The sequence below is a fragment of the Roseibium sp. R5 genome, assembly GCF_055755305.1.
Genome location: NZ_CM146910.1, coordinates 1,210,471 through 1,323,512, shown reverse-complemented (window position 1 = coordinate 1,323,512; position 113,042 = coordinate 1,210,471). Strand labels below are relative to the sequence as shown.

Annotated in this window: 109 protein-coding genes and 1 tRNA gene (2 of these 110 only partly in view); 49 read left to right on the top strand and 61 right to left on the bottom strand. The window is 57.0% G+C overall.

The features are described 5' to 3' along the window. Window positions 1–781, top strand: the 3' portion of a protein-coding gene (locus tag AC0J4F_RS06055; RefSeq protein ID WP_209180309.1) for a prephenate/arogenate dehydrogenase family protein. The gene continues 143 nt to the left of window position 1, outside the view; 781 of the gene's 924 nt are visible here — the last part of the coding sequence; the start codon falls outside the window, past its left edge; its stop codon occupies window positions 779–781. 23 nt (window positions 782–804) lie between these two features. Here AC0J4F_RS06055 and AC0J4F_RS06050 read toward each other — a convergent pair whose 3' ends face one another. Then, a complete protein-coding gene (locus AC0J4F_RS06050; protein WP_473025711.1) occupies window positions 805–1,710 on the bottom strand; it encodes a polyprenyl synthetase family protein in 906 nt (301 codons plus the stop codon). A 144-nt stretch (window positions 1,711–1,854) separates the two neighbouring features. Here AC0J4F_RS06050 and AC0J4F_RS06045 point away from each other — a divergent pair, with 144 nt between their 5' ends. From AC0J4F_RS06045 to AC0J4F_RS06030, 4 genes are all read left to right on the top strand, one after another. Beyond that, on the top strand, window positions 1,855–3,075 hold the full coding sequence (locus tag AC0J4F_RS06045) for a class I SAM-dependent methyltransferase (protein ID WP_473025710.1): 1,221 nt from the start codon (window positions 1,855–1,857) through the stop codon (window positions 3,073–3,075). After that, window positions 3,062–3,793: a monofunctional biosynthetic peptidoglycan transglycosylase gene (gene mtgA / locus AC0J4F_RS06040; RefSeq protein ID WP_209180318.1), complete on the top strand. Its 732-nt coding sequence runs from the start codon at window positions 3,062–3,064 to the stop codon at window positions 3,791–3,793. The genes AC0J4F_RS06045 and mtgA overlap by 14 nt, the downstream gene beginning before the upstream one ends. A gap of 181 nt (window positions 3,794–3,974) precedes the next feature. Beyond that, window positions 3,975–4,160, top strand: coding sequence for a 50S ribosomal protein L32 (gene rpmF / locus AC0J4F_RS06035; protein ID WP_008193743.1), 186 nt, complete (start codon window positions 3,975–3,977; stop codon window positions 4,158–4,160). Between the two features lie 490 nt (window positions 4,161–4,650). Beyond that, window positions 4,651–5,073, top strand: a complete 423-nt coding sequence (locus AC0J4F_RS06030; RefSeq protein ID WP_209180321.1) for a hypothetical protein — start codon at window positions 4,651–4,653, stop codon at window positions 5,071–5,073. Window positions 5,074–5,109: 36 nt separating this feature from the next. Here the strand turns inward: AC0J4F_RS06030 and AC0J4F_RS06025 are convergent, their stop codons facing one another. Then, window positions 5,110–5,751, bottom strand: coding sequence for a septation protein A (locus tag AC0J4F_RS06025; RefSeq protein WP_133952582.1), 642 nt, complete (start codon window positions 5,749–5,751; stop codon window positions 5,110–5,112). Between the two features lie 106 nt (window positions 5,752–5,857). Continuing rightward, window positions 5,858–6,682, bottom strand: coding sequence for a methyltransferase domain-containing protein (locus AC0J4F_RS06020; RefSeq protein WP_133952583.1), 825 nt, complete (start codon window positions 6,680–6,682; stop codon window positions 5,858–5,860). 75 nt (window positions 6,683–6,757) lie between these two features. On the opposite strand from AC0J4F_RS06020, the gene AC0J4F_RS06015 reads away from it, so the two are divergent. Continuing rightward, entirely contained in the window at window positions 6,758–7,501 is a 744-nt protein-coding gene (locus AC0J4F_RS06015; RefSeq protein ID WP_133952584.1) for a DUF3299 domain-containing protein, read from the top strand. A 57-nt stretch (window positions 7,502–7,558) separates the two neighbouring features. On the opposite strand, the gene phbB is transcribed toward AC0J4F_RS06015, so the two are convergent. Both phbB and AC0J4F_RS06005 read right to left on the bottom strand, forming a co-directional pair. Next, entirely contained in the window at window positions 7,559–8,281 is a 723-nt protein-coding gene (phbB, locus tag AC0J4F_RS06010) for an acetoacetyl-CoA reductase (RefSeq protein ID WP_055671741.1), read from the bottom strand. A gap of 157 nt (window positions 8,282–8,438) precedes the next feature. Beyond that, window positions 8,439–9,620, bottom strand: coding sequence for an acetyl-CoA C-acetyltransferase (locus AC0J4F_RS06005; protein WP_133952585.1), 1,182 nt, complete (start codon window positions 9,618–9,620; stop codon window positions 8,439–8,441). Window positions 9,621–9,934: 314 nt separating this feature from the next. Between AC0J4F_RS06005 and phaR the strand changes: the two genes are divergently transcribed. Further along, window positions 9,935–10,519: a polyhydroxyalkanoate synthesis repressor PhaR gene (gene phaR / locus AC0J4F_RS06000; protein WP_133952586.1), complete on the top strand. Its 585-nt coding sequence runs from the start codon at window positions 9,935–9,937 to the stop codon at window positions 10,517–10,519. 64 nt (window positions 10,520–10,583) lie between these two features. Here phaR and AC0J4F_RS05995 read toward each other — a convergent pair whose 3' ends face one another. Continuing rightward, window positions 10,584–11,015 carry a GlcG/HbpS family heme-binding protein gene (locus AC0J4F_RS05995; RefSeq protein WP_133952587.1) on the bottom strand — a complete coding sequence of 144 codons (432 nt, stop codon included), beginning with the start codon at window positions 11,013–11,015 and terminating at the stop codon, window positions 10,584–10,586. A 136-nt stretch (window positions 11,016–11,151) separates the two neighbouring features. Between AC0J4F_RS05995 and ggt (AC0J4F_RS05990) the strand changes: the two genes are divergently transcribed. Beyond that, a complete protein-coding gene (ggt, locus tag AC0J4F_RS05990; protein ID WP_473025709.1) occupies window positions 11,152–12,747 on the top strand; it encodes a gamma-glutamyltransferase in 1,596 nt (531 codons plus the stop codon). 108 nt (window positions 12,748–12,855) lie between these two features. Then, window positions 12,856–14,241 (top strand): multicopper oxidase family protein, encoded by a 1,386-nt coding sequence (locus AC0J4F_RS05985; protein WP_473025708.1) that lies wholly within the window; start codon window positions 12,856–12,858, stop codon window positions 14,239–14,241. A 12-nt stretch (window positions 14,242–14,253) separates the two neighbouring features. Here AC0J4F_RS05985 and AC0J4F_RS05980 read toward each other — a convergent pair whose 3' ends face one another. From AC0J4F_RS05980 to AC0J4F_RS05970, 3 genes are all read right to left on the bottom strand, one after another. Then, the gene (locus AC0J4F_RS05980; RefSeq protein WP_133952590.1) at window positions 14,254–14,568 is read right to left on the bottom strand and encodes a hypothetical protein; all 315 of its coding nucleotides are present in this window, start codon (window positions 14,566–14,568) and stop codon (window positions 14,254–14,256) included. 225 nt (window positions 14,569–14,793) lie between these two features. Further along, window positions 14,794–15,126 carry a hypothetical protein gene (locus AC0J4F_RS05975; RefSeq protein WP_209002602.1) on the bottom strand — a complete coding sequence of 111 codons (333 nt, stop codon included), beginning with the start codon at window positions 15,124–15,126 and terminating at the stop codon, window positions 14,794–14,796. 314 nt (window positions 15,127–15,440) lie between these two features. Further along, a complete protein-coding gene (locus tag AC0J4F_RS05970) occupies window positions 15,441–16,397 on the bottom strand; it encodes a GlxA family transcriptional regulator (RefSeq protein WP_473025707.1) in 957 nt (318 codons plus the stop codon). A 79-nt stretch (window positions 16,398–16,476) separates the two neighbouring features. Here AC0J4F_RS05970 and AC0J4F_RS05965 point away from each other — a divergent pair, with 79 nt between their 5' ends. Both AC0J4F_RS05965 and AC0J4F_RS05960 read left to right on the top strand, forming a co-directional pair. Next, the gene (locus tag AC0J4F_RS05965) at window positions 16,477–17,145 is read left to right on the top strand and encodes a DJ-1/PfpI family protein (RefSeq protein WP_473025706.1); all 669 of its coding nucleotides are present in this window, start codon (window positions 16,477–16,479) and stop codon (window positions 17,143–17,145) included. Between the two features lie 547 nt (window positions 17,146–17,692). Then, window positions 17,693–18,520: a lytic murein transglycosylase gene (locus tag AC0J4F_RS05960; protein ID WP_306149300.1), complete on the top strand. Its 828-nt coding sequence runs from the start codon at window positions 17,693–17,695 to the stop codon at window positions 18,518–18,520. A 120-nt stretch (window positions 18,521–18,640) separates the two neighbouring features. Here the strand turns inward: AC0J4F_RS05960 and acnA are convergent, their stop codons facing one another. Beyond that, window positions 18,641–21,343, bottom strand: coding sequence for an aconitate hydratase AcnA (gene acnA, locus AC0J4F_RS05955; protein ID WP_133952593.1), 2,703 nt, complete (start codon window positions 21,341–21,343; stop codon window positions 18,641–18,643). Between the two features lie 394 nt (window positions 21,344–21,737). Then, window positions 21,738–22,448 carry a tRNA (guanosine(37)-N1)-methyltransferase TrmD gene (gene trmD / locus AC0J4F_RS05950; protein ID WP_473025705.1) on the bottom strand — a complete coding sequence of 237 codons (711 nt, stop codon included), beginning with the start codon at window positions 22,446–22,448 and terminating at the stop codon, window positions 21,738–21,740. Between the two features lie 174 nt (window positions 22,449–22,622). Between trmD and AC0J4F_RS05945 the strand changes: the two genes are divergently transcribed. Then, on the top strand, window positions 22,623–23,147 hold the full coding sequence (locus tag AC0J4F_RS05945; RefSeq protein WP_209180358.1) for a VanZ family protein: 525 nt from the start codon (window positions 22,623–22,625) through the stop codon (window positions 23,145–23,147). On the opposite strand, the gene rimM is transcribed toward AC0J4F_RS05945, so the two are convergent. From rimM to rplS, 5 genes are all read right to left on the bottom strand, one after another. Further along, window positions 23,090–23,650: a ribosome maturation factor RimM gene (gene rimM, locus AC0J4F_RS05940; RefSeq protein WP_420339421.1), complete on the bottom strand. Its 561-nt coding sequence runs from the start codon at window positions 23,648–23,650 to the stop codon at window positions 23,090–23,092. The genes AC0J4F_RS05945 and rimM overlap by 58 nt on opposite strands. A gap of 44 nt (window positions 23,651–23,694) precedes the next feature. Next, complete coding sequence (rpsP, locus tag AC0J4F_RS05935) at window positions 23,695–24,081, bottom strand: 30S ribosomal protein S16 (RefSeq protein ID WP_133952597.1); 387 nt, start codon at window positions 24,079–24,081, stop codon at window positions 23,695–23,697. A 19-nt stretch (window positions 24,082–24,100) separates the two neighbouring features. Further along, entirely contained in the window at window positions 24,101–24,424 is a 324-nt protein-coding gene (locus AC0J4F_RS05930) for a chorismate mutase (RefSeq protein WP_166672833.1), read from the bottom strand. Further along, complete coding sequence (gene ffh, locus AC0J4F_RS05925) at window positions 24,421–25,965, bottom strand: signal recognition particle protein (RefSeq protein ID WP_409686621.1); 1,545 nt, start codon at window positions 25,963–25,965, stop codon at window positions 24,421–24,423. The genes AC0J4F_RS05930 and ffh overlap by 4 nt, the downstream gene beginning before the upstream one ends. Window positions 25,966–26,377: 412 nt before the next feature. After that, the gene (gene rplS, locus AC0J4F_RS05920; RefSeq protein WP_306149296.1) at window positions 26,378–26,854 is read right to left on the bottom strand and encodes a 50S ribosomal protein L19; all 477 of its coding nucleotides are present in this window, start codon (window positions 26,852–26,854) and stop codon (window positions 26,378–26,380) included. Between the two features lie 526 nt (window positions 26,855–27,380). Here rplS and AC0J4F_RS05915 point away from each other — a divergent pair. Genes AC0J4F_RS05915 through AC0J4F_RS05905 form a run of 3 tightly spaced genes read left to right on the top strand, consistent with a single transcriptional unit; the run spans window position 27,381 to window position 33,347 of the window. Continuing rightward, window positions 27,381–28,370: an ImuA family protein gene (locus AC0J4F_RS05915; RefSeq protein WP_473025704.1), complete on the top strand. Its 990-nt coding sequence runs from the start codon at window positions 27,381–27,383 to the stop codon at window positions 28,368–28,370. Beyond that, on the top strand, window positions 28,252–29,958 hold the full coding sequence (locus AC0J4F_RS05910; protein ID WP_473025703.1) for a Y-family DNA polymerase: 1,707 nt from the start codon (window positions 28,252–28,254) through the stop codon (window positions 29,956–29,958). The genes AC0J4F_RS05915 and AC0J4F_RS05910 overlap by 119 nt, the downstream gene beginning before the upstream one ends. Next, complete coding sequence (locus AC0J4F_RS05905) at window positions 29,955–33,347, top strand: error-prone DNA polymerase (protein WP_473025702.1); 3,393 nt, start codon at window positions 29,955–29,957, stop codon at window positions 33,345–33,347. The genes AC0J4F_RS05910 and AC0J4F_RS05905 overlap by 4 nt, the downstream gene beginning before the upstream one ends. 1 nt (window position 33,348) lies before the next feature. On the opposite strand, the gene AC0J4F_RS05900 is transcribed toward AC0J4F_RS05905, so the two are convergent. The 3 genes from AC0J4F_RS05900 to AC0J4F_RS05890 all read right to left on the bottom strand — a co-directional run bounded on the left by AC0J4F_RS05900 (window position 33,349) and on the right by AC0J4F_RS05890 (window position 38,290). Next, the gene (locus AC0J4F_RS05900) at window positions 33,349–36,492 is read right to left on the bottom strand and encodes an efflux RND transporter permease subunit (protein WP_473025701.1); all 3,144 of its coding nucleotides are present in this window, start codon (window positions 36,490–36,492) and stop codon (window positions 33,349–33,351) included. A 14-nt stretch (window positions 36,493–36,506) separates the two neighbouring features. Then, window positions 36,507–37,601 carry an efflux RND transporter periplasmic adaptor subunit gene (locus tag AC0J4F_RS05895; RefSeq protein WP_473025700.1) on the bottom strand — a complete coding sequence of 365 codons (1,095 nt, stop codon included), beginning with the start codon at window positions 37,599–37,601 and terminating at the stop codon, window positions 36,507–36,509. A 125-nt stretch (window positions 37,602–37,726) separates the two neighbouring features. Further along, window positions 37,727–38,290 (bottom strand): TetR/AcrR family transcriptional regulator, encoded by a 564-nt coding sequence (locus tag AC0J4F_RS05890; protein ID WP_473025699.1) that lies wholly within the window; start codon window positions 38,288–38,290, stop codon window positions 37,727–37,729. Between the two features lie 115 nt (window positions 38,291–38,405). Between AC0J4F_RS05890 and AC0J4F_RS05885 the strand changes: the two genes are divergently transcribed. Then, entirely contained in the window at window positions 38,406–39,173 is a 768-nt protein-coding gene (locus AC0J4F_RS05885; protein ID WP_473025698.1) for an SDR family NAD(P)-dependent oxidoreductase, read from the top strand. Window positions 39,174–39,220: 47 nt separating this feature from the next. On the opposite strand, the gene AC0J4F_RS05880 is transcribed toward AC0J4F_RS05885, so the two are convergent. Then, entirely contained in the window at window positions 39,221–39,613 is a 393-nt protein-coding gene (locus AC0J4F_RS05880) for a YchJ family metal-binding protein (protein WP_133952606.1), read from the bottom strand. A gap of 105 nt (window positions 39,614–39,718) precedes the next feature. Here AC0J4F_RS05880 and AC0J4F_RS05875 point away from each other — a divergent pair, with 105 nt between their 5' ends. After that, a complete protein-coding gene (locus AC0J4F_RS05875; RefSeq protein WP_133952607.1) occupies window positions 39,719–40,693 on the top strand; it encodes an endonuclease/exonuclease/phosphatase family protein in 975 nt (324 codons plus the stop codon). A 9-nt stretch (window positions 40,694–40,702) separates the two neighbouring features. On the opposite strand, the gene AC0J4F_RS05870 is transcribed toward AC0J4F_RS05875, so the two are convergent. Further along, window positions 40,703–41,050, bottom strand: coding sequence for a c-type cytochrome (locus AC0J4F_RS05870; protein ID WP_473025697.1), 348 nt, complete (start codon window positions 41,048–41,050; stop codon window positions 40,703–40,705). A 183-nt stretch (window positions 41,051–41,233) separates the two neighbouring features. Between AC0J4F_RS05870 and ggt (AC0J4F_RS05865) the strand changes: the two genes are divergently transcribed. Beyond that, window positions 41,234–42,982, top strand: a complete 1,749-nt coding sequence (ggt, locus tag AC0J4F_RS05865; protein ID WP_473025696.1) for a gamma-glutamyltransferase — start codon at window positions 41,234–41,236, stop codon at window positions 42,980–42,982. 69 nt (window positions 42,983–43,051) lie between these two features. Here the strand turns inward: ggt (AC0J4F_RS05865) and AC0J4F_RS05860 are convergent, their stop codons facing one another. The 4 genes from AC0J4F_RS05860 to AC0J4F_RS05845 all read right to left on the bottom strand — a co-directional run bounded on the left by AC0J4F_RS05860 (window position 43,052) and on the right by AC0J4F_RS05845 (window position 45,045). Then, complete coding sequence (locus AC0J4F_RS05860; protein WP_209176358.1) at window positions 43,052–43,561, bottom strand: hypothetical protein; 510 nt, start codon at window positions 43,559–43,561, stop codon at window positions 43,052–43,054. A gap of 131 nt (window positions 43,562–43,692) precedes the next feature. Beyond that, entirely contained in the window at window positions 43,693–44,253 is a 561-nt protein-coding gene (locus AC0J4F_RS05855) for a TetR/AcrR family transcriptional regulator (RefSeq protein WP_473025695.1), read from the bottom strand. Continuing rightward, on the bottom strand, window positions 44,250–44,621 hold the full coding sequence (locus tag AC0J4F_RS05850) for a hypothetical protein (RefSeq protein WP_473025694.1): 372 nt from the start codon (window positions 44,619–44,621) through the stop codon (window positions 44,250–44,252). Before AC0J4F_RS05850 ends, AC0J4F_RS05855 begins: the two co-directional genes overlap by 4 nt. 349 nt (window positions 44,622–44,970) lie before the next feature. Further along, a tRNA-Gly gene (locus tag AC0J4F_RS05845) sits at window positions 44,971–45,045 on the bottom strand. Between the two features lie 241 nt (window positions 45,046–45,286). Here AC0J4F_RS05845 and AC0J4F_RS05840 point away from each other — a divergent pair. The 4 genes from AC0J4F_RS05840 to AC0J4F_RS05825 all read left to right on the top strand — a co-directional run bounded on the left by AC0J4F_RS05840 (window position 45,287) and on the right by AC0J4F_RS05825 (window position 47,902). Then, complete coding sequence (locus AC0J4F_RS05840; protein WP_473025692.1) at window positions 45,287–45,814, top strand: prolyl-tRNA synthetase associated domain-containing protein; 528 nt, start codon at window positions 45,287–45,289, stop codon at window positions 45,812–45,814. A gap of 161 nt (window positions 45,815–45,975) precedes the next feature. After that, window positions 45,976–46,920 carry a thioredoxin gene (gene trxA, locus AC0J4F_RS05835; protein WP_473026408.1) on the top strand — a complete coding sequence of 315 codons (945 nt, stop codon included), beginning with the start codon at window positions 45,976–45,978 and terminating at the stop codon, window positions 46,918–46,920. Window positions 46,921–47,008: 88 nt separating this feature from the next. Next, a complete protein-coding gene (locus AC0J4F_RS05830; protein ID WP_133952614.1) occupies window positions 47,009–47,686 on the top strand; it encodes an LON peptidase substrate-binding domain-containing protein in 678 nt (225 codons plus the stop codon). A gap of 24 nt (window positions 47,687–47,710) precedes the next feature. Next, window positions 47,711–47,902: a Trm112 family protein gene (locus tag AC0J4F_RS05825; RefSeq protein WP_209176362.1), complete on the top strand. Its 192-nt coding sequence runs from the start codon at window positions 47,711–47,713 to the stop codon at window positions 47,900–47,902. 43 nt (window positions 47,903–47,945) lie between these two features. On the opposite strand, the gene AC0J4F_RS05820 is transcribed toward AC0J4F_RS05825, so the two are convergent. After that, the gene (locus tag AC0J4F_RS05820) at window positions 47,946–48,242 is read right to left on the bottom strand and encodes a YggT family protein (RefSeq protein ID WP_133952616.1); all 297 of its coding nucleotides are present in this window, start codon (window positions 48,240–48,242) and stop codon (window positions 47,946–47,948) included. A gap of 226 nt (window positions 48,243–48,468) precedes the next feature. Between AC0J4F_RS05820 and AC0J4F_RS05815 the strand changes: the two genes are divergently transcribed. Together AC0J4F_RS05815 and AC0J4F_RS05810 are read left to right on the top strand one after the other, a co-directional pair. Beyond that, complete coding sequence (locus AC0J4F_RS05815; protein ID WP_166672834.1) at window positions 48,469–49,272, top strand: MipA/OmpV family protein; 804 nt, start codon at window positions 48,469–48,471, stop codon at window positions 49,270–49,272. 221 nt (window positions 49,273–49,493) lie between these two features. Then, window positions 49,494–49,775 (top strand): SCP2 sterol-binding domain-containing protein, encoded by a 282-nt coding sequence (locus AC0J4F_RS05810; RefSeq protein ID WP_473025691.1) that lies wholly within the window; start codon window positions 49,494–49,496, stop codon window positions 49,773–49,775. Window positions 49,776–49,875: 100 nt separating this feature from the next. On the opposite strand, the gene AC0J4F_RS05805 is transcribed toward AC0J4F_RS05810, so the two are convergent. The 8 genes from AC0J4F_RS05805 to AC0J4F_RS05770 all read right to left on the bottom strand — a co-directional run bounded on the left by AC0J4F_RS05805 (window position 49,876) and on the right by AC0J4F_RS05770 (window position 57,509). Next, window positions 49,876–50,523, bottom strand: a complete 648-nt coding sequence (locus tag AC0J4F_RS05805; RefSeq protein ID WP_473025689.1) for an MSMEG_1061 family FMN-dependent PPOX-type flavoprotein — start codon at window positions 50,521–50,523, stop codon at window positions 49,876–49,878. 101 nt (window positions 50,524–50,624) lie between these two features. After that, window positions 50,625–51,632 carry a DctP family TRAP transporter solute-binding subunit gene (locus tag AC0J4F_RS05800; protein ID WP_473025687.1) on the bottom strand — a complete coding sequence of 336 codons (1,008 nt, stop codon included), beginning with the start codon at window positions 51,630–51,632 and terminating at the stop codon, window positions 50,625–50,627. Window positions 51,633–51,752: 120 nt separating this feature from the next. Next, window positions 51,753–52,676, bottom strand: coding sequence for an RNA polymerase sigma factor SigJ (gene sigJ / locus AC0J4F_RS05795; protein ID WP_473025686.1), 924 nt, complete (start codon window positions 52,674–52,676; stop codon window positions 51,753–51,755). A 1-nt stretch (window position 52,677) separates the two neighbouring features. Continuing rightward, window positions 52,678–53,112: a carboxymuconolactone decarboxylase family protein gene (locus AC0J4F_RS05790; protein ID WP_473025684.1), complete on the bottom strand. Its 435-nt coding sequence runs from the start codon at window positions 53,110–53,112 to the stop codon at window positions 52,678–52,680. A 123-nt stretch (window positions 53,113–53,235) separates the two neighbouring features. Further along, a complete protein-coding gene (gene modC / locus AC0J4F_RS05785; RefSeq protein ID WP_473025682.1) occupies window positions 53,236–54,327 on the bottom strand; it encodes a molybdenum ABC transporter ATP-binding protein in 1,092 nt (363 codons plus the stop codon). Continuing rightward, window positions 54,320–55,027, bottom strand: a complete 708-nt coding sequence (gene modB / locus AC0J4F_RS05780; protein WP_473025681.1) for a molybdate ABC transporter permease subunit — start codon at window positions 55,025–55,027, stop codon at window positions 54,320–54,322. The genes modC and modB overlap by 8 nt, the downstream gene beginning before the upstream one ends. 43 nt (window positions 55,028–55,070) lie before the next feature. Beyond that, complete coding sequence (gene modA / locus AC0J4F_RS05775; protein WP_473025680.1) at window positions 55,071–55,832, bottom strand: molybdate ABC transporter substrate-binding protein; 762 nt, start codon at window positions 55,830–55,832, stop codon at window positions 55,071–55,073. A gap of 66 nt (window positions 55,833–55,898) precedes the next feature. Then, on the bottom strand, window positions 55,899–57,509 hold the full coding sequence (locus AC0J4F_RS05770) for a GMC family oxidoreductase (RefSeq protein WP_473025679.1): 1,611 nt from the start codon (window positions 57,507–57,509) through the stop codon (window positions 55,899–55,901). A gap of 172 nt (window positions 57,510–57,681) precedes the next feature. On the opposite strand from AC0J4F_RS05770, the gene AC0J4F_RS05765 reads away from it, so the two are divergent. From AC0J4F_RS05765 to AC0J4F_RS05750, 4 genes are all read left to right on the top strand, one after another. Then, complete coding sequence (locus AC0J4F_RS05765; RefSeq protein ID WP_473025678.1) at window positions 57,682–58,872, top strand: hypothetical protein; 1,191 nt, start codon at window positions 57,682–57,684, stop codon at window positions 58,870–58,872. A 150-nt stretch (window positions 58,873–59,022) separates the two neighbouring features. Next, entirely contained in the window at window positions 59,023–59,439 is a 417-nt protein-coding gene (locus AC0J4F_RS05760) for a GNAT family N-acetyltransferase (RefSeq protein WP_473025677.1), read from the top strand. Between the two features lie 108 nt (window positions 59,440–59,547). Next, window positions 59,548–60,018, top strand: a complete 471-nt coding sequence (locus AC0J4F_RS05755; RefSeq protein WP_473025676.1) for a DUF1203 domain-containing protein — start codon at window positions 59,548–59,550, stop codon at window positions 60,016–60,018. 103 nt (window positions 60,019–60,121) lie between these two features. Then, a complete protein-coding gene (locus AC0J4F_RS05750) occupies window positions 60,122–60,964 on the top strand; it encodes an isocitrate lyase/PEP mutase family protein (RefSeq protein WP_473025675.1) in 843 nt (280 codons plus the stop codon). 9 nt (window positions 60,965–60,973) lie between these two features. Here the strand turns inward: AC0J4F_RS05750 and AC0J4F_RS05745 are convergent, their stop codons facing one another. Both AC0J4F_RS05745 and AC0J4F_RS05740 read right to left on the bottom strand, forming a co-directional pair. Beyond that, complete coding sequence (locus AC0J4F_RS05745) at window positions 60,974–61,864, bottom strand: AEC family transporter (protein WP_473025674.1); 891 nt, start codon at window positions 61,862–61,864, stop codon at window positions 60,974–60,976. Between the two features lie 77 nt (window positions 61,865–61,941). Next, window positions 61,942–63,141, bottom strand: a complete 1,200-nt coding sequence (locus AC0J4F_RS05740; RefSeq protein ID WP_473025673.1) for a citrate synthase — start codon at window positions 63,139–63,141, stop codon at window positions 61,942–61,944. A gap of 45 nt (window positions 63,142–63,186) precedes the next feature. Here AC0J4F_RS05740 and AC0J4F_RS05735 point away from each other — a divergent pair, with 45 nt between their 5' ends. Then, window positions 63,187–64,290 carry a citrate synthase/methylcitrate synthase gene (locus AC0J4F_RS05735; RefSeq protein ID WP_473025672.1) on the top strand — a complete coding sequence of 368 codons (1,104 nt, stop codon included), beginning with the start codon at window positions 63,187–63,189 and terminating at the stop codon, window positions 64,288–64,290. Window positions 64,291–64,322: 32 nt separating this feature from the next. Here AC0J4F_RS05735 and ftsY read toward each other — a convergent pair whose 3' ends face one another. The 4 genes from ftsY to polA form a co-directional block, all read right to left on the bottom strand. Next, window positions 64,323–65,729: a signal recognition particle-docking protein FtsY gene (gene ftsY / locus AC0J4F_RS05730; protein ID WP_473025671.1), complete on the bottom strand. Its 1,407-nt coding sequence runs from the start codon at window positions 65,727–65,729 to the stop codon at window positions 64,323–64,325. Window positions 65,730–65,757: 28 nt separating this feature from the next. Then, window positions 65,758–67,026, bottom strand: coding sequence for a tRNA (N(6)-L-threonylcarbamoyladenosine(37)-C(2))-methylthiotransferase MtaB (gene mtaB, locus AC0J4F_RS05725; protein ID WP_473025669.1), 1,269 nt, complete (start codon window positions 67,024–67,026; stop codon window positions 65,758–65,760). Beyond that, the gene (gene dapF / locus AC0J4F_RS05720) at window positions 67,023–67,934 is read right to left on the bottom strand and encodes a diaminopimelate epimerase (protein WP_473025667.1); all 912 of its coding nucleotides are present in this window, start codon (window positions 67,932–67,934) and stop codon (window positions 67,023–67,025) included. The genes mtaB and dapF overlap by 4 nt, the downstream gene beginning before the upstream one ends. A 166-nt stretch (window positions 67,935–68,100) precedes the next feature. Then, the gene (gene polA, locus AC0J4F_RS05715) at window positions 68,101–71,073 is read right to left on the bottom strand and encodes a DNA polymerase I (RefSeq protein WP_473025665.1); all 2,973 of its coding nucleotides are present in this window, start codon (window positions 71,071–71,073) and stop codon (window positions 68,101–68,103) included. Window positions 71,074–71,173: 100 nt separating this feature from the next. On the opposite strand from polA, the gene AC0J4F_RS05710 reads away from it, so the two are divergent. After that, window positions 71,174–71,635: a hypothetical protein gene (locus AC0J4F_RS05710; protein WP_133952834.1), complete on the top strand. Its 462-nt coding sequence runs from the start codon at window positions 71,174–71,176 to the stop codon at window positions 71,633–71,635. Window positions 71,636–71,655: 20 nt separating this feature from the next. Here AC0J4F_RS05710 and AC0J4F_RS05705 read toward each other — a convergent pair whose 3' ends face one another. Both AC0J4F_RS05705 and AC0J4F_RS05700 read right to left on the bottom strand, forming a co-directional pair. After that, window positions 71,656–72,690 (bottom strand): acyltransferase family protein, encoded by a 1,035-nt coding sequence (locus AC0J4F_RS05705; RefSeq protein ID WP_133952833.1) that lies wholly within the window; start codon window positions 72,688–72,690, stop codon window positions 71,656–71,658. Between the two features lie 116 nt (window positions 72,691–72,806). Then, window positions 72,807–73,328 (bottom strand): FxsA family protein, encoded by a 522-nt coding sequence (locus AC0J4F_RS05700; RefSeq protein WP_166672856.1) that lies wholly within the window; start codon window positions 73,326–73,328, stop codon window positions 72,807–72,809. A 254-nt stretch (window positions 73,329–73,582) separates the two neighbouring features. Here AC0J4F_RS05700 and AC0J4F_RS05695 point away from each other — a divergent pair, with 254 nt between their 5' ends. The 7 genes from AC0J4F_RS05695 to trpS all read left to right on the top strand — a co-directional run bounded on the left by AC0J4F_RS05695 (window position 73,583) and on the right by trpS (window position 82,217). After that, a complete protein-coding gene (locus AC0J4F_RS05695; protein ID WP_133952832.1) occupies window positions 73,583–74,320 on the top strand; it encodes a Tim44/TimA family putative adaptor protein in 738 nt (245 codons plus the stop codon). A 115-nt stretch (window positions 74,321–74,435) separates the two neighbouring features. Then, on the top strand, window positions 74,436–75,527 hold the full coding sequence (gene mltA, locus AC0J4F_RS05690; protein ID WP_133952831.1) for an MltA domain-containing protein: 1,092 nt from the start codon (window positions 74,436–74,438) through the stop codon (window positions 75,525–75,527). 4 nt (window positions 75,528–75,531) lie between these two features. Next, window positions 75,532–76,098: a Smr/MutS family protein gene (locus AC0J4F_RS05685; RefSeq protein ID WP_473025663.1), complete on the top strand. Its 567-nt coding sequence runs from the start codon at window positions 75,532–75,534 to the stop codon at window positions 76,096–76,098. A gap of 4 nt (window positions 76,099–76,102) precedes the next feature. Further along, entirely contained in the window at window positions 76,103–76,474 is a 372-nt protein-coding gene (locus AC0J4F_RS05680) for a helix-turn-helix domain-containing protein (protein ID WP_133952829.1), read from the top strand. 95 nt (window positions 76,475–76,569) lie between these two features. Then, entirely contained in the window at window positions 76,570–79,407 is a 2,838-nt protein-coding gene (locus tag AC0J4F_RS05675) for a [protein-PII] uridylyltransferase (RefSeq protein WP_473025662.1), read from the top strand. A gap of 46 nt (window positions 79,408–79,453) precedes the next feature. After that, window positions 79,454–81,016, top strand: coding sequence for a murein biosynthesis integral membrane protein MurJ (murJ, locus tag AC0J4F_RS05670; RefSeq protein WP_473025661.1), 1,563 nt, complete (start codon window positions 79,454–79,456; stop codon window positions 81,014–81,016). A gap of 121 nt (window positions 81,017–81,137) precedes the next feature. Then, window positions 81,138–82,217, top strand: coding sequence for a tryptophan--tRNA ligase (gene trpS / locus AC0J4F_RS05665; protein ID WP_209176386.1), 1,080 nt, complete (start codon window positions 81,138–81,140; stop codon window positions 82,215–82,217). A 76-nt stretch (window positions 82,218–82,293) separates the two neighbouring features. Here the strand turns inward: trpS and AC0J4F_RS05660 are convergent, their stop codons facing one another. From AC0J4F_RS05660 to AC0J4F_RS05640, 5 genes are all read right to left on the bottom strand, one after another. Continuing rightward, window positions 82,294–83,115, bottom strand: coding sequence for a pentapeptide repeat-containing protein (locus AC0J4F_RS05660; RefSeq protein ID WP_473025660.1), 822 nt, complete (start codon window positions 83,113–83,115; stop codon window positions 82,294–82,296). A gap of 443 nt (window positions 83,116–83,558) precedes the next feature. After that, entirely contained in the window at window positions 83,559–84,572 is a 1,014-nt protein-coding gene (locus AC0J4F_RS05655) for a patatin-like phospholipase family protein (protein WP_473025659.1), read from the bottom strand. A 36-nt stretch (window positions 84,573–84,608) separates the two neighbouring features. Next, on the bottom strand, window positions 84,609–85,391 hold the full coding sequence (locus AC0J4F_RS05650; protein ID WP_395173785.1) for a 3-hydroxybutyrate dehydrogenase: 783 nt from the start codon (window positions 85,389–85,391) through the stop codon (window positions 84,609–84,611). Between the two features lie 117 nt (window positions 85,392–85,508). Beyond that, the gene (locus AC0J4F_RS05645) at window positions 85,509–86,408 is read right to left on the bottom strand and encodes a 4-hydroxy-3-methylbut-2-en-1-yl diphosphate synthase (protein WP_473025658.1); all 900 of its coding nucleotides are present in this window, start codon (window positions 86,406–86,408) and stop codon (window positions 85,509–85,511) included. A gap of 54 nt (window positions 86,409–86,462) precedes the next feature. Then, complete coding sequence (locus AC0J4F_RS05640; RefSeq protein WP_473025656.1) at window positions 86,463–87,236, bottom strand: hypothetical protein; 774 nt, start codon at window positions 87,234–87,236, stop codon at window positions 86,463–86,465. 222 nt (window positions 87,237–87,458) lie between these two features. On the opposite strand from AC0J4F_RS05640, the gene ispG reads away from it, so the two are divergent. The 8 genes from ispG to queF all read left to right on the top strand — a co-directional run bounded on the left by ispG (window position 87,459) and on the right by queF (window position 94,933). Further along, the gene (gene ispG, locus AC0J4F_RS05635; RefSeq protein ID WP_473025655.1) at window positions 87,459–88,718 is read left to right on the top strand and encodes a flavodoxin-dependent (E)-4-hydroxy-3-methylbut-2-enyl-diphosphate synthase; all 1,260 of its coding nucleotides are present in this window, start codon (window positions 87,459–87,461) and stop codon (window positions 88,716–88,718) included. 36 nt (window positions 88,719–88,754) lie between these two features. After that, a complete protein-coding gene (gene pdxY, locus AC0J4F_RS05630; RefSeq protein ID WP_473025654.1) occupies window positions 88,755–89,657 on the top strand; it encodes a pyridoxal kinase in 903 nt (300 codons plus the stop codon). Beyond that, window positions 89,650–90,387, top strand: coding sequence for a DUF429 domain-containing protein (locus AC0J4F_RS05625; RefSeq protein WP_473025653.1), 738 nt, complete (start codon window positions 89,650–89,652; stop codon window positions 90,385–90,387). Before pdxY ends, AC0J4F_RS05625 begins: the two co-directional genes overlap by 8 nt. Window positions 90,388–90,514: 127 nt before the next feature. Continuing rightward, window positions 90,515–92,416 carry a DNA/RNA non-specific endonuclease gene (locus AC0J4F_RS05620; RefSeq protein ID WP_473025652.1) on the top strand — a complete coding sequence of 634 codons (1,902 nt, stop codon included), beginning with the start codon at window positions 90,515–90,517 and terminating at the stop codon, window positions 92,414–92,416. Window positions 92,417–92,670: 254 nt separating this feature from the next. Further along, window positions 92,671–93,360 carry a 7-cyano-7-deazaguanine synthase QueC gene (gene queC, locus AC0J4F_RS05615; protein ID WP_473025651.1) on the top strand — a complete coding sequence of 230 codons (690 nt, stop codon included), beginning with the start codon at window positions 92,671–92,673 and terminating at the stop codon, window positions 93,358–93,360. Beyond that, window positions 93,353–93,739 (top strand): 6-carboxytetrahydropterin synthase QueD, encoded by a 387-nt coding sequence (queD, locus tag AC0J4F_RS05610; RefSeq protein ID WP_473025649.1) that lies wholly within the window; start codon window positions 93,353–93,355, stop codon window positions 93,737–93,739. Before queC ends, queD begins: the two co-directional genes overlap by 8 nt. Further along, window positions 93,736–94,464 carry a 7-carboxy-7-deazaguanine synthase QueE gene (queE, locus tag AC0J4F_RS05605; protein WP_473025647.1) on the top strand — a complete coding sequence of 243 codons (729 nt, stop codon included), beginning with the start codon at window positions 93,736–93,738 and terminating at the stop codon, window positions 94,462–94,464. Before queD ends, queE begins: the two co-directional genes overlap by 4 nt. A gap of 1 nt (window position 94,465) precedes the next feature. Further along, a complete protein-coding gene (gene queF, locus AC0J4F_RS05600) occupies window positions 94,466–94,933 on the top strand; it encodes a preQ(1) synthase (protein WP_473025646.1) in 468 nt (155 codons plus the stop codon). 49 nt (window positions 94,934–94,982) lie between these two features. Here queF and AC0J4F_RS05595 read toward each other — a convergent pair whose 3' ends face one another. Together AC0J4F_RS05595 and AC0J4F_RS05590 are read right to left on the bottom strand one after the other, a co-directional pair. Continuing rightward, window positions 94,983–95,801 (bottom strand): SDR family NAD(P)-dependent oxidoreductase, encoded by an 819-nt coding sequence (locus AC0J4F_RS05595; protein WP_473025645.1) that lies wholly within the window; start codon window positions 95,799–95,801, stop codon window positions 94,983–94,985. Between the two features lie 8 nt (window positions 95,802–95,809). Then, window positions 95,810–96,778: an LLM class oxidoreductase gene (locus AC0J4F_RS05590; protein WP_473025644.1), complete on the bottom strand. Its 969-nt coding sequence runs from the start codon at window positions 96,776–96,778 to the stop codon at window positions 95,810–95,812. Window positions 96,779–96,888: 110 nt separating this feature from the next. Between AC0J4F_RS05590 and AC0J4F_RS05585 the strand changes: the two genes are divergently transcribed. Then, window positions 96,889–97,797, top strand: a complete 909-nt coding sequence (locus AC0J4F_RS05585) for a LysR family transcriptional regulator (protein WP_133952811.1) — start codon at window positions 96,889–96,891, stop codon at window positions 97,795–97,797. Between the two features lie 34 nt (window positions 97,798–97,831). Here the strand turns inward: AC0J4F_RS05585 and AC0J4F_RS05580 are convergent, their stop codons facing one another. The 7 genes from AC0J4F_RS05580 to AC0J4F_RS05550 form a co-directional block, all read right to left on the bottom strand. Beyond that, window positions 97,832–98,380, bottom strand: coding sequence for a tetratricopeptide repeat protein (locus AC0J4F_RS05580; RefSeq protein WP_133952810.1), 549 nt, complete (start codon window positions 98,378–98,380; stop codon window positions 97,832–97,834). A gap of 103 nt (window positions 98,381–98,483) precedes the next feature. After that, the gene (locus AC0J4F_RS05575; protein WP_209002691.1) at window positions 98,484–98,918 is read right to left on the bottom strand and encodes a YHS domain-containing (seleno)protein; all 435 of its coding nucleotides are present in this window, start codon (window positions 98,916–98,918) and stop codon (window positions 98,484–98,486) included. A 106-nt stretch (window positions 98,919–99,024) separates the two neighbouring features. Next, window positions 99,025–99,885: a LacI family DNA-binding transcriptional regulator gene (locus tag AC0J4F_RS05570; RefSeq protein WP_473025643.1), complete on the bottom strand. Its 861-nt coding sequence runs from the start codon at window positions 99,883–99,885 to the stop codon at window positions 99,025–99,027. Window positions 99,886–100,078: 193 nt separating this feature from the next. Continuing rightward, complete coding sequence (gene speB / locus AC0J4F_RS05565) at window positions 100,079–101,041, bottom strand: agmatinase (protein WP_133952809.1); 963 nt, start codon at window positions 101,039–101,041, stop codon at window positions 100,079–100,081. A gap of 55 nt (window positions 101,042–101,096) precedes the next feature. Then, a complete protein-coding gene (locus tag AC0J4F_RS05560) occupies window positions 101,097–101,708 on the bottom strand; it encodes a GNAT family N-acetyltransferase (RefSeq protein WP_133952808.1) in 612 nt (203 codons plus the stop codon). Continuing rightward, complete coding sequence (locus AC0J4F_RS05555) at window positions 101,708–102,025, bottom strand: heavy metal-binding domain-containing protein (protein ID WP_133952807.1); 318 nt, start codon at window positions 102,023–102,025, stop codon at window positions 101,708–101,710. Before AC0J4F_RS05555 ends, AC0J4F_RS05560 begins: the two co-directional genes overlap by 1 nt. A gap of 81 nt (window positions 102,026–102,106) precedes the next feature. Then, window positions 102,107–103,633 carry a YifB family Mg chelatase-like AAA ATPase gene (locus tag AC0J4F_RS05550; RefSeq protein WP_133952806.1) on the bottom strand — a complete coding sequence of 509 codons (1,527 nt, stop codon included), beginning with the start codon at window positions 103,631–103,633 and terminating at the stop codon, window positions 102,107–102,109. Between the two features lie 175 nt (window positions 103,634–103,808). On the opposite strand from AC0J4F_RS05550, the gene AC0J4F_RS05545 reads away from it, so the two are divergent. Further along, complete coding sequence (locus AC0J4F_RS05545; protein WP_133952805.1) at window positions 103,809–104,630, top strand: cyclase family protein; 822 nt, start codon at window positions 103,809–103,811, stop codon at window positions 104,628–104,630. Window positions 104,631–104,651: 21 nt separating this feature from the next. Here AC0J4F_RS05545 and AC0J4F_RS05540 read toward each other — a convergent pair whose 3' ends face one another. Beyond that, window positions 104,652–105,149: a Crp/Fnr family transcriptional regulator gene (locus AC0J4F_RS05540; protein WP_166672855.1), complete on the bottom strand. Its 498-nt coding sequence runs from the start codon at window positions 105,147–105,149 to the stop codon at window positions 104,652–104,654. 68 nt (window positions 105,150–105,217) lie between these two features. Next, complete coding sequence (locus tag AC0J4F_RS05535) at window positions 105,218–105,901, bottom strand: response regulator transcription factor (RefSeq protein WP_008195291.1); 684 nt, start codon at window positions 105,899–105,901, stop codon at window positions 105,218–105,220. Window positions 105,902–106,093: 192 nt separating this feature from the next. On the opposite strand from AC0J4F_RS05535, the gene AC0J4F_RS05530 reads away from it, so the two are divergent. After that, window positions 106,094–106,633, top strand: coding sequence for a L,D-transpeptidase family protein (locus AC0J4F_RS05530; protein WP_473025642.1), 540 nt, complete (start codon window positions 106,094–106,096; stop codon window positions 106,631–106,633). A 72-nt stretch (window positions 106,634–106,705) separates the two neighbouring features. Here AC0J4F_RS05530 and leuD read toward each other — a convergent pair whose 3' ends face one another. The 3 genes from leuD to AC0J4F_RS05515 all read right to left on the bottom strand — a co-directional run bounded on the left by leuD (window position 106,706) and on the right by AC0J4F_RS05515 (window position 108,961). Continuing rightward, on the bottom strand, window positions 106,706–107,311 hold the full coding sequence (gene leuD, locus AC0J4F_RS05525; protein ID WP_209176411.1) for a 3-isopropylmalate dehydratase small subunit: 606 nt from the start codon (window positions 107,309–107,311) through the stop codon (window positions 106,706–106,708). A gap of 38 nt (window positions 107,312–107,349) precedes the next feature. After that, window positions 107,350–108,300, bottom strand: a complete 951-nt coding sequence (argC, locus tag AC0J4F_RS05520) for an N-acetyl-gamma-glutamyl-phosphate reductase (protein ID WP_473025641.1) — start codon at window positions 108,298–108,300, stop codon at window positions 107,350–107,352. 94 nt (window positions 108,301–108,394) lie between these two features. After that, complete coding sequence (locus tag AC0J4F_RS05515) at window positions 108,395–108,961, bottom strand: peroxidase-related enzyme (RefSeq protein WP_209180496.1); 567 nt, start codon at window positions 108,959–108,961, stop codon at window positions 108,395–108,397. 92 nt (window positions 108,962–109,053) lie between these two features. On the opposite strand from AC0J4F_RS05515, the gene AC0J4F_RS05510 reads away from it, so the two are divergent. Further along, window positions 109,054–113,042 carry the 5' portion of an NAD-glutamate dehydrogenase gene (locus AC0J4F_RS05510; RefSeq protein ID WP_473025640.1) on the top strand. 823 nt of this gene lie beyond the right edge of the window, so the window shows 3,989 of its 4,812 coding nt (coding positions 1–3,989); its start codon is at window positions 109,054–109,056; its stop codon lies beyond the right edge, outside the window.

The window sequence follows — 113,042 nt, the reverse complement described above, 5'->3', positions numbered from 1 at the left end:
TGAGGAGTTGGGGCTTGGCGACAGCTATTCGGTCGATGCCGCTGTTGCGGTTGAAGGGGCAGATCTTGTCATCCTCTGCGTGCCGGTTGGGGCAAATGAAGCGATCGCAAAGTGGATTGCTCCCGCCTTGAAAAAGGGGGCAATCCTGACAGACGCCGGCTCGACCAAAGGGTCCGTTGTCGAGCAGGTCGCGCCGCATGTGCCGGAAGGTGTGCATTTCATCCCGGGCCATCCGATAGCGGGTACCGAACAGTCCGGCCCGGATGCCGGCTTTCCAACCCTGTTTGATCAGCGCTGGTGCATTCTGACACCGCCGGAAAACACCGACCCGGACGCGCTGGAAAAGCTAAAGGCGTTCTGGCAGGGCTGCGGTTCTGACGTCGATCTGATGGATCCCAAGCACCACGACCTCGTGCTCGCGATCGTATCTCACCTGCCTCATGTCATCGCCTACAACATCGTTGGCACGGCCGACGATTTGGAAGCGGTCACGAAGTCGGAGGTGATCAAGTATTCGGCCTCTGGTTTCCGGGACTTCACCCGTCTTGCAGCGTCTGACCCGACCATGTGGCGGGATGTGTGTCTGAACAACAAGGACGCAATTCTAGAGATGCTGGCACGGTTTTCAGAAGACCTGTCAGCCCTGCAAAGGGCCATCCGCTGGGGCGACGGCGACAAATTGTTCGATATGTTTGAGCGAACCCGCAGCATCCGCCGCTCGATCATCGAGGCAGGTCAGGAAACCGATGCACCAGACTTCGGCCGCCACTCGGGCGACTGACTGGGCTTTAGGATCAGGACCCATTAATTAGAGCGCGTGACGATGTACTCCGCCAATGCGTTAAGCGCAGTGGCCTTGTTCCCATAAGGCGCCATCAGGCCATGGGCTTCCTCAAGAAGCGCCTGCAGCTCTGCACGGGTCTTGTGTTTGCCCATAAGGCCGACCAGCGTTGCCTTTCCCGCTTCTGCGTCCTTGCCGGTTGCCTTGCCCATGGCTTCCGGACTTGCTTCCACATCCAAAAGATCATCGGCCAGCTGAAAGGCGAGGCCGATAATTTCTCCAAAACGGGTCAAGCGGTCCACATCGGCATCTGAAGCATCGCCCAAAATGGCGCCTGCCCGGCAGGCATAGCGCAAAAGCGCACCGGTCTTCATCGATTGAAGGTGCCGGATCTCAGCTTCGGACCGGTCCCGGTGCTCCGATTCCAAATCCAGCATCTGCCCCCCGGCCATGCCGCCAATGCCGGACGCCCGAGCAAGCTCGCGGGATAATCTCAGCCGGGTTCCTGCCTCCGGATGCACCGCCTCATCGGTGATGACATCAAAAGCCAGCGTCAAAAGCGCATCGCCTGCAAGAATGGCGGTCGCATCATCATAGGCCTTGTGCACCGTCGGCTGGCCACGGCGCAGATCATCATCATCCATGGCTGGCAGGTCGTCGTGAACCAGCGAGTAACAATGGATGAGTTCCAGGGCACAACCCGCTTGCACCACCCCGTCATCCGCCCGGCCGAAAAGCCCTGCCGCATCCATAACCAGCACCGGGCGCAGACGTTTGCCGCCGTTGAGCGCCCCATGACGCATGGCATTGATCAACCGCTCCGGACGGGAAATTTCGCCATCGCTCGGGCGGTTCTCAAGCAGGCTGATAAGAGCCGTCTCGATGAGTCCGGCCTGCGCCGCCAGATGGGATTTCAGGTCAAATGTCACACAAGGGCTCCCGAGCCGGGTTTACAGTCTTTGCCAATGGGGTTTCCCTGAAGCGAAATCGCTGTATCGTCAAGGCTTGTCTTTGGAATTAGTCCGCTTTTGCCTACCCGCCGCACCGGCCGCAATCCCTTGGAGAATTGACATATGAAATTGCTGTCCAGCTTGCTCCGCACCTTCATCAAGAACGGACGGATGCGCGTTTATGATGTGTCCGGTGCGTTGCATGAATTCGGATCCGGCGAGAACGGACCGACTGTCACAATCAGGCTGCATGACAAAAAACTTTACACGTCGCTGTTTCTCAATCCGGAGCTGGCAGCAGGCGAAGCCTACATGGACGGCACACTCACAATGGAGGAAGGGTCGACCTGCTACGATTTCTTGTTTCTGTTTTCGATCAACCGGGCACCATTGGGAGCGCATCCGGTCCAGGGGCTCCTTCGCAAGGGCTGGAAGGCTTTCCGCCGCCGCCAGCAAGCCAACAGCGTCGACAAAGCCAAGAAACAGGCACGGCATCATTACGATCTCTCAACCGACCTCTACCGCCTGTTTCTCGATGACGGGATGAATTACTCCTGCGCCTATTACATAAGCCCGGACGACAGCCTTGAGGACGCCCAGGCGGCCAAGCTGACCCATTTGGTCGCAAAGCTCGACTTAAAGCCGGGCATGGAGGTTCTCGAAATCGGCGGCGGTTGGGGATCTCTCGCGATCCAAATGGCGAAGGCCGGCGCCAAAGTCACCTCGCTGAACGTATCACCTGAGCAGGTAAAGATCGCCGAGGAACGCGTTCGCGAAGCCGGCGTTGAAGACAAGGTCACGTTTGTCCTCAAGGATTACCGGGAATTTGAAGGCCAATTCGACCGGGTGATTTCCGTTGGCATGATGGAGCATGTCGGGATCGGTCACCAGGATGAGTATTTCGCCAAGGTGAAGGACTGCCTGACCGACAACGGCTTTGCCGTGATCCACTCGATCGGCCGCATGACCCCGCCAGGAACCACCGGTCCGTTCTTCCGCAAGTACATTTTTCCCGGCGGCTATGTGCCCGCGCTTTCGGAAGTCTTTGCATCGACCGAACGCCTTGGGCTATGGGTGTGCGACGCAGAAATCCTGCGTCTGCATTACTATTATACCTGCCGGGATTGGCGGGTGCGGTTCCTGGACAAGTGGCAAGAGGCAGCCGATCTTTACGACGAACGCTTCTGCCGGATGTGGGAATTCTATCTGTGTGCGGCGGAGCTCGGGTTCCTGCACGGATCGAACATGGTGATGCAGTTGCTTTTGTCGAAAGAGCGCGACGCCGTGCCGATCATCCGGGACTTTATCGTCGACAACGAACGGGAAATGAATGCCACGGGCTGAGGCCAAAACGGACAAGACCCGAAGGTCCAAACATGGGATCTTGACCTGGAAGGGTTTCCGCAGGCGGCTGGTGCAGCTTCTCGTGGTTCTCTTATTGGTGCCGCCGATCCTGACCGTGATTTACTCTGTCGTGCCACCGGTCAGCACCTTGATGCTCGCCCGTTATGTGCAATTTCTCTGGGTGGACAGGCAATGGGTTCCGCTGGAAGACATATCGCCCAATCTGATCCGCTCGGTTATTGCGTCGGAAGACGGCAGGTTTTGCATCAGTCACGGGGTGGACTGGGGCGCCTTGCGGGAACAGGTCGAGGCGCTGAGTGAGGGTGAGCGTCCGCGTGGGGCTAGCACCATCACAATGCAGACCGCCAAGAACCTCTTTTTGTGGAATGACCGGTCCTACATCCGCAAGGGGATGGAAATTCCGCTCGCGCTCATGCTGGACGCGATCCTGACCAAAAAAAGGATCCTGGAAATCTATCTGAATGTCGCCGAGTGGGGTGAAGGCATTTTTGGGGCCGAAGCAGCTGCCCACGCCTGGTTTGGCAAACCTGCCAAAGACTTGAGCAGCCGGGAAGCAGCGCGGCTGGCAACTGCTCTGCCCAATCCGCTTGGCCGCAACCCAGCTAAACCGTCAGCAGGACACCAGCGTCTGGCGTCCAAGAACGTCGCCCGGGTCCGCAGCGCCGGGCCAATTTTCGAATGTGTTCTGGGGAAATAATCACAAGCCTCTATCCGCTGGCCGGTATCCCACCTATCAGGTCAAAAGAAAATTTCATCAATGGGGTGGCAAAACGCCGGCGTTGCCTGTATAACGCCGCGCATTCGAACACCTGCGTGCAGCCACGCCCCGGGCTTTCCCGGTCCGGGCCGCATGGGTATGGACCACGGAGAAAAACAAAATGGCCGTTCCAAAGAGAAAAACCTCGCGCATGAAGCGCGGTTTTCGCCGTTCTTCGGACGCCCTGAAACAGCCGACCTATGTCGAAGACAAGGATTCGGGCGAACTGCGTCGCCCGCATCACGTTGATCTGAAGACTGGCATGTACCGGGGCCGTCAGATCCTGTCCGCTAAGGACGACGCCTAAGACGGACATGCTTTCGGGCTGGTCCTGAAAGCAGCCGTGATCAGGCTGGATCGCCGTATGGCAAAACAAGATTGAGGCTGACCTTGTTCCGACAGGTCGGCCTTTTTCTTTTTGGGGCATACCGCAAAAAACACTAGAGTGCCGCTGTGGCGGCGCAAAATCGGTGGTGCCGGCCAAATGCGGCCGCGAGGGGTCACGTCCTCCCGCCACACACTCGAGTTTCTTCATGGCTCGTTTTAGAACAAACGCCCAAAGATACTCGACCACTTCAAAAGCGATCAGCTTTGGGCGCGACACCGTTGCCGGTTTAACGTCCGCTGATCTAGACAACACTTCACTCCAAACGACAACAATGCTGTTGGTGGCTTCTTGCTGAGTATAGCGCGGACCAACTGAAAGAGGCGTGCCCACAGACTTCCACAGAGACTTTCCGGGCCGAAGTTGCTAGACCTTCTGCGAGGATTTTCTTGTTTCACACCGGAGCCGCCTGATGCGCCTGTTATCCGCTCTTCCGTTCACGCTGTTCGCCCTTTTGATCTACAACGGCTTTGCGTTCACTGCCGGCGCGGCGGACCCGGATTTCTGGTCAACGCCGGTCCTCTCAATTGCAATGGTCTCCGGTGCCGACTTTCAGCTGCTCGCCAGCGATCTCCTGATCACGGCGGGCCTGTTCTTCTTGTTCATCGAAATCCTGAAAGCCACACGGATCGGCAAGGCCGCGGTTGTCGATCACATGCTGTCCGTGCTGGTGTTCGTTGCTTTCCTGGTGGAGTTCCTGATCATTCCACAGGCGGCGACGTCCGTGTTCTTCATCCTGATGGTGATTGCCCTGATCGACGTGATCGCAGGCTTTTCAATCTCCATCACCGGCGCCCGCCGCGATGTCGCTTTTGGCCACGGTGAGATGCATTAATTCAACAAGAAACAGCAACGATTATCGAAGGCTTGATCAAGCCTCTTCTTCGTCCTCGACAATTGCATGTTTCTGGATCAGGGGAAGCTGGGTGAGGGTAAAAATCAGGGTGATCGGCATGACGCCGAAAACCTTGAAGCTGACCCAGAAATCAGTCGAAAAACTGCGCCACACAATCTCGTTGATCGCCGCCAAGACAAAGAAAAAGACGCCCCAGCGGAAGGTCAGCTTGCGCCAGCCTTCGTCGGTCAATTTGAACGCGCTGTCGAACACATACCCGAGCAGGGCCTTGCCGAAGAACAGACCCCCAAGCAGGATGGCCCCGAACAGGCTGTTGACGATGGTCGGCTTCAACTTGATGAAAAGTTCATCATGAAGCCACAAGGTCAGTGCGCCAAACACGATCACGACCACGCCGGAGACCAGCGGCATGATCGGCAAACGCTTCGTCAGAGAGAGGGACACAACCAGCGAGATGGTGATCGCCACCATGAATGCGGCCGTTGCCAGAAAGATCGGTTCACCCACCGCTTTGAGGACCGGAAAACTCTCCGCGATTTGTTCACCCCTGGAATTGAAGAGAAAGAAAATGCCGAGCGGTCCCAACTCCAAGGCCAGCTTCAAGAGCGGCGACAGTTCCTTGCGGGACGGGTCATTCGGGGCGCGTTCCAATTCCATAAAGTCTCTCCGGTGCTCAGCTGTCCCGGAAATAGGGATAACCGGGGCGGCCGGTCAAGGCTTGGGGTGCGATAAAGCGCTCAAACCGTCCGGAAAGACACCATGGTCAAGGTTTTCGCCCCGAAACCAAATGGATATTCAAGTTGGCAAAACACCGGCCAGCACGGTCCCGCTCTTCAAGATCCTGCCAGAACCTTGCGTTTTCCGATGACGTGATGACGCCTGCTTCGACACTGCGGGCCGTAATATCGCCAAGGACGCACATGCGGTTGAGGTCGGCCAAACTCTCGAACAACAGGGAATGCACACTGTGGTGGGTCAACTCTGTTTGCGTTCCGATCAAATCCACAAGGTCCCGGCCAATCCGCGGATTGACCAGGGCACAGGCATAAACTGCGGCAACCTTTGTTGCGATCTCCGGGGCGCTCGAGGCAATCACAAAACTTCCCCAATCCGGCTCGGCCGCGCAAAGGATGCCGCCGGGCCTGACAATTCGGAGCATCTCGGCAATCGCCACCTCGGGCTCCGGGATATGCTGCAGAGACCGGTCAATGCGAACGGCATCGAAAGCACCTGTGTCAGCGGCCAAGGCCTTGATGTCGCTTTGCTGGAAGTGGATGGAGGCATCAGTACCGCCGGCACCGGCCTGAATACGCGCCTTTGCCGAGGCGAGAAACTTGGCGCTCAGGTCAAACCCTGTCACCGCTCCTCTTGGAACCAGCGCTTTTAGGTGCGGCAAGTCGAAACCAAGGCCACAGGCAACATCTGCAACGTGGCTCTCGGGCAACAGCTCCAAAAGTCCATACGAGACCTCCTTGTAGGCCTGAAAACCTTGATGTGCAGCCATCAGGTGTAAGAGGCCTTCCAGATTTTCCAACTCCGAACCGGAAAACGCGTCTGCATTCTGGTAAGCTTGCGCAAGGAATTTCATAAATCACCGCCGCACATAAAACGTATAAGTCGATCATTGCAAGTGAGAGTTGCGCGCGCAAGGGATTATCTTCTTATGGCTGGGAGCACGCCAACAGGTTTGCGCCGCCCTGCAACTGCCTTTGTCTACGCGGCGCTGACTTTTGCGATTGCGGTCGGTCCGGCAGCGGCCGTCACACCGATTGACTGGCCTGATCTCAAGGACCCGGCTGCCGCCCGGTATGAGGATCCTTTCGAAAACCTCTACCTTTCCGAACTCAGGTCACTTGCCGCAGTTTACAGGATCCGAAATGGGCTGAAGAGCGGTGGGCTGACCCTTGAGGAGCGCGCCAAGCTGGAGCGCCGCCTGAAGGATGAGGAGGCCAAACTTGCCGCCGCAGGGATCCAGACCGATCAGCTTCTCGCCCAGCGCGATGAGGTCGCGAAAAAAAGAGCCGAAGCGCGTTTGAAAGGCAATTCGGATCTCGCAGGCAAAGATGTTGCGATCACCGGCTACGTGATCCCGGTCCTAGATGAAACGGGCGCTGCGAAATACGGCTATCTCGTCTCTGGCTATGGCATGTGCAGTCATGTCCCGGCACCTGCGCCCAACCAGATCATCTTCTACAGGCTCGAAGAAGATTGGGCGGAGGCCGAACTCTACAAACCCGTTCTTCTGCAGGGCCGCCTGGATCTGAGTGTCTCAAGACAGACGATCAATCTTCTGGATGGCGATGTGACAATCACCGCATCCTTCGACATGGACGTCACCGATATCCGGGCGCTGGAACCGCAAAAAAGAGATGTCGGGGACCGCGGCTTTCGCTCTTTCACACGGTAGCCTTAACAGCAAAAAGGCGCCCGCAGGCGCCTTTTCGTCAGATTGAACCGTCAGGCTTTAAGCCATGTATTGGCCACCGTTGATGGTCATAACCGCACCGGTCATGAACCCGGCTTTGTCAGAAGCCAGGTAGACGACTGTCTCTGCAATTTCTTCCGGTTTGCCCAGCCGGCCGACCGGGATACCGCCGACGATGGATTCCAGGACCTTCTCAGGCATGGCAGCAACCATATCGGTGCCGATGTAGCCCGGGCACACGCAGTTGACGGTGATGCCCTTGAAGGCGTTTTCCTGAGCCAGCGCCTTTGTAAAGCCGATCACACCGGCTTTTGCGGCGGAGTAGTTGGTCTGGCCCATCTGCCCCTTTTGGCCGTTGATGGACGAGATGTTGATGATACGTCCGGAGCCCCGGCTGCGCATGCCGTTGATCACCGGGTGCGTCATGGTGAACATGGAATCAAGGTTGGTAGACATCACGGCCCGCCATTGATCGAAGTCCATCTTATGGAACATGCCGTCACGTGTGATACCGGCGTTGTTGACCAGAACTTCAACTGGACCGAGATCGCTTTCCACCTGGGCAATGCCGGCAGCGCAAGCGTCCGGATCGGAAACGTCCCACTTGTAAACATGAATGCCAGTCTCTGCCTTGAAGGCTTCAGCCTTCTCGGTGTTGCCGGCGTAAGTGGCCGCCACGGTGTAACCCGCTTCCTTCAATCCGCGTGAGATTGCCTCGCCAATACCGCGGGTGCCTCCGGTAACCAATGCCACCTTGCTCATGTATTCCCCTCCTGGTTTCCCCTCTACGGCCTTTCCGGCACGTTTGAGTTCATTACAAGTCTATTCCGGGATGTAGTCATGGCAGGGCGCCTCCTGCCCAACCATGACCAATGTCAAAGAAACCTCTCTATGGTTTCAGACTTTCGGGTAAGCCGCCTTAGCGCTCCAGGCACATGGCAACGCCCATGCCGCCGCCGATGCAGAGCGTGGCGAGGCCTTTCTTGGCGTCGCGGCGTACCATCTCGTGCAGCAAGGTGCAGAGAATGCGGGCACCGGACGCTCCGATCGGGTGACCGATCGCGATGGCACCGCCATTGACGTTGACGATGTCCGGGTTCCAGCCCATGTCCTTGTTGACCGCGCACGCCTGAGCAGCGAACGCTTCATTGGCTTCCACCAGATCCAGCTCTTCCGCGGACCAGCCGGCTTTTTCCAGCGCTTTGCGCGAGGCCGGGATCGGACCGGAGCCCATGATGGTCGGGTCAACACCGGCTGTGGCCCAAGAGGCGATCTTGGCAAGCGGGGTGAGGCCGCGCTTTTCAGCTTCCGCAGCGCTCATGACAACAAGGGCTGCGGCCCCGTCATTGATGCCCGACGCGTTAGCAGCGGTCACAGTGCCTTCCTTGTTGAAGGCCGGGCGAAGCTTTTGCATGGCGTCGATTGTCGCCCCATGGCGGATGTACTCGTCATCCTCGACAACGATGTCGCCCTTGCGGGTCTTCACCGTGAACGGAGTGATCTCGTCCTTGAACTTGCCGGCCTTCTGGGCAGCTTCCGCTTTGTTCTGGGAGGCAACGGCGAATTCGTCCTGCTGCTCGCGGGTGATCTGCCATTTCTGGGCAACGTTCTCTGCGGTCTGGCCCATATGGTAGCCGTTGAACGCGTCCCACAAGCCGTCCTTGATCATGGTGTCGACCATCTTGTAGTCGCCCATTTTGTAGCCGGCACGCATCGGAGCGCAGTGCGGCGACATGGTCATGTTTTCCTGACCACCTGCGATCATGACGGTCGCATCACCGGTCTGGATTTGCTGCGCTGCAATCGCAACGGTGCGAAGACCTGAACCGCACACCTGATTGAGGCCCCACGCTGTTGCGCCGTCGGGAATGCCAGCGGCAATCGCAGCCTGCCGCGCCGGGTTTTGGCCCTGTCCGGCGGTCAGAACCTGTCCGAACACAACCTCATCCACATCCGCGCCATCGACTTTGGCCTGCTCCAGAGCAGCCTTGATGACATGCGCTCCAAGCTCATGTGCTGGCGTGTTTGCGAAAGATCCATTGAAAGACCCAACCGGGGTGCGGGTCGCACTGACAATAACAACGTCGGTGGAAGCGCTCATATTACTCTCCAAACTTCTGGCCGTCTGTTGGCCTTGGATGGGTGACCTCTTTCACGGCCTCCCTGAACCGTGACGATGGAGGGACTAGAACTTGCAGCGGGTAGTGTGTCAACCGTGACAACCCCTATGACGGTGTTGTTTTCGCTGTTGCGGCATTATCCTTTCGTCACTGCACATAAAAAGGCTGGCACGAGACAATACGATTGGCTTAGTCTCATAGTCGGAGGAGATGACAGGTCTGCGAAGACATTGTCGTCAATAGATAAACAGCCACTGCAGGCGCGCAGCTGCGGAATGAAAGGCGGAACCATCCGATGGCCAAGACCAGCGAGCCGACAATCATCAAGAAATACGCCAACCGGCGGCTCTACAATACCGGCACCAGCACCTATGTGACCCTTGAGGATCTCGCGGTGATGGTGAAGGGGGAGGAAGATTTTGTCGTTTATGATGCCAAGTCCGGGGACGACATCACCCGGTCTGTTCTGACCCAGATCATTTTTGAGCAGGAAGCAAAAGGAACGAACCTTCTGCCTGTGTCCTTCCTTCGGCAGCTGATCGGATTTTATGGAGACAGCATGCAGGGCCTCGTGCCCAGTTATCTGGAATACTCCATGACTTCGCTGACCAAGGAACAGGAAAAACTCCGCGCCCAGATGAGTGAAGCTTTCGGCGCGACCGCCTTCGACGCCATTGAAGATCAGGTAAAGCGCAACACGGAAATGTTTGAGCGGGCGATGAAAATGTTCATGCCGTTTCCGACTGGTGAAGGTTCGGCAGCTGCAGCGGCGGGTTCAGACAAGAAACCCGCGCAGCCGGAATCCAGCGACCTGGACGACATGAAACGGCAGCTGGAAGAAATGCAGAAGACGATCAGCAAACTGACTGACAAGCCCTGATCGGATCTCTTTCTGAAACGAAAAAGCGGCGGTCCATCGGGACTGCCGCTTTTTGCTTATCTGATCAGCCGCAGTCTGCGACGAGTTTGACGGCCTCAATGCCGGCGACCGCACAGGCTTCATCATTTTCGGACGTATCACCGGTGATGCCGACGGCGCCGAGGGTTTCACCCTCTTCGTTTTTCACCAGTACCCCACCCGGCACCGGAATGATCGCTCCGCCGGAAGCTCCGTTCAGGGCATTCACAAAATGCGGACGGGTTTCTGCGTTGGCGTTGAGCCAGCGTGTGCCTGTGCCCACCGCCAGTGCACCAACCGCTTTGCCGGTTGCGATCTGCGGACGCATGATGGAAGACCCGTCCTGGCGTTTCAGCGCAATCGCATGACCGCCCGCATCCAGAACCACCACCGTCAATGGCTTCAGGCTAAGTTCTGCTGCTTTTTCGAATGCGGCAGAAATGATGGTCTCTGCGGTTGAAAGTGTGAGTTTGCGCATTGAGCTCGTTCTCCTTAAGGTGCGGGCCAAGATTGCCAGCTTGCTAACAGAGCAGCCCGGCATGGAATAGAGTGATTATTCAACAAGCATTTGCGGCCAATAGGAAACAATCGCCAGCCGCCATGGGGGGAATTCAGTGAAGCGGGACTTTCAAGCACCAGGCAGATCACCGGTATTTGCACGAGAAGCTGCTGTTGCGACCTCCCATCCGCTGGCGACAAGCGCCGCGATCGAAGTGCTGCAAGATGGTGGCAATGCCGTTGATGCAGCCATTGCGGCTGCGGCCGTACAAGCTGTTGTTGAACCGCATATGACCGGTATTGGCGGTGATTGCTTTGCACTCGTCACCGAGCCGGACGGCCGGCTCACCGGCTTCAACGGTTCTGGCGCGGCGCCGCGCGCAGCCAGCCCTGAAAAACTTGCAGAGCTGGGCGTTTCTGAAATCACCGACACCTCGCCGCATGCAGTCACGGTACCGGGCGCAATCCGGGCTTGGGAAACGCTGCTGAAAGCCCACGGCACCCGCCAATTCAAATCCCTGTTCAAACGGGCGATCGATTACGCGCGGGATGGCTTCCCCGTCGCACCGCGCGTTGCAAGCGACTGGGCAAAGAACGTTGACAAATTGGCAGCAGATCCGGTCTCCGCAGCCCGGTATCTGGTCAAGGGCGCCGCGCCCGAAATTGGCCAGGTTCTGAAATACCCGCATCTTGCGGCGACACTCGAAGCCATTGGCGACGAGGGGGCAGACGCCTTCTATACCGGCGCAATTGCAGAAGACATCGTTAGTGCACTAGCCGCCAAGGGTGGCATCATGACAACCGATGACCTTGCCGCCTGCCACACAACGGCCGTTTCTCCGGTTGTCCGCGAGTACAAGGGCCACGCGATTGCAGAGCTGCCGCCCAACGGTCAAGGCGTCATCGCGCTTATCATGCTGGGCATTCTGGAGCGCTTTCATCTTGAAAGTCTCGACCCGTTCGGGACCGAGCGCTTCCACCTGGAAATGGAAGCCGCCCGCCTCGCCTATGCGGTCCGTGATCACTATGTTACCGACCCGGGCTACATGGACATCTGCCATACCCGGTTAATCGGTGAAGACTACATCGATCAGCTTGCGCAGCGTATTTCCATCGACAAACGACAGACCGACATTGCCGAGACCAGCCTCGCGCCGCAGACCGACACGATCTACCTCAGCATTGTCGACAAGGACGGATTGTCGGTCTCCTTCATCAATTCCCTGTTCAGCGATTTCGGCAGCGGCATCGTCGCACCGGAAAGCGGCGTCCTTCTGCATTGCCGAGGCCGCTCGTTCAAAGCGCAACCAGGCTTTGCCAACTCCATCGCTGGCGGCAAGCGTCCGATGCACACGATCATTCCAGCCGTGGCCTTGAAAAACGGTGCTCCATGGCTCTCGTTCGGCGTCATGGGCGGCCACTATCAAGCCTGCGGTCATGCGCATTTGCTGACCAACATCATCGATTACGGCATGGATGTGCAGGCGGCGATTGACTTCCCGCGCATGTTCTTCGATCTGGAAACCCATGCTTTGCAAGCCGAACGCCTCGTTCCGCCGTCCACAATTGAAGGCCTGAAGGCGCTTGGACATACGGTTGTGCCAGCGCGGGGCGCGATTGGCGGCAGCCAGGCGATCATGATCGACAAGGCACGCCATGTTCTCACCGCAGGATCCGATCCGCGGAAAGACGGTCACGCGGCAGGGTATTGATCCAGAGCATGTCTCTGGGCGGCCTGCGTCAGTAAATCTCCTTGAGCGAAACACGGTCCGGGTGCAGAACTGCACCTGGACGCGCCAATGACTTTTGGAGATTCTAAGATGTTGGGACTTTCCCGGCGCGAGCTGCTGCTTGGATCAGCGGCGACAAGTGCGGCCTTTGCAGCTGGCGGACTGGCAGCGCGCGCTTCCAGTAGCCCAGATCACACGCTGACCATCTCTCCCTATGAACACAGCCTTCTGCCGGGAACCGTCACCCGTGACATGATGAGTTTTGCTCCGGATGGTCCGCCGCCTGTCTTGCGGATGCGACGGGGCGAGACGACCGTTGTTGACGTCCAGAACACTTTGGATGAGGCAAGCGTCGTGCACTGGCACGGCCTCAGGATAGCCAACGCGATGGACGGTGTGCCCTATCTGACTCAGCATCCGATCGAAGCGGGGCAATCCTTTCGATATGCCTTTACCCCGCCGGATGCCGGCACCTTCTGGTATCACCCGCATTGCAACACATTGGAGCAAATGGGCCGGGGCCTCACCGGTGTCCTGATCGTTGAAGAAGTCGAAGACCCGGGATTTGATCTGGATCTTCCGCTCAACATCCGGGATTTCCGTCTTGGCGGTGATGGTCAATTTATTGAAATGTTCAAGGCCCGCAACGCCGCGCGCGGCGGCACCTATGGGACAGTCTCCACGGTCAATTGGCAGGTTGATCCGGTCTATGAGGTGCCGGCAGGCGGTCTGGTCCGGCTGAGATTGGCCGTGACCGATGTCACGCGCGTCGGAACGTTCGGCGTTGAAGGCGGTGTGGCTCAAGTGATCGCGCTTGATTCCAATCCGCTCCCCGGACCAATGTCCGCAGAAAATATGCTGTTGTCTCCAGGTCAGCGGGCTGACGTCGCCTTAAGGGTTCCCGATGAGGAGGGACAAGACGTCACGCTGTTCTTGCGCCGGCCAAATGGAGACAAGGCACTGGCGCGTTTCAGGGCGACAGGCACAAGCGCTAACCGCCAGGTGGCAGATCTCAAAGCTCTACCTGCCAATCCGGTCCCGAAACCGGACCTTGCCAATGCAGAAGTCATCGACTTTGTCTTCGGCTGGTCACCGGAAGGGGATGCCCCTCAAGCCAGCATTTGCGGGTCTCTCGGCTATACGTTCTGGTCAATCAACCGCGAGGCCTGGCCAGGCGATGTGCCGGGGCCGCTAGACCCGTTGGCCCGGATGAAACTCGGCAAATCCTATGTCTTGCGGTTGCGCAATGAATCGCCCAATGCGCATCCGATCCACCTGCACGGCGTCTCGTTTCAGCTGCTTCGATCCAACAAACGCAAACTTCCGCCGCTCGTCACAGATACGGCTCTGTTGCTTGAGGAAGAAACGATGGAGGTCGCGCTTGTTGCGGACAATCCCGGCGACTGGGCCTTTCATTGCCACGTGATCGAACACCAGAAAACCGGCCTTGCCGGCTTCTTGAGAATTGAAGACTAGATCACTGAAAGATCAGACAGAAAAAGAGACGCTTGGCACCGAACGCGCGGAGCGGTTGGCGGCGGCATAACTTTCCATCTGGTTCGACCGGTCAAGCGCTGTTTGGGCATATGCCTGATGGGTAATCAGCAGATGCGCGGTGCGCTCGGAATAAGCATGGGGCCTGGTTTCGACCGGAGTGGCAACAGCCACCGGCGTAGCTTCTGTGCTGGTTGGAACAAATTCCGGCTGCGAGCGGGTCTCACTATCGCCGGCTGAAGGAACATCCGCTGCCGGACGCTGGCGGATTTTCGGTGGCCGTATGGCGATGATCGGTTGTACTTGCATTTGCATCTTCTCCGGTTTGGGCCAGTCCATGGCCAATCTGTTCGGAGGTCCGGGCTTTGTCCGGAACCAAGGTCACAATAGACCCTGTCCCGAAATGAAACTGTGTTTTCAGTCACAGTTTACCGTTCTGCTGAGATCCACACGCACGCGCCCCAAAAACGAAAAAGGCCCGAAACAAAAGCTCCGGGCCAAGGTGTCCAGTGGTACGTCTGGAAACGTCAAACCTCACCGCTCCGTCTTCAGGACGTGACCGGCCCCCCGCTGGCGGGGAAGGGCAGCGGTCGCCCGGTAGGTGTTGACCCCGGTGAGGGGTTCTGTCTGCCTGCCGGACCTTGCCTGAAGCTCACCATCGCGGGTGGCGATCAAATGAGCGAGGAAAATAGAATTCGGGCGATACCGGCCCGCAAAAGCATCCTGCTTGCGTTCAAGAACCGGCTCGAGCGGAACCGGCACATGCGAAGAAAAGGCCGTTCTGCGTTCGCTCTCCGTCTCACCGACAGAGGGACGCTTGCGCCTCACATTGGCACGGCCGGTTGATGTAACAGGGTTCACTCGCACGTTTTGACGCCTCACTGTGTCAGAATGGCACGCTTACCGCGGCTCTCCCTCTGACCTCGCAACTCATGTGCCAGTTTAACGAGGCGTTAACCTTTTGTCCTCAGAAATCGGCCATTTCCGCCCTCAAAAAGTTAACGGATTGATCAATTTTCGGACATTTTGGCCGGAATACGGGGATTGTGGTGGAAACATCAATCCCGTCTTGAAACTTTGCGTTTCGATTTTCCGGCACTGATTCTCAAGTTGGAAAACCTGTGTTTTCCAGGTTTCGCGCGGTGGCGTGTCCAAGATGGCGGCCACAGCGCACCGTTCGTCTATCCCGAAAAACGCTCTCGGTAAGCTTGTGGGCTGACACCAAACCGGCGCTGAAACGCCTGCCGTAAGGTTTCTTCCGTGCCGAAACCGCTGCGGCTTGCAGCTTGCGCAACCGGGCGATCCTGTTCAAGCAGCTGACGGGCCTGATCGAGCCGCAACTCTTCTAAAGTGCGCATCGGGCTGCGGCCGGTTTCCTTTTTGTAGTGACGGGACAGTGTGCGCGGGCTCATGACCGCCTGTTCGGCCATGTCATTCAGGGTAATTGGGTTCTGAAGGTTCTCGATCATCCAGGAGTGCAGCTGGTCAAAGCGGCCACTGTCGTTTTGAAGTGTCAACGCGGCACTGAATTGGGATTGCCCGCCGGGACGTTTCAAAAACACGACCAACTGCCGGGCAACCTGCAGCGCCAGTTCCCGGCCGAGATCTTCTTGAATCAGAGCAAGGGCAAGATCTATTCCGGCCGTCACGCCCGCAGACGTCCAAATGCTGCCGTCCTGAACATAGATCGGATCGGCTTTCAACCGGACTTCCGGAAACCTACGTTTGAATTCGGCGCAGCGCTGCCAATGCGTTGCGGCCTGTTTGCCATCCAAAAATCCGGCTGTCGCCAGCAGAAACGCACCGCTGCACACGGAAGCAATCCTCCGGGCATTCGCGGCCCGAGCGGTCAGCCAGCCGAGAATATCCGCGTCTTCACACAGGCGGTCAATCCCGTATCCGCCAGGAACCAGGAGCGTATCGATGGCGCTGACGTCGTCCGGCAACGGATTTGCGAGAAGGGCAAGACCGCTGGAACTCTTCACCGGAGAAGTCGCCGACACCGTTTCAATTTCATAGGCTGCGGGTTTTCCGGCCGCGACCAGCTGTTCATTGGCCGAGGCAAACACCTGCATCGGCCCGGTGATGTCCAGCACCTGGACCGCGTCATAAGCAAGGATTTCAATGCGGCGTGTCATTTGGCGTAATCCTTGGGATTATTGTCCAGATCGCCAGATGGTGGGCTGCTATCACGGGCCTGTCAACATGGAGGTTCTCATGACCCTGTCTTTCGGAATTCTGATCTTTCCAAATGTCCAGTTGCTTGATGTTGCCGGACCGAACGATGCTTTTGCAGCCGTGCCGGGCGCGAAGGTTCATCTGATCTGGAAAAACTGTGACCCGGTCACAACGACCAGCGGTATGGAAATCCATGCAAATACAACGTTTTCAGAGTGTCCGGACCTTGATGTCCTGTGCATTCCGGGCGGCGGCGGCGTCAATCCGTTGCTGCAGGACGAAGAGGTGCTCGGCTTTGTGCGCGGCGCGGCGGCAAACGCGCGATACATAACCTCCGTATGCACCGGTTCGCTGGTGCTTGGCCGGGCCGGGCTTTTGAAAGGCAAGCGCGCGACCAGCCACTGGAACGCAGTCGACTTCCTGCCGCAACTGGGCGCGATCCCGGTCCGGGAACGGGTGGTGAAAGACGGCAACCTCTATACAGCCGGCGGCATCACCTCAGGAATTGATTTCGGACTGGAAATCCTTGCCGAGCTGCTCGGAGAAGAAGAGGCACGCACCGTCCAGCTCGCGATTGAATACGCCCCGGCCCCGCCCTTTTCATCCGGCACTCCGGACGAAGCGGCACCGGAAGTCGTTTCCGAGGCACGAAAGCGCATGGCGCACTCCCGCCAGGAGCGGCTGGACCTTCTTGGCGAACCAGCCTGACGGTTGTCTTGGACTTTAAACACATCCGATCTGTGCTTTTGCCGTCCCGGACCCGATCCGGGATCAGCACCCCATAAATTGGTCCCGGCTCGAGGCCGGGACAGCAACGGCACGACCATAACGATCAACCAACCATAATCGCTCCTGCGAACCGCTCCTCCATCAGCCTGATTGGAAGAACGCGATCTGATTCGCGTAACTTTTAGAGTATTGCTCGGGGTGAACAGCAGTATGTGTCCCCTGATCTGGCCAAAAACCGGCAGGCACCGGACAGTTCCTGCCGATTTTAACCAACGTCATCCCGACGTTGCGAAACACCGGTAAGTATCTGTATCCACTGGACAGATCGGAGTATTTTCGAACTCGGCAATCCAAAAAATACGTCGGCTCTCGGACGGTCAAGGAACATCGCAAATAATCGATCGCGAATTGTCTCCTGTCAGACTTGGGTAAGTCAGCTTCAAGTATGGTATCAGTGATATTTATGCGATGACGTAAGCGTGTTTGGCAGTTTGACCTTGGATCATTCGGATTGATGGAGATTGATATGACACCAAAACGGGCCGCACTGCGAATGGTGGCGATTGTTGCCGGTGCGATGATGGCAACACCGGCCTTGGCCGCATCTTGTATCACCAGCAAGGGGCAATTTGGCGCCTACAAACAGCAACTCGCCCAACAAGCCGCAGCGTCAGGTGTCAAGAAACGCGGTCTGCAAGCGCTGCAACAGGCAAAGCTGTCCGGCATCACATGGCGGTTTGAATCAAACCCGGCTTCACAATCCAGCATGCGCTATCGCAGTCCTGAACAGTTCCTGAAGAGCCGCTTCTCAAGTGTGAACACGTTTGTTTCCGGCGCCAAACGCAAACTCCAGCAGAACGCCAGACTGTTTAAGTCTATTGAGCAACGTTACGGGGTCCCGGGATCTATCCTCGTTGCAATCTGGGGATATGAAACGAATTGGGGCGGGTATACCGGCAACACGCCCATTGTCAGCGGTGCTGTTACCCTCGCCTCCTATTGCCGCCGTCATCCGCGCTTTGAGGACGATGCCATCGCTGCGCTCCAACTGGTTGATCGGGGCCTGATCACCGGCAACAGCCGTGGCGGACCGTCAGGTGAACTCGGGCATATGCAGTTTCTCGCAGGCAACTGGGTGCGTTTTGCCGTCGACGGAAATCGCGACGGCCGTGCAGATCCCAACAATGCAGCCGACGCGCTTGCAACGGCAGCAAACATGCTTCGCCGCAATGGGTGGCGAGCCGGACGGTCTTTTGCGGACGGGTCAGCCAATTTCCGGGTTCTCTCAACATGGAATGACAGCGGCAACTATCAACGCGCCATCGCCTATGCGGCTGGCTTGATCGACCAATAAGCCTGATTCTGACGCATTAACCCTCAACAAATAAAAACGGGCGCTTCAAAGCGCCCGTTTTTTTCATGTCCGATTTATGAGAGCCGGAGCGACCCTGAGATCGCTCCGGATGCAGATATCTCAGTTTGTTACCAGGTTCCGCAAGACATAGTGCAGTATGCCGCCGGCCTTGATGTATTCCAGCTCGTCTTCGGTATCGACGCGGCACAGGCACTCAATGGTTTTGGTGGTGCCGTCCTCGTAGGTCACTTCCACATCCATCGTCTGACGCGGCTGGATGTCGGCTATGCCCTTGATGGTAACGCTTTCTTTGCCGGTGATGTTGTGCGACTGCCAGCTTTCCCCTTCCTTGAAGGTCAGCGGGATGACGCCCATTCCGACAAGGTTAGAACGGTGAATGCGCTCAAAGGACTGGGCGATGACGGCACGCACACCCAACAGCTTGGTGCCTTTCGCGGCCCAGTCGCGGGATGAGCCGGTGCCGTATTCCTTGCCGGCGAACACCACCAGCGGACGGCCCGCTTCCTGGTATTCCATGCAGGCGTCGTAGATCCACTTTTGCTGACCGTCCTTCATGGTGACGCCGCCTTCGACGCCCGGAACCATCTGGTTCTTGATGCGGATATTGGCGAAGGTGCCACGCATCATGACCTGATGGTTGCCGCGCCGCGAGCCGTAGGAGTTAAAGTCCTTGCGGGCGACCTGATGCTCGGAAAGGTACTGACCTGCCGGGCTGTTTTCCTTGATAGCACCGGCCGGCGAGATGTGGTCGGTGGTAATCGAATCCAGGAACAGCCCCATGACCGCCGCGTTCTCGATGTCCTCGAGCGGCTTCGGCTCCATGGTCATGCCTTCAAAATAAGGCGGGTTCTGCACATAGGTAGACCCGGCCGGCCAGCCATAAGTCATGCCGCCCTCGACCTTGATCGCCTGCCAGTGCTCGTCCCCCTTGAAGACGTCGGAATAGCGCTCACGGAACATTTCCTCGGTGATCGAAGAGCGGATTAGCGCGGTGATCTCTTCCGTGGTCGGCCACAGATCCTTGAGATAGACCGGGTTGCCGTCGCGGTCTTCACCGAGCGGGTCCTCTGCCACATTGATGTGCATAGATCCGGCCAGTGCGTAAGCGACCACCAGCGGCGGCGAGGCCAAATAGTTGGCGCGCACATCCGGGTTCACCCGGCCCTCGAAGTTGCGGTTGCCGGACAGAACAGAACAGGCGACCAGGTCATTGTCGTTGATGGTCTTGGAAATCGCCGGATCGAGTGGGCCGGAATTGCCAATGCAGGTTGTGCAGCCATAGCCGGTCAGGTTGAAGCCGAGCGCATCCAGGTCCTTCTGGACATCGGCCTTTTCCAGATAGTCGGTGACCACTTGCGAGCCTGGGGCCAACGAGGTTTTTACCCAAGGCTTCACCTTGAGACCTTTTTCCAGCGCCTTTCGGGCAACCAGCCCGGCACCGATCAGAACAGATGGGTTGGAGGTATTGGTGCAAGAAGTGATCGCGGCAATCACCACGTCGCCCTCACCGAGATGGAAATCCTGCCCCTCAACTGCATAGCGCTGACCCGGCTTGTCCAGCACGGCCACATCACCGGCAGTTGCTGTTGCGCTCTTGATGTCTTTCAGCGCCTTGGCAAACTCCGGTGCAGCGTCGGACAAGGTCACCCGGTCCTGCGGGCGTTTCGGGCCGGCAAGCGAGGGCACGACGGTGGAGATATCAAGCTCCAGGGTGTCCGTGAAGGCCGGTTCTTCCGAGCCCTCGCGGAACATGCCCTGGGCTTTGGCGTATTCTTCCACCAGCGCGACGCGGTGCTTGTCACGGCCGGTAGCTTCCAGATATTTCAGCGTGTCACTGTCCACTGGGAAGAAGCCGCAGGTCGCGCCGTATTCCGGCGCCATGTTGGCGATGGTCGCTGCATCTTCCAGGGACAAGTTGTCGAGGCCCGGACCATAGAACTCCACGAATTTGCCGACCACGCCCTTGGCGCGCAGCATCTGCACCACGGTCAGAACCAGGTCGGTGGCGGTAATGCCCTCGTTCAGCTTTCCGGTCAGCTTGAAGCCAATGACTTCCGGGATCAGCATGGAAATCGGCTGGCCGAGCATGGCCGCTTCCGCCTCGATGCCGCCAACACCCCAGCCGAGCACGGCAAGGCCGTTGACCATGGTTGTGTGGCTGTCTGTGCCGACCAGCGTGTCCGGATAGGCGATTTCCTCGCCGTTTTCCTGTTTCGTCCAAACGGTCTGGGCGAGATATTCCAGGTTCACCTGGTGGCAGATACCGGTACCCGGTGGCACAGCGCGGAAGTTATCAAACGCGGATTGGCCCCAACGCAGGAACTCGTAGCGTTCACCATTGCGCTCGTATTCCAGTTCCACGTTTTTCTGAAACGCGTCGCCGGTGCCGAAATAGTCAACCATGACCGAGTGGTCGATCACGAGATCCACCGGCACTTGCGGATTGACCTTCTGCGGATCCCCGCCAAGCTTCACTGCCGCATCGCGCATGGCGGCAAGGTCAACGACAGCCGGAACACCGGTAAAGTCCTGCATCAAGACGCGCGCTGGCCGGTAAGAGATTTCGTGCGTTGATGTGCGCGTCTTAAGCCACTCGGCGCAGGCCAGAATGTCGTCTTTCGTCACCGTGCGCCCATCTTCGAAACGCAGCAGGTTCTCCAAGACAACCTTCAGTGAAAACGGCAACTTGGAAACACCCTCAAGACCGTTTTTCTCAGCCTCGGGAATGGAAAAATAGGTGTAGGTCTTGCCACCGGCGGTGAGGGTTTTCTTACAGTTGAAACTGTCGAGGGACTGGGTCACGACGTGTGGTCTCCTTCGCATCCATGGCAGCCTCGCCGCGTCTTGCCGGCCGCCGGTCTACACATTTTGCAGGCGCCTTGAGAAGAAAAGCCATTTCATCCCAAAAGGTTCCGCAATGGACGCGAACAGAGCCTCTCCCCCATTCTTGTCCCTAAGAAACTCGCGAGAGTCCTATACAAAATTCCGAGCGGTTTCACCAGAACAGGCACAACACCCAGGGCAATAGACGGGTTCAAAAATGCATTATCTCCGCCCGGCAGACCCTTTTAGGAAACAGGACCTCGTTTCCGATGGAGATGTATATTCATTATGGAATTACAAGGGCTTCTACACCGCAAAGGCATTTGTGGTATCTATCGGCAGACACCGGTGACTTAAACTCTGGAAGCACCACTCAATCCACGTCGTCATCGTCAGACATGTAGGCATCCCAAAGATCCGGACGCCGTTCGCGGGTCAAGCGCTCAGCTTCGGCGAGACGCCATTCGTGGATTTTCTTGTGATTGCCGGAGGTCAGGACATCCGGGATGGTCAGGCCTTCGAACTCCGCCGGGCGTGTGTAGTGAGGATGCTCCAGAAGACCGGTTTCGAAGCTTTCCGTATCCGCGCTTTCCATGTTGCCCATCACACCCGGGATCAGGCGAACGATTGCATCCAGCATGGTAATGGCACCGACCTCTCCGCCCGACAGGATGTAATCCCCGATGGAGATTTCCTCCAGGTTCCGCGTATCGATGACACGCTGATCAATACCCTCAAACCGGCCGCACACGATGATGGCACCAGCCCCTTCTGCCAGCTCATGTGCTTTTGCTTGCGTAAACGGTTTTCCGCGGGGGCTCATCAGAATGCGGGGGCGCGGATCTTCAGCCGGAGCCGCGGCATCAATGGCTTTCGCCAGAATGTCGGCCCGCAGCACCATGCCGGCACCACCACCTGCAGGAGTGTCATCGACGGACCGGTGTTTATCGGTCGCAAAATCCCGGATCTGGCTGGTTTCAATGTCCCACAGACCTTTCTCCAACGCACGGCCGGACAGGCTTTGTCCGAGTGGCCCTGGAAACATGTCAGGGTAGAGCGTGAGAATGGTTGCCTTGAAGGTCATGGAAGCACCGTGTGTTTGCCGCAGTGGGCCAAGATTACACCGGGCCAGCCTTAACGATCCATTTACCAAGTAAATTGGTATTTCTGTTGCTGTTTACCCGCTTTAGGAGTTTGAAAGCTCTGATTAATCGTCCTTGTGCTAAGTGACAAGGAGATAACAATCAGGTGGTCTGTCGTGCGCCGTTTTCCGAGGATAAAATTCAAGCTTCCAGACATCTTTCTTCTTCGGGAAGACCCGCATTTTATTGAGCTGTCTATCGGCCGGGTTCTCCCGCTTGCAGCCCTGATCGCTTTTGGTGTTCTGGTCGGCCTCGTTTTTGAGACCGGCGTCAGCCACCCGTACGATAAAGTTCTCCATATCGCGTTTTTCGCGCTTTTGACCCTATCGATCCATGCCCTTTTTTGCTGCCGGCTGCGGATCTCAGCTTTCATCGCGATGAGCCTCGGCATCCTGGGCGAAATCGTACAGGGCATGCTGCCGCATCACCAAATGTCGGTGCCGGATATTGTCGCAAACGCGATCGGCGTGTCGCTCGTGGTTGCTCTGATCGCTCTGATACGCTCAGAAACCCGACAGGCGTTGAGTGACGAAACCGATGACATTGATCTTGGGGAAATGGGTTTGAAACCCGTGCCGACCCGTTATCTATCCGGCGAATCGGTCGATGATTCCGGATCCGGCTTTTCATCCGACAAATAATCTTCCGGAAGATCGGCAACCACAAAGCCGCTGTCTAGATTGATCTCCGGAACAAAGTCCCTGGTGAAGGGAATATAGAAGGTCTTGCCGCGTTTCGGCCGGATCTCCAGGAGATCGCCTGCGCCAAAATCCTGCACCGCCACGATCTTGCCAAGCGGCTCACCCTGCGGGTCCTTCACATCCAGCCCGTTCAGATCGGAATAATAGAACTCGTCTTCGTCTGTCTCGGGAAGCTGGTCCCGGTCGATGTAAAGCTCGGTACCGTTGAGTTCTTCTGCCCTGTTGCGGTCGGTCACTTCCTTGAATTTCGTGACGACAACCGTCTTTTGCACTCGCGCACTCACCACTTCAAAGGACTGCTTGCCGTCCTTTGTGGTCAGCACACCGTAGTCGGTGAAGGAAAGCGGGTCATCGCCGAACGGCTTGACCCGCACTTCCCCGCGAACGCCATGCGCCGCGCCGATTTTGGCCATCAGCACCTTTTGTGTCTCTTTGGAGCTCATCTCAAAAGGCCCTCAAGCCGGATATCTACGCGGCGTATGCAGTCTTATTCGGCAGCCGCTTCTTCTGTAGCTTCGGCAGCAGCGGCAGCTGCTTCTTCTTCAGCAGCCTTCTTCTCGTCGAGACGCTCTTGCGCCTTACGGCCGAGCTGGGCCTTTTTCGGGTTGTTGCGCGGCTCGCGCTTCAGGAGACCGGCAGCATCGAGGAAACGGTGCACACGATCGGTCGGCTGTGCGCCGTTGCCGAGCCAGTACTGGATCCGCTCAACGTTCAGCTGAACGCGCTCTTCGGAATCCTTCGGCAGCATCGGGTTGTAGGAACCGACTTTTTCGATGAAGCGACCATCACGCGGAGCGCGGATGTCAGCAACAACGATGCGGTAGTACGGGCGCTTCTTGGAACCGCCACGTGCAAGGCGAATTTTCGTAGCCATTTTATTTCTCCAGTGTGTTTCAGTTGCCAGCTTCAGCGGCAATGGCTTCATGGTGCCGGATCACTTCGCGAACGATGAAGTTCAGAAATTTCTCGGCAAAGTCAGGATCGAGATTGGCATCGGCCGCGAGTTTCCGCAGCCGCTCGATCTGAATTTTTTCCCGCGCCGGATCAGCCGGCGGCAGGTCGTTTGTGGCTTTCAAGACACCCACCTTCTGGGTACACTTGAAACGCTCTGCGAGCATGTGAATAAGCGCCGCATCGATGTTGTCGATCGAACCGCGCAAGGACTTCAGCTCATCGAGAGCCGCGCTTTGTCCCAGTTGGGTTTCAGCCTGACTCATCGTTTCTTACCCTTCCCCATGCCGGGAAGACCCGGCATCTTCGGACCGCCAAGGCCTGGCAGGCCCGGCATTCCTGGCGGCAGGCCCGGACCACCGAGACCCGGCATTCCGCCCGGCAGACCTTTTGGCAGGTCCATGCCACTTGGCATCTGGCCGGACTTGGCCATCTCTTCCAGCTGCTTCGGATCGACATCCGGCATACCACCGCCCATGCCGCCCATCAGCTTGCCGAGCATGCCTTTGCCCTTGCCCATCTTTTTCATCATGTCCGCCATCTGGCGGTGCATTTTCAAAAGCTTATTGACCTCGGCCACCTCAACCCCGGAACCACTGGCGATGCGCTTTTTCCGGCTGGCTTTGAGGAGATCGGGTTTCTTGCGCTCGGTCGGGGTCATCGATTGGATGATCGCGATCTGACGCTTGAACATCTTGTCGTCGAGACCGGCAGCGTCGATCTGCTTTTTCATTTTGCCGACGCCCGGCAACATGCCCATCATGCCGGACATTCCGCCCAGCTTTTCCATCTGCTTGAGCTGCTCGGCGAGATCTTCCAGATCGAAATGACCCTTCTGCATCTTCTTCGCCATTTTTGCGGCTTGTTCCGCATCAATAGCTTCGGCTGCCTTCTCGACGAGCGAAACAATGTCGCCCATGCCGAGGATCCGGTCGGCGATCCGTTTCGGGTGAAAGTCTTCCAGTGCGTCGGACTTTTCACCCGTACCGATCAGTTTAACCGGCTTGCCGGTGACCGCCTGCATGGACAGGGCCGCACCGCCGCGCCCGTCACCGTCCATACGGGTCAGAGCAATACCGGTGATGCCAACGCGCTCGTCAAAGTTTTGGGCCAGATTGACGGCGTCCTGACCGGTCAAACTGTCGGCAACAAGAATGATTTCATGCGGATTGGCGGCGGCCTTAACCTCGGCCATTTCCACCATCAGCGGCTCGTCGATGTGGATCCGGCCGGCGGTGTCGAGGAGAACCACGTCATAGCCGCCGAGCTTGGCTGCAGACATGGCCCGGTTGGCAATCTCGACCGGGCCCTGGCCTTCGATGATCGGCAGGGTGTCGACGTCGTTTTGCTCACCCAGGATTTTCAGCTGCTCTTGCGCGGCCGGACGGCGGGTGTCGAGCGAGGCCATCAACACCTTGCGCTTGTCGCGCTGGGTGAAACGGCGGGCAATCTTGGCCGTGGTGGTGGTCTTACCGGAACCTTGAAGGCCGACCATCATGATCGCGACCGGCGCCGGTGCGTTCAGGTCGATCGGTTGACCTTCTTCACCGAGCATTTCGACAAGCTGGTCGTGAACAATCTTCACCACCATCTGGCCTGGGGTGACGGATTTTACGACCTCCGCGCCAACGGCACGGTGACGGACCTTGTCGGTGAAAGAACGAACGATCGGCAGGGCGACGTCGGCCTCGATCAGCGCGCGGCGAATTTCGCGCAGCGCTTCATTGACGTCGTTTTCCGACAGCGCACCGCGGCCGGTGAGCTTGTCGAAAATACCGCTTAGTCGATCGGACAGGCTTTCAAACATCAAAGGGTCCTTGGCTCAATTCGTTTCGGGAAATCTCCCGAACCATATGGGGAACCATCATTGAAATCCAACCGAATGCGAGGGCGCAAAGCAGTTTGACACCCGAGGGCGCATCGCGCTGTCGGGTGGGAACCTCCGGGCGCTCTTTATACCTTTGCGGGTCCCGGTCGGCGGATTGAAATGTCAGTCACTCATATGGAGTCCGCGGGCTTATGCCGGAAAGAGGAAAGAGAGTCAAGGAAGGCTGCGGATTTCTGGTCTTTATCAGCGCCAGACACCGTCTGCCTTTCCGGCATCAAGCTGGTCTAGACAAAGAAACACCACGCAACAAACCGCCCCATGGCTCCAAAACAACAAAACGGCTCCTGGATCACTCCAGAAGCCGCCTTGCGAAACGGGTCTTGAGAGCTGCTTATTCGGCAGCGGTCTCTGCAGCAGCTGCTTCTGCTTCGGCCTTTTTGGCTTCAGCCTTGGCTGCCTTTGCAGCAGCAGCTTCCGCGCGGGCGTCTTCGTTGAGACGCTTGGAGCGGGCGTTAGTGTTCTCGGTGATACGGGCAGACTTACCGCGGCGGTCGCGCAGGTAGTAGAGCTTCGCACGGCGGACTTTACCGCGGCGGACAACCTCTACGCCTTCCAGCATCGGAGAGTAAATCGGGAACACACGCTCAACGCCTTCGCCGTAGGAAATCTTGCGGACGGTGAAGCTTTCGTTGATGCCGCCGCCAGAACGCGCAATGCATACGCCTTCATAAGCCTGTGTACGGGTCCGGTTGCCTTCGGTGACCTTCACCAGAACGCGGACGGTGTCGCCCGGAGAAAATTCAGGAAGCTTACGCTGAGCTTCGATTTTCGCCATTTCTTCAGCGTTCAGCTGCTCGATGATATTCATGGCATGTTTCCCTTTTCAATTACAAAGCGGTCAGAGCGTCCTTGGGATCAAAGGTGCCAAGAACGGGTTCACCAGCTTTGGGCCATGTTGCATATCCGCCGGATTTTATGGAGTTCGGTGCCCGGTAAAAGCATCGCCCAGAACACAAGGCTTCCTGCCGGAAGACACGCATTCATCCAACTTGGGCGGGCGTATACAGGATTTTCAGGCCGTTGTCATGCGGATTCTTGCCGTTTATCTCGGAAGAAGCCCGCAGAGGTCTGCGCATTGTACCCCAAAGGAACCATCTGTCCGGAATACGCGTTCTTTGGTGACCGCATTTCAGGATCACTCACCACTCGACAATGCTGCGTCACTAACTTGCGTGTTTCCGGACCTTCAGGACAACACAAGGCGCTGAAAACTAACGCTAGGTCAAAGGACACGCACGGCTTTTCAAAAAGCTGCTTGACTCTCTGACCGTTCTCCGGAATCAATAAGAACAAATAGAGAACAAAAACCAGCGTGATTGGAATCAACGTGCACAATGTCCGCCGCATCCGAACATAGCACATCTCTTGCCGAGCTGCGTCGCCGCATTGCGGATCTTGAGGGTCGCCTCCCCTTTAAGACGCAGTTTGGTCCGGCCCCTGCGACCGCCGCCAACCCGCAGGGGCCGGACAGTTTTTTGAAAGACCGTCCGGCGGACGGCAAGACGCAGGCTGAGGGTTTCGAAGCTGAACCGCCCGGAAAGGGCGGACCAGATAACCTCACCGCCCGGTGTCCATTGGGACTGGAGACTCTCGACCGGCTGTTTCAGCCCGGCAACAGCTTATCGGGCAGCGGACTGAAATTGGGGGCCTTGCATGAGGTGGTCAGCTCCGAAAGCCGCAATGCCGGGGCACTCAGTGGCTTCGGCCTTGCGCTTCTTGCACGGCTTCTGGCCATAAGGTCCGGGCCGGTTCTGGTGGTCCAGGATATCCGGGCCACTCAGGAATCCGGCCGGCTTCATGGCGCCGGGCTGCTGGACTTCGGCATTGATCCGGCCCGGCTGATCGTGGTGCGGGCGAGAAAGCTGGAAGACGTTCTGTGGTGCCTTGAGGAAGGCGCGTCCTGCAGTGCCCTTGCCGCCGTTGCCGGCGAAATCCAGGGCGGGGAACGTCTCGTGGATCTCACGGCAAGCCGCCGTATTTCCCTGCGGGCCAGCCGCAGCACGGTCCCGGTCATCTTGCTCCGTCATGGAGCAGCACAGGAACCGACCGCAGCCGTCACCCGCTGGCAGATTTCTCCGGCCGCCTCAAAGGCTCCGGAGTTCTTGGAAAAAGCACCCCATGCGGGCCTGGGAGCGCCAGCATGGCACATCGACCTGACGCGGAACCGGGAGGGCCGTCCCGGCCGCCTGACCGTGGAGTGGGACCATGCGAGACAAACATTTGCCGCACCAGCGCATCCTCTCGCTCTGGATCGCGGATCTTCCCTGCGACCGGATCCTGCGCCGGCTGCGGGTCAGCTCCACACCCTCCGCCCGGCAGGCTGAACCGCCGCTCGCCGTTTTGGAAAAAATCCGGGGCGTCCGCCGGATTGTCGCCTTGAATGAAACCGCAAGGGCCTGCGGCTTGCGTCTCGGCGAGGCGGAAGCCGATGCGCGGGCCCGGATCCCGCATCTTTTGTGTGAAGACGCCGATCCGGAAAAGGACGCTGCCTTGCTGGGCGCTGTCGCGGACTGGTGCGCCCGCTACACGCCTTTGGTGGCGCTCGACGGCAAGGACGGGCTGTTTCTCGACATCACGGGCTGCGCGCACCTTTTCAAAGGAGAGGAAGCTCTTTTGAAAGATGCCTTGGAACGGCTTCACCGGCAGGGGTTTTGCGTTGCCGGTGCGATCGCTGGAAGCGCAGGGGCGGCCTGGGCGCTCGCCCGCTTCGGTTCCGGCGGTGTTTTGGCGGACAGCCAAGAACGGCAAGCCCTTGCCCCCTTGCCCCTTGCAGCTCTTCGGGTACCTTCTAAAGCTGTCTCCGGCCTGAACCAGGTTGGCCTGAAAACCATTGGTCAGTTGTATGACCGGCCGCGCGCACCGCTCACCAACCGTTTTGGTGCAGACCTCATCCTCCGGCTTGATCAGGCGTTGGGGCTTCAAGGAGAAGCGATTTCTCCCCGGTTCGAAGCTCCGCTGATTTCCGCAGAGCGGCGGTTCTTCGATCCCATCTCACAACTCGATGACGTTAAGGCGGTCGCCCTCTCCCTGGCCGGTCAGGCCGCCAAGGCGCTGGAACGCCGGGTCGAAGGCGGGCGCGTCTTTGAATTGAGCTTGTTCCGGGTTGATGGCGCGGTTCAAAAATTCCGTGTCGGTACCAGCAGCCCGTTGCGCGACCCCAAACGCGTTCTCCGGCTGTTTGCCGAAAAACTGAAGGCCGATGAAGGGGCAATCGATGCAGGCTTTGGCTACGATCTTGTCCGCCTGGATGTTCTGGTCGCCGATAAGGCCCCGGCCGTTCAATCGGCGCTGACAGCACACGGTGCAGCGGAAGCCGATGCGAGCCTGGACGATCTGGTGGACCGGTTGGGTGCCCGCTTGGGCCCTGAGCGTGTTACCCGGCTTTTGCCGGTCGACCGGCATCTGCCGGAAAGCCAGACCGGGTATGTACCGGCAGCCTTCGCCCAACAAGACGCGCTCGTCTGGTCCGGATTTTCAAAAAGCGCGGCCGCTCCCGATCTGCACCATGCGCACCCCTCATCCAGTCCTCAACTCGGGTTTGCTGAAGACACCCGTCCGGCTGGCGGGACAGAGGCCTCCAGCTGGCAGGAAGGTCTGATGACACGTCCCTTGCGGCTGATCGAACCGGCAGAAGAAGTCGAGGCTTTGGCCATGGTGCCGGACGGACCGCCGCTAAGGTTCCGCTGGCGCCGCGGCATCTACCAGGTCGTCCGCTCTGAAGGTCCGGAACGCATTGCCCCGCCTTGGTGGATTGGCGCGCACGACCGGCCCTCAGAGGCCAAGGAGGGCGTGACCCGGGATTATTTCCGCATTGAAGACACCGAAGGCCGGCGGTTTTGGCTCTACCGGGAAGGTCTTTATGAGCGCGAGACCAGCCGCCCGCGCTGGTATCTGCAGGGCCTGTTCGCATGACATGGCGCCCTTCAATCATGGAGCCGCCCGCTTATGCGGAGCTGTGCGCTGCGACCAATTTTTCCTTTCTTCACGGCGCTTCCCATCCGGAAGAACTGGCGCTTCAAGGCGCGCACTTGCAGCTGGCCGCTCTTGGCATTTGTGACCGCAATTCCATGGCCGGTGTGGTTCGGGCACATATGGCAGCAAAAGAGACCGGATTGAAGTTCGTGCCCGGTTGCCGTCTGGCGTTTCTCGACGGCACGCCGGATCTTCTTTACTGGCCGAAAGACCGTGAGGCCTATGGCTCCTTGACCCGGCTTTTGACCATCGGCAACCGGCGGGCGGAAAAGGGCGCCTGTCATCTGACCCTGGATGACGTGAGCCTGCTTTGCCCGGGTTCTCCAGCCGCCCTGATCTTGCCGCCGGGATTGCCGGATCCGGCCCCGGTCCTGCAGGTTTTGGAACAGCTGAAAAGCCACTTTGAAGGCACGCTCCGGCTTGCCGTCGCCCTCCACCGGAAAGCGGAAGATCGGCGGCGGCTCGCCCTTGCCCGCAACATCACGCAGACGGCGGGTGTGCCGATGCTCGCCATCAACGACACGCTCTATCATGCGCCGGACCGGCGCCCCTTGCAGGATGTTCTAACCTGCATCCGCCTGCATGAGCGGCTGGAGAGTGCCGGCCGCCAACTGCAGCAAAATGCCGAACGCCACTTGAAACCGGCAGAGGACATCCTGCGTCTTTTTGAAAACGATCCGACGCCTTTGCATGAAAGCCTGAAGATCCTCCACGAGGTCCAGTTCTCGCTGGATGACCTTCGGTATGAATACCCGGAAGAACCGGCCGGGGAGAGTGCCAGCCCGCAGGCCGAACTGGAGCGGCTGACCTTGGAAGGTGCCAAACGGCGCTACCCGGAAGGCGTTCCGGACAAGATCCGGGCGACCATTGATCATGAACTGAAACTGGTCGCGGACCTCGACTACGCGCCGTATTTTTTGACCGTCTACGACATTGTCCGGTTTGCCCGCACACGCGGCATCCTATGCCAGGGCCGGGGATCAGCCGCCAACTCCGTTGTCTGCTTTTGCCTTGGCATCACCGAGGTTGACCCAACAAGAGCGGATCTCCTGTTTGAGCGTTTCATCTCACCCGAACGGCGCGAGCCGCCGGACATTGATGTCGACTTCGAACACGAGCGGCGGGAAGAGGTCATCCAGTACATCTATGCCAAATACGGCCGCGAACGCGCCGGGCTTGCGGCCACCGTCATCACCTATAGGTCCCGCTCCGCCCTTCGGGAGGTCGGCAAGGTGTTCGGCCTTTCAGAAGACGCGATAGCGTCCCTTGCCGGGACGGTCTGGGGGCGCGCCTCGGCCGGAACCGAAGAGGCCCAGGTGCGCGAGGCAGGGCTGGACCCGTCAGATCCCTTAATCACACAAATGCTGGAACTGGCCCGCACGCTGATCGGTTTTCCCCGGCACCTGTCCCAGCACGTTGGCGGCTTTGTCATCACCCGTGGCCGGCTCGACGAGGTCATTCCAATCCAGAACGCGGCCATGGAAGACCGCACCGTGGTGGAATGGGACAAGGATGATCTGGATGCGCTCGGGATCCTGAAAATCGACATCCTTGCACTTGGCATGCTGACCGCAATCCGTAAGGCCCTCACCATTCTGTCGGAACACTATGGCCAGGATCTCACCATCTCCACCATCCCGGCTGAGGAGGCGCCCGTCTATGACATGTTGTGCCGGGCCGATTCTGTCGGCGTTTTCCAGGTGGAAAGCCGGGCCCAGATGACCATGCTGCCGAGGCTCAGACCACGGGCGTTCTACGATCTCGTCATCGAAGTTGCCATCGTCCGGCCCGGCCCAATCCAGGGCGACATGGTTCACCCTTACCTGCGCCGCCGTCAGGGCAAGGAGCCTGTCAGTTACCCGAGCAAGGAGCTGGAAGCCGTCCTCGGCAAGACCATGGGTGTGCCGCTGTTTCAGGAACAGGCCATGAAGATCGCCATTGTGGCCGCCGGGTTCACGCCAGGCGAAGCCGACAAGCTGCGCCGCGCCATGGCGACCTTCCGAAGGGTCGGCACGATCGGCACGTTCCAGACCAAGATGATCGAGGGTATGGCAAAAAACGGCTACGACCGGGACTTTGCCGAACGCTGCTTCCGCCAGATCGAGGGTTTTGGCGAATACGGGTTTCCCGAAAGCCATGCGGCAAGTTTTGCGCTCCTTGTTTATGCCTCGTCCTGGATCAAGGCCTATTACCCGGATGTCTTTTGCACCGCGCTTTTGAATTCCCAGCCCATGGGGTTTTATGCCCCCGGACAACTGGTCCGCGATGCGCGCGAACATGGTGTGGATGTGCGCGAGGTTGATATCAACCTGTCAGAGTGGGATGCGAAACTGGAACCTGGATGGCAGGCAGCCCGGCATCTTCACCCCCGCCACCGGAAGATGAGAGAGATCGTCCGTACCAATCATGCGGTCCGGCTCGGCTTCCGGACGGTGAAAGGCCTCAAGCAGGACGATATGGACAAGCTGATCGAACACCGCGGCGACGGCTATGACAGCATCCGGGATCTTTGGCTGAGATCCGGCCTCAGCCGCCCGGTGATCCTGCGCCTTGCCGAGGCCGATGCATTCCGCTCACTCGGCCTTGACCGGCGCGCGGCGGTCTGGGCGGCGCAAGGTCTGGAAGCTGGCAATCAGCGCGACCGGCTCCCGCTGTTTGATGTTGCCGATTTTGGAGACTTGAGGCCAGAACCGGACGCAGACCTGCCGCCGATGTTGCCGGGCGCCCATGTCATGGCCGATTACCAAAGCCTGAGCTTGTCCTTGAAAGCCCATCCGGTTGCTTTTGCTCGGCCCGCGCTCGCTCGTCAGCGCGTTGTTCCCTGCATGCACCTGCCGGATATCCGCCAGGGTCGCCAGATTTCCGTGGCCGGACTGGTGCTGGTCCGCCAACGGCCCGGCTCGGCCAAAGGCGTCATTTTTCTCACGCTGGAAGATGAAGGCGGCATCGCCAACATCATCGTCTGGCCAAAGGTGTTTGAAAAATACCGGCCACTGGTGATGGGAACCCGCTTCTTGAAGGTTTCAGGACGCGTCCAGAATGAAGCCGGGGTCATTCACGTGGTGGCAGATCATGTCGAGGACGTCACCGCGCTGCTGTCCGATCTGTCCGACAAGTCTCTGGACGATGCCGGCCTGGCCCGTGCGGATGAGGTCAAACGGCCGGTGATTGAATTGACCGAAAAGATCAAGCCGGCCAGCCGCCTGGTCCAGCTGATCCGCGATGTTCCGGAACTTCGAAAGGATGTCGCACAGATCAAACCACACAAGGCCGCCGCCCTTCAGCGGCAAACAGTGAAAGCCCTGCCCGGCGGGCGGAATTTTCACTAGATCAGGCTGGTTCTTTTTTGATCGAAGGCTTGCCGCGAAATCCTGCGATCCGCTCACTGATCGACTGGAAGACAACATAAAGAACCGGGATCATCAAAAGCCCGAGGGTGCTGTCGATGATCATCCCCACGAACACCGGAAAGCCGATCGACACACGCCCGGCAGCTCCCGCGCCGCTTGCCAGTACGAGCGGGAGAACACCAAGAATGAAACACAACCCTGTCATGGTCACAGGCCGGAACCGCACGTGAGCTGCCTCAATCGCGGCCTCCTGAATGCTGTGCCCCTCTTCCCGAAGATTCTTGGCGAACTCAACCACCATGATTGCCTTCTTCGCGGCCAACCCGATCAGCAACACCATGCCGATCTGGGCGTAGATGTTGTTGTTGAGATTCGGGATAAATTGCAGCGGGATCAGAGCGCCGAACACTGCAAACACGGTCGATGCCATGACAGACAGAGGCAACACCCAGCTTTCATATTGGGCCACCAGGCAGAGATAGGCGAAAATCACCGCCAGGATCAGAATGTAGGTGACCAAACCACCGGCATCGACCTCCTGAAGCGTGATGTCCGTCCAGTCAAAACCATAGCCTTCCGGCAAGGTTGATTGTGCAACCTCTGCGAATTTCTGGATGCCAGTGCCGGAACTGAAGCCCGGTTGAAGCTGGGCGTTGATCGAGGCCGAGGTGAAAAGGTTGTATCGATAGATCGTCTGGGCGCCCAACACAGGCTCCGCCGTGATGAAAGTCCTCAGCGGCAAGGCTTCACCGGCAGCGTTCTTGACGTAAATGCCCCGAACCTGGCTGGTCGTCTGCCGGAACTGCGCATCGGCCGACATCACCACCCAGTAGACGCGGCCGTCCTTGACGAAATTGTTCACATAGAGAGAACCAAAACTCGCCTGCAGCGCCGTAAAGATATCGCTGACTTTCACCTGCAGAGCTTCGGCGCGGTCGCGGTCGATCGTCAAGCTGTATTGCGGAGCCGTGGCCGAAAAGCTGCTGAAGGCCGACTGGAATTCCGGCTCCTTCATCAGAGCCGACAGGAATGCTGTTTTGACGGCGTCGAAATCCTCAATGTTGTTGGCCTTGTAGTCCAAGAGCTGCGCCGACAAGCCGCCGCTTGACCCAACGCCCTGGATCGTCGGCAATGGGAACACAAAGGACGTTGCTTCCGGGATCGCGGCCAGGGACCGGTTCAAGGACATCATGATGGCCCACCATTGGGTGTCGCGCGTCTTGCGTTGATCCCAAGGGTCCAGCAACAACACCAGAATTCCAACGTTCGACCTGTTGCCGGCGAGCAAACTGAACCCGGCGACAGACGTGATGGCTCCAACGCCCGGGTGCTTTTGAACCTCTGCGCTGATGTTTTGCACCACCTCTTGGGTCCGCTGGAGCGAAGCGCCATCCGGCAGCTCAATGCTGACAAACAACACGCCATTGTCTTCCGGCGGAATGAAGCCGGTCGGCGTGGTTTCAAACATGTAGACCGTGGCAGCAATAACGCCCGCAAACACAGCCAGGGAGACCGGAATGAACCGGAGCATGAGCCTGACAATGGCAACGTAGCCATCCCGCAGCTTGTCAATCAGCTTTGGTATCAGGCGGAAAAGACCTTTCGGATGCCCGGTCCGGCGCGACAGGAACAACGAACAGAGCACCGGCCCAAGCGTTAGGGCATTGATGGCTGACAGCGCGAAGGCAAATGTGATCGTCAAAGCGAACTGAAGATAGATCTCGCCCGTGATCCCGGGAAAGAAACACACCGGGACAAACACCGCCGCCAGAACGAATGTGGTTGCGATGATCGGCCGCGTCACCTGGCTCATCGCCTTCAACGTGGCTTCGCGCGGCTCAAGTCCATCCTCTTCCATGATCCGTTCGGTGTTTTCGATAATGACAATCGCATCATCGACCACCAGCGTGATCGCAAGCACAATTGCAAAGAGCGTAATCATGTTGGCGCTGAACCCGATCACATAGATGAGCGCCATGGTCCCAAGCAGGGAGACAGGAATTGCAATCGCCGGGATCAAGGTTGCCCGGATGCTGAGGAGAAAGAAAAAGGTGACCGAGATGACCAGGGCCGCCGTAATCGCCAGTGTCGAAGCGATCTCTTCGATTGATTTTCGAACCGCCGTGGTCACGTCATAGGCAAGGACATATTCCATGTCCTCCGGAAACTGTTTTGAGAGCTCCTCCATCTGGGAGCGGACGGCGTCCGCAACATCCAGGGCGTTTGCCCCACTTTCCTCAAAAATCGCAATGATCGCAGACGGTTCGCCGTTGTAGAACGATGTCGCCGCATAACTCTCAGCGCCAAGCTCCACCCGCGCGATGTCTTTTAGTCGGATGAAAGAACCATCATCCTGCGCTCCCAGGATGATTTGCTCAAACTGCTCTGCAGTCTCCAGCAGCCCTTGAGCGTCTAATGTGAATTGAAAAGACGTCTGCGCGTCGCTGAAAGGTGGGGCGCCAATCTGACCTGCAGCAGCTTCGACATTTTGCGCCTCGATGGCCGAGGAGACATCCGACGCGGACAAATTCAGTGCCGCCATTTTTTCCGGGTTCAGCCACACTCGCATGCTGTAGTTCAACGGCCCAAACTGATTGACCAGCCCGACACCATCAATCCGGCTGAGCGGATCCTGAATGAAATCAGCGGCATAGTTGCTCAAATAGAGCTGACTGAACGTCTTGTTCGGTGACAGCAGATTGATCACCTGCAGCATGTCGCTGTTCTGCTTCGAGGTGGAAATGCCAAGCTTTGTGACGGCTTCGGGCAGCAGGGGCGTGGCGAGCGCCACCCGGTTCTGAACATTGACCGCGGCAATGTCGGGATCCGTGCCGATGTCGAATGTGACGGTCAGCTGAAAGGTGCCTTCACTGGACGATTGGGACGACATGTAAATCATCCCATCGACACCATTCACTTGTTCCTCGATCGGTGTCGCTACGGCATTTTGAATGAGGGCTGCGTTGGCGCCCGGGAAACTCGCAGTCACCTGAATTTGCGGGGGCGCAATGTTCGGAAACTGGGCGATTGGCACAAACCGGATGGCGAGTGCGCCAACCAGGACCGTGAGGACCGCAATGACGATGGCAAAGTTGGGCCGATCGATAAAGAATCTTGCAAGCATCGGACCGCCCCGGTTCAGGATTGCGTTTCAGTTGGGCTGACTTTGACGCCCTCATGGACCTTTTGCAGTCCCTGGATAACCACCGGATCTCCGGCCTGCAGGCCTTTGCTGACGACCCAGTCCCGCCCGATCTGATTGCCGAGGGTTACATCCCGCCGTTCAACGACATTGTCCTTTCCAACGACAAACACAAAGTGCCCCTTTGCATCGAGCTGAATAGCGGTCTGCGGAACAACGACCACTTCGCTTGCATTCGGGTCCTCGAATGTCACGGTAACCACTTGGCCGGGCACCAGAAGTGCATCCTTGTTGTCAAATGCTGCGCGCATTTCAACCGTGTCGGTGGCTGTTTCGACTTCGTTGCTGATGTAGTCGATCTTCCCGGCAGCCGGGTAAGTGGCGCCATCTGAAAGCTGCAGTTTCACATCAAGTGTCGAAGAGTTTTCAGAGACGAGCCCTTCCTGACGCTTCAGGATCAAGTCCCGTTCACTGATAAAAAACTTCACATGGATCGGGTCTATGCTGGTGATCGTCGCGAGCACGCCGGTGTTCGGCGTTATGAGGTTGCCCACATCGACGGGCGAGTCGGAGATCCGGCCATCGATCGGACTGGTGATGGTCGTGAAGCCCAGATTTATTTTTGCTGTATCGAGATCTGCTTGAGCCTCTCCGACTGCCGCTTGATCACCCTTATAATCCGCTTCAGCTGAATCGTAGACCGCCTGCGAAACATCGCCCCGGTCCAGCAGCTGCTTTTGCCGGTCGAGGTTGATTTTGCCGTTCAAGGCAGTGGCCTTCGCCCCGTCCAACGTCGCCTGTGCCTTGTCGGCACTTGCCTGATAGAGATCCTTTTCGATCTGGAAGAGCACTTCACCCTTTTTGACGAGCCCCCCATCGGTGAATTTCTGGCTTTCCAGAACGCCTTCGACCCGCGCTTCCACTTTGACGGTGCTCACGGCTGCGACGCGGCCAACATAAACATCGGCCATTCCAGGCTTGGTGTTGGACGCCCGCTCCACCAGAACCGCAGGCGCCGGATCGTCGGCGTGAGCCGGGATTAAACCAAATGCGAAAATAGAAAAAACGAAAGCTGAGGCGAAAAACTTCATGAAGTCAGGCTCCTGCCGTTTGGCGGCTTGAACCTAGACTTGCACCCATTTGCAGACCGGTCAAATGAACCGTTTTGGAACCACCGCGGAAATAGCGGGGCGTATTCACCAACTTTCGCGCCGGATCACGTTGCGAGTTGCGGTCTCAGCGTTGTCAGGAGTGCCGGGTCATTTCGAACCCGCGCAATGATCATGCCTCCTTCCAAAAGCGCCAGAGCTGACAAGGCCTGCGCCTTGATCTCTTCTTCTAACCGATTTTGGGCCCATTCGGTTCTGCTCAGGCTCACGGTCATCCACTCTGAAACACGGTCAAAAAACGACTTGGCCTCGGTGACAACACTTTCCGGCAGCCCTGCGGATTCTGCTGCCAGAATTCCGCAAAGACACATTTGCCCATCTGAACCAAGTGCGGAGACAAACAGGTCTTGGAGCTTTTTCATGATTTCAGACGCGGTCGCTGGCCCATCTTCAGGGTCACCGAGCGCGTTTAAGAAACGGTCCGTATAGCGGCGCGCCACCTTTGCGCCGAGATCTTCTTTCGTCGGGAAATAATAATGGACACTTGAGCTCTTCACCCCAACGCCGGACGCAAGATCGCGGAAACTCACACCGTTATAGCCATTCTTACGAATGAGGCTCTCGGCGAGGTCCAAAATTTTTCCTTCTGTTTCGGCAGCATTCCGGCTCATGACACCCTCGCTATCTATCAATCAGTAGATAGGTCTTGACACCAGCTTTCGCAATCCCAATATCCCGGTCATCGCAATCTACCTATCAGTAGATAGATAACTTGGAGAACCTGAAATGACTGAGACAGTAGCAATCATACAAGGCGGAACGTCCGGCATGGGCCTTGCCACTGCAAAACGGCTGGCCGCCAGGAACGTGCCCCTTGTTCTTATCGGGCGGAACGCTGACAAACTCTCAACCGCAAAGGCAGAGATTGAAGCTGCATACGAGGTCAATGTTCAAACATGGCAAGCCGATGTGACCGATCAAAACGACGTTGCTGAGCTCGTTGAGCGTATTGAAGGTCTGCAAATACCGATCGGATATCTGGTCAATGCAGCTGGTGCCTTCAGTCCGAAACCGTTCCTCGACCATACGCCGGAGGACTATGACCTGTATCACGCGTTCAACCGCGGCACGTTTCAGATCACCCAGGCCGTTGCGCGGAAAATGGTAGAGCGTGAAGCCGGATCTATCGTCAATCTTGGCTCGATGTGGGCACACCAGGCCGTGAAGGCGACGCCGTCTTCCGCCTACTCCATGGCAAAGGCCGGCTTGCACGCTCTCACACAGCATTTGGCCATGGAGCTTGGAGATTATGGGGTCCGGGTTAATGCCGTTGCCCCGGCTGTTGTCGAAACGCCGATTTACGGCGCGTTTATCCCGGAGGACCAGATCACGCAAACTCTGAAGGACGGCTTCGACGCATTCCATCCGATCGGACGGATCGGCACGGCGGACGATGTTGCCGCGACCGTGGACTTTCTGCTCTCCGATCAGGCCGATTGGGTGACCGGAGCAGTCTGGGATGTTGACGGCGGTGTTATGGCCGGCCGGTGCTAAGCGTCAACTGAAACACAAGGGGCCGCCCAAATCGGGTGGCCCTGTTTTCAGATCGCTTCCACATAATACCAGCGGCCGGATTTTTTCCGGAATCGGCTATTCTCCCGGTGGGTGTGCAGTGTTCCGCCAGACAGATACTTCGCCTCAAAGAGCACCGTCCCGTCGCGATCATCTTCGCTACCTTTGCCGGTCTCAAGAACGCTCAAGCCCGTCCAGTGGTTTTCCGACGCCCATCGGGCCGTCGCCGCAAAATCGAACCCTGCCTGATACTTCGGCCAAAGTGTCTCTTTCAGGTACGCAATATTCTCACGCACATAAGCCGTGTAACGCGACCGCATCAAAGCCTCTGCGGTCTTTGGCGTTTGGCGTCCCTCCAGATAAGGACCGCAACAAGCCGAAAATGCAGCGCCAGATCCACAGGGGCAATCCGTATCCGCCATATCCAAGTTCCGTTCCAATTCACTCTATAGATCGCAGTCTCTATCACCACCTATAACAGGACGCTATGCTGCTCCCAACTTGATCAGATCGACTGCGGCGGCGCCATGAAACTTGCGACCTTTAACCTGGAATCTTTTGGCACAGACAGGATCGATGAAGATCTGCTGGCCCGGCGGATCGACGCGCTCAGGCCAAAGCTTCTGGAGCTTGAGGCTGACATCTTATGCCTTCAGGAGGTCAACGCCCAGAAAATCAAGGGCAACTCCAGCCGGCAGTTTCATGATCTTGAACGTCTGATTGAAGGCACGCCTTATCAGGACTTTTTCATGTCCGGCAGCTTGCGCCCATCCGGCAAAGGGCCTGGCGACCGGCACAATCTTGTTGTGCTTTCGAGGTATCCGGTTCTTTCGGGAGAGAGCCTCTATCATCGCAATGCGGAGCCACCGTTGTGGCGGCCCGGAACTGCGGATCCCGGATATGAAGAACCGCAGGCGACTGCTTTCGACCGGCCGGTTCAGCAGCTTCAAATCGATATTGGCACAGGACGCCCCTTGCATGTGTTCAACGTGCATCTGCGCGCGCCCATTGCAGCCCAAATCCGGGGCGGGAAGGATGCGGAGCACAATTGGGCCTCTGTCTCTGCCTGGGCAGAGGGGTATCATCTGTCGGTCTTGAAACAGACTGCGCAAGCGCTTGAACTCCGGCTTGGGGCGGAGGCTCTGTTCGATAAGGATCCGGACGCCCAGATCATTCTAACCGGCGACTTCAACGCGACCGGCGAAACCCGGGCGCTGCGGCTATTGCGGGCAGACCCGCACGACACCGGTGTCCCGGACCTTGGCTACCGGCAGCTTTATCAACTGGATGCAGCCCTTCCTTTGGAGCAACGGAAAACCGTACTTCACAAGGGCCGGGCCCAAACCCTTGACCATGTGCTTGCGAGCCGCTCCATGACGGACCGGGTTGCGCACATCAAGGTCTTCAACGCGGCTCTGCCGGATGAGATCCTCGAAGGTGACGATCCCGATTATGCCGGCTCCTACCACGCCGCAATGTGCGTGGACTTCGACATGTCGTAAGAGGTTCGGTTATTCGTTTGCCAACGACTGAATATACCCGGCGAGATTGGCAATCTCGATGTTGCCGAGTGTCATGTTTGGCATTTGCGGATGGGGATTGGCGAGAAAGGTCGCCAGTTTCGATGCATCCCAACTCTGATCCTTGGCCATGTCATAAAAACTCGGCAACGACACACTGGACGCCGTCGCCTGATCGTTGGAAACGAGATGGCAGGACGCACACCATTGAAGCGCCAAGTCTTTTCCTGCGGCGACATCGGCCGCAACCGCCGACGCCACAGGAACGACGGCCGTTAGGCTGAAGCCCAAAACGAGCGCTTGAAAACCTCTCCGCCACATTTTGGACCGTTCAACCATTTCTGCTCTCTCCACATCTCAATCACGGTTCGCAGTCTGTCTGATCGAACCGGCTACTTCCTTGTCATGTATCAAATCATGCTCATGAGCCTGTCTGCAACTTTTCAGAAAACGCCATTGCCGCATCCGGCATCCTCGTCCACAGTCTGAAGTTGAAAACCTATAAGATAATCGGAGATCTGGATGATTCACCAAAGCCTGATCCGCGCAGCGACGGCGGTAAGCCTGAGCTTTGCGCTGGCCATTGGCGCGGGCGCGCCGACTGTTGCTCAAGAAACGCCGATCTATTCCGGAAAGGACCGCTATCACCCGGTCACGGCTGCCAACGGTATGGTGGCGAGCCAGGAAGCAGTCGCCACCCGGGTGGGTGTCAGTATTCTTGAAAAAGGCGGCAACGCGGTCGACGCCGCAATCGCAACCGGGTTTGCCTTGGCGGTCACCTTGCCCCGTGCCGGCAACCTTGGTGGTGGCGGCTTCATGATGATCCACAAGGCTGACACCGGCGAAACCGAAGCGCTGGATTATCGGGAAAAAGCACCAGCGGGCGCAACGCGTGACATGTTCTTGGGACCAGACGGAGAACCGGACAACGACAAGTCCCGTTTTTCCGGATTGGCTATTGGGGTTCCAGGCACGGTGGCCGGCTTTGCGGCTGCATTTGAAAAACACGGCAGCGGGAAAGTGACGTGGGAAGACCTGGTTGCACCTGCAATTGCGCTCGCAGAAGACGGCATTGAAGTAACACCGGACCTCTCGGCCTCATTGGCAGCCCGCATCGCCCGGCTGAGCAAAGACCCGGCAACGGCAGCCATCTTCTTCAAGGCCGGTCTGATCCCTTATGTGCCCGGCGAAACACTGAAACAGACCGATCTGGCGGCAACGCTGCGTTTGATCGCCGACAACGGTGCCGCGGGGTTTTATCTGGGCGATGTTGCCGAAAAGATCGCATCCAAGGTTCAAGAAGCTGGCGGCAGCATGACAACAGCCGACCTTGCCGACTACAAACCCGTCTGGCGGGATCCGGTGACCGGCAGCTACCGCGGATATGAGATCGCCTCCATGCCGCCCCCCTCCTCCGGCGGCGTTCACATCGTACAGATCTTGAACATGCTGGAGGCCTATCCGATGGCCGATTTCGGCCCCAACTCTGCCGATGCTATTCACGTGATGGCCGAAGCCAAGCGCCGCGCTTACGCCGACCGGTCCAAATATCTCGGAGATCCGGATTTTGCTGAAGTTCCGGTAAAAGGCCTGACCGATCCGGCCTATGCAGCAAGCCTCGCAGAAACCATCAATATGGAGACCGCCACCGATTCAAAGGACGTTGCACCTGGCAACCCTATTCCCTACGAAAGCAATGAAACGACCCATTATTCCGTTGTCGACAAGGACGGAAATGCCGTCTCGAACACCTACACGCTGAACTTTTCCTATGGCGTTGGTCTCACCGCCGACGGCACCGGCGTTCTTTTGAACAACGAGCTGGACGATTTCTCCGCAAAACCCGGCGCACCGAATGCCTATGGGTTGATTGGGGGAACGGCAAACGCGGTCGAAGGTGGCAAACGGCCCCTATCGTCCATGAGCCCGACACTGGTGTTTAAGGACGGCGACCTGTTCCTCGTCACTGGCTCGCCGGGCGGCAGCCGGATCATCACGACAACGTTGCAGGTCATTCTGAATGTGATCGACCACCAGATGAACATCGCCGAGGCAACGGCCGCACCGCGCGTCCACCATCAATGGTTTCCGGATGAAATTCGAATTGAAGAAGGTTTGTCCCCGGACACGATCCGGCTTTTGGAAGCGCGTGGCCACAAGGTCGAGGTCAAGAACGTGATGGGCTCAACCCAATCAATCATGAAAGTGGGCGGTCTTCTGGCCGGTGCTTCCGATCCACGCCGGCAAGGCGCACTGACAGCGGGTCACTGAAACAAGGGTGAGGGAGACCGATGACATGTCATCGGTCTCATTGCTCCGGTCCAAGCTGCTTCTGCAGACTTAGTTCGGCTCTGGCGGATAGCGGCGGTTGATCGTACTGTCGCTGTCCAGGTCCTTGAGGTGCTGAAAGAAACTTTCAGCTGCGACCGCAAGGAAAGAAACCAGCAGGACGCCAACATAGGTCGAGTGCTCCAACAGCTCAGCCCTGTCGCCAACGACCACATCGAAAATTGCAAACCCAAGAAAAACGGCGATCGACACTGCAATCGCGAGGTCGGTCCGGTAGGCAACACCCGGCTGGTTTTTGACAAGCCGGATCCCGGCCACCAAAAACAAAGCGGCCGCAAAAAACTCGACAATACCCGCAAATATGAGCGTCGCCGTTACGAAACCTGGATCGATGTCCAGGCGATCAAAATACATCGTGAACTTTTCGACGCGGTGATTGCCCCACCAATGGACAAACCCAATGTCCTGACGGGCAAAAAATTTATCGAGGCCGTTCAGAAGCCAAAAGCAAAACCAGAAAGCGATCACGACGGCGGTAACGGGTTGGCGCAAAATAGCCATATCTATCTTCTGTCTTGAATGTCGGAACTATCGTCAATTCATACATGGCGAGTCCTTGAAAACTGGTTACACTCAACGCGCAAAACCGGTCCGTAAATCCACTTATCAAAGATCGCTGAAGACAAGCCGCTCTATTTCTGAGGCTGTTTCGTGCCGCGAGAGACAAGGTCTGCAAACTGCTGATCTAGTTTGAGGCGCTCTTCGGCAGTCATTTCCGGCCAGATGACCTGAGCGCCGACAAAGGCAGCGTATTCAATTTTCGCAATGCTGTTTGCAGTGGCGTCATCCAGCCCTTGCGCACGATACAACTGAACAATGAACTGGGTTCGGAGATCATCGACCTCGCGTACGGTTTGCCGGGCCGTCTGGTTGAGCTGCGCAAACTGGCGCATGGCACGGTCCAGGTCATGATCGAGTTGAGCCGCCTTCAGCGCCAGCGTGCGCGCCTGATCTTCGGGCGCACTCGCAAGCGTTTCTTCTGCAACATCAAGTGTGTTTTGTTTCTTCCAGGCATGAGCCAAAGCGGTCAGAAATGCCTCATGATCCTTGAAGTGATGATAAAAAGAGCCTTTGGTCCGTGACGCCGTCTGGCACAGCGCATCGAGGGTCAGCCCCCCGATGCCCTCTTTGACCAGTTGCCCAAATCCGAGCGTAATCCAGTCCTCTTTGCCGAACCGCTTCTTCTCGGTCATAGGCTGCCGCCCAACACACCAAGGATGACGATCGGCAGGAACAACCACCCTTGCGGCATATCCTTAAATGCCTGGTTCTTGAATACCGGAACGGCTAGGCCGAGCACGCAGTAGCCGAATGTCAATATGGTAGCCACCCACCCGAGATCCATTCCGCCAATATAAAGCGCCGCATAGCCGAACATCCCGGCAATGACAGCGAGTGTGATGGTGACGATGTGCCAACAGTAGTAGGTCGTGAGCTTGGGAACGGGATGCAGCCCGGGCGCGTTCAAAAGCGGCTCAGCGATCGCCCGGCCTCCCAAGAAGGTATGGATCAGGCATACAATGGCGGCCAGTCCTCCAGCACTCGCAAAATAAACGTTCATTTCGATCCTCGAATTTACATACCATACCTTATGGTATGTACTGATATTTGAAATAGCAAGTGACAATTCCTTTGCCTTTCAAAGGAGCCCAAAGTTACAAAAAAACAGCGGAACCTGGTGGTCCCGCTGGAAAAGTCACTGAAGCAGTCGCAATCGCGTCTTGGGACGAAATACTGACAATTTCGCCATCCGCAGTTTGCACAGGTAGATTAGCGGCCGGGCAATAACGCTAATATAAAGTTGCAAGGCTGATTTATTTCAATCATAGGGAAAATTGTCGCAAACGATCAGCGCAACAAAAAAGCCAGCTGCTTTTCTGCAACTGGCTTTTAGCACCATTCGGTGAAATTGGAGCGGGCGATGGGATTCGAACCCACGACCCCAACCTTGGCAAGGTTGTGCTCTACCCCTGAGCTACACCCGCATAGTGTTCCAACTCGGTGGCGGCTGCCTCGTCGTTGGTGGCGCAGTATATGAACTAAGCCGAAACAGAATGCAACACCGAAAATGCAGAAATTTTTTTAGCTGTCTTTTTGTGGATTTCACAGCTTCGACACCCAGAAAAACGGCAGAAAATAGCCGCTTTGTAGGCAACACTCGCCTTGCGGATCAGCATCAAAACACGCTAGAGAGCTGCAAACAGTCTAATTTTTTCAGGAAAAGTCATGCCAGTCACCCGCGACGAGCTCATGCGCTTCTTTCAGGATCTGGGGATCTCTGTCACCACTGTGGATCATGATCCGGTGTTCACAGTCGCCGAATCCGGCGACCTGCACGACCGCATTTCAGGTGGCCATACCAAGAACTTGTTCGTCAAAGACAAGAAGGGTCGGCTGTTTCTGATAACAACCCTGCACGATGCCGAAATTGATTTGAAAAAAGTGCACCAGGTGATTGGCGCTCAGGGACGGGTGTCGTTTGGCAATGCTGACCTTCTGATGGAAGTGCTTGGCGTTGAGCCCGGGTCCGTCACCCCGTTTTCCTTGATCAATGACCGGGAAGCGCAACGTGTCACGCCCGTTTTTGATGCAGCGATGATGGCACATGACGTCCTGAACTATCACCCGCTGAAGAATGACGCGACGACGGCGATTTCTTCCAGCGATTTGCTCAAGTTCGCAAAGGCCTGCGGTCATGATCCGCAAGTGCTGGCAGTCAGTGCGCAGGCACAGGCAAGCGAAGTACAGGGTTGAGAATTGTAATCCGATTGTAGCCGCGCCATGTTAGGTGCGGTTTTTCCAGCGAGACGGCCAACAAGGCCAACGTTCACAGCAGCCGAACAGCAAGAGGCAGATTAATGAGCAACGGCGACTACAGCATTGGCGGTCAAGTCGGTGGCGGTTTCGGCGCCAGCATGGGTGGCGGATATGGTGGCCAAGGCGGCGGTTTCGGCGGCGGTGGTGGCAACGGCTCTGGCGGCGCGCCGGATGGCGACCTGATTTTCGACGTCACCACACAAACGTTTATGGCTGATGTGATGGAGGCCTCCCGCCAGCAGCCGGTGCTCGTAGACTTCTGGGCGCCGTGGTGCGGCCCCTGCAAGCAACTGACACCGCTGATCGAGGCCGCTGTGAAAGCAGCTGGCGGCACGGTGAAGCTTGCCAAGATGAACATTGACGACCATCCGGAAATTGCCGGCCAGATGGGCATTCAATCCATCCCGGCCGTGATTGCCTTTAAGGACGGTCAACCGGTCGACGGCTTCATGGGCGCTCAGCCAGAAAGCCAGATCAAGGCGTTCATCGAAAAGCTTGGCGGCCCGGCTCCTGCCAATCCTGCCGAAGCCTACCTGGAACAAGCAAACGCATTGTTGGCGGATAAGGATTACGGGCAGGCCGCTCAGCTGTTCGGGGCATTGATGCAGGCAGAACCGGATAATGTTCAGGCCATTGCGGGACTGACCCAGTGCTACCTCGGCGCCGATGACCTGGAACGGGCCAAACAGGCACTGGAGCTCGCACCGGAAGAAAAACGCTCGGATGAAGCCTATTTGGCAGCCAAAGCTGCTGTGGACCTTGCCGAACAAGCCGCATCCCTTGGAGACTTGGCTGGTTTTGAGGAGCGCATTGCCCAGAACCCGGACGATCATCAAGCCCGCTTCGATCTTGCGCTCGGGCTGAATTCAAAGGGTGCCAAAACAGCGGCAGTTGACCAGCTCATAGAGATCGTCCGCCGCGACCGCGAATGGAACGAAGACGGCGCCCGCAAACAATTGCTGCAGTTCTTTGAAGCCTGGGGTTTCAAGGATGAAGCAAGCGCCTATGGCCGGCGTAAACTGTCTGCCGTGTTGTTTTCTTGACGATAGGCCACTCGCGCCACACATACCCACTTATGCGGTACAACCGCACAAAGCGGTTGGTCGAGAACAACAACACAAAGGCCCACTCATGCAGGCTGGTAACGCCATTTACGAGACGATTGCTGATCTTCCTCCGGTCTTGCCTGTGTTCCCCTTGTCCGGCGCGTTGCTGCTTCCCAGAACGCAGCTTCCGCTGAACATTTTTGAGCCGCGCTACATCGACATGATTGATAGCGCCTTGGCGGGCAACCGTCTCATTGGGATGGTGCAACCGTCGGGACGGCAGAACACGAAAGACCCGGATCAACCCTTGCTGGAAGGAGTTGGCTGTGCGGGCCGCTTGACCGGGTTCCAAGAAACCGGCGACGGCCGGTACCTCATCACACTCCAAGGTGTGACACGGTTCCGTGTCGCACAGGAACTGACCGCGTTGACACGCTTCCGGCAGGCAGAAGTCGATTTTGCCCCGTTCGCTGCCGATCTCAGATGTGGTCAAGGCGAAGACGACGTCGATCGGAACGGACTTCTGACAACCTTGAGGGCTTATCTGGACGCCAATAATCTGGAAGCAGATTGGGACAGTGTCAAAGAAGCTGAGACGGAAGTTCTGGTAAACGCACTGTGCATGATGTGCCCCTACGGTCCGCAGGAAAAACAGGCACTGTTGGAAGCGCAGGACCTCAAGACCCGCGCCGAGACCTTGATTGCCATTACCGAGATGGACCTCGCCAGAAACGACAATGATGGCGGCGCAACTCTTCAATAAGCCAAAACTGGCGGAAACTGGACAATGACCGAAACAACCGACCGGCCGATCGACCGGAAGCTATTGGAACTTCTGGTGTGCCCTGTGACAAAGGCAACATTGGAATATGATGCGGAAGCGCAAGAGCTGATTTCCCGGACAGCCAAACTGGCATATCCGATCCGAAACGGAATTCCGATCATGCTGCCGGATGAGGCAAGAAAACTCGAAGACTGAAACTGAAAAACCCGGGCTGAGACCCGGGTTTTTGTTTGCGCGCCTAGAAGCCGCGGAACAGAGGCATCAGGTTGTTCTGAATGATCATCTGAATGAAGATGATACCCAGCAGCAAAACGACAGGTGAGATGTCGACACCGCCGAGATCCGGCATGAAACGCCGGATGGGCCGGAGAACGGGTTCAGTAAGGTTGTAAAGCACCTGCCCGATCATGCCGATTATCTGGTTTCTCGGATTGACGATGTTAAAGGCATAGAGCCAGGAGAAAATCGCGCTCGCGATCACCACGTAGGTATAGAGCTGCAGTGCGATGAGGATCACTGTGAAAAGGGCTGTCATTGTGCGGTCCGTTGCCTTTTGAAGCAGGTGTTGTTCTTCATGTAGCTTTCTGAACCGCCGCCTGCAACCCGCTGAGCGCAGGCGGTTGGTAACCACGGAAGCTCTGCTGTCACTTACGCAGATGCGAAAATGCAACAGTTCGCCAAAACCCGACTCTCTTAGCCTTTGCGTTACCAGTCTTCGTGCTATCTTCGCGAACGAAAAATTCCATACGTATGTGGGTCTCATGAGAAAAATCATTTTGCGCGCTGCAATTGCGCTTTTGGCCGGTTCATTGCCAGGCACAGCACTAGCGCAGGGCGGGAGCCTGTCCGCTGAGGATGCAACGCGGCAATTCGTGATCGACCTCGGCGTTGGGGCCATGGTGAAGCCGCGTTATGAGGCTTCCGATTCCTACCTTGTATATCCCTTCCCCCTGATCCAGATGGGGCGTTTCTATGTTCCCGGCCTCGGCCAGGTCGTTGAAGGCCGCGGTCGAACAGGTGTTTTCTTCTATCCGTCATTTGGCTTTGTCGGAGAACGCAAGGCGAGCGACACAACCGACCTCACGGGCACCGACAAGATTGATTGGGCCTTAGAGCTTGGTCTCGGCGGCGGTTTCCGGACCCAGCATTGGCGCGCCTTTGGCGAAATAAGGCAGGGCATCAACGGCCACAATGGTCAGGTCGGTCAATTCGGTTTTGATGGCATCCTTTATCCGGGCGAGAAGTGGGAGCTAAGCTTCGGACCTCGCGCAGACTTTGCTTCTGGTAGCTACATGGATACCTATTTCGGCGTTACCTCCACTGAGGCTGCGGCGAGTGGTGGTCGCCTTAGCGAGTATAACCCGAGTGCCGGCTTCAAATCTGTCGGCTTGGCAGCCCGTGTTAGCTACGATCTCAATGACGATGTGCGCCTACACCTTCAAGGCGGATATGACCGCCTCGTGGGCGACGCTGCTGACAGCCCGATCGCAAAGGTCGGCAGCGAGAACCAGTTCAATGTCGGCCTTGGCTTCACGTATCGGTTTGCGTTCGACGTATTCAAATAAAGTTCGCCAGAAGCTGAAACTGTTTTCACGACACGGGGCTCAATCGGGCCCCGTGTTTTTTCATACTGCAAGCACGCTTGCGGGAAGGTGTTGGGGTGTGAGAGAGCAAGAATCGACTGGAGAAGACATACCGGAACGGATTATTTCTTGACGATTACGTAAACGGCATGCTTCAAAGGGACAACAGACGGCTTCGACCTCATTCAATGGGAGAAAACATAATGTCCTTGGAACAGCTCACCAACGATATCCGTGACAAGGTTTCTGGCGGCGGCATCGAAGAAAGCGTCAAGTTTGACCTTGGCGATGACGGTACGATCTTTTTGCAGGGTTCTAAAGTCAGCAACGACAATGGCGACGCAGACTGCACCATCAAAATGTCAGCCGAAGACTTGGCAGACATGCTCTCCGGCGATCTCAACCCGACGGCCGCATTTATGGGCGGCAAAATGCAAGTTGAAGGCGACATGAGCGTTGCCATGAAGCTTGGCAGCGTCGTCTAATTACATCTCTTCCCAAAGAAGCAGATACCTCGCAGCCGGCCTTTTCGAAGGCCGGTTTTTTTGTGGGCGAGGACCCGGGTTCACATTTGAAGACGACCGGTCACCAAAGATCGAGCTCACCTTTTTCTCTTAGAGTTTTGAACCACTCTTCCGGACTAAGCCCGATCTTGGCGTGCTTGACCATCGCTTCGTTCATGTCCGCCATGCCCTCGGTATCCGGCCAGGCATCGGGCTGCCACAGCCTGGACCGGAAGACACATTTCGGACAGTACATGAAAGCGGATTGAACATGGACGGCCAAAGCAAGCTTGGGAGACCTGCCCTGAACAGACAGGCTCTCAAGCAGCTTTGGATCGGTGGTAAGACGGCCCTCCCCGCGGATCCGCAAGGTTTCTCCTCGCCCGGGGATCAGAAACAAAAGACCAATGCGAGGGTCTTTCAAAAGGTTATGGAACGTGTCGAGACGGCGATTGCCGGGCCGGTCGGGGATCGCCAGAAGGCTTGGGGTCAAAACCTTTACAAATCCAGCCGGATCGCCCTTCGGTGACACATCGACATGACCCTCAGGATTCACCGATGCGACAAAGCAAAAAGGCGCTTTCGAAATGAAATCCCGGCAAATCTCATCAAGCGCCGGCAACTCCTTTGCTGCAATCTGCGGCAATGGATGTCCGCAAACGGTTTCAAGCTCTTCTGCAGAGGTAATGAACCCGGAAAGAGCTTCAAATGGATCAGAAACAGACGGCATCAGCAACTCACCAAACCAGACCTAACAACTGCACTATCCGCCGATTTGGGTTCAATTGCGACGGTTTTTGGCACCCTGCCGGACAAATGGGCGGAACAGGCTCAGCGAGCCTTGTTGGATGCAATCGCGGCATCGATGACATCGGCACCGATATCATCGCGGAACATATCCCAGACCGGCTTCATGGTAGTGACCCACTCATCGCGCTGATCCGGGGTCAACGCCCGCACAACTCCACCGTTTTCAATGATCCTTTGCTTGCTGTCTTCATTGATCGCGTTTGACCGTGCGTTAAAGTCATCAGAGACCTCGGTGAAGATTGTCATAAACTGTTTGCGGACGTCTTCATCCAGGCTGTTCAACCATTCCTGAGATGTTACCGCGAGGTAGGCCAGAAGCTGGTGATTGGTCTCCGTTGCGCCGTCCTGAACCTCAAAGAACCGCTGGGTGTAAATGTTGGACCAGGTGTTTTCCTGTCCATCCACAACGCCCATCTGGAGGGCCTCAAAAACATCCTTAAACGCCAGCTGTTGCGCAGTGCCCCCCATGGCTTCGACCATGGCAACCGCAACATCGGAGGGCTGGACACGGAACCTCAAGCCTTTTGCATCATCTGGTACGATCAGGGGCCTATTCGCCGAAAACTGTTTGAGACCGTTGAATAGGTATCCCAGGCCAACAAAACCGTAATCGGACATCGCACCGAGCAGCTCTTGTCCCTTTTTGCCGTCAGTGAAAGCTGTCACAGCGCCCATGTTGGAGAAGACGAACGGCAGATCGAACACCCTGTATTTCAAGGTGTAAGCTTCGAATTTGGAAAGCGATGGGGCCGCCAGCTGGACGTCCCCCAACAAAAGCGCTTCCATCACCTGATTGTCGTCGAAGAGCTGCGATGATGGAAACACCTGCATACAGGCAGTGCCGTTCATCTCCGCATTGACACGGTCCGCTAGCGCGCTTGCCATTTCCCCTTTGGGGTGGCCTTCCGCTGCGACGACGTGACTGAACTTGATGACGATTTCGCCGTCGTCACAGGCACCTAACGCATGCGAAGCGCTGAACAAGAAGGAGGACAAAACCGCAGCGGTAAGGCCGGCGATCTTTCTCATATGTGCTCCTCCCAGGCTTTCATGAACAGCATTACGTATGTCGAACGGCGTTGACCCTAACCCAATGCCTCTTGCCGAACATTAAACACGCAGGAAGGAAAACCTTTGTTGAAACTGCGATCAGTTCGGCTGGAGAGCACCGTTTCCGGTGTCGTGCCGGATCGACAGCGCCATCCCGCGCAGCTTATCCGGGTTCCGCATGATGAAAATCTGATCAATCAAGCCGTCCGCGCTGTATCCAAAATTAACGACTGACACCAGTTTCCCACCTTCATAAAGAGCCAGACCTTCAATTCCGTTTATGATCCTGCGCTCCAGAGTTCCGCCCGAGCCAACCCAGAGCCGCGACATGATCTTTGCAACGTATTTGGAGACATCTCCGCTGCCCGAAAGGATCCTGCCGAGGGCCGTCGCCTTACCACCACCATCTGACTGATATTGCACACCTTCAGACAACAGCCCGGCCAACTGTTCCGTCGAACCGGTCATCACGGCATCAAGAAAGGCTGTCAGCATCTTTTCCTGATGCTCCGCTGGCGGAACAAAACGCGCGCTTGGCCCCTGAACATGACGGCTTGCACGGGAGACGAGCTGACGGGAGGCGGATTCACTCGTTCCGAGAACACCTGCGACCTGTCTGTGCGATTGGCCGAACACTGAATGTAGCAAGAAAGCAGCCCGTTCTTTTGGCGACAGACGTTCCATCATGTGCAGGAATGCAATCGTGAGGGATTCAGCCCGCTCAATATCGCCTTCCGGTGTTTCACCGGCTTCAATGTGCAGCGGCTCGGGGATCCAGGGGCCGACATAATCGACGCGCTTGTTGTGCGCGGATTTTAACAAATCAAGACACCGGTTGGTGCAAGCGGTCGTCAACCATCCATCCGGATTCAGGATCGCGGCACCGTCGCTGCCCTGCCACCGCAAAAACGTATCCTGCACAGCATCTTCGGCATCAGCCCAAGAGCCGAGCAAGCGGTAGGCCAGCCCCAAAAGACGGGGTCTGGCCTGCTCAAACACTTCGAGTTTCGATTGCTCGCTCATATCAGTAATTCGAGATTTGAACCCGGTTCCAGAGGTTGATCATGCCGATCGCCGCGGTCAACAAGCTGATCTCCGCTTCGGTAAAGTGTTTTCTGAGTTCCGCGCGCAGCGGTCCATAGCTTTGCTCCGACTTCATGTAAGTCAGCGCTTCGGCATACGCCAACGCGGCCTTTTCTTTCTCGCTGAAATCATCCACATGCCGCCAGACGATCAGACGTTCCAGCCGTTCACTGTATTCGCCGGCTGCCAGTGCTTCCTTGATATGCATCTTCACGCAAAAGGCGCATTGATTGATCTGTGAAACACGCAGATCGACCAGATGTTGAAGCTTTGGATCCAGTCCTTCCTTGGCAAAGGACGCCGAAACGCCGCCGAGGGTCTGTGCAATTCCAGGAATCTGCTGGTGGTGGTTTACAGGTGCAGTAGCCGCAGTCATTTGAAGTTCCTTATTCAGAACCTGAATTGGTTCCATACTCAAATGACGACCCAGCTTTGCCGCTTGTGACATGCTCTAAATTTTTTTCATCGCCTCACATGAAACCGCAGAGATTTCAGCCTCTTACCCCGGCACCGGAGCGCGCTGGCGTTTGTCGATGGCGACACTCTTGATGAGGACCGTCACCGTTTTTCCAACTACCAGACCAAGATCGGCAACCGATGCCCGCGTGATCCGGGCACGGATCGTCTGCTCGCCGACGCCGCAGAGAATTTCTGCATAAGGTCCGCTTTCTTCCGAAATGCTGCGGATCGTTCCCTTCAGCCTGTTTCGGATCGAAAGCCCATTTGGAACCTCTGTCGCAAGCGCGACATCTCGTGCCCGAATACGCAACCGGATTGGCTCGCCTGGCGCAGCTCCAAGATCAGGGATCTGAATGGTCGCACCGCCAATGTCGATATGCGTCAGCCCCCATTCGCTGTCCGTGTGACTCACAGTGCCTTCCAGGAGCGCCCCAGCCTCATGCCGGCCCGTTGCCTTGCCAAGATCCGTTCTGGCGAGCATCTCGGCAACCGGTCCAAAGGCCGGTGTCTGGCCATCGGACAGGATCACCAAGGTCTGGGACAGGCGAGCCACCTCTTCGATCGAGTGGCTGACGTAAAGGATCGGGATCCCGGCTTCCGCGCAAAGGCGATCCAAATAAGGGAGAATGTCATTGCGCCGGGCCTGATCCAGATTGGCCAAGGGCTCGTCCATGATCAAGAGCCGCGGATCCGACAGCAGCGCCCGTCCGATTGCGACCCTCTGACGCTCACCGCCGGACAGCGTTGCGGGTTTGCGGGCCAAGAGCGGCTGCAAACCCAATAGCTGCACCACCTCGTCCATCGAGCGTGTCGTTTTCCGGCGGCCGGCCCAGCGCGCATAAGTCAGATTGGAGCGCACACTCATATGAGGAAACAGGCGCGCATCCTGGAAAACATGCCCGATCCGCCGGGCCTGAACCGCAAGATTGATGTTCTTGTCTGCATCAAAAAGCGTTGTGCCATTGACGGTAATCCGGCCGGATACCGGGCGGATAAGACCGGCAATCATATTGGTGAGGCTTGTTTTCCCGGCCCCTGACTGGCCAAACAGGGAGGTGACACCCCCCTCGCTTTTGAACCGTGCAGTCAGCGGCAGCGCACCGACCTGGCCCTTGATATCAACGTCAAGCATCCGCGCCTCCAAGACGTTTCCGGAGGCGACGAGCGAGCAATTCAGAAGCAATCAAGGCGCCGAAGGCGACGATGGTTGCGATGATGGTCAGGCGAAAGGCTGCCAAGTCACCGCTTGGGCTTTGGGTGGCTGTGTAGAGCGCCAAGGCGAGCGTTCGTGTCTCCCCCGGAATGTTGGAGACGAAAGTGATGGTCGCGCCGAACTCACCCATGGCCTTGGCAAAGCCGAGGATGGCACCTCCGAGAATGCCCGGGAGCGCTAGCGGCAAAGTGACTGTCAAAAAACTAACCAGCCGCCGCGCACCCAAGGACCGGGCAGCATCCTCCAGTTTGGGATCCACGGCCTCAAAAGACAGGCGGATCGGACGAACCATCAGGGGAAACGCCATGACTCCGGCGGCCAGCGCGGCCCCTGTCCAGTTAAAGGCAAACGTGATGCCGAAGGTGTCTTGCAGCACGGACCCAATCGGCCCATTCCGGCCAAAAGCAAGCAATAGAACATAACCGGTGACGACAGGTGGCAGGACCAGCGGCAAATGCACCAGCGCATTGACAACACCATGACCCGGAAATCTGTACCGGGCCAAGCCATATGCAACCATCACTGCAAGCGGCAGGGCCACAAGCAAGGCTGCTGCTGCAACCTTCAAGGTGAGAAGAAGCGCCTGCCATTCGACGGGCTGAAGGGTGAGAAAATCCACGCGCGCTCAGATCGGTTTGCCGTTGGACCTTCCTCCTGGAAGGCTATTCTTCCTTATGGGTCACAAAGCCAAAGGAACGCAAGATCTTCACAGCTTCGGGACCAGTCAGAAAGTTCAGAAAGGCCGCCGCCTGCGGGTGATTGGCACCCGTCGTTAGCGCGGCTGGATATTCGATTTTTGGATGACTTTCCGCCGGTAGTTCCGCGATCACTTGAACATTCGTCTCAATTGCAGCATCCGTTGCATAGACTAGCGCTAGAGGCGTGTCACCGCGCGCCGCCGCGGCCAGCGCAACGCGAACGTTTTCCATCGGCGCCAATCGGCTTTCCACCGAAGGCCAAAGCCCGAGTGCTGTTAGCCCCGCTTTGCCATAGCGCCCGGCAGGAACGGTTTCCGGATCCGCAATTGCCAGCCGCCCGTCGCCCAACCGCGCGGCAATTGCGTCAGCAGACAGATCCAATGGATTGCTATCCCGCGCGCCAGCCAAGACTATCCGGTTCGAAGCGATAACCGTTTCGCTTTCCGTCTGAACAATCGCCCGGTCCGTCAAGTACCCCATCCAGAGCGTGTCGGCAGAAACGAAGACATCAGCGGGCGCGCCAGCCTCAATCTGCCGGGCGAGTGTACCCGTACCGGCAAAGGAAAATATCACCGGCACACCGCTCTCAGCTTCAAATGCTTCGCCAATCTCACCCATCGCCTCGCTCATGCTCGAGGCGGCAAAAACGGTCAGAGGTCGTTCTGCAGCAGCAAAAACAATCTGAGCGAGAACAAAAACGGCAGCCACAATGAGGCTCAAGCGCACAGCAATGTCCTTTCGCTTTACAGCCTTTGCTAGGTACGTTGCCAACCGGTCAGATCAAGACACAGATCATCCTGCCCGCCGGTCGGCCTTGATCATGTCCGCGCCCTTTTCCGCGATCATGACAGTCGGAGCATTTGTGTTGCCGGAGGTGATGGTTGGCATCACAGATGCATCAATCACCCGGATGTTTTCAAAACCACGCAAACGCAGACGGTCATCAACCACAGACTTCTCATCGACACCCATCCGGCACGTGCTGACGGGGTGGAAAATCGTGGTGCCGATGTCTCCCGCGGCTTTAATCAACTCGTCTTCGCTGGTGAGATCGGGACCCGGCAGATATTCCTCCGGCTCGAACCGTGCCATGGCAGGCGATGCCATGAGTTTGCGCGTGAGCCGGATACTGTCGGCTGCCACCCGGCGATCGGCTTCTGCAGAGAGATAGTTCGGCTGGATTTCCGGCTGCGCGCCTTTATCCGGTGACGTAATGTGCACATGGCCCCGGCTTTCAGGGCGGAGGTTGCAGACACTCGCCGTCATCGCCGGGAAATCATGCAACGGTTCGCCAAACTTGGGCAACGACAGCGGCTGAACGTGATATTCCACGTTCGCCGTCTCGAACGATGGATCGGTCTTGGCGAACACACCAAGCTGGCTCGGCGCGGACGACATTGGCCCGGATCGCTTGAGGAGATATTCCAGACCAATCTTCGCCTTACCGGTCCAGGTCTTTGCCATCTTGTTCAGGGATTTAGCGTTCTTCACCTTGAACACGGGACGAAGTTGCAAATGGTCCTGCAGGTTTTCGCCAATGGACGGCAGCGCGTGCCGTGTTTCAATCCCTGCGTTCGACAGGACCTCCGGATTACCGATGCCTGAGAGCTCCAGCAGCTGCGGTGATCCAATTGCGCCGGCAGCCACCAAGAGCTCCCCGGAAATCGCTACCGTTGCCGGTTCGCCCGCAATCTCCAGATCCAAACCGGATGCCCGGCCATTCTCGAAACGGATCTGGGCCACATGAGCTTCCGTAACGATGTTGAGGTTCGGCCGGTTCTCGGCCGGCTTCAAAAACGCTTTCACACCGTTCCAGCGCATGCCGGATTTCTGGGTCACCTGAAAATAGGCAGATCCGAAATTATCACCCTTGTTGAAGTCCCGGATCTTGGGAATGCCGTTTTCTTCACAGGCATCCCGAAAGGCATCAAGCAATTCCCAGGAAATGCGCTGCTCTTCAACGCGCAAGTTGCCGCCCTGAGCATGGAGCTCGTCGTCCCACGCATAATGATCTTCCGATTTCCGGAAATAGGGCAGAACGTCATCCCAGCCCCAACCGGCAAGTCCGAGCTGGCGCCAATGATCATAATCCCAAGCCTGGCCGCGCATGTAAATCATGCCGTTGATGGACGAACTACCGCCGAGCACCTTGCCGCGCGGATAGACCAGTGACCGGCCGTTCAACCCCTTGTCGGGTGCGGTCTTGAAACCCCAGTCAACGCGCGGATTGCCGATGCAATAGAGATAGCCAACGGGAATGTGAACCCAGATGTAATTGTCACGCTTTCCCGCTTCCAGAAGCAGAATCTTGACGCTTGGATCCTCTGACAAACGGTTGGCAAGGACGCACCCGGCTGTTCCCGCGCCAACAATTACATAATCCCAATCACCCAGGTCGCGCATCGTTCCTCCCGCACCTTTATTTGAGCATGATGGAGACACGGTCCGACCAACTGGTCAAGTCAGCCAGAGGGCATAAGCGGCCTAAGTGCGCAGAGGCCGAACGTCACCTGTTTACGTATTTCTCACAAGTCCCACCTAAGCTGCAGGCTGCTTTCAGCCGAAGGGGCCCTTCGTGTCTAATCCTGCTCAACGCCTGTTGGAACAAAGCTTCCTGGTTTATTTCAAAACAGCCAATACGCTCTATCGACCGTTGCGGCAGTGGATTGGTGCTTTAATTTTTGTGCTCTTTATCGCCATGACCACGGCTGTTGTGCACGTTTTTCCGGGTTCCAACTGGGACATGTTCGCTTACACGGCAAGTGTTCTGGAGCCATCTGTTGACGACCCGGCTGAATTGCACCGGCAAAGCTATGATTTCGTTGAAAAGAATGTTTCGCCTGGCGAATATCTGATCCTGACTCAGGACCGGGATTACCGGATCCATCAGGCAGAAAACCCCGATGCCTTCATGACCATGCTTGGGTTTTATCGCCTGAAGATCCTTTACATCGAAACAGCAAGACTGCTGACCGGCTTCATGGATCCAGTTCAGGCGCTGCGGCTTATTTCCAAGGCATCCATACTCGCCATCGGGGGACTTTTGCTTGTCTGGATGGCCCGCAATCAGGCGCTGTCGTATGGTTTGCCGGTCGCGGTGCTGCTGACCCTTTCCGGTTTCACCGAAGCGGCACAATTGGTGACACCAGACCTTTACTGCACCGTCTTCCTGCTCCTTGCAGCTATGAGCTATCTGGAGAAGCTCGATTGGTTGGCAGCTGTTAGTCTTTTATGTGCCTTCCTGGTCCGCCCCGATCATTTGGCCTTCATTGGCGTCTTTTTCGTATTCGCAGCGATATACGGTCCGGGACGATGGTGGATGACCGGCTGTTTTGCAGTGTGCTTCAGTCTTTATGTCTGGCTGACAAAAGGTGCAAACCACCCGGGCTGGTGGGTGCATATGTGGTTTTCGCACATTGAATTCGTTCCAACCCTCGAAGGCTTTGATCCGCCGTTTTCAATAACCGCTTATGTCCAGATGCTCGTTCGCGCGACAGTGCGGTCACTGATGGGTGAGACTTGGCTCGCGGTCCTGATCGCGCAGGTCCTGTTTTTTGCAAAACTCATTCGGGTGACAGAGATGGCAGAACGGACCCGTGTGTTGCTCTATGCGGTTTTCGTATCAATATGCGCCAAGTATGTCGTGTTCCCACACTATGAGACACGGTTCTATGTGCCGTACCTCATCATTATGGGAATGATCCTGCTGATCTCCTGGCACAAGCAAAGCCAGAGCGATTCACTCGTTGGCGTAGGTCGAACGTGACACCACAGAACACAGCTTAAGTGCTCCAAATTTGAGTGTTCTGGCCTGATCTCAACCTTTGTTGATGTCGCCTGAGCCCATTGCGCCTTGCTGTTAGACCATCATGAGACCCATTCTTCAGACATAAACGCATGATTCCCGGGGTATATTTTGACATTTGAGATTAAGAACCAAGTCCCAGAGCCCGAGACATATCTGCAACTTCGCAAAGACTGCGGCCTTGGTGGTTATGAATTGAAAGCCGCAGAACTCGGACTGAAGAACAGCCTGCATGCCGTGATGGTTTTTGACGGTGACACTCCAATCGGCATGGGGCGTCTTGTCGGAGATGGCGGCCTGTTTGTTCAGGTGACCGATATCGCCGTGTTGCCTGCATACCAAGGCAAAGGCTTGGGCCGATTGATCATGGAAAGTCTGATGTCCTGGGCTGAGGCAGAACTGCCCGTATCGGCTTATATGAGCCTGATCGCAGATGTGCCAGCAAACACGCTCTATGAAAAATTCGGCTTTCGCGAGACAGCGCCGCGGTCTGTTGGAATGGCGCGCCGTGTTGGGACGTATCCCTGATACTGTTTCTCCAGTCTAGGGATGCCGGTTTCGCATGCTCGCAAATCGGGTCGTCTCCGGTAGCACCGCCGCCTATCGTCCTTCCAACAACAACGGAGGACGAGGTCCATGTTTCAAATCCATCCACTACAAGCTGAACATTTCTCCGGCCTGAATGGTCTTTCTGACGCAGAATTGTCGGAGCGCGGCGTTCAGGTTCATATCTCAGATGGCGGCTTTCCCTGCCGTGTGTCCCTTGAAGACGTTACGGCGGGCGAGCGTGTGTTTCTTCTGAATTACGAGCACCAGCCGGGAAATTCACCCTATCGATCCCGGCACGCAATCTTTGTGAAAGAAGGCGCTGAAGAAGCGCATCCGGACCAAGGCGCAATCCCGGCCTCAATCACAAGCCGGCTTTTGTCCGTCCGCGCCTTTAACGAAGCGCACGAAATCGTGGATGCGGAAATCATCGAGGGAACCGAGGTGCAAGATCTGATTGCGAGGTTCTTTGAAAATACCGCTGTGGACTACATCCATCTGCATTATGCACGCCGCGGATGTTTCGCGGCCCGCGTTGCCCGGCCCGAACCAAAGGCATAGGGCCCGAATGACCGGCGTCGCGTTTAGGTAATTTAGCCGATGTCACGTTCGTTTTTCAGATGTTGAGCTATACTCAAACTCAAATCTGTTTGGGAGAACACTGATGGTCACTGCTGCGCAACGCCGGTCCGCCTTTAAGGCGCTTCATGTGAAGGGCAAAGCCTTTTTAATGCCCAACCCATTCGACATTGGCTCCGCCAGAATTCTGGACGGTATGCGCTTTGATGCGTTGGCAACCTCCAGTGCCGGGTTCGCCTGGGCCCGGGGTGTTCGGGATGCTGAAGGTCTGATTGGACGGGATGATGCGCTGGCTCACGCCGCTGATATTATTTCCGTGACCAGCCTGCCGGTCAACGGCGACCTTGAGAACGGGTTTGGCGACAGCCCTGAAGACGTTGTTGAAACCATCAAGGGTGCGATCGAAGTTGGTCTTGCCGGGTGCTCCATCGAGGATTATTCGCAGAATCCCAAAAACCCCTTTTACCCGCTGGACTTGGCCGTTGAACGGATCAAGGCGGCCAGCGCCTACGTTAAGGAAAATGCGCCTGAGTTTGTCCTGACGGCCCGCAGTGAAGGCCCGGTAAAGTCGGAGCATGAGCTGGAACAGACCATCAAACGTCTCAATGCCTTCAAAGACGCAGGCGCTGATTGTGTTTATGCCCCGATGCTCAAGGACAAGGCACAAATTACCAAAATCCTAGGCGCCGTCGATGCCCCATTGAACATCCTGGCCGGCCGCCCGAATTTTCATCTCACGCGCAAAGAACTCGGAGATCTCGGTGTTGCCCGGATCTCGATTGGCGCTGGCTTGGCACGGCTAGCTTACGGCGCCTTTACGGCTGCGGCAGAAGACATGAAGGACGGCGGCTCGTTCGGCTGCTTCGATCGGGACCCAAGTGCAGAAATGCCTGTCAATTTCGAAGACTTCATGAAGGCAAAACCCTGATCTTTCCGCTCATGCTGCCCAATAGGTCAGTACAAGCGGAAGCGTCAGCATTGTCATCAGCGTCGACAGGAAAATGAAGCCTGCAACAGCAGGTGCGTCGTCAGGACGATGTTGCGATACCGCCAGATAGGTCGCAACGGATGGCGGCATGAAGCAGAGCAGAATGACCGCGTTTTGCTGTGCCCCACTGAACGGAAATACGCTTGTAAGCGCCAAAGCGGCGACCACAGAAAAACAGATATGGATCACGGATAGCGTGGCTGCGCGGCCGAGATTGCCGAATTTCAGCGTCGCAAGACTGTGGCCCAACGTCAACAGCATGATGGGAACGGCAAGCCCGGCGAGAATGCTGAGGCTTTGATCCACCGGGCCGGGCAAGCTCCAACCCGTCTCCATGAGAACCAAAGCTACCATGACGGCATAAATCACCGGTTGCTTGGCAAGGGTTTTGAAGTCGGGTTTGCCAATAGGTAGCGCAACCCCGATGGTGAAGATCGCAGCCAGCACCACGACCACGAAACCCAACGCGACCGCCGAGCCTTCCGCGCCGAAAGCCAGCGTTGTAACCGGCAATCCGATATTCCCGACATTCGACAGCATCATGGGAGATAAATAGGCCTGAACCGGCAAACCCAGCAGCTTCAGGATCCCGAAGCCTAGAACACCGAAAATCAATATCATGCAAGCAGCGGCCAGCAGCACATTCAAAAAGGCGCCGAGCTCGATGTGGTCTTTGGCAAGGTGAGACAGGATCAAGGCCGGGTAGCCGACATTGGCGACAAGGCTGCCAAACATTTTCCGGTCAAAAGGCGCTCTCAGAACCGCCAGGCCATATCCGAACAGCACGCACAAAAGCACGGGCAGCATGACAGTAACGACATGTCCGAAGATTACGTCCAAGACAGCATCCGCTCCGGCGAACCCAACAATTTTAAAAGCTTAGCCGCGTCAACGGCACCTGTTCAATCGAATAGCCATCAACTATCGCGAATTCCGACATAGGTTGCGCGCGGCCGGATCTGTTCTTGCGCGCCATATTGTTCCAACGCGTGCGCAATCCAACCGGCCATCCGCCCGGCGCAGAAAATGATCTTGCCGCTGTCTTTCGGCAAATCATAGGCCTTCTGCATGGCGGCGAGCGCAAAGTCGATGTTGGGAAAGAGGCCAAAGAGGTCATGGCCTGCCTTCAGGATTGCCGGCAATTTCTGGACGAAGGGATGATCCGGTTCTGAAGCCATGAGGTTTGTAATCAGCCAGTGGCCGCGCGGATCCTTGTCGACATAAATCTTATGGCCGAACCCTGGAAGGGTTTCACCGCGTCCCAGCCGGTCGGCAATCAAGGCCTCAACATCCGTATCCGCATCGATTTCGGCCATCCAGGCATTCGCCCGGCCGGACGCCGCGCCATGGCGTGGTCCCGTGAACGCACCAAGTCCGGACAGGAGCGCCGCATGCAAAGGCGCCCGCGTAGATGCTGCGCAGCGCGCAGCGAAGGTGCTTGTGTTCAGTTCATGATCGGCAGAAAGAACGAGCGCCGCCCGGATCAGGTTCTTTGCGCGCGATGAAACGTCAAAGGCCTGCGCGATCTGGGTGTGAACGGGGAGGGTTTTCGGTTCGGTTTCGAGAAGAGCGGCAACACCGTAGCGCAACAGAGCAGCCCCTTTTGTCCGCAGCAGTTTTACGGCCTGCGTATGGGCTGCCCGGTCCTGCAGGGGCCAGGCTGCCAGCGCCATCATCACCCTGTCCAGCGGCCCGAGCCCATCGGGGAGTTCGGGCGGCGCAAAGGGCGCAGGTTCGGCAAAGGGATCATCATCGCAATCCCAAAGAAGTGTGGCGACGCTTTCCAAAGTGGCATTTTCGGCTAGATCAACAGCCGGACGCCCACGGTAGATAGCGCCCTCCTGAGAAATCATCGTGAGCTCGGTTTCCAGCACCGGGTCACCGGTTAACGGGCGGCTTCCGGAGACCTCCTCCGTCGTTCTCCGGCCCTTAAGACGGCGCACGTCAGCGGCATCGTAGCGCCTTTGTTTTCCCGGACCGGCGACAGACTCAATCAACCCTCGGCTGACATAGGCATAAAGGGTGGCCGGCTGAACGCCGAGTTCAGCGGCAGCTTCTTTCGCGGAGAGATAGATCGGCGTGTTCATATATTGATTGTATTTATCAAGATTGATCAATGCAATGACTTCTTCTTAGGTGCTTTCGAGAAAAAGGAGATGATCATGACAAAAGCGCCCGATCCCGGAACCCTGACCGCAGACCCGGCCTCAGGTCTGGAAGGTGTTGTCGCGGCCCACACAGGCCTGAGCGATGTGGATGGTCAGAACGGCCAGCTGGTTCTGCGCGGCAAACGGATCGAAGACCTCGCCGGCAATGTCTGGTTCGAGGACGCCATCCTTCATCTCTGGCACAGTTATGTCTTTTGCGATGTCGATGAAATCAAAAAGGCATTGGGCGCGGCCCGTGAAGCCGCTTTTTCCAGTGCGCCGTTGATCGAAGCGTCTTCCGAAAAGCTGAGTATCTATGAACGGATGCAAGTCGGCCTTACCGCTCTGCCCCTTGCTCCGGGCCGCCCGCAAGCCGTGACAATCAGCGGTGCCCTGCCGGTGTTTCTTGCAGCCGCCTTCCGTGTTTCTGAAGGTGAACACCCGATCGCACCAGATCCGAACCTCACGACAGCGGAAGATCTGTTGCGCATGATGGGAGACGAGGAGCCGGACGCAGAGCACATTGCTGCGCTTGACCGGTATCTGGTCACCATTCTGGATCACGGATTGAACGCGTCAACATTCACCGCCCGGGTCATAGGCTCGACGGAAGCCGACATGAAACAAGCCGTGCTTGGCGCTATGGGGGCCTTGAGCGGCCCGCTTCATGGCGGCGCACCGGGACCGGTGCTCGATATGATTGATGCCATTGGAGCCCCGGAAAACGCAGCAGACTGGATTTCCAAAGCCTTGAACCGCAAGGAGCGTTTGATGGGGTTTGGGCACCGGATCTACCGAACACGGGACCCGCGCGCAGATGTCTTGAAGGCAGGCCTCAAAACACTTCAGGCTAGAAATCCAAAAGTTAGCCTTGCCGAAAAGATCGAAGAAGCCGCCTTGACCGCTCTGCGCAAGGCCAAGCCGGACCGGGCGCTGGATACCAATGTTGAGTTTTATACAGCAGTCCTGCTTGATGCGATTGGTATAGACCGCACGCTGTTCACGCCACTTTTTGCCGTTGGGCGAACGCCGGGCTGGTGCGCGCATGTCATGGAACAGCAGGCAACCGGAAAACTGATCCGCCCGGAGTCCCTGTACGTTGGCCCAAAGCCGGCGTGACGTAAGCCCGCCCGGCACTGCCGGACGGTTCGTCAGATCAGTTGAGCCAAGCCTGCAATAGCTGAGGCAAAATCCTTGGCCGAGAATGGCTCGAGATCCTCAACGCCTTCACCAACCCCGATGAAGTGGACCGGCAGGCCATGCTTGGCGGCAATGGCCACCAGAATGCCGCCGCGGGCCGTGCCGTCCAGCTTGGTCATGACAAGGCCGGTGACGCCTGCGACCTTGCCGAATATCTCGACCTGATTGAGCGCATTTTGCCCTGTTGTCGCATCCAGGGTGAGGAGACAGGTGTGCGGCGCGTCCGGGTCATGTTTCTTGATCACGCGGATGACCTTTTCCAGTTCATCCATCAGCTCGGCCTTGTTCTGAAGGCGGCCGGCGGTGTCGATCAGGAGAACATCGACTTGTTTTTCGGTCGCTTCCTTCATGGCGTCAAAGGCAAGGCCGGCCGCATCTGCGCCGGTGTCGCGGGCAATGACTTCAGCGCCGGTGCGCTCACCCCAGATCTTGAGCTGTTCGACAGCAGCCGCGCGGAATGTGTCGCCAGCGGCCAGCATGACCGTCTTGCCCTCTTCGCGCAGCTTCTTGGAGAGTTTGCCGATGGTGGTGGTCTTGCCGGTGCCGTTGACGCCGACCATCAAGACCACGTGCGGTTTTTTGCCCGAATTCAGATCCAGCGGCTCGGCGACAGGTGCCAGAACCTTCTCGACTTCCTCTGAGAGGATCTCACGAACCTCTTCCGGTGAAATCTCCTTGTCATAGCGGCCATCGGACAGGCGCTCTGTGATTGCCATCGCCGTATCAACGCCGAGATCCGCCTGAATCAGGATATCTTCCAGCTCTTCGAGCATCGCAGCATCAAGCTTGCGCTTGGTGAAGATGGACGAAATGCCGTCCGTCAATGCGGAAGAGGACCGTGAAAGACCCTTTTTCAGCCGCTGGAACCAGGAGAGTTTTTCTTCCTCAACGGGTGCAGGAGCAGACGTTGCCACGACCGGTACGGCGGGTGCAGATGGCTCTGCGTCCGGTTCGATCTCCGCCGGTTGTTTGATCGTCTCGACGGGTTCCAGAACTTCCGGCGCCTCTTCGGTCGCTGTTTCGTCCGAAGGGCTTTCAACTGGTGCGTCCGGAAGGTCGGGTTCTTTTTCATCTGCACCAAGATCAGCCGACATATCGACCTCAGGCAGCACAGGCGGAACGGTTGGTGCGATCTGCGGTGACAAATCCGGGCCGGTTTGTGCAGACAGGACAGTGGGCTCGCTGCCCAGTGCGGCAACGGGCGCAACTTCCATCTCAACCGGGGTCGGCGTTTCGTCCGGCATTTCCGCAGCTGTAGAAGCTTCCTCTAGCGCATCAACAGCTGGGGTTTCAGGCTCGTCCGGCGCATCCTTGCCGCCAAAGAGCCGCCCAAAAAACCCGCGCTTCTTCTCGCTCATAAATCCGCCTTAAAAACTCGGCCGCCGCTCAAGCCGCCTTGGAAAGGGCTTCGCCCAGTAGATGGCGTCCGGTATGGCCGATAATTCTCGTTTCGACAATCTCTCCGGCTATTCCGCCTGCAAGTTCAACCTGGGTGAACTGTTCCGTGCGGCCAAGGCCTTCTTTCTCGATGAGAACGGGCCGGACCTTACCAACTTCCATCGCCAAATGCTGTGCAAGAACTTCCGCGCCTTTTTCGCGCAGACGCGCGCCGCGTTCCTTGATGATGCTCCGGTCAAGCTGCGGCATGCGCGCGGCCGGTGTTCCCGGCCGCGGTGAAAACGGGAAGACGTGGAGGTGTGTCAAACCGCATTCGTCGACGATCTTGAGCGAATTCAAGAACATCTCTTCGGTTTCTGTCGGAAAACCGGCGATGATATCGGCGCCAAACACCACATCCGGGCGCATCTTGCGGACATCTTCGCAGAATTTGATCGTATCGGCGCGCAGATGGCGCCGCTTCATCCGCTTCAGGATCATGTCGTCGCCCGCCTGCAGGGACAAATGAAAATGCGGCATCAAGCGGTGATCATCGGCGATCACCTGCATCAGATCCTCATCCGCCTCGATGGAATCGATCGAGGACAGGCGCAACCGCTTGAGATCCGGCACCATCTTCAGGATCTTGGCCGTCAAAGTGCCGAGCTTCGGCTCGCCCGGCAGATCCGCGCCGTAAGACGTGATATCGACGCCGGTCAGGACAATTTCGTTGTAGCCGTTGTCAACCAGCCGTTTGATCTGATCGATCACAACGCCCATCGGCACGGAACGCGAATTGCCGCGGCCATAGGGGATGATACAAAACGTGCAGCGGTGATCACAACCGTTCTGGACCTGAACGAAGGCACGGGCACGGCCGGTCAAGCCATCGATGAGGTGACCGGCCGTTTCCTCGACACTCATGATGTCGTTGACGCGCACCTTCTCGGTTTCGGAAACACCAAAGGCGGCGACATCGGCGTAAGACTTGCGCTCCAGCTTCTCGGTGTTGCCGAGAACCAGATCAACCTCGGTCATCTCCGAAAACGTATCGGTCTCGGTTTGCGCCGCACAGCCGGTAACAATGACCTTGGCGTCCGGATTGTCGCGCTTGGCCTTGCGCACGGCCTGGCGCGCCTGGCGCACGGCTTCATTCGTCACCGCGCAGGTGTTGATCAGGATGGCGTTCTTGAGACCCGCGGCCTCGGCTTCACGCTTCATCACCTCCGACTCGTAGGAATTGAGCCGGCAGCCAAAAGTTACGACGTCGATGGTCATGACGCGGCCCCAGCTTCCAGGGGCGCGTCTCCGCCGGCCGTCTTGCGCCAGGTGAGCGTCTCGAGGTCAACCTCACCCTCGAATTCAACTTCCGTCAGGCCGGTCATCAGCACATGACCATCCCTTTCCCGCCATTCAATGCCGATCGGGCCGCCGGGCAGGTGAATGGTGGTTTTACGTTCAGTCTTGTCGTCTCGCGCGGCTGCAACCCCGACAGCACACGCGGCTGTGCCGCAGGCAAGGGTTAGACCTGCCCCGCGTTCCCAGACCTTCACACGGATCTGGTTGTCATCGAAAACATGCGCCAGCGAGATGTTCGCGCCTTCCGGAAAGATCGGATGACGCTCCAGAAGCGGGCCAACCCGCGCCAGATCGTAAGCTTCGACGTCCTTGACCCAGAAGATCGCGTGCGGATTGCCCATGTTGACCACGGCCGGTGTGTGCAGGATGGGCTCATCGATCGGCCCGATCTGCAGTTCGATCGCCCGTGTATCGGCAAACTCTTCAGCCAACGGGATCTGATCCCAATCGAGGCGCGGCTTGCCCATGTCGACGGTCACATTTCGCAGACCGGCAGCGTCAAAGGCATTCAAAAGACCGGCATTGGTCTCGATTGTGACGAGATCCTTGGTGCTTTCTTCCATTAGGAGGCGACCAATGCAGCGCGTGGCGTTGCCACAGGCGTCGACCTGACCGCCATCACTGTTGTGAATCCGCATGAAGGCATCGACACCACACGTGGACCGCTCAACCGTGATCATTTGATCAAAGCCGATGCCATGCTCCCGATCGCCCAATTTGGCAATCTGATCCTTGGTAAGGCGCAGCGGTTTTTCCCGCGCGTCCCAGACCACGAAATCATTGCCAAGGCCGTTCATCTTCAAAAAGGGTCTGGTTTCAGACGCCATACCGGGTGCACTTTATCTTTTGGGTGTTGAGATCCAGGCGCATTTCATCGCCATAGTCCGCCTTATATGGCGGATTTGTGAAGAAATTACCAGATCTCTCCCCCCCAAAGGGTTCGCAGTGCAGATGTGCAATGACGGCATGGCAGTGCTGAACTGTCGTGCGTCCCTAGTGCGCTTCATCCCAGTTGTCGGCGGCGCGGGCGTCGACCTGGAGCGGCACTGACAATTTCAGCGCAGGATCGCAGGCGTTTTCCATGACGTCCTTGATGAGCGGGATGGTCGCCTCAACCTGATCCTCCGGCACTTCGAAGATCAGTTCGTCATGCACCTGAAGCAACATCTGCGCGTCCAGCTTTGAAGCGGCCAGGCGATCTTCCATACGCACCATGGCACGGCGCAGGATATCGGCCGCAGAGCCCTGGATCGGCGCGTTGATCGCCGCCCGCTCATAGAAGTTGCGCATGTTCGGGTTCTTGGTGTTCACGTCCAGATAATGCGCCTTGCGGCCAAAGATCGTGGTGACATAACCATCCGCGTGGACCTGTTTCTTGACCGCTTCCATGTACTCTTTGATGCCCGGGAAACGCTCGAAATAGGTCTTGATGTAGTCGCCCGCCTCGCCGCGTGAGATTCCCAGCTGATTGGCAAGGCCGAAGGCGGAAATGCCATAGATAATGCCGAAGTTGATGGCCTTGGCCTGACGGCGGACCATCGGGTCCATGCCCTCGATCGGTGTGCCGAACATTTCACTTGCCGTCATCGCGTGAATGTCGAGCCCGTCCTCGAAGGCCTTTTTCAGCTGCGGAATATCTGCCATGTGAGCGAGCACACGCAACTCGATCTGGCTGTAGTCGGCCGAAATCAGCTTCTGACCCTTTTCAGCAATAAAGGCCTGGCGGATCTTGCGGCCAGCCTCTGTTCTGACCGGTATGTTTTGCAGGTTCGGCTCTGAGGAGGACAGCCGTCCGGTGGTTGTCGCCGCCAGTGAATAGGACGTGTGCACCCGTTTTGTTTCCGGGTTGATGTAACCCGGCAAGGCGTCCGTGTACGTAGATTTCAGCTTTGACAGCTGCCGCCATTCAACGATTTTCGACGGCAGCGGATGACCTTCGGCGGCAAGATCCTCCAGAACTTGCGCCGAGGTCGACCAGGCCCCGGTCTTCGTCTTCTTGCCGCCGGGAAGACCCATCTTGCCGAACAGAATATCGCCGAGCTGTTTCGGTGAACCGACGTTGAAGGTTTCGCCGGCAAGCTCGTAGATCTCGCTTTCAAGCGCAGCCGCGCCTTGGGCAAAATCACCGGACAGACGGGAGAGCATCTGGCGGTCGACGGAAATGCCGCGCCTTTCCATCCGCGCCAGCACCGGCACCATCGGCCGCTCCAGCGTCTCGTAGACTGTTGCCATGTGATCGCTGGCAAGCCGCGGTTTCAGAATCAGCCACAAGCGCAAGGTGACATCGGCATCCTCGGCGGCATAAGCAGTTGCCTTGTCGATCGCCACCTTGTCAAAGGTGATCATCGACTTGCCCGAGCCACAGACTTCCTTGAACGGGATCGGCTTGTGAGCGAGCCAGCGTTCCGAAAGCTCGTCCATGCCATTGCCGCCTTTGCCCGCATCCACGGTGTAGGACAGCAGCATGGTGTCGTCATAAGGGCCGACATCAACGCCATGGCGTATCATCACCAGCCAGTCGTATTTGAGGTTCTGCGCGATCTTCAGAACGCCGCGGTCCTCCAGCATCGGCTTCAGCGCTTTCAGCGCGTCGTCCATCGGGATCTGGTTTGGCAGCAGACCGCCGCCACCCAAAAGATCGCCTTCCCCGTCCTTGTGGGTCAGCGGGATGTAGCAGGCCTTGCCCGGTTCGCAGCTTAGTGAAATCCCGACAAGTTCCGCCTGCATGGCATCAAGCGAGGTGGTCTCCGTATCAAAGGCGACATAGCCCTTTTCATAGGCCGCATCGATCCAGGGCTGCAGCTGTTCCAGCGTTGTGACGGTCTCATAGACACTGGAATCAACCGGCATCGCGCCGATCCTGGCCGCACGTTCATCTGCCACGGTCTGCGGCACCATCAGTCCGTCCGGCGCAGTTTTTTCGCCGGCACCGCTGCTGTCTGTATCAGGCGCGGCCATGCCGCCCGGGCGGTCCATCATCCGGCCCTTGTGGTCTGGCACATCCCAGCCAGGAACCTCAAGGTCGGATGCCTCTACATTGGCAAGATCCGCTCCAGTCACTTCCGCAACGCGTTTGGTGAGTGTCGAAAAGCCCATCGCCTTCAAGAAGCCGATGGCCTTCGGCCCGTCGATGTCACAAACCGAAAGATCTGCAACCGGAATTTCGACCGGCACGTCCTGTTTGAGCGTCACCAACTGTTTGGAGACGCGGGCCTGGTCGGCGAATTCGATCAGGTTTTCCCGGCGCTTCTTCTGCTTGATGGTTTCGGCTTGTTCCAGCAGCGTTTCCAGATCGCCGAATTCATTGATCAAGAGCGCTGCGGTTTTCAGGCCGATGCCCGGAACGCCCGGCACATTGTCGACGCTGTCGCCGGCGAGCGACTGCACCTCGATCACCTTGTCCGGGCCAACGCCAAATTTTTCAAAGACTTCCGCTTCCCCAAAAGTCTTGTTTTTCATCGTGTCGATCATGCCGATCTTCGGGCCGATCAGCTGCATCAGGTCCTTGTCGCCGGACACAATGGTCACGCGCGCGCCCTGTTCGGCGGCTTGCCGGGCATAGGTCGCGATCAGGTCGTCTGCCTCAAAGCCTTCCTGCTCGATGCAATGTGTGGAAAACGCGCGCGTGGCTTCCCGGATCAGGCCGAATTGCGGCACCAGGTCTTCCGGCGGGGGCGGGCGCTGCGCCTTGTATTCCGGATAAATGTCGGACCGGAACGTTTGTGCGGAATGGTCAAAAATCACCGCGAAATGGGTCGGCTCATCGCCTTCTTCCGGGGTCAGGCCTTCCTGCAACAGTTTCCACAGCATATTGCAGAAGCCGGAGACGGCACCAACCGGCAAGCCATCGGGCTTGCGCGTCAAAGGCGGCAGCGCGTGATAGGCGCGGAAAATAAAGGTCGAGCCATCAACCAGGATCAGGTGGTCGTCAGCGGTGAGAGCAGCGGAAGTTTCTTGTGTCGACATGGCGCGGACGATGCCCTTGAACGCGCTGTTGAGCAATAGTCTATTTAAAAATTCCAGAATGGGTGTATTTTAAAAACATACAATTAATGGACGAAATTTGATGAATAAAACCGCATCAATTCCTGCGCCTTTATCAAAAAGCGATATTGGATTGTCTATCATCGTTGCTTCGGGCGTCTATGTTTTCTTGCTCGACATAAAAACATTTGAATTCACCACGGCATCCACCGTTCTTGTCCTGTCCCTTTTATGGATTGCGATATATCGCGTGTTGGACAGGTACGCCGTTATGATCGAAAAGCTCGAAGAAACTAGGTCTGACCGGGAGTGGATATCTCTGATTAAAGCGTATTCATACCGCGCTTTATCGGCTGCATTTATGGCTATTTCGATCTTTGTGTTCATGGCAATCAAGAACGATAGCTATGATCTCATTAGTAAGATCGGCCCTGTGGCTATGCTTCTTTTTGTTTGCTTGTTTTTTCTAGACCGCTTTTTGTTCGGTCCATATCGCAATGCATCTAGGCTCAAAAGGGCCAAGGCATCTAAGACTAAGGCTTGAAGCGTGCGATTTTACTCCCGTCACTCCGCCGCTTGCGGGGCCGTTTTCCGGCCATAGGTGCCGCCGAGATAGGCCCATTCCGGCCGTTTGAACAAGAACCAGCCAATGCCGGTTTTCTGGATGACCCACAACAGGATCACCGGCGCAATGACGGCGACGATGTTGACGATCAGCGACACTGTGCCAACATCAAGAATATCGAGTTTCAGCAGGATCACCCGCGTGAGGCCCATCGGGAAGAAGAACGCCAGATAGATCACGATGGAGTTCGCGCCGAAGTGGCGCAGGAAGTCCATGCTGCCGGCTTTGACGATGAGCGCGCTGGTGAGAATGATCGCACCCGCGCCGGCTGCTCCGAGTGCCAGCGACACAAGTGGCAATTCAGACCAGCCGATAAAGACCAGACCACCGTTGATGGCGCCCCAGACGAGCAGGAGCGCTAAGCTCAGAGAGACCCTGTCCCGTGCCCACTCTGCAAGCTCAAAGATTTTCGGCGCGAAAATGTAGCCGGCATAAAAATAAACGAAACGCGATGCGAACTCATCAACCAAAAGCCAGCCGGTATGGATCGGTGCGATCTGCAAAAGCGCCGCAATCCCGAGCATCACTTGCCAGGGCACGCCTTTGTCATGCGCCAACTTGCACACGACAAAGAAGATCGGCAGCATGTAGATGAACCACAGCGTTCCAAAGGGCTGAAAGAAACTAACCAGATAGAACTGAAAAGCTCCCGCCCAGCCCATTTCACCGGCAAAGACCGGCGCCTTGACGGCAAACTGAATGGTCATCCAGAGCACATAAAAGTAAGCGAAATGAACGACTTTCCGGTCGAGATAGAGCTTCCAATCCCGCGTGATGACATTTGACAGGAAAAGACCGGAGATCAGAAAGAAGTCCGGCATCCGGAAGGGCGCGGCAAAGGCGATAACCGCATGCATCCAGCCGGTTTCACCAGCGGCCGCTTCAACACCCAGCACGGCGTGCATCATGACGACAAAGACGATGCAAATGCCTTTTGCCGTATCTACCCAATCAACGCGCGGAGCCTGTACCATGACCGTTTACCTGCTTCGGAAATCTCCAATCCGGGCAGGTCTAGCGCGCAACTGGTAAAAATTACGCATAAAGCAAAGTCACGTTTCGGTGATTTTTTGCGGAAATGGCAAACAATCTATGAGTTCGGTTTTTCCGACCCATCGTTCCAGGGACTGATGCGCGGCTGACCGGACGTTTGGCTTCCGGCATCCGGGCCATGGTTGGTTTCTTTCCAGTCTTCCTCATCGAGATCCACAACACCATCCTCGTTCCGCGGACGCATGGTTCCACCCTCCATGATCACAACATTGGAGCGCGCGATGATGAACTTCGCAAGACTTTCGCGGACCGGCGGAATAAACAGCAGCAAACCAATGGCGTCCGTGACAAACCCCGGGATCAAAAGCAGAATACTCGCCAGCACAATCATGGCGCCTTGCATGACCTCGTTGCCCGGCGCTCGTCCTCCATCGAGCTCCTTCTGCATCCGCATCAAAAGCGACAGCCCCTGCTGACGCAGCATGAGCGTACCGGCCATGGCCGTCAGCACGGTCAAAAGGATCGTCGGCAGAACCCCAAGAAGCTCGCCAACCCAAATGAAAACCGAGATTTCGATCAGAGGCAGGAGTATAATGCCTGCTATGATATAAAGTCCCACGGAGGCTCCATCGTCTGGTAGGGTGGAAATCTGTACTATCTGACCCAAAGATGTAGACACTCTGTCACAAAAATGCGAGCGGCCGGTCGCAAGGAATGTGCACTTCGATCAAATTCAGTCTTGCTCTTGGGTCTGGATGCTGGTTGAAGAACCCACTAAATAGAACATATCTGACCTAAACGTGCGTCGCACGGGCCTTGCAAAACAAGTCAGAGGCAGCCTACCAGCCTCTGAAAGGGTAGCCGGAATAGAAGATGAATGAAATTTTTGATCCCCTAAATCTGCTGCTTCTTGGACTGGCGGTGTTCATTTTGTTCCGGTTGCGCTCTGTTCTCGGCAAACGCACCGGCGAGGAACGACCACCGTTTGACCCGTACTCAAAGCCGGAGCAGCAAAATGGTCAGGCCAACGGCCAGGACAATGTCATTCCGCTGCCGCATCAGGGGCAACAATCGCCGGACGGTTACGACGACATGGCTCCGGCGCGGCAGGAAGAAGATGGTGAAGTGGTCATCGACAAGGTCGCACCGGCTGGCTCTGCACTGAACAACGCGCTGAAGCAAATCCTGTCCGTTGACCGAAGCTTCGAGCCGGAACCTTTCCTGCAAGGTGCAAAAGCCGCATACGAAATGATCGTAATGGCGTTTGCCGATGGCGATAAGAAGGCTCTCAAAAATCTTCTGTCCCGTGACGTGTTTGAAGGCTTTAGCGCTGCGATTGACGATCGTGAAAAACGCGGCGAAACAATTGAATCCACGTTCGTTGGCATCGACAAAGCCGAAATCGTGGAAGCGGCCCTCAAGGACACCACCGCACAGGTTACTGTCCGGATCCATAGCCAGCTGATCTCAGCAACACGCGACAAAGGCGGCGAAGTTGTTGATGGTGACCCCGCTAAAGTGACGGAAGTCATTGATATCTGGACCTTCGCCCGTGACACCGCTACGCGGGATCCGAACTGGAAGCTGGTCGCGACCGAATCCGCCGAGTAAATTCGTGAGTGCCCCGGCAGGCATGCGCGGATCAACGCGGCCGTCTGGTTTGGCAATAGTATCTAAGGGCGCGGCTTTTGCCGCGTCTCTTTTTGTTGCAGGACCTTTAACTGCCATGGCGCAAGGCCCGATCCGATCTGCCGATCTTATACCAGTCCAATTCGCCGATCTCAGCGGTTGGTCAACAGACCGGCACGCGGACGCACTCGTTGCGTTCAAGCGGTTTTGTGGGTCTGGTGCGCCGTCAGTTGCAAACCGGGGACCATTCCAGCTTTCCAAAGACCATCGCAACGCGCTGTGCAAGGCGGCGCAAGCGTCAAAGGATGCGCGTTCGTTTTTTGAAACCCATTTCGCGCCATTTCAGGTTCGAGCGCCCGGGTTCGTGACCGGGTATTTCGAACCTGAGGTGGCCGCGTCCCGGGAAAAAACGGCCGAATTCAACGTGCCCCTTCTGAAAAAACCCGATGGGCTCGTTCACGTGCCAGCAAAGGCCCGTCCGACTGGTTGGCCAACTCACCTGACACATGGCCGCAGGATCAACGGCCAGGTGACCGAAATGCCCGACCGCGGTGCCATCATGGATGGCGCCCTTGATGGCGAGGGTCTGGAACTGATCTGGCTTCGCAACCCGATCGACGCCTACTTCATCCATGTCCAGGGCTCCGCGCGCTTGAAACTCGTTGATGGCTCGACGATGCGGGTCGGGTATGCGGGAAAAACCGGGCACCCCTACACCGGAATAGCCCGGCTTTTGGTTCAGCGCGGTGAAGGCACTCCGGAAGATTTCACGATGTCCGGCTTGCGCCGCTGGCTGGAACAAAACCCGGATGACCGGGACCCGCTTTTCAAGGAAAACCGGTCTTATATCTTCTTCCGGGAAGTCACTGAAGCTGCACCAAACGAAGGGCCGATCGGCGCAGCAAGGCTACCTCTTGTGCCCGGTCGAAGTCTGGCAATTGACGACAGCGCCATGCCGTATGGGGTTCCTGTCTTTGTCTCCACGGAGTTTGAAGATCCACAGAAACCCGGTCAGCAATACCGCCGCCTGATGGTGGCCGACGACACAGGTTCTGCAATCAGGGGTCAATCCCGAGGCGACATCTTTGTCGGCTCCGGAGACGATGCCGGACGCATTGCCGGTGAGATCCGGCATGGAGCCACCTTTACTGTGTTGCTGCCCAGGCGCTCAACTGGCCTCGGGAACTGACGGCATGAGCAAGCGCGGCAGAAAGGGCATGCTGTCTCCCGAAGACCGGGAACTCTGGGGTAAGGTCGCCAAAACAGCGACACCGCTTGATACAGAGCGCGCCAAGGCTCAAATGGCAGAGCTGGAACAGTTCATAGATGCAACACCCAAGGCGGCTGCAAAATCTCCGAAAACATCAACCGCAATTCATCCACCAGAACCGGCGAAACCTGTGGCATCGCCACCATTGCGGCAGCTTGAGCACCGGTACCGCAAGAAGCTGGTGCGCAGTGTCAAACAAATCGACGCCCGGATCGACCTGCACGGCCTGACGCAGGACAGAGCCCATGACCGCTTACGCGGGTTTCTCTATGAAGCCCAGGCGCGCGGACACAAGGTCGTGCTGGTGATTACCGGCAAAGGCGGCGGGCCCGGCTATGCCTATATGGACGAACGCGGAATTTTGCGCAGAATGGTACCGCAATGGCTGGCAATGCCGGATGTTCGCCACCTTGTCGTCGGCTACGAAGAAGCCCACACGACCCATGGCGGATCCGGCGCGCTTTATGTGCGAATAAGAAGACGCAGGTAGGAACGTGACACCTCTTGGGGCCAAAATTCGTGAACTCAGAGCAAAACAGGGTGTTTCCCTGAAAGAAATGGCAGCGGCCCTGTCCGTTTCCAGTGCCTATCTATCTGCGCTGGAACATGGCAAGCGCGGCAAACCAACCTGGTTCTTGGTGCAAAGGATCATTGCCTACTTCAACGTGATCTGGGATGAAGCTGAGGAAATCCAGCGGCTTGCTGAGCTCTCCGACCCGCGGATCACCATCGACACTGCCGGCATGAACCCCAAGGCAACGGAACTTGCCAATCAACTCGCGCTGAAAATCGGCGGCCTTTCCGATGCCTCTCTCGAAGGGCTGCTGCACCAACTGCGCGTTGCCGCCGTAAAAGACGACATCTGACGTGCATCGGTATTTACACGTCCTTATTATCAAGGCGCTATAAACCGCGCGCGCCACAATTCGGCAATGACCTATTTTGGAAGTTTGAGATCGGTATGACATCCACCCAAGACGACCACTCCGGATTGATCGATGCCGATGCGCTGCGGACGCGCCTGACAGCGCTGACTGAGGCGACCGATGGTGAGGGGTCTGATCCCAAGGTCCGCAACGCCGTTCTGGGCGAGCTGAAAACCGCAGTTCGGGATGCCCGGAAAATTGCCGAAGACAAACTCGCCGATGATGGTGGCGGACTGTTGTGCGCCCAGCGCCTGTCTTTCATCCAGGATGAAATCATCCGGGTTATCTACGATTTCGCGCTTTACCACGTCTACCGGATCAAGAACCCGTCGGCAGCCGAACGCATGTCGGTCGTCGCAGTTGGTGGATACGGACGCGGTACACTGGCGCCTGGTTCCGATATCGATCTGTTGTTTGTCCTGCCGTACAAGCAGACACCTTGGGGTGAGCAGATCGTTGAGTACATCCTCTACATGCTCTGGGACCTGGGCTTCAAGGTCGGCCACGCAACGCGCAACATCGACGAGTGCATCCGGTTGTCAAAGGCGGACATGACGATCCGCACGGCCATTCTGGAAGCCCGCCACATCTGGGGCGATGAAGAGCTGTTCGAGGACCTCGTTGCCCGTTTCCAAAAGCAAGTGGTGGAAGGCACCAGCTCCGAGTTTATTGCGGCCAAGCTGCAGGAACGGGACGAACGGCACCGCCGCCAAGGCACGTCCCGCTATCTTGTCGAGCCGAATATCAAGGAGGGCAAGGGGGGCCTTCGGGATCTGAACACCCTGTTCTGGATTGCCAAATATCACTACCAGGTGTCGAGCCAGTCAGAACTGGTAAAGATCGGCGTTCTGAACCGGTCAGAAACGAGCCGTTTCAAGCGCGCCGAAGACTTTTTGTGGGCAGTCCGGTGCCACTTGCACTTCCTGACCGGCCGCCCGGAAGAGCGGCTGTCTTTCGATGTCCAGCGCGAGATCGCAGTGCGGCTCGGCTACACCCAGCATCCAGGCATGAAGGATGTCGAGCGCTTCATGAAGCACTACTTCCTGATCGCCAAAGAAGTTGGTGACCTGACGCGCATTCTGTGTGCCGCCCTGGAAGACGAACATGTGAAAGACCCGCGCGGGCGCGGCATTTCGGGCATCATGCGGCGTTTTCGTGTTGGCCGGGCGGACAACAACGCGCCGCAACCGGTCAAGGGTGCACCCGGCTTCGTTGTTGAAAACAACCGGCTGAGTGTGACTGCGGACACCATCTTTGAGACCGACCCGGTCAACCTCCTGCGGGTGTTTCAGCTTGCAGACAAGCATGATTACAACATGCACCCGCGCCTGACCCGGCTCATCCGCCATTCGCTGAAACTGATCAATAACGATGTGCGCAAAGACCCCGAAGCGAACAGATTGTTTTTGTCCGTGCTCACATCGCGCAATCATCCGGAAAAGATCTTGCGGAAGATGAACGAGACCGGCGTCCTCGGCCGGTTCGTACCCGAGTTCGGCAAGGTCGTCGCGATGATGCAGTTCAACATGTATCACCACTACACGGTCGACGAACACCTGATCCGCTCAATCGGCGTTCTGGCCGAGATCGAGCGCGGCGACTCTGGCGAAGATCATCCCCTATCCACGGACCTGATCCGCACGTTGCAAAACCGCAAACTGCTTTATGTCACGATGTTCCTGCATGACATCGCCAAGGGGCGCCCTGAGGACCACTCCATTGCCGGCGCAAAGGTGGCACGCAAGCTCTGCCCGCGGTTTGGGTTGAACGAAGCGGAAACCGAAACTGTCGCCTGGCTGATTGAACACCATCTCGACATGAGCACGATTGCCCAGTCGCGCGATCTGTCGGACCGCAAGACAATCACCGACTTTGCCCATACCGTGCAATCTCATGAGCGTTTGAAACTGCTCCTCATCCTGACCGTCGCGGACATTCGCGCCGTTGGACCGGGTGTTTTCAATGGCTGGAAGGGGCAGCTGCTCAGGACACTTTACTATGCCACCGAACCGCACCTGACAGGTGGGCATTCCAAGATGTCCCACGGTCAAGCCATCACCCAAGCCAAGGAAGAACTGGTCTCGCGGCTCGGGCATTGGACGGACAAAGACCGGAAGGCCTATTTAAACCGTCATTATCCGGCATATTGGCTACGAACAGAACCGGACCGGCTGGAGACCCATGCCGAACTGCTTCACAAGGCAGATAAAAATGGCGAACAACTCTCATTCGATGTGACGCCGCGCGCTTTCGAGGGGGTCACCGAACTGACCATCATGGCGCAGGACCATCCGCGTCTTCTCTCGGTGATTGCCGGCGCCTGCTATTCGACCGGCGCGAACATCGTTGATGCACAAATCGACACGACAACAGACGGTTTTGCCCTTGATACGATTTTCATAGGCCGCGAGCTTCCGGGCGATGATGACGAACGCCGCCGCGGCGAGCGCATTACCGCATTGATCGAAAAAACGCTGCGCGGTGATGAAAGAATCCCGGAACCGGTGGCGAAAAAAGGATCGGTGAAAGGCCGGATGAAGGCCTTCAAGGTGGCCAGTGAAGTGCTGTTGAACAACACCTTGTCCGATGACTACACGGTTCTGGAGGTGTCCGGCCTTGACCGTCCAGGCCTGCTTTACGACCTCACCCGGTCCATCGCGACACTCAATCTCAACATCGGTTCGGCGCATATTTCCACCTTCGGAGAAAAAGTGGTCGACGTATTTTATGTGACCGATCTGACAGGCCAGAAAATCGCTAATATCGGCCGCCAGGAAATCATTCGCGAACGCCTAGAAGCTGCTGTCGAAGGCCAGGTGGAACTGGATCCGGCTGCACCGGTTGCACGCAAAGTCCGCCGTCAGGCGTCCTGAGCGGCTATCTCAGAAAGAAGTACACCGTGTCTGGAGCCCAGCTGGCATGAACCTGGTTCGGAATTTCGCAACTGTGGGCGGCGCCACCCTGATGAGCCGTGTTCTCGGTTTTGTCCGGGACGTATTGCTCGCCGCTGCAGTCGGCGCGGGTCCGGTGGCCGATGCTTTCGTGGTTGCCTTCCGGCTGCCGAACCTGTTCCGCCGGTTGTTTGCCGAGGGCGCGTTCAACTCCGCCTTCATTCCCCTTTTTGGGCGCACTGTCGAAGAAGACGGCGAGGAGGGTGCCCGGCGCTTTGCCGGTGAAATTGGTTCGGCCTTGCTGTTTTGCCTTCTGGCTCTGACCGCACTCGCCCAGATCTTCATGCCCTTTGTTGTTTGGGCTTTGGCCCCGGGCTTCGTGTCTGATCCGGAAAAGTTCGATCTGACAGTTTTGATGTCGCGGATCGCCTTTCCGTACCTGATTTTCATGTCGATGCTCGCCTTCATTGGCGGCATCTTGAACACTTATCAGCGCTTTGCGGCCGCCGCTTTTGCGCCGGTCATGCTGAATGTGGTCATGGGACTGGTGCTCGGCGGAGTTTTGTTCTGGGGCGTCGAAGACAGCACAACTCTTGGCATCATCCTGACACTCGGCATCACGTTCGGCGGCATCGTTCAGCTGACCGTGGTGGTGATTGATCTGAAGCGTCTTGGCTTCCGCATTCCCGTTTACCGGCCGCGCTATACAAAATCGGCCAAACGCCTGCTGGTGCTTGGCATTCCAGGTGTGATTGCGGGAGGCGTCACACAGATCAACATCGCCGTCGGACAGGTGATTGCCTCGATGCAGGACGGGGCGAATGCCTTGCTCTACTACGCTGACCGGCTGTATCAGCTGCCGCTTGGTGTCATCGGGATTGCCTTCGGCGTGGTGCTGTTGCCAAGCCTGACCCGGCAGCTCCGCTCCGGCGAAACAGCCGCTTACCAAAAGACCCTGAACCGGTCGCTGGAATTCTCTCTAGTTCTGACTTTGCCCGCAGCTGTCGCGCTGGCGGTTATTCCTGACGAGATCGTCTCGGTGCTGTTCCAGAGAGTCCGGTTCGATGAGGCCGCCGTAGAAGGAACGGCAGCAGCCTTGATGGCATTTTCGTTCGGCTTGCCTGCCTTTGTCCTGAACAAGGTGTTCTCGCCAGGCTACTTTGCCCGCGAAGATACCAAAACTCCGATGAAGTTTGCGGCGATCGGCATGGTGGTCAACGTTGCCTTGTCGATCGCCTTCTTTCCCTTCCTGCAGCATGTCGGGATCGCGCTGGCAACCACGATTGCCGGTTGGGTAAACACCGGTTTCCTGGTCATCGTGCTTTGGAAACGGGGACATTTCGCCCCGGACTCCACGGTCTTGAGAAAACTGATGCTGGTGCTTCTGGCGAGCCTGTTGATGGGGCTTGTCATTCATTTCGCAGCAGATGCTCTTGCGCCTTACCTGAAGGATGGATGGCTTTTGATAAGGGTCGCCAGCCTCGGCGCCCTGGTGCTGATCGGTATCGCCGTATTCGCCCTTTTTGCGCAGATCAGCGGTGGCAGCGATCTGGTTGGTCTTGTGAAATCGTTGAAGCGGCGCAACACCTGACGCGCAAACGCTTGTCGGAACGGCATCTTTGCTTGCATCGAAGCACGCTGAGGCCTAAACCCGTCGCGCCCAAAACATTCACAGCGCCCTTCCAACCGGCCGCACCAATAAGGGATATGAAATGACGGCGTTCCAGCCCCGTGTCTTTTCCGGCGTTCAGCCCACAGGCAATCTCCACCTTGGCAACTACCTTGGCGCAGTGTCGCGCTGGGTTCCGCTGCAAGACCAGATGCCTGCGATCTTCTGTGTCGTGGACTCCCATGCGATTACAGCAGGTTTTCCGGACCCGAGTGAACTGACAAACGCAACGCGTGAAGTAACGGCCGCTTATATGGCGGCTGGGATTGATCCCAAGAAATCGATCATCTTCAACCAATCCCAGGTCCGTGAGCACATGGAACTGGCCTGGATCTTCAACTGCGTTGCCCGGATGGGCTGGCTCAACCGCATGACCCAGTTCAAGGAAAAGGCGGGCAAGAACAAGGAAAACGCTTCTGTTGGCCTGTTCGCCTACCCGAACTTGATGGCGGCTGACATTTTGGCCTATCGCGCAACCCACGTTCCGGTGGGCGATGACCAGAAGCAGCACCTGGAACTCACCCGTGACATCGCGGCGAAGTTCAACAACGACTTTGGCGCCCGGATCAAGGAACTCGGGATTGGCGTTCCAAACCCGACACCTTCGCCCGAATTGCCGGAAGAGCTCTATTTCCCGTTGACCGAACCGATGATCGCTGGCCCGGCCACCCGGATCATGTCCCTGCGCGACGGCACGAAGAAGATGTCGAAATCCGATCCTTCGGATCTTTCGCGCATCAACCTGAAAGATGATGCGGACGCGATTGCCAAGAAGATCAAAAAGGCAAAAACCGATCCGGACGCGCTGCCGAGCGAGACCGATGGCCTGGAAGGCCGGCCGGAAGCTGACAACCTTGTTGGCATCTTTGCGGCTCTCAATGGCATGTCTAAAGACGACGTTCTGAAAGAGTATGGCGGACAGCAGTTCTCTGCGTTCAAACCAGCGCTTTCAGATCTCGCCGTTGCCAAGCTCGCTCCGATGACGGACGAAATGCGGAGGCTGACCGGCGATCCGGCTCAGATCGATGCAATCTTGAAGGAAGGCGCGGAAAACGCCTCTGCGATTGCCGAGCCCGTTCTGAAGGACGTGCGCAAGATCATTGGTTTTCTGGACGTCCGATAAAACCAACTGATCATAAGAAAAAGGCCGGGTTCGCGTCGAACACCGGCCTTTTTACATCCCAGTGATCTTTTAGTGCTCAGTACGAACACGGCTCCAGCGTGATGCCGTCAGGCAGCTTTGTATTTTCATCTCCGCAAGCATCGATGATCCGGCTTGGGTCGAGATTTGAAGCACCGGTCAAATCTGCACCTTTCAACCGCGTCCGCCGCAACAGGGCCCCATCGAAGTCCACGTTTGTCAGATTAGCGCCGCTCAAATTGGTGCTGACCAAGCGAGCCCCGGACAAATCCGCTCCTGAAAAATCCGCATTGACGGCCTGGGCACGGTCCAGCTTGACATTGCGCATGCGAGCACCCTGAAAGACGGAATTCAGAAGATCCATCCGCTCCAGGTTGGCGTTGTCCAATTTGGCGGATTTGAACGATGTGTTCTGAGCAATAGCGCGGATCAACGTCACATTGCGCAGGTCTGCACCCTCGAATGTGGAGCCGGTCATGACAGCTGCATTCAAGTCCGCGTCGCGAAGATCAGCATCGCGGAAAATCGAACTGTTGAGGTTTGATTTTTCCAAATCTACGGCCCGCATCGACGCACCAGCAAAATCACTGGCCGAAAAATCGGCCCGTTCGGCCTCAGTGCGCCGGAAATCGGATCGTTCAAAGTTCGATCTCGGCATCACAGCTTCTTTGAGGTCGACCTCACGCAAATTGGCCCGATGAAAGTCTGCGCCCTCGAGCGTCATCCCACGCAAGGTCGCAAGAGATAGATTACACCGCGGGCAGCCGCCGTCTTCGAGAATTTGTGGAACGCGCGGATCCAACTCCATCGCGCTGGTCTGCGGCACCAAGGTAACGATAACCGCGCCTGCCGCCAAAAAGCTGAAAACCGACTTTTTCATAACCGATCCTTTTTTCATAACCCTTGACATAAGTGCGATCTGCGGCGGTTCAAAGGCCAAGAATTTCACGATCTCCAAAACCGGATCGTAAGCTGAGATCACTAAAACCGAAAACCATGAAGATTGTGTGCGAATTGCATCCCTGAACGGGAGCAAAAGTTGGAACGGAAGAAACAGGCGGGGTCGCAGGTGCCTGCTTCTTCCATTCACAATGTCGCTGACGACGCACTACCTGACAATCAGCGTGCCGACTAAGCAGCAAAAGGCTTGCCAATTGGTTTCTTTATTCAAACACGCAAGATTTAGAATCTACGGTATCTGCAATCACAAGATACTGAATTTGTTTAGATATTGTTCAGGCCTCGCGCATTGCAATATGCAAGGCGAGTTGCAAACATTCTAAATGAGAGGTTAACAAACCAACCGCACCGGCTCACCAGCGATCAAGCGAATTCCTTGCGCAGATCAATGGTGGAGCGCTCGCCTATGTCGTCAAAATGCCGGTCGAGCCAATCTTTTGCCGTCTGGCGGCCAACGTCACGCAAGTGCGTCAGGAAATCCCACTCCGCATTCAGCTTGGAAGAGGCCTGAAGTGGTTTGAGTTCTTCGGCCGCAATCCGGTGCAGATGTACCTTGGTGTATTCCTTGCGGTCCAGCTTGCCCTCTTCGATCAGGCGCGTGACGAAGTCGATTGCCCTGAGTTCCCTCAAGAGCGTGGAGTTGAAGGTGATCTCATTGAGACGGTTGACGATTTCGCGAGCCGTCCGGGGCACTTCGCGCCGCTCGATCGGGTTGATCTGAATGAGGACGACATCCGATGTTTCGGTTTCATAAAACAGCGGATAGAGCGGCGGATTGCCCATGAACCCACCGTCCCAATAGGGTTCTCCATCGATCTCCACCGCTTGGTAGAGCTGTGGCAGGCACGCCGAGGCCATCACCGCATCAAGCGTCACTTCCTTCTCGCTGAAAACCCGGATCTTGCCCGTAAAGACATTGGTCGCAGCGATGAACAGCTTCAGATCGGAGCAGCAGTGCACCTTTTCAAAATCGACCGTCCGTTCAACGATGTCGCGGAGGGGATTGAAATTCAGCGGGTTGAATTCATACGGCGAAGCGAACCGCGAGAGCACATCGAAATAGAGATAACTCGGTGAATAATCGAGGCTCCAATGACCCAGAAGCACATCCAGCGGCGAGCGCTGGATGGGACTGGTTCGCGCCTCGGTGCTGACTTCGCGCCAGAAGGCTTCCAACGTTGCACGCGCGCCCTCTTCCCCGCCAGCTTCCAAGCCGCTGGCCAACACAACCGCATTCATTGCCCCGGCGGATGTCCCGGTGATCCCGTCCAGTTCGAACCGGCTGTCTTCCAGGAACCAATCGAGCACACCCCAGGTGAAGGCGCCATGCGCGCCTCCCCCTTGCAAAGCCAGATTGATCTTTTTTGGATCTGACATGGCTCTTTTCGCTCCTGCAGGCTTGTGTCTGTTGGCTTACTGAGCGGTCCAGCCGCCATCCATCGTCATGATGGCACCGGTAATCGAAGACGCCGTGTCGGAGCACAAGAAGACAGCGTAACCGGCGACCTGTTCGATGGTGACGAATTTCTTGGTTGGCTGGGCCTTCAAAAGCACATCTTTCTTGACCTCTTCCTCGGTCATGTTCCGTGCTTTCATCGTGTCCGGGATCTGGGCTTCAACCAGCGGCGTCCAGACATAACCGGGGCAGATCGCGTTAACGGTGATACCTTGCTCGGCCACTTCGAGCGCAACGGTCTTGGTCAGGCCGGCAATGCCATGTTTGGCGGCGACATAAGCGGATTTATAAGGGGACGCGACGAGAGCGTGCGCGGAGGCTGTATTGATGATCCGGCCCCAACCGTTTTCTTTCATTCCCGGCACCGCCGCGCGGATCGCATGGAAGGCAGAAGACAGATTGATCGCAATGATGGCGTCCCATTTGTCGATCGGGAACTCATCAACCGGGGAGACATATTGGATGCCTGCGTTGTTCACCAGGATGTCCACAGACCCGAATTCCTTCTGTGTGTCAGAGATCATTCCTGCGATTTCATCGCCTTTCAGCATGTTGGCCGGTGAGTAGACACACTTCACGCCAAAATCAGCTTCTATGGCTGCGCGGGTCTTTTCAATTTCATCGGCATCGCCGAGACCGTTGATGACCACGTTGGCGCCTTTTTCAGCGAAGGCGCGGGCACATCCGAGGCCAATCCCGGACGTTGACCCTGTAACAACTGCTGTCTTATTGGCGAGCATCAGAAAATCCTCCCGAAATGAATGAAACGTCTGGCGGGACTTTTGACCAGTTATCGCCGCACTGCAACATGAGAATCGAAATTCGCGCCTGAAACCGCTGACTTCGGTCAAACACGTTCAACGGCGGCGCATTTTTTGCGCTCCGGCTAGGGCCTTGCGTGCCTTTGATCGCGCTTTTTCGTCGGCGGCACTGCGGGTTTCTTCAACCTGCTTCAGGTCTTCGGCCCGCAAGCCAATGCGGACAGCAAACCGTTCACGGACCATGCCGTAAAACGTTGCATGGAGATTGGCGAAGACCCACACCGTGATCAGCATCGTCGCCATTGGAAAAGCGGCTGACCGGATATGCTGCCAGAACACATTGGCGGCAAGAAAGTTCTCCATGAGGCTCAGAACCAGGCCGACGCCGGCGACGAGAACGGCAGCAAGCAAGCTCATCACCAGCGCCGCAAACGCCATCGGCCAACCAAGCCCGTTGGTGGCGCGCCAGCTTTCCTTGAACGTGAGGGGATCATCAACGGCAGCAGCCGGCAGAACGAGAGAGAACTTCTGGGTCACCATCAGCGCGATGAAGGGCGCCGCGAGAAACGCGATTGCGCCCAATCCACCTGTAATCGCAGCGAGGATGCTGGCGGCAATCCCGAGCGGGATCAAAGACAAGAACCCGATCAGGTTCAAAACAATCATGTTGATGATCACCTTAAACGTTCTGGGCCCCACAAACAGAGGGAAGTCGCGCGCATCAATCAGGATCTTGCGAACATAGGCAATGGCAATCGAGAACCCGACCAAAAGGTTCGCAAGGGCCGCAAGTGCTCTCATTGCCCCCTCGTCCACCGTCTCAACCGGTTCGGTCATATAGGAAATGGTGCTGAACCCACCGCTCGGCATCAAAGAAGACCCGATCGCGAAGTTGAGCGCGACAAGCACCAGAATGTAGGCCCAGCCGGTCTTGAACAGCGTTCCAATATTGTGCTGCGCCAGTGACAGTGACCGTTCCAAAACGGTGATAAACATGGGTTCCCCTCGAATTCCGGTTCTCACCCAAGATAGGTCTTTTCGGACGATCCGCTAGTTTTGCGGCGCTTGCGTCTGTCTTTCCATGGCCATGCGATAACCCGCTGTGATCACCGAAATCCCAAGCACGGTCACGATGATCTGCAACAACACATTCAAGATCATCACCTTGATCTGGATGAACAAGGCAGGCAGGCCGATCGAGACAACCGTAAGTGCCCACTGAAGCCCCATAGTTACAAGAACAAAGGGCAGGGACAGAACCACGATGGCCACCAACATCCGCCAACCAAGCCCTTTGCCGATCCGCAAGGCTTCGCCAAATCCGATTGGCCGCTCGATCGCAGTCGCTGGCAGCACCAGATTAAGCCGCATCAAAAACGGCATGATGACGAGGGCAAAGCCCAAAACAAGCGCAATGATTGCCACGCCAGATGCCGATTCCGACGGCATGAATGCGACAAAAACGAGAGGCAGGGAAACGGCGAACCCAAACAGACCGATCAGAAGCATCCGCCAGATGAACTGGACTTCGATTTTGCCAAAGCGCAAATAGATATTGCCGACCCTTTCGCCAAGAAGGCCAAACCGGTGCCACGCAACGGATATGGATGCCGACGAGATCAGCGCGACGAGAGTGCTCGTCATCAACAACAAGCCTGCAGCTGGTGGCAATGTTTCGGCATCGGCAGGAACACCGGCGGTCGCAGTCAGGATAAGAATAGAAATCAAAAACTGGATCAAAAACCAGGCTCCGCAGACCTTGAAGACTGTTTCCAGATGTCCGAAGACCAGTGATGCCGCATCACTCAGCAACCGTTTGAGCATTGTCGAACCCGCCACGTTACTATTGTTGGGACCAATGCCCCGCTAAAATCTCGCTTGTCATATGGGGCAAACGGCACGCGCGCAATGACAACAAGCGCAAGTTCCACCCCCACTGAGCGCGCTGCCATTGCCCTTTTTTTGCAGACACCCTATTGATGCGCTGGAAAACCCAGGCACACTCCCACATATGGGACGCATGAACGACAACCGGTTGGCCTTGCCATGATTGATGATTTCGCAACTCCCCTACCGCGCCGCAAATCAGTTGGGGTAAAGGTTGGCTCAGTGATGGTTGGCGGCGGCGCGCCGATCGTGGTTCAGTCCATGACCAACACGGATACTGCAGACGCGGATTCTACGGTCGCGCAGGTGTCGGCGCTCGCACGGGCAGGCTCGGAAGTCGTTCGGATCACTGTCGATCGTGCAGAAGCAGCCGCCCAGGTCCCGCATATCAAGGAACGTTTGGACCGGATTGGCGTGGACGTTCCTCTGGTGGGCGACTTTCACTATATCGGCCACAAGCTCCTCACCGACTATCCAGACTGCGCCGCAGCTCTCGACAAATACCGCATCAACCCGGGCAATGTCGGCTTCAAGGCCAAGCGCGACACGCAGTTTTCCCAGATAATCGATATCGCGCAAAAGCACGACAAACCTGTGAGGATCGGCGTCAACTGGGGCTCGCTAGATCAAGAGCTTCTGACAAAGCTGATGGACGAGAACGCAGAGAGCGCTTCCCCCGTCTCGGCAAACGCAGTCATGCGTGAAGCAATTATCCAGTCCGCACTCTTGTCGGCAGAACGCGCAGAAAACCTTGGCATGGGCCGCGACAAGATCTTGTTGTCGGCCAAGGTCAGCCAGGTGCAAGACTTGATTGCCGTTTATGCCGACCTTGCCCGCCGCTGTGACTACGCGTTGCACCTCGGCCTGACGGAGGCGGGCATGGGTACCAAGGGCATTGTGTCATCCGCAGCGTCGATGGGTATTTTGCTGCAACAAGGCATCGGCGACACGATCCGCGTGTCCCTGACACCAGAGCCGGGCGGTGACCGGACCCGTGAAGTCCAGGTCGCCCAGGAACTCCTGCAAGTCATGGGGTTCCGCGCATTTGTGCCGGTAGTGGCAGCTTGTCCGGGTTGCGGCCGCACGACCTCCACGGTCTTCCAGGAACTCGCGCAGGACATTCAGGACCACATTCGGGTCTCAATGCCGAAGTGGCGCGAACAGTATCCAGGCGTTGAGAGCCTGAACGTTGCCGTGATGGGCTGCATCGTCAATGGACCGGGTGAATCCAAGCACGCCGATATCGGCATTTCGCTCCCCGGAACAGGCGAAACACCCTCAGCGCCCGTTTTCATTGACGGCGAAAAGGCAACCACATTGCGTGGCGAGGGCATCGCGGATGAGTTCAAGCAAATGGTGCTGGAATACATCGAAAAGCGCTATGGTGACGGCAAAACAACCAACACTGATGCTGCCTAACCGCCAATCCGGCGAACCCTCAATTGAAAGCCGCCTATGACGCAGCCGCCTGCCGGATCTGAACCGGTAACAAAACCGATCCTTGTCATCACATCTCAAGTGGTGCGCGGCGGCATATCCGGCCGCGGTCTGACGTTTGCGCTGGAGCGGAACGGTCATGATGTCTGGTTCCTTCCGACCATCTTACTGCCTTGGCACCCGGGACACGGCAAGGGAACGCGGATTGTCCCGCCAACCGCTGATTTTTCCGCAATCGCTTCCGATCTGGCAGGATCGGCGAAGCTCAGCGAGATCGGGGGTATCATCACCGGGTATCTCGGCAGCCCGGACCAGGCTCCGGTAATTGCGGATCTGATCAAGGTGGTCAAAACCGCCAACCCAGAAGCGCCTTATCTGTGCGATCCGGTCATGGGCGATCACACATCTGCTTCGGGAGGCGGGCTTTACGTTCCTGAAGCAACTGCTGAAGCCATTCGAGACCATCTGGTTCCGCTGGCCGATATCGTCACCCCAAACAGTTTTGAACTTGGCTGGTTAACCGGCAGAGAAATCTCCAGCGAGCTGGAGGCTCTATCAGCGGCCCGGGATTTGGGCACCGAGCGCGTCCTGGTGACGTCGGCACCGGCCTTGCGCCGCAATGCGATCTCCAATCTGCTCGCCGGCCCAAGAGGCGCCGTTGCCGCTGAACATGCAGCAATTACCAACCCGCCGCACGGTACGGGTGATCTGATAGCCGGTCTGCTTTTGATCAACCGGCTCGCTGGATTGGACGATGAGGAGGCCGTAAAGCGCGCTTCAGCCTCTGTTTTTGAACTTGTCGCGCGCAGCGTCAAAAAAGGAGCGGATGAGCTCCTCTTTGCCGATGAACAACAGTCCGTAGTCCGAGCCATGGCGCTGGTCACTTCCCGGCGTGTTATGGAAGCCAAAGCCCGTGCCTGAGAGCACCGGGACCTGGGTCGCCGGTGTTGACGGCTGCCGGGCCGGCTGGATCGCAGTTCTCCGAAACGTGAGCGATCCCAAAGATCTCAAACTTCAGCTTTTTGAACACTTTGCGGATCTTCTTTCCGTCCAGCCCGATTTGAAGATCATTGCGGTTGACATGCCGATCGGGTTGCCGGACCACCTTGGACCAGATGGCAGGGGGGCTGAAAAGGCTGCTAGAAAGCACCTTGGAATGCGTCAGTCTTCCGTGTTTTCCGTGCCGTCGCGCGCTGCGGTCTACGAGGAGGATTACAGAGCTTCATGTGAAACGTCGCTTAAAACCTCCAGCCCACCCCGCAAGGTCTCAAAACAATGCTTTTATCTGTTCCCCAAAATCCGTGAAATCGACGGCCTGATGACGCCTGCGCTACAAGAGCGGATTCATGAAGTGCATCCAGAGCTCGCTTTTTGGCGTTTGAACGAAGAGGCCGAAATGAGCCTGCCAAAGAAGGTCACGAGCCGCGCGAACCCGGAAGGTTTGGATCAGCGCCGTGACCTACTCGTCTCCAAAGGCCTGCCAAAACCCTTCCTGGATCAAAAGCCTCCAAGGGGGTGCGGCCGCGACGATCTCCTTGACGCGGCGGCCAACAGCCTGATTGCAGAGCGAATTTTCAACCGGCAGGCTGAACCGTTTCCTGAAAATTATCAGCGCGACGGCAAAGGCCTGCGCATGGCGATCTGGGCCTGACACACCCTCGAAATCAATCAATGATTGCATTTCGTGACATTTTCAAAATTCCTATATCTTAAGTTGATGAAAATTCAATATCACGTTTAAATACCGGGTGAGTTCCTATGTTTTTTTGGAGTGAACCATGGCCAAAAAACGGAAGACTGCAGGTAAATCCGACACAGAGTCCACTCAGCACATACTCCGCAAATTTATCAGAACGCGCGGCAGCGATTACCTTAACGATCCCAACGTCACATCCATCGGAATAGGTCGAAAAAACAACACCGGCGAAGTCAGTGTTGTGTTCACAGTTGGTCAGAAAGCAGAAGTGTCGGGGCTGGAAGCCCTAGGCACAAAAGAACTGCCAAAAACAATCGCCTTTGAAGGCATTACAATCCCGACCGATGTCGTGGAACGCGGGTTCAAACCGTCCTATCAGGTTATCAGTCCGGAGACCCAGTCCGTCTTGAAAACAAGACTCGATCCGGTTGTCCCGGGGGCAAGCGTTTCTCACGTGGATGGCACCGCGGGCACACTGGGCATGATCGTGTTCGACGACGAAACCGGGGCTCCATGCATTCTCTCCAACTGGCACGTACTTCACGGACCCACGGGCGAGATAGGAGACCCGATCGTTCAGCCCGGGCCGCATGACGACAACAACATCGCAGACAACTATTGCGGCGACTTGGAAAGGAGTCATCTTGGGATCGCGGGCGATTGCGCCATCTCCCGCCTGCGGGACCGCGAATTTGATCCAGAGATCCATAACCTCGGGGTTGCACCGCAGAGAATGGCAGAGGTTGAGCTCGACGACAGAGTCGTCAAGACAGGGCGGACAACCAATACGACCTACGGAATAGTCAGACGGACCGACGTCATCGCGAAAATTAATTACGGCAGTCATGTGGGCGAAAAAGCAATTGGCTGTTTTGAGATCGCACCGGACCCCAAAAAACCCGCACCGAACAACGAGATCAGCATGGGCGGCGACTCCGGCAGTGCATGGATGATCTTCGACAAACAAAAGGCAACAGACATCTTCGCAGGCCTGCATTTTGCGGGCGAGACCGGCGACAACCCGGACGAACATGCGCTTGCCTGTTACCCAGCCTCCGTCATGAACAAGCTCAGGTTCTCTCTGACGCCTCCGGAAACAAATCTCGTTCCAGGTGATACGGCGGAAGCCTTTGGAGCTCGGTCTGGTTACGATGCCGACTTCCTTGGCTTCCACGCTCCAATGCCCGGCATGTCGACCGCCATCAAACGGGACGCGGTGAATTTTGGCCGCAAGCAGACAATCCCCTATACCCACTTTTCCGTATGCCTGAGCGCCACACGGCGCATGGCCCGCTTTGTGGCGTGGAACGTTGACGGCGCGCGAAAAGTGACCTTGGGCAGCCACAGTTTCAAGGAAGATCCGAGAATCGAGAGTGGACTGCAGTGGAACAACAGTCTTTATGAAGACAACAAGCTGGATCGCGGGCACATCGCGCGAAGGGCTGATTTGGCCTGGGGGCCGGTGCCCGAAGCGCGCCAGGCAAACAAGGATTCCTACTACTACACAAACATTGCCCCGCAACACGAGCGCTATAATCGGTCCAGCCTTGGCGGGCTCTGGGGACGACTTGAAAACATAATACTTGAACAGGCTGCCGATCAGGACATTCGGGTATCGGTGATCTCAGGTCCCGTCTTTTCGGACGAGGACATCGAGTATCGTGGCGCCCGGATCCCGCGGGATTATTGGAAACTGGTCGCCTATCGCGGTGCCGCTGGCAACCCGACAGCTGCCTGCTTCGTGCTTTCCCAGAACGACCTGCTGAGTGACCTGGAAACGCTCGACTTCGATCCATTCCGATTGTTCCAGATTTCTGTTCATGAGCTGGAAATCCGGACAGGACTTGGCTTTGATGCATATGCGGACGCTGATATCACCCAAAACGAGGCGCTTCTATCGACTTTGAGTGTTGAAAGCCTTGGCGGGGAGACAATCAAGACCCAGGTTCGTGAAATAACAAGCGCAACCCAAATCGCGATCTAGTGTCAGGACCTCTTCGCGGTTGTCCGAAAATGCAGGACCGGATTACTGATTGGGCGTTCTAACCAGAATGAACCAAGAGTACCCGGTCCAGTTTTGTCGGCATCTCAACAGGTGCCAGAATCAAAATCTCTTCCCTTTTCGCGCAAGCCTGTTATAAGGCGCGCCGCTCGCTTCAAAGGCAAGCCACCGGTCGCAGCCTACCCGGTGACGGACGTTTCAACGAACGTCCACAGCGAAAACAAGGGACCAATACGTTGAAAACACTTGTCATCTGTTCCGGCGGAATGGATTCCGTCACCCTTGCGCACAAAATCGCGCAGGAACACGAGCTGATCGGCCTGATCTCCTTCGACTATGGCCAGCGCCACAAGAAGGAGCTGGACTATGCCAAAGCCTGTGCCGATGCGCTTAACACCGAGCACATCCTGATCGACATCACGAACATCGGCCGCCAGCTGACCGGCTCGGCATTGACCGATAACATTGATGTGCCCGACGGCCACTATGCTGAAGACACCATGAAGATCACCGTGGTGCCCAACCGCAACGCGATCATGCTGACCATCGCCTATGGTATTGCGTCGGCTCGCGGCGCCCAGGCCGTCGCAACGGCCGTTCATGGCGGCGATCATTTCATATATCCGGATTGCCGGCCTGCCTTCACCGAGAGCTTTGAAGAAATGCAGCGCCATGCTTTGGAAGGCATGGGCGAGATCAAGCTCTACACGCCGTATGTGCGTGTCAGCAAAGCCTATATCGCAGCCGAGGGCGCAAATCTGGGCGTAGACCACACCAAATCGTGGTCTTGCTACAAAGGCGGTGAGATCCATTGCGGACGCTGTGGCACCTGTGTCGAGCGGCGGGAAGCCTTCCACCTTGCCAAGGTGGACGATCCAACAACCTATGCCGACCCCGACTTCTGGAAAGGGGCCTGCAATGTATAGGATCACCAAGGAATTCCATTTCTCCGCATCGCATCAGCTGATCGGGCTTCCGGATGATCATCCCTGTGCCCGGTTTCACGGCCACAACTACGTGGTCGAAGTCGAATTGGCGTCTTCTGAGCTCAATCAGATCGGTTTCGTCCGGGACTACAATGAGCTAAAATCCCTGAAGACCTATATCGACGACACGCTCGATCACCGGCATCTCAACGATGTTCTTGGCGATGACAGTGTCACTGCGGAGCGTCTCGCCAAGCATCTTTTCGACTGGTGCGTGGAAAAATGGCCGGAGACAACAGCTATCCGGGTTAAGGAAACACCCAAAACATGCGCTGAGTACCGGCCACTGACCTATACCCCGGTGGAGGCCCGCCAATGAGCATTGGACAAATTCGGGTCAATGAGATTTTTGGACCAACGATCCAGGGTGAAGGTGCCCTCATTGGTCAGCCGACAATATTTGTTCGCACAGGCGGTTGCGATTACCGCTGCAGCTGGTGCGATACACTGCACGCCGTCGACAGCGCCTACCGGGACGACTGGCACCCGATGACGCCGCAGGCAATCCTGATGCAGATCGAAATCCTCAGCGGCGGCAAGCCTTTGATGGTCTCGCTGTCCGGGGGCAATCCGGCGATCCAACCACTTGGATCGTTGATCGAGCTCGGCAGGCGGGAAGGCTATCGTTTTGCCCTGGAAACACAGGGCAGCATTGCAAAGGACTGGTTTGCGGCGCTCGATGTCCTGACGTTGAGCCCCAAGCCGCCCTCCAGCGGCATGGACACCGATTGGCAAAAACTCGCGGAATGTGTCGAGGCGGCCGGAGCAGACACCCAGACAGTCTTGAAAACCGTGATCTTCGATGACGCGGACTACGACTATGCCAAGGATCTTGCTGCGCGCTATCCGGAGCTGCCGCTTTATCTGCAGCCGGGCAACCACACGCCACCGTCACCGGCCGCAGCAGATGCTCCGATCGACATGCCCGGCATCATGGACCGGATGCGTTGGCTGGTGGACAAAGTGGCTGGTGACCGCTGGTACACACCAACGGTCCTGCCGCAGCTGCATACCCTGATCTGGGGCAACTTGAGAGGCGTTTGAGATGAGCGACAAATCCATATACGAAAACCTCACACAGCTCGGCGCATCGACAGAGCTGCCCGACAGCCCGGAAAACGCTGTTCTGGAAAAGGTTCCAAATCCGCAATCCGGCATGAAATACATGGTGCGCTTTGTGGCACCAGAGTTTACCTCGCTGTGCCCTTTGACCAGCGCCCCGGATTTTGCGCATCTCGTCATCGACTATGTACCCAAGGACTTCCTGGTTGAGAGCAAATCCCTGAAACTCTTCCTTGGGTCTTTCCGCAATCACGGCGCATTCCATGAAGACTGCACGGTCTCAATCGGCAAGCGCCTTGTTGATCTGCTGGATCCTGAGTGGTTGCGGATCGGCGGATACTGGTATCCGCGCGGCGGGATTCCGATCGACGTATTTTACCAAACTGGCCCAGCCCCGGAGGGAGTCTGGATCCCCGAGCAGGGGGTACAGCCATACCGGGGCCGCGGCTAGTCCGGCAGCCCCTTAAGAAATCGATCGGCGGACTAGACCGGCCTGCGCCTTAACTCGCAGGCAGGCCGGCGTGCGCAAGGACATCGCGGATCGTTGCAACGACTTCTGCGCAGGCCCGCGGATCCATGCCCGACGGATGCGGGTCTGCGAAGCGACCGGAATCATTATCAAAATAAGCTCCAGACCGGCCTTCAAACTCTTCAGACATGGAGGCCCGTATCAGGATATCAACGCCGACACCGATGTCACTACCGGACACACCGAACCCCTCTTTCACCATCTTGGTGCCAAGTAGGGAGGCTGGATTGACGGCGACGATGACCGGCCCGTCAGGGCCCAGCTCGCGCGCCAAATCCCGTGTCCACATGGTGATGGCAAGCTTACTTTGCGCATAAGCCTCCATATCAGAGGCCCGCTGTTGACCGGCCAAGGCCTTGAGATTGACTGGCGCCTGAGCAGCAGAAGACAAGTTGACAACCCGGCCCGCATTCCCCATCAGCGCCAACAGCTTCCGGGTAAGGAGATACGGCGCGATCGTGTTGACCACAAAGCGAACATCCATACCATCTTTGGTCAAAGGATCCTGGGTGCGGAGAATCCCAGCGTTATTGATCAGAACGTCCAAATGATCGTGGTGGCTGCGAATGCTGTCGGCAAGACTGTTTACATCGGCCAGATCTGAAAAATCAGCCACATACGCCTGAACCTCAATGGCGCCCGGAAGAGCCTCCAGATCAGCTTTCACCCTGGCCAGCTTGTCCGGGTTTCGTCCGTGGATCAACAGCGTGTGACCGTCCTCGGCAAGCCGCTTTGCTGTTTCCAGCCCGATGCCATCGGTGGCCCCGGTCAGAAGAATAGTCTTTTGCATCAGTAACCTCACGCGTGAAAGTTGGGCATCAGCTCATCGGCGAGCCGGGCCAAGGTGTTTTCGATGTTTGTTTGATTGAACCGGAGATTGAGGGCCACGTGGTTCACACCGATTTCTTCAAGGGACCCCAAATAGCGGTTCAGAGCCCGAACCCCAGACCGGAAGCCGAGATGGATCGGCTGGGGTGGCGCATCCTCGTCTTCAAGCAGGTCGACATAGAGCGGTTGCATGACCGGTTTGTCCACCAAACCCGCGGCGGCAACGCGCCGTCGGTAGTCCTCGATCACCTCGGCTTGGTGCGAAACATTTCGGGGGTACGTCATCCACCCATCCGCATTATGGGCAATCCAGTCCGGCTCCTGTTGGCTGCCACCGGTAATCAGCATTGGCAATCGGCCCGCGACCGGCTTTGGCAGCATGTCCATCCCTCCGGATGGTGCGCCGAGCGGGCTGTTGAAAGCCGGAGCAGGATCAGCCATACGGCGAATGTAGTCATAGCTCTCACGAAAGGCATTGCCGCGGGCCTCAAACGAGACATTCAATGCCGGGAATTCCGCCGGCCTGTCTCCGGACGCAATCCCGAGCAGCAAACGGCCGCCAGAGAGCACATCCGCTGTCGCCGCCGCCTTTGCAACATGCGCCGGATGGCGAAGCGGCAGAATGATGCTCGAAACGCCCAGCGCGATGCGGTCTGTGACAGCCGCCAATGTTCCCAAATAGACAAACGGGTCAAAGGTTTGCCCCGCATCCCCGAAAGACGGGACGTCAAACGGCACATCGCGCAACCAAACCGCAGCAAAGCCCAATTTTTCCGCCAATTGTACCCGATCCAAATGATCCCGCATCGTCGGCACGGCGCTATTGGCATAGTTTTCAATCGGCACGACGAGGCCGATGCTCATCTTGTTCTGCCGGAAGGTGGCATTGTAGGCGGTGTTCAGCGACTGAAAACCGCCGTCTGCGGTGCGTTTCAGCATGACGTGCATCCTCACCCATGGAGTGATTGTTCATATTAAAGATATTACTTTTATTCTCTTCATAAACAGCGTATTTGAGACTTCACTATTCTGAATTTCGGGATAATAAAATGGACACCGAATGTCTGCGCCTGTTCGTTTTGGCCGCCGAAAAAAGCAACATCAGTGCAGCCGGCAAGGCGTTGGGTCTTGCCCCGTCCATTGCAAGTGCACGGCTTGCCAAACTGGAACGCTCTCTCGGTTCGGATCTCCTGCACCGCTCCACGCGCAAAGTCTCGCTATCTCAAGAAGGCGCGGAGTTTCTTCCCTATGCCCGGGAAATTTTAGCGCAGGAGGACGCGGCACGCGCCGCACTCGGGCATGGCAAGCCGGAGGCAACCGGAACCTTGCGCTTCACCGCACCAAGCACCTTTGCGCAGCTTTACATCGTTCCGCTGTTGCCAGAGTTCATGGAAAGGCATCCCGGCATCCGTCTCGATCTGCGATTATCGGACGTCAAATATGATTTGATTGACGGGAGTTTCGATCTTGCACTCCGAAACTCGGCGATGGAAGACACCAGCCTGAAGGGCCGGAAGCTCGCGGATGACACGCGTATCCTGTGCGCCTCACCGGGATATCTTGCATCGCACGGCGTGCCTATGGCGCCTAATGAGCTTCAGCAACACCAACTGATCGGTTTTGCCGCCCGCACAGTGAAACCTCTGATGAGCCCAACAGGCCCTGAAGGCGTGTTCGATACCCGGGGTCCCAACGCCCGTTTAACGATGGACAACGGTCTCTCTCAAAAGCTCGCCACTCTGGCCGGAGCCGGTGTTTCGGCCAATTCTCTCTGGAGTGTACATCAGGAGCTGAAAACAGGAACACTCATTCGGGTACTGCCGAACCACATCGTCGACGATCCCTCCATGCTCTGGCTGATTTACCCGAAATCAAATGTCCTAACTGCAAAAGTGCGCGTTTTCATTGATTTTCTGCTTGAGAAAATCGGCAAGGCGCCGCCTTGGCTGAAGCCTTAAGATCTCCTCGGCAATTGAAAAAACTCACGGAACCTCAATAGCTGGTTTTACCGCCAGCCCGCATCGCCATGAGCAATGCTCTTTCCGGCCATCCGCCCCGGCCCCCACGTGACCGGATCTCTCGGAGCTGGTCGATCGCTCCGACTTTGTCGCCGCGCTCAAACAACCCCATCCCCATGTAGGACCGCGTCATCAGGCTGTCAGGATCCGCTGCGAGCGCTGCAAGATAATACTTTTCAGCTTGCGGCCAATCCCCGGCCTTCCGTGCAAGAAATCCCCGATAGGTGAGAACATGGGGGCGATCTTGCTCCCGAATTGCATCCAACGCCTGCGCAGACGCTGTTAGGCGTCCTGCATAGGCGAGTTCACGCGCGGCCAGGAACCGGCCATCGTCGTCAAAGAGGTTCGATTTGATATCAATGCAGCGGTTGCTCTCTTTGTCCCAGGCTTTACCGTCCGGACATTCGGTCGATGTCTGTGTCGGCTTGGGTGGCAAGTCCTCAGTGTCGGAGGGCACCGCGAAAGCTGCGCCGTTCAATCCCAGCACAAACAAAACCGCCAAAGACGCTCCGCGTATTTTCATCAAAAGCCTCTCGTCAACTGCACCAATTTATCGCCAAATCATAGGTACCGCTGCAGTCTCCTTTGGCAACTCTCCGCGATCAGTCCGACCGGACGACGCCTTTTCAATTCAGACTCGGCCAGTTCTGATTGGCCTTGGAAATAAATCCGGGCACGTCGCGGCTCCATGTTCGCTGCACAGAGCGCGAGTAGTTCACGTAAAGCTTTCCATCGACGACCTTATAGGCCAGCGGGTCGACGCCCACCTTATAACCGCGGGCAACACCATAAGCGCAATAACCATCATATTGCGGGGCGAAACGGCTGGGATTGGCTGCAAACGCATCCCGGTTTTGAGCGTTCGAAAACTGATACGTCTTGCCGCGATGTTTTGCAGTGAATTGTGAAGACCCCTTTTCCGGGGCACGGCCGGAAAAATAGGACACCGGATCATAACCGGTGAGAGCCAACGGATCTTTTGCAAAAGCCGGGGCGGATGGAAGCGCGATCGCTGCAACACTGGCTGCTGCGAGGCCAAGTACAATACGCCGGTTCATCATGCTGAATCTCCCAAGTATCTCCTTTTTAGGAGATGTTTGGCCCACTGCTAACGTTCAATCCACATTCTTGTGAGGTCATCTCAACAGCACGCCCAGTGAGGCGGTTTTAATCCCAGCGGCTGGCCGGCGCGGTGGATTCGCGGACAATCAGCGAGCCCCGGATCGCATGATCAGAGGGTGCGTCTATCTTGGCGATGATGCGATCAACGGCAACCGAAGCAATGTCCTCGATCGGCTGACGCAGAGTCGTGAGCCGTGGGACAACGAGAGAGGCCAAGGTGATGTCGTCGAAGCCAATCACGGAGACATCCTGCGGAACATGTACACCAAGGTCACGCGCGCACCGCAAAACGCCGATTGCCTGCTGGTCGCTTGCTGTCGCAATGGCCGTGATGCGAAAGCCCCTGCGCAGCTGCAAGAGAATGTTTCGAGCAACAGCCTCGCCGGATGTAAAATCAAATTCACCTGTGTGAACGGTCAGGTCAATCTCATCATCCGGCGTGGACAGCTCATTGACCCGCTCAATGAACCCGTCGCGCCGCTCGCGGGCGACCTCCAGATTCTCCGGCCCGGCTATATAGGCAATGATCCGGTGACCAAGACCATGCAGGTGATCGACGACCTTGCGCGCGCCATCCCGCTGATCGGTCGCTACCAAGGGATATGTGCCGTAACGGCGATCTAGAGAAATGATCGGCAGCTCCGCGGAATAGGAACGACTGGCATCTGAACCAGCCACCACGATGACCCCCGTGACCGGCCAATCGTGCATGGCCCGAACCTGTTTGAGCTCAATACCTGGATCGTCGTGGGAATTGGCAAGCATCACCATGCCGCCCCGCGAAGCGACTTCCATCTCGATGCTTTTTGCCAATTGAGCAAAGAACGGATTGGTGATGTCCGGTACGATCAAGCCAATGACCATACTTCTGGCGCTCTGCTGTGCTTGAGCTGCCATATCACTCATGGATGATTTCTCCGGATCATCAATGCTCTTCTACGTTTTTGAAGCACCTCTCCGTCGGATAATCAAGGAAATCCGAATAGTGTGACCAAACAGCACTGTGTCCAACTACGACGCTTAGCAAGTTTCACAAAGTTGGCGCACGCGGGTGTAGTTGAATGGCTTAAAGGTCTATTTCAGGCTGCATTGATTTCTCTCATGATTTAGGTCGGTGGTGCAGGACCCGGCCAATGGTGTTCATCAGGATTTGAGCCGCCAGAACACCGGTAACACCAGCGGGATCATAGTCCGGAGCAACTTCGACCAGATCCATTCCGACAATGTCTCCCTGCTGCGACAGCCCATCGATCAGCTCCAGGACTTCGTAGTACAGAAACCCACCGTGGCTCGGCGTGCCCGTGCCCGGCGCGATGGATGGATCGAAAGCATCGATATCGAGCGTCAGATAGTAGCGTTTGCCTTTCGGGATCTTGGCGAGAAGCGCGTCTGTGCCGAGTTTCCTTGCCTGACGGACCGACACAATGTCCGAGCCCATCTGGCGTGCGGCCTCATAACCGTCCCGGGCCGTTGACGAAACATTGCGGATACCGATTTGGGTGAGACCCGTGACATAAGGCTTTTCAGCCGCCCGGCGCATGGGATTGCCATGGCCATAACGTACCCCGTGACGCTCATCGACAAAATCAAGATGGGCATCAATCTGCACCACATGGATTGGCTCTTCACTATCGAAAGCATTGATGCAAGGAATGTTGATCGAATGATCTCCCCCTAACACCACAGGTAAAGCACCGGCCTCAAGTATTTTGCGAACGCCAAACTCGATGCGTTTGTGGCTCTCGATTGTGTCGGTGTGAACGATATCTGCATCACCAATGTCAACAATCCGCGTGGTTTCCGCGGGCAGGTAGGTAATGTCATCTTCGAAATCATAGGCCCCGGCATGGCCGAAGGAGAACAGAGTTGACGCCTCCCGGATCGCCCTTGGCCCCATACGTGCACCAGAACGCCATTGGGTTCCGAAATCAAACGGCGCGCCAAGAACGGCGACGTCAGCGTTAATGGCATCCCAGTCCGGCTGGTACGGATACTTTCCAAATGTGCAAATTCCGACAAAGGGCAGGTTGAGCCGCCCGCTTTCATATCCGTGAGATGTCATGAAACGCTCCGGGTTGGTCTTTCAACTCAGAGCTTCCCGTGCGGATCTGGCGGCGTCAAGCAGCTAGCAACGGCTTTTCCATGCGCGTCGCAGACGAAAAACCGAAAATATATTTGAACGGTCCTGTTTCCTCGGTGCCTGCCGGCACAAACCCGGACCGCTCATACAGCGCCCTTGCCCGCGGGTTGGTGTCGATCACATCGAGCCGGACCCGGGAGCAGCCGCGCGCAACAGCGGCGTCGCAAATTGCATCCAAAAGGGCAGTGCCAACACCCAGACCGCGCGCTTCGGCACCCACAAAAATCCCGTCCATCAATAAAAGACCGGGCTCTGGCTCTCTCTCCAGGAGCTCCAGCACAATCCCGCGCCACAGCCCTCCAAACAGACCATAGACGGCTGTCATGTCGGACAGGCTGCCAGCAACCAGCCCGCCCTCCTTGGTTTTGAACCCGGCCATTCCGATAAGCCCGCCGTCTTCATCCAGCGCACTGATTGCAAAGTCAGGATCAAGGAGACGGGCAATCAACGAGAGTGCCTTGTCATCCGGGGCCAGGATCTTGCCAAGCTTTCCGGAAAACGCCTGCCAGAACAAGGCGGCGGCCGTCTCCCGTTGATCTTCGGGATAGCCGGACACAATCTGAAACTGTTGATCTACGGGGTCCGCCATCAGCGCATAGTGACAGCGGTGCCAGTTGCACTCACCATCAGCATGGAGCCGTTTTGGCCCACAGTTTCATAATCGATATCAACGCCAATCACCGCGTTGCCACCAAGCCGTTGTGCCTGCTGGCACATCTCTTCAACTGCGATCTGGCGGGCCTTGGCAAGCTCTTCTTCGTAGGCCGCAGACCGGCCACCGACGATGTCACGAATACCGGCGAAAATGTCCTTGAACAAGTTCGCACCGAGGATAGCCTCACCGGTCACCAGTCCCTTGTAATCGAGATCCTGGCCCTGAATGGTCGGCGTTGTGGTCACCAGCATGCGTCATCCTCCAAATCTGAGTGCAAGACATGACATGGGACGGCGTCCGGATGAATACAAGGAAAGTGAACCGGTTCGGTTTTATGCAGCGCGCCGTGACAGATCCTGACCGCGATAACTGAGCGCTTCAGCCAAGTGGATGCGGGCCACAGTCTCAAGACCGTCCAGGTCGGCGAGGGTCCGGGCAAGTTTCAGTACACGGTGATAGCCGCGCGCCGATAGCTGCAGTGTCTCGGCAGCTTCCCGCAAGAAGGCCAGACCCTTGTCATCCGGTTGCGCCATTTTTTCAACCACCGCTGCTGGGGCTTGCGCGTTGGTCCGCGCCGCAACCCCGAGATCAAAAAAACGCTGTTCCTGAAGTTTGCGGGCCACCAGAACCCGCTTGGCGGCCTCTGAAGACGGCTCACTTTCTGCCGGGCCGATCAGATCGGCTGCCGTAACCGCGGGGACCTCAATCCTCAGATCAATGCGGTCCAGAAACGGCCCCGATATCCGGGCTTGATACTCGGTAACACATCGTTCTCCGCGCCGGCATTGGTGCCCCGGTTCCCCGGCATGACCGCACCGGCAGGGGTTCATCGCCGCCACCATCTGAATGCGCGCAGGATAAGTCACCCGGTGATTGGCCCGGGCAATAATGGCTTCACCCGTTTCCAGCGGCTGGCGGAGACTGTCGAGCACCTGGGGATTGAACTCGGGTAACTCGTCCAGAAACAGAACCCCGTTGTGGGCAAGCGAAACTTCACCAGGTTTGGCTCGTAAGCCTCCACCAACAAGTGCTGCCATGGAAGCAGAGTGGTGCGGCGCGCGAAACGGACGGCGGTCGGACAGTTTGCCATCCGCAAGTTCCCCTGCAAGCGAGGCAATCATGGAGACTTCAAGAAGTTCGCGCGGGGTGAGTGGCGGCAAAATGGAAGGCAACCGGCTGGCCAGCATGGACTTGCCGGATCCCGGTGGTCCGACCATCAGCAAGTTATGTCCACCGGCCGCCGCGATCTCCAAAGCACGCTTGGCACTTTCCTGACCTTTAACATCTGCAAGATCCGGCATGCCTTGCGGATCGCCCCGGAGTTTGGCCGCGGGCCTGGAGAGGACCTGCGTCCCCTTGAAATGATTGGCAAGCTGGATCAAGGACCGCGGGGCCAGAATATCCATCTCCGCGTCCGCCCAAGCAGCTTCTCCCCCGCACTCAAACGGACAGATCAACCCTTTTTCGAGAGCATTCGCCCCCATTGCGGCTGGCAGAACTCCAGCAACGGGAGCCAAGGTCCCATCCAGCGCCAACTCCCCCAGAATGACGTAGTTTTCCAAGAACTCCGCCGGAATTGCGCCGATGGCCGCCATCACCCCGAGCGCAATCGGGAGATCGTAATGGGATCCTTCTTTCGGAAGGTCCGCCGGTGCCAGATTGACCGTGACGCGCTTGGCCGGAAGCGCGAGACCTGAGGCGGACAGAGCCGCCCGGACCCGCTCCCGGCTTTCTGCAACCGCCTTGTCTGGCAAGCCCACGATGGTAAAGGCGACCATGCCCGGGCCGACATGCACCTGCACGTCGACCGGAACCGCCTCTATGCCCTGGAAGGCCACCGTGGTCACCCGGCTGACCATTAAATTCTCCTATAAATTTAATATAACGGTATTGCAATTTATAAGAGAGAACAAGACGCGTGTTCGAATGGCTATGCATGCTGCCAGTTGGTATCTATCGGACTTGTCACTTGCCGAAAAGCTTGGACCCTCGCACACTGATTAGGAAGCCAACACGGAACCGGAGAACGAAGCCATGTGCGATCTTTGCGTCATTAAGTCGGTGAAAGACAAAATGCTGTCACGGCGCGATGTTTTCAGGGCTGCAGCCGCCGGAGCCGGCGTTGCGGCGGCGACCTCTGTTGCAGGCGCTGTTCCGACGATGGCGCAGACACCAGCGCAAATCCTGGATCTCACGCACGAACTCTCTGAGGACTTTCCAACATTTGGGGGTGAGTCTGGATACAGAGCAGAGAAAATCTTCGATTTCGCCAAGGACGGCTACAATCTCTACAGCCTGACAATCGATGAGCATTCGGGCACACATCTCGACGCACCGCTGCATTTTTCCGCAGATGGGCAATCCGTTGCCGAGATCCCCGTCGACAAACTGGTTACGCCCCTCTGCATCATAGACATCAAGGAACGCGCCGCTGACAACCCCGATGCGCAAGTCACTCCGGATGATCTCAAGACTTGGATTTCGGCAAACGGAGACATTCCGGCAGGCGCGTGTGTTGCGATGAACTCTGGCTGGAGTGCACATGCGTCTTCAGACATGTTCCGCAATGCAGATGCCAATGGTGTCATGCATTTTCCTGGCTTTCACTTGGAAGCCGTTCAAATGCTGATGGAAGAAGCCGACGTTGCCGGGCTTGCCGTCGACAGCCTGTCACTCGATCATGGGATTTCGAAGGATTTTGCTGTCCATTACGCCTGGCTTCCATCCGGCCGCTGGGGTCTGGAATGCATCGCCAATCTTGATGCGTTGCCGCCGAGCGGCGCAACACTCATTGTCGGCGCCCCGAAAAACCGCGGCGGCACTGGCGGACCAAGCCGGGTCATGGCGATGGTTTAAGGCGGGGGTCAAAAAGCGGGCTCAGCCCTCTTCTTTTGCCCGGCGCTCCGCATTGAGCTGTTCCAGTTCGGCCATTTTATCGCCGATGGGCTTCAGACGACCCATGGTCGTGCGGAACCGGGCGGCCCGCTGATCGAACAGACGTTGCGCCAGTTCCGGATATTCGGACACCATGCGCTTGAAGAGTGCTCTGCGGATACGGATGATCCGGACAGGTTCGGCAGCTTCTGCGCGGCAGGGACGCTTGGTTTCCACCAGCAGCGCGCTTTCGCCCAAAAGTGTTCCCGGACCAACCTTGTCGACTTCTTCAAAGCCGTCTTCGCCGCGCGTTGACAGCGTCACCAGACCATCGGTGATCACAAGCCCGCCGTCTGCACGCTCATCCTGATCGAAGAGGCGCAGACCGGCGCTGTAATCCATGCTCTCAGCACTGAAGGCGAGCAGGCGAAGCTGATCGTCCTGAAAGTCCGAAAACATCGGTATCTTTTTGAGAATCGCTATGTCTTGGGCAAGGCTCATGCCCAAGATTTACGCTGATTGATCGTGTCTGTCCAAGCGAATATGCGCTTCACAAACAAGTCTGTGGCTCAAGGGACGAGCTTATAGCCGCCCGCCTCTGTCACCAGAAGCTCGGCGTTGGACGGGTCCCGCTCGATCTTCTGACGCAACCGGTAGATATGCGTTTCCAGAGTGTGGGTCGTGACGCCGGAGTTGTAGCCCCACACTTCGTGCAAAAGCACATCTCTCGTGACCGGTTTCTCGCCGGCACGGTACAGGAACTTCAGAATAGAAGTTTCCTTTTCCGTCAGGCGCACCTTTGAACCATTGTCTTCCTGCATGACCTTTGCAGCCGGGCGGAAGGAATAGCGGCCGATGGCGAATGTCGCATCTTCGCTTTGCTCGTGCTGGCGCAAATGGGCGCGGACTCGGGCGAGCAACACGGCGAACTTGAACGGCTTGGTGACATAATCGTTGGCGCCAGCCTCAAGGCCAAGGATCGTGTCGCTGTCCCCGTCGTGTCCGGTCAGCATAATGATCGGAGCCTTGAACCCGTTTTTGCGTAGGAGCTTGACTGCTTCACGGCCATCAATGTCCGGCAAGCCGACATCCATCAAAAGAAGGTCGATGTGCTCTTCCTTGGCCATGCCAATTCCGGAAGTCGCCGTGTCGGCCTGAAGGGTTTCAAACTCGTCGTAAAGGGACAATTGTTCGACAAGCGCTTCGCGCAGTTCAGTATCATCATCGACAATCAAAATGGTGCGGGCGGTCATCTTGTCGGGTCCTCGCCAAAAAACTCTAGTGTTCACGCGGGTTTGTGCAATCTACACAAGCGCGTTGCTGTTTCTATGTGCGCGGGAAAGTGTCGCCTTACAAGCAGGGTTTCGTCAATTCTTCTTCACGCGGGCTTTAGCTCTGGTTTATCAAGACTTTTCACGGCACCGAACAAACAAGCGGGATGAACCATGCAGGAGAGCACAAAATCGGCAGATATCCTCGAGGTTCACGCATTACCGCGCGACCGGACCAAAGGAATTCTACGATGTGGATCGATCACGGTTCCGTGTGCATTGGGCCGTTCCGGCATCATCACACGCAAGCGGGAAGGGGACGGAGCGACCCCGACCGGGACGTTCGAGCTTCTGCAGGTCTACTATCGTGCAGACAGAAGCCAAAGGCCGCAAACGGTTCTTCCCCTTGAAGTTTTAAAGCCCAAGCTCGGCTGGTGTGATGATCCGGGCCATCCCCGCTACAACCGTCTGGTGGATTTGCCGTTTCAGGCCAGTCACGAGAAAATGTGGCGTGAGGACAGGCTGTACGACATCGTCGTTGTCCTGGATTGCAATATGTATCCGCCGGTCAAAGGCAAAGGCAGCGCCATCTTTTTCCATATCGCCCGCGAAGACTACCGGCCGACGGAAGGTTGTGTCGCGGTCTCTCCGCAGCACATGCGGCTCATCTTGTCGAAAGTCTCTCCTGGCTGCCGCATGGCGGTGCGGGGTTAGAGTACTGCTCACTCCAACAAAAAGCCCGACGCGGAGCACCGGGCTTATGAATTTGAATAGACCAGATGGCGGTTAGACCCAGGGGCGGCTTTCGCTCATCTTGTCTTCAAAAGTGTCGATCTGGCCGGCCTTTTCCATGGTCAAGCCGATGTCGTCAAGACCGTTGATCAGGCAATGCTTGCGGAAATGGTCGATTTTGAAGGCAATGTCGCCGCTCTCCAGGCCCTTGATCTCCTGGTTTTCCAGATCGATCGTCAGGGTGAAGTTGGCGCCGCGCTCTGCGGCATGCAGCAACGTTTCCAATTCGTCCTCAGAGACCTGGATCGGCAGAATGCCATTCTTGAAGCAGTTGTTGTAGAAGATGTCGGCAAAGGACGTGGAGATCACGCAGCGGATACCGAAATCAAGCAGCGCCCATGGCGCGTGTTCACGGGACGAGCCGCAACCGAAGTTATCGCCGGCGATCAGGATCTTGGCATCGCGGTACGCAGCCTTGTTCAAAACGAAGTCGACGTTTTCCGACCCGTCGTCATTGGTGCGCATTTCATGAAACAGCGCAGTGCCGAGACCGGTCCGCTTGATCGTCTTCAAGAACTGCTTCGGGATGATCATATCCGTATCGATGTTGACGATCGGCATCGGTGCTGCGACCCCGGTCAGGGTCTCGAATTTTTCCATGGTTTCCTCTCCTGAAAACGGGTTCCGGCCCGATCACCTCAAGCAGCAAGACTTGTGGTCTGATCAACACCGAGCATGAGATTGAGGTTCTGGACGGCTGCGCCCGACGCGCCTTTGCCGAGATTGTCGTAAACGGCAATGATGGCGGCCTGTGCGCGCGCGTCATTTGCAAAAACATGCAGCCGCAGCCGGTTGGTGTCGTTCAAAGCCTGCGGATCCAGATCATCGGAGCGCTCAAGACCATCCAAAGGTGCAACATCAACAAAACCGCCAGACGCAGCTGCGAAGTGATCGGCCAGGGCAGCGTGGATCTGTTCACCGGTCGGGACTTTGTCCAGACGTGCGAGATTGAGCGGCACTACGGTCAGCATGCCCTTGTAGTAGTTTCCGACAGCCGGGGTAAACAGCGGGGCGCTGTCCAAAAGGCCATATTCGGTCATTTCCGGCAGGTGCTTGTGATTGAAGCCCAGCGCATACGGGGCAAACATGTTGGCGCTGGCGGCTTTCGCATCGTAATCCGCAATCATGCCCTTTCCACCACCGGAATATCCGGAAATCCCGTTCACGGTGACCGGGAAATCAGCCGGAAGGAGGCCAGCGGCAATCAACGGGCGCACTGCAGCAATAAGCCCCTGGGGCCAGCAGCCCGGATTGGCAACCCGCATGGCAGCCGCAATGATGTCTGCCTGGTCGGCATCCATTTCCGCAAAACCATAGGCCCAGCCATCGGCGACCCGATGGGCGCTGGATGCATCAATCACGCGTGTCGTGTCGTTCTCGATGAGCGCTACACTTTCCTTTGCCGCCGCATCCGGCAGGCACAGGATCGCAACATCTGCCTTGTTCAGGTAATCTTTCCGGGCCGCCGGATCTTTCCGGCTGTCTTCCGGAATGGAGAGCAGCTCTATGTCGCGGCGCATGGCGAGGCGCTCGCGGATTTGCAAACCCGTCGTGCCAGCTTCACCATCAATAAATACGCGCGCGGTCATGACCCGCTCCTCTCCTCAAGTTCGAGAATTGAAAAACGAGTGGGTCATACACCCAATCGTGGGATTTGTCACCGGTTCGGCGCGCCCCAAGACCTCAACGGGCCATTGAGTGATACTCATCATTCGGGCGCATGTCGCTTGCAGCAGCAACGCGGTTGGTCATATTGAAGAAGGCGGCAACGGAGGCAATGTCCCAGATATCCCTGTCGCTGAACCCGGCATCCCGCAAGCCCTGCCGGTCGCTTTCCAGGATCTCCGCGGGCTTTTCAGTCAGCTTCACCGCGAAATCGAGCATGGCGCGCTGGCGGTTTGTCAAATCAGCGACACGATAGTTCATCACCATGAGCTCACCGAGCACCGGATCGCCGGACAACTCGCGCACAGCCGCACCATGAGCTGTGAGGCAATAAAAACAGCGATTGACGGAGGATACCGCAACGGCAATCATCTCTCTCTCAAGCTTGCTCAGTCCGCAGTCCGCAAGCATGAGGTCGTTGTACATGTCGGTGAAAGCGCGCAGCTTGGCGTCATCAAAGGCATAAGCCTGGAGCACATTCGGAACCAGGCCGAGCTTTTCCTGACACAAATCGAAATAGGCCTGCGTTTTTTCACTTAATGTTACATTTGAATCGATTTGCAAGGCAGTGACTTTACTTGACAATTCGGGCCTCCCGTCCTGAAACAATTGTGTCGCGAATATAAAACGATAGCACGCGGCTGAGCCAAACCAAATGACCGCCCAAGGGGAAAAAAATGCCCGACAAGCACGACGTCGAGAAACTCAAGCTGATCGACGCGGTCCACCAGAAACTCTCCAAGAAAGATCCCATTCTCGCTGAATTCGTGAACGCCTTTTATGACCGGGGCGCGGCCGAAGATCTGGTGACCTATTCGGCGGAAGAGCTGACCGGGTTCGCCATGGATGCATGGCAGGACTTTCAATCGCACGATCTGGGCACCCACAGGGTGAGCATTTCCGATCCAAGTTTCAAAACAAAGGGCGGTAAAACCAAAAACCTTACTGTTATCGAGATCGTCAACGACAACATGCCGTTCCTTGTCGACTCGGTGATGGACGAGCTGCAGGACAGCAAGCTGGAAGTACACTTGGTCCTGCATCCGATTTTCATCGTTGAGCGGGACGAGAAGGGTGCCCTGATCTCTGCCATCGGCCGGAAGAAACCGGCGAAGCGGAAAGACCGTCAGGAAAGCCTTATCCATATCCACGTCACCCGTATTGACGATGCCGAACAGCGCGACGCACTGGAAACAAGGCTCAACACGGTTCTGAACAACGTTCGCTCTGTTGTGAACGATTTCAAACCGATGCAGGAACGCCTCGGCGAAGCGATTGATACCTACAAAACCACGCAAATCCTCGGCAGCAGTGATGAATTGTGGGAAGCCATCCATTTCCTGGAGTGGATGGAAAAGGACAATTTCATTTTCCTCGGCATGCGCGAATACAAGTTCGAAGGCGGCGTTGAAGAAGGTGAACTCTCTCCTCACGAGGGAACTGGCCTCGGCCTTCTCACGGATCCCGATGTTCGGGTCCTGCGCCGCGGCTCCGAGTTTGTTCAGATCACCCCGGAAATCCGCGAATTCCTGAAAAAACCCGAACCTCTGATCATCGCAAAGGCCAACGTGAAGAGCACGGTGCACCGCCGGGTTCATATGGACTATGTCGGGGCCAAGCTCTACGACGACGATGGCAACATGATCGGAGAGCTCCGCATTGTTGGCCTGTTTGCATCAACTGCTTACACTGAGCCTGTCAGCACCATCCCGTTCTTGCGCCGCAAGGTGGCGAGTGTATTGGCGCGAGCCGGCTATCATTCAGAAAGCCATTCAGGACGGGCACTCAGAAACGTTCTGGAAGCTTTTCCGCGCGATGAGCTGTTCCAAATCGACCGCGACCGTCTCTTTGACTTCTCAACAGCCATCCTTCAACTGGACGAACGGCCGCGCATCCGTGTTCTGTCGCGCCCGGACAAGTTTGATCGCTATGTGTCGATCCTGGTGTTCGTGCCCAGGGACCGCTACACGACCGAAGTCCGGCTGAACGTCGGGACATATCTGGCCTCGGTCTATGAGGGGCGTCTGTCTGCCTGGTATGTAACTTATCCGGAAGGTCCGCTTGCGCGGGTTCATTATATTGTGGGCCGCGACAAGGGAGAAACGCCAACTCCACCGCAAGAAGAACTTGAAGCCGCGGTTGCAGACATGGTCAGAAACTGGCCGGATGCAGTGCGGGGTGCTCTTGCCGCAGAATTTGCACCCGCCCAGGCCCGCCAACTCGCCGACCGCTACGCGCTCGCGTTCCATGGCGGCTACAAGGAAGTCTATAACGCTCAGTCCGCGCTGTTCGATATCGTTCAGCTCGAAACGCTGAGCGACACCCGCAGCACCACAATTACTTTCCACCGTCCGGTCGGCACAAAGGACAACCGGCTGGCGCTCAAAGTCTATCACCGCGGTGCGCCAATCCCGCTGTCCGCCCGTGTTCCGCTGCTGGAGAACATGGGCTTCAAGGTCATCAATGAACGAACGTACCGGATCACGCCGACCAACGCACCATTTTCCTACCTCCATGAAATGACGCTTGAGGCGCACACCGGGGATAGTATCGATTTCAGCGATGCTCTGCAGAGCCGGCTGGAAAGCATGTACATGGCTGTCTGGACGGGACGGGCCGAAGATGACGGGTACAACCGCCTTGTCATGAGTGCCAGTCTCGCGTGGCGCGATGTTGCGATCCTGCGCGCCCTGTCAAAATATCTGCGGCAGGCCGGTATTCGGTTCTCCGAAGACTACATGTGGTCGACGCTGAACAACTACCCAGCCATCGCCTCAACTCTGGTCGATTTGTTCCATCTGCGCTTCAACCCGAACACATCGAAAGAAGACCGCGACGCAGGCGAGGAGCGGCTTGAAGGCGAGTTCTCTGCAGCTTTGGAAGATGTTTCCAGTCTGGACGACGACCGCATCTTGCGGCGGTTCAAGAATGTGATTGAATCGATCCTGCGCACGAACTTCTATCAGCTTGATCAGGGCGGCCAGCCCAAGGCAACCTTCGCCTTCAAGATTGAGAGCCGGAAGATTGACGAACTGCCGCAACCACGTCCGTTTCGCGAGATTTTCGTTTACAGCCCGCGTGTTGAAGGGGTTCACCTGCGCTTCGGCATGGTTGCGCGTGGCGGATTGCGCTGGTCCGATAGACCGCAGGATTTCCGCACCGAAGTGCTTGGCCTCGTAAAGGCGCAGCAGGTCAAGAACGCAGTGATCGTTCCCGTCGGCGCAAAGGGCGGCTTTGTTCCAAAGCAATTGCCACCTGCGAGCGACCGCGAGGCCTGGTTCAAGGAGGGCACGGAGAGCTACAAGATCTTCATCAATGCGCTTCTTGATGTCACCGACAATCTGGATGAAGACAAGATCCTGCCACCGGACCGGGTTACCCGATTTGACGGCGACGATCCTTATCTTGTCGTGGCCGCGGACAAAGGGACCGCAACGTTCTCCGATACGGCCAATGCGATTTCGGAGGGCCGGGATTTCTGGCTCGGCGATGCGTTCGCGTCCGGCGGGTCTGCGGGATATGACCACAAGAAGATGGGGATCACAGCCCGGGGTGCCTGGGAGGCGGTCAAACGCCACTTCCGGGAAATGAACCGGGACATCCAAACCGAGCCGTTCACCGCCGCCGGTGTTGGCGACATGTCCGGCGATGTTTTCGGCAACGGGATGCTGCTCTCCAAAGCGACGAAACTGGTTGCTGCCTTCGACCACCGGGACATTTTCATCGACCCGAACCCGGATCCGGAAACAACCTGGGTTGAGCGGAAACGCCTGTTCGATATGGGCCGCTCGTCCTGGAAAGACTACGACACGAGCCTGATTTCAAAGGGCGGCGGCATCTTCTCACGGCAGCTGAAGTCGATCCCGCTGTCACCAGAGATCCGCGCCCTTATCAACCTCGACAAGGCAACGGCAACGCCTCAGGAAGTCATGATGGCAATCCTGAGAATGAACGTGGACTTGCTCTGGTTTGGCGGCATCGGCACCTACATCCGCGCGACGACCGAAACAGATGCCGACGCCGGCGACCGGGCGAACGATCATATCCGGATCACCGCGCCACAACTTGGCGCAAAGGTCATCGGCGAAGGCGCCAATCTTGGCCTGACCCAGCTTGCGCGGATCGAATTCAACAAGAGGGGCGGCCGTTGTAACTCCGATGCGATCGACAATTCCGCCGGGGTGAATTCCTCGGATATGGAGGTCAACATCAAGATCGCCCTCGGAGCTGCTGTAAAGGCAGGTAAACTCGACATCGAGCAGCGAAATGAACTGCTGGCCCACATGACCGATGAGGTCGCCGACCTGGTCTTGCGAAACAACTATTTGCAGACGCTAGCGATTTCCATGACGCATCTGCAGGGAATGGAAGACTTCGGCTATCAGGTCCGCATGATGCGCCAATTGGAGCGTGAGGGTCTTCTGGACCGCGTCGTCGAGCAGTTGCCAGATGATGTACAACTCGATGAATTGCGCAATGCCGGGCAGTTGCTGACCCGCGCCGAACTCGGCGTCCTGCTGGCATACGCAAAAATCACCCTGTACGACGCAATCCTGGAGAGCTCGGTCCCCGATGATGACTACTTGGCGCGCGAGCTGTTCCGGTACTTCCCGGACGAAATGGCCGCCGACTACGAGGGCGAAATCAACGGCCACCGTCTACGTCG

Excerpts from the sequence above, each read along its gene's own strand:
- AC0J4F_RS06045 (WP_473025710.1), top strand. The coding sequence starts at position 1,855 with ATGAAATTGCTGTCCAGCTTGCTCCGCACCTTCATCAAGAACGGACGG.
- mtgA (WP_209180318.1), top strand. The coding sequence starts at position 3,062 with ATGCCACGGGCTGAGGCCAAAACGGACAAGACCCGAAGGTCCAAACAT.
- rpmF (WP_008193743.1), top strand. The coding sequence starts at position 3,975 with ATGGCCGTTCCAAAGAGAAAAACCTCGCGCATGAAGCGCGGTTTTCGC.
- AC0J4F_RS06030 (WP_209180321.1), top strand. The coding sequence starts at position 4,651 with ATGCGCCTGTTATCCGCTCTTCCGTTCACGCTGTTCGCCCTTTTGATC.
- AC0J4F_RS06025 (WP_133952582.1), bottom strand. The coding sequence starts at position 5,751 with ATGGAATTGGAACGCGCCCCGAATGACCCGTCCCGCAAGGAACTGTCG.
- AC0J4F_RS06020 (WP_133952583.1), bottom strand. The coding sequence starts at position 6,682 with ATGAAATTCCTTGCGCAAGCTTACCAGAATGCAGACGCGTTTTCCGGT.
- AC0J4F_RS06015 (WP_133952584.1), top strand. The coding sequence starts at position 6,758 with ATGGCTGGGAGCACGCCAACAGGTTTGCGCCGCCCTGCAACTGCCTTT.
- phbB (WP_055671741.1), bottom strand. The coding sequence starts at position 8,281 with ATGAGCAAGGTGGCATTGGTTACCGGAGGCACCCGCGGTATTGGCGAG.
- AC0J4F_RS06005 (WP_133952585.1), bottom strand. The coding sequence starts at position 9,620 with ATGAGCGCTTCCACCGACGTTGTTATTGTCAGTGCGACCCGCACCCCG.
- phaR (WP_133952586.1), top strand. The coding sequence starts at position 9,935 with ATGGCCAAGACCAGCGAGCCGACAATCATCAAGAAATACGCCAACCGG.
- AC0J4F_RS05995 (WP_133952587.1), bottom strand. The coding sequence starts at position 11,015 with ATGCGCAAACTCACACTTTCAACCGCAGAGACCATCATTTCTGCCGCA.
- AC0J4F_RS05985 (WP_473025708.1), top strand. The coding sequence starts at position 12,856 with ATGTTGGGACTTTCCCGGCGCGAGCTGCTGCTTGGATCAGCGGCGACA.
- AC0J4F_RS05980 (WP_133952590.1), bottom strand. The coding sequence starts at position 14,568 with ATGCAAGTACAACCGATCATCGCCATACGGCCACCGAAAATCCGCCAG.
- AC0J4F_RS05970 (WP_473025707.1), bottom strand. The coding sequence starts at position 16,397 with ATGACACGCCGCATTGAAATCCTTGCTTATGACGCGGTCCAGGTGCTG.
- AC0J4F_RS05965 (WP_473025706.1), top strand. The coding sequence starts at position 16,477 with ATGACCCTGTCTTTCGGAATTCTGATCTTTCCAAATGTCCAGTTGCTT.
- AC0J4F_RS05960 (WP_306149300.1), top strand. The coding sequence starts at position 17,693 with ATGACACCAAAACGGGCCGCACTGCGAATGGTGGCGATTGTTGCCGGT.
- trmD (WP_473025705.1), bottom strand. The coding sequence starts at position 22,448 with ATGACCTTCAAGGCAACCATTCTCACGCTCTACCCTGACATGTTTCCA.
- rimM (WP_420339421.1), bottom strand. The coding sequence starts at position 23,650 with ATGAGCTCCAAAGAGACACAAAAGGTGCTGATGGCCAAAATCGGCGCG.
- rpsP (WP_133952597.1), bottom strand. The coding sequence starts at position 24,081 with ATGGCTACGAAAATTCGCCTTGCACGTGGCGGTTCCAAGAAGCGCCCG.
- AC0J4F_RS05930 (WP_166672833.1), bottom strand. The coding sequence starts at position 24,424 with ATGAGTCAGGCTGAAACCCAACTGGGACAAAGCGCGGCTCTCGATGAG.
- ffh (WP_409686621.1), bottom strand. The coding sequence starts at position 25,965 with ATGTTTGAAAGCCTGTCCGATCGACTAAGCGGTATTTTCGACAAGCTC.
- rplS (WP_306149296.1), bottom strand. The coding sequence starts at position 26,854 with ATGAATATCATCGAGCAGCTGAACGCTGAAGAAATGGCGAAAATCGAA.
- AC0J4F_RS05915 (WP_473025704.1), top strand. The coding sequence starts at position 27,381 with ATGTCCGCCGCATCCGAACATAGCACATCTCTTGCCGAGCTGCGTCGC.
- AC0J4F_RS05910 (WP_473025703.1), top strand. The coding sequence starts at position 28,252 with ATGCGAGACAAACATTTGCCGCACCAGCGCATCCTCTCGCTCTGGATC.
- AC0J4F_RS05905 (WP_473025702.1), top strand. The coding sequence starts at position 29,955 with ATGACATGGCGCCCTTCAATCATGGAGCCGCCCGCTTATGCGGAGCTG.
- AC0J4F_RS05900 (WP_473025701.1), bottom strand. The coding sequence starts at position 36,492 with ATGCTTGCAAGATTCTTTATCGATCGGCCCAACTTTGCCATCGTCATT.
- AC0J4F_RS05895 (WP_473025700.1), bottom strand. The coding sequence starts at position 37,601 with ATGAAGTTTTTCGCCTCAGCTTTCGTTTTTTCTATTTTCGCATTTGGT.
- AC0J4F_RS05890 (WP_473025699.1), bottom strand. The coding sequence starts at position 38,290 with ATGAGCCGGAATGCTGCCGAAACAGAAGGAAAAATTTTGGACCTCGCC.
- AC0J4F_RS05885 (WP_473025698.1), top strand. The coding sequence starts at position 38,406 with ATGACTGAGACAGTAGCAATCATACAAGGCGGAACGTCCGGCATGGGC.
- AC0J4F_RS05880 (WP_133952606.1), bottom strand. The coding sequence starts at position 39,613 with ATGGCGGATACGGATTGCCCCTGTGGATCTGGCGCTGCATTTTCGGCT.
- AC0J4F_RS05875 (WP_133952607.1), top strand. The coding sequence starts at position 39,719 with ATGAAACTTGCGACCTTTAACCTGGAATCTTTTGGCACAGACAGGATC.
- AC0J4F_RS05870 (WP_473025697.1), bottom strand. The coding sequence starts at position 41,050 with ATGGTTGAACGGTCCAAAATGTGGCGGAGAGGTTTTCAAGCGCTCGTT.
- ggt (WP_473025696.1), top strand. The coding sequence starts at position 41,234 with ATGATTCACCAAAGCCTGATCCGCGCAGCGACGGCGGTAAGCCTGAGC.
- AC0J4F_RS05860 (WP_209176358.1), bottom strand. The coding sequence starts at position 43,561 with ATGGCTATTTTGCGCCAACCCGTTACCGCCGTCGTGATCGCTTTCTGG.
- AC0J4F_RS05855 (WP_473025695.1), bottom strand. The coding sequence starts at position 44,253 with ATGACCGAGAAGAAGCGGTTCGGCAAAGAGGACTGGATTACGCTCGGA.
- AC0J4F_RS05850 (WP_473025694.1), bottom strand. The coding sequence starts at position 44,621 with ATGAACGTTTATTTTGCGAGTGCTGGAGGACTGGCCGCCATTGTATGC.
- AC0J4F_RS05840 (WP_473025692.1), top strand. The coding sequence starts at position 45,287 with ATGCCAGTCACCCGCGACGAGCTCATGCGCTTCTTTCAGGATCTGGGG.
- trxA (WP_473026408.1), top strand. The coding sequence starts at position 45,976 with ATGGGTGGCGGATATGGTGGCCAAGGCGGCGGTTTCGGCGGCGGTGGT.
- AC0J4F_RS05830 (WP_133952614.1), top strand. The coding sequence starts at position 47,009 with ATGCAGGCTGGTAACGCCATTTACGAGACGATTGCTGATCTTCCTCCG.
- AC0J4F_RS05825 (WP_209176362.1), top strand. The coding sequence starts at position 47,711 with ATGACCGAAACAACCGACCGGCCGATCGACCGGAAGCTATTGGAACTT.
- AC0J4F_RS05820 (WP_133952616.1), bottom strand. The coding sequence starts at position 48,242 with ATGACAGCCCTTTTCACAGTGATCCTCATCGCACTGCAGCTCTATACC.
- AC0J4F_RS05815 (WP_166672834.1), top strand. The coding sequence starts at position 48,469 with ATGAGAAAAATCATTTTGCGCGCTGCAATTGCGCTTTTGGCCGGTTCA.
- AC0J4F_RS05810 (WP_473025691.1), top strand. The coding sequence starts at position 49,494 with ATGTCCTTGGAACAGCTCACCAACGATATCCGTGACAAGGTTTCTGGC.
- AC0J4F_RS05805 (WP_473025689.1), bottom strand. The coding sequence starts at position 50,523 with ATGCCGTCTGTTTCTGATCCATTTGAAGCTCTTTCCGGGTTCATTACC.
- AC0J4F_RS05800 (WP_473025687.1), bottom strand. The coding sequence starts at position 51,632 with ATGAGAAAGATCGCCGGCCTTACCGCTGCGGTTTTGTCCTCCTTCTTG.
- sigJ (WP_473025686.1), bottom strand. The coding sequence starts at position 52,676 with ATGAGCGAGCAATCGAAACTCGAAGTGTTTGAGCAGGCCAGACCCCGT.
- AC0J4F_RS05790 (WP_473025684.1), bottom strand. The coding sequence starts at position 53,112 with ATGACTGCGGCTACTGCACCTGTAAACCACCACCAGCAGATTCCTGGA.
- modC (WP_473025682.1), bottom strand. The coding sequence starts at position 54,327 with ATGCTTGACGTTGATATCAAGGGCCAGGTCGGTGCGCTGCCGCTGACT.
- AC0J4F_RS05770 (WP_473025679.1), bottom strand. The coding sequence starts at position 57,509 with ATGCGCGACCTGGGTGATTGGGATTATGTAATTGTTGGCGCGGGAACA.
- AC0J4F_RS05755 (WP_473025676.1), top strand. The coding sequence starts at position 59,548 with ATGTTTCAAATCCATCCACTACAAGCTGAACATTTCTCCGGCCTGAAT.
- AC0J4F_RS05750 (WP_473025675.1), top strand. The coding sequence starts at position 60,122 with ATGGTCACTGCTGCGCAACGCCGGTCCGCCTTTAAGGCGCTTCATGTG.
- AC0J4F_RS05735 (WP_473025672.1), top strand. The coding sequence starts at position 63,187 with ATGACAAAAGCGCCCGATCCCGGAACCCTGACCGCAGACCCGGCCTCA.
- ftsY (WP_473025671.1), bottom strand. The coding sequence starts at position 65,729 with ATGAGCGAGAAGAAGCGCGGGTTTTTTGGGCGGCTCTTTGGCGGCAAG.
- mtaB (WP_473025669.1), bottom strand. The coding sequence starts at position 67,026 with ATGACCATCGACGTCGTAACTTTTGGCTGCCGGCTCAATTCCTACGAG.
- dapF (WP_473025667.1), bottom strand. The coding sequence starts at position 67,934 with ATGGCGTCTGAAACCAGACCCTTTTTGAAGATGAACGGCCTTGGCAAT.
- polA (WP_473025665.1), bottom strand. The coding sequence starts at position 71,073 with ATGTCGACACAAGAAACTTCCGCTGCTCTCACCGCTGACGACCACCTG.
- AC0J4F_RS05710 (WP_133952834.1), top strand. The coding sequence starts at position 71,174 with ATGAATAAAACCGCATCAATTCCTGCGCCTTTATCAAAAAGCGATATT.
- AC0J4F_RS05705 (WP_133952833.1), bottom strand. The coding sequence starts at position 72,690 with ATGGTACAGGCTCCGCGCGTTGATTGGGTAGATACGGCAAAAGGCATT.
- AC0J4F_RS05695 (WP_133952832.1), top strand. The coding sequence starts at position 73,583 with ATGAATGAAATTTTTGATCCCCTAAATCTGCTGCTTCTTGGACTGGCG.
- mltA (WP_133952831.1), top strand. The coding sequence starts at position 74,436 with ATGGCGCAAGGCCCGATCCGATCTGCCGATCTTATACCAGTCCAATTC.
- AC0J4F_RS05685 (WP_473025663.1), top strand. The coding sequence starts at position 75,532 with ATGAGCAAGCGCGGCAGAAAGGGCATGCTGTCTCCCGAAGACCGGGAA.
- AC0J4F_RS05675 (WP_473025662.1), top strand. The coding sequence starts at position 76,570 with ATGACATCCACCCAAGACGACCACTCCGGATTGATCGATGCCGATGCG.
- murJ (WP_473025661.1), top strand. The coding sequence starts at position 79,454 with ATGAACCTGGTTCGGAATTTCGCAACTGTGGGCGGCGCCACCCTGATG.
- trpS (WP_209176386.1), top strand. The coding sequence starts at position 81,138 with ATGACGGCGTTCCAGCCCCGTGTCTTTTCCGGCGTTCAGCCCACAGGC.
- AC0J4F_RS05660 (WP_473025660.1), bottom strand. The coding sequence starts at position 83,115 with ATGAAAAAGTCGGTTTTCAGCTTTTTGGCGGCAGGCGCGGTTATCGTT.
- AC0J4F_RS05655 (WP_473025659.1), bottom strand. The coding sequence starts at position 84,572 with ATGTCAGATCCAAAAAAGATCAATCTGGCTTTGCAAGGGGGAGGCGCG.
- AC0J4F_RS05650 (WP_395173785.1), bottom strand. The coding sequence starts at position 85,391 with ATGCTCGCCAATAAGACAGCAGTTGTTACAGGGTCAACGTCCGGGATT.
- AC0J4F_RS05645 (WP_473025658.1), bottom strand. The coding sequence starts at position 86,408 with ATGTTTATCACCGTTTTGGAACGGTCACTGTCACTGGCGCAGCACAAT.
- AC0J4F_RS05640 (WP_473025656.1), bottom strand. The coding sequence starts at position 87,236 with ATGCTCAAACGGTTGCTGAGTGATGCGGCATCACTGGTCTTCGGACAT.
- ispG (WP_473025655.1), top strand. The coding sequence starts at position 87,459 with ATGATTGATGATTTCGCAACTCCCCTACCGCGCCGCAAATCAGTTGGG.
- pdxY (WP_473025654.1), top strand. The coding sequence starts at position 88,755 with ATGACGCAGCCGCCTGCCGGATCTGAACCGGTAACAAAACCGATCCTT.
- AC0J4F_RS05620 (WP_473025652.1), top strand. The coding sequence starts at position 90,515 with ATGGCCAAAAAACGGAAGACTGCAGGTAAATCCGACACAGAGTCCACT.
- queD (WP_473025649.1), top strand. The coding sequence starts at position 93,353 with ATGTATAGGATCACCAAGGAATTCCATTTCTCCGCATCGCATCAGCTG.
- queE (WP_473025647.1), top strand. The coding sequence starts at position 93,736 with ATGAGCATTGGACAAATTCGGGTCAATGAGATTTTTGGACCAACGATC.
- queF (WP_473025646.1), top strand. The coding sequence starts at position 94,466 with ATGAGCGACAAATCCATATACGAAAACCTCACACAGCTCGGCGCATCG.
- AC0J4F_RS05595 (WP_473025645.1), bottom strand. The coding sequence starts at position 95,801 with ATGCAAAAGACTATTCTTCTGACCGGGGCCACCGATGGCATCGGGCTG.
- AC0J4F_RS05590 (WP_473025644.1), bottom strand. The coding sequence starts at position 96,778 with ATGCTGAAACGCACCGCAGACGGCGGTTTTCAGTCGCTGAACACCGCC.
- AC0J4F_RS05585 (WP_133952811.1), top strand. The coding sequence starts at position 96,889 with ATGGACACCGAATGTCTGCGCCTGTTCGTTTTGGCCGCCGAAAAAAGC.
- AC0J4F_RS05580 (WP_133952810.1), bottom strand. The coding sequence starts at position 98,380 with ATGAAAATACGCGGAGCGTCTTTGGCGGTTTTGTTTGTGCTGGGATTG.
- AC0J4F_RS05575 (WP_209002691.1), bottom strand. The coding sequence starts at position 98,918 with ATGATGAACCGGCGTATTGTACTTGGCCTCGCAGCAGCCAGTGTTGCA.
- AC0J4F_RS05570 (WP_473025643.1), bottom strand. The coding sequence starts at position 99,885 with ATGAGTGATATGGCAGCTCAAGCACAGCAGAGCGCCAGAAGTATGGTC.
- speB (WP_133952809.1), bottom strand. The coding sequence starts at position 101,041 with ATGACATCTCACGGATATGAAAGCGGGCGGCTCAACCTGCCCTTTGTC.
- AC0J4F_RS05560 (WP_133952808.1), bottom strand. The coding sequence starts at position 101,708 with ATGGCGGACCCCGTAGATCAACAGTTTCAGATTGTGTCCGGCTATCCC.
- AC0J4F_RS05555 (WP_133952807.1), bottom strand. The coding sequence starts at position 102,025 with ATGCTGGTGACCACAACGCCGACCATTCAGGGCCAGGATCTCGATTAC.
- AC0J4F_RS05550 (WP_133952806.1), bottom strand. The coding sequence starts at position 103,633 with ATGGTCAGCCGGGTGACCACGGTGGCCTTCCAGGGCATAGAGGCGGTT.
- AC0J4F_RS05545 (WP_133952805.1), top strand. The coding sequence starts at position 103,809 with ATGTGCGATCTTTGCGTCATTAAGTCGGTGAAAGACAAAATGCTGTCA.
- AC0J4F_RS05540 (WP_166672855.1), bottom strand. The coding sequence starts at position 105,149 with ATGAGCCTTGCCCAAGACATAGCGATTCTCAAAAAGATACCGATGTTT.
- AC0J4F_RS05535 (WP_008195291.1), bottom strand. The coding sequence starts at position 105,901 with ATGACCGCCCGCACCATTTTGATTGTCGATGATGATACTGAACTGCGC.
- AC0J4F_RS05530 (WP_473025642.1), top strand. The coding sequence starts at position 106,094 with ATGCAGGAGAGCACAAAATCGGCAGATATCCTCGAGGTTCACGCATTA.
- leuD (WP_209176411.1), bottom strand. The coding sequence starts at position 107,311 with ATGGAAAAATTCGAGACCCTGACCGGGGTCGCAGCACCGATGCCGATC.
- argC (WP_473025641.1), bottom strand. The coding sequence starts at position 108,300 with ATGACCGCGCGCGTATTTATTGATGGTGAAGCTGGCACGACGGGTTTG.